The sequence below is a fragment of the Demequina sp. genome (genome assembly GCF_047975725.1).
In the GTDB taxonomy this organism is placed as follows: domain Bacteria; phylum Actinomycetota; class Actinomycetes; order Actinomycetales; family Demequinaceae; genus Demequina.
The window spans coordinates 1-113,569 of record NZ_JBKEED010000021.1 but is presented as its reverse complement, the minus strand read 5'-3'; the positions used below and the strand labels follow the sequence as shown (position 1 = coordinate 113,569).

Genomic DNA, 113,569 nt, shown 5'->3' with positions numbered 1-113,569 from the left:
CAGCTCAGTCATGAAGGACTGGCAAAAGCGCATGACCTCGGCGTCGGAGCGACCCTTGGGGTCAAAGTCCGAGCCACCCTTGCCGCCACCGATGGGCAGTCCGGTCAGGGAGTTCTTGAAGATCTGCTCAAAGCCAAGGAACTTGACAATGCCCAGGTAGACACTGGGGTGGAAGCGCAGGCCGCCCTTGAACGGACCCAGCGCCGAGTTGAACTCGACCCGGAAGCCACGGTTGACCTGGACCCGGCCGTTGTCGTCGGTCCACGGCACGCGGAAGATGATCTGCCGCTCGGGCTCGCACAGTCGGCCCAGGATCTGCGAGTCGATGTAATCGGGGTGCTTGGCGACGACGGGGCCGAGGCTCTCGAGCACCTCCCTCGCCGCCTGGTGGAACTCGATCTCGCCGGGGTTGCGGCGCACCACGTCGTCAAAGACGGGGATGAGCTTCTCGTGGAGAGCGGGCATAGGGGGCGTTCCTTTCGGTGTGAACCGGGAGGAAGCCCTGGGGAGCGGTGCTCCGGGGCCGCGCCCCGGACTAAAGGGGCTTAGGCGCGCAGGGCAGCCGTCAGCTGCGCCGCGGCGAGGCGCGGCTGCGGAGCAGAAGTGAAGGGGCGGGTGCGCGGGTCCGCGACCGCCTGGAGGGCCCACAAGGTCAGCGTGCGGGGGTTCATGCGCGCCTCCTGTGAGCGTAGAAGAAAGGCCGGCGGTGGCCGGTGCCGCGTTGAGGATACCGCGACACCGGCCACCAAAGAACGGACTGTCGTCCCTAGACGGTGGCGGTCACCTCGACGATGGCGCCAGCGGCCGCGTACGGAACCTCGTTGCCGTCGATGGCGACGCCGTCGACGGTGAGCGAGGCTCCCTTGCCACCGGAGTTGGTCACCTTGATGACGTACGTGGCTCCGCGCACCACGCGGCGCACCGTGTACTCGGCCACTTCAGCGCCGATGCACGGGTCGACAATGAGGCCGTCGTAACCCGGGCGCACGCCCAGCAGGTGCTGAGAGACCGCGACAAAGTTCCACGAGGCGGTGCCGGTCAGCCACGAGTTCTTGGCCTCGCCATGGCGGGCCGCGTCCTTGCCCGCGATCATCTGCGCGTACACGTAAGGCTCGGTGCGGTGGACCTCGGAGATCTCCTCGCGGTAGGCGGGGGCGATCTGCTTCCAGTATTCCCAGGCGTACTCGGCGCGGCCCACGACGGTCTCCGCGATGATCACCCAAGGGTTGTTGTGGCAGAAGATGCCCGCGTTCTCCTTGTAGCCCGGCGGGTAGGTCGTGACCTCGCCCAACTCGACGTGATACTCGGTGTAGGCGGGGTTGAGTAGCACAATGCCGTGCGGGGTGTTGAGGCGTTCGCGCACGGAGTCCAGCGCCTTGACGGCCTTGCCATCCTCGACGCCGATGCCGCCCATGACGCAGTAGCCCTGCGGCTCGATCCAGATTTGGCCGTCCTGCGTCTCGTGGGTGCCCACCTTGTTGCCAAAGTAGTCGTAGGCACGCAAGAACCACTCGCCGTCCCAGCCGTGCTCGGTGACCGCGGCCTTCATGTTCGCGATCGCAGCCTGTGCGCGGTCGACCTCCTCCGAGTCCCCCCGGCGGCGCGCGAGTGCCACATACTCCGGGCCGATCGCGCAAAACATGCCCGCGATAAAGATCGACTCGGCAACGCCGCCCGTGCGGTTGCCGGTGGTCTGGAAGGACTCACCGGGCTCGGTCGAGAAGCAGTTGAGGTTGAGGCAGTCGTTCCAGTCGGCACGGCCAATGAGCGGCAGGCCGTGCGGACCCGCGTTGTTCAGCGGGTGATCGAACGAGCGGCGCAGGTGCTCCATGAGCGTGGCGGCCTTGGACTCGTCGTTGTCGAACGGCACCATCTCGTCGAGGATGGCGAAGTCGCCGGTCTCCTTGACGTAGGCGGCCACACCAAGGATCAGCCACAGCGGGTCGTCGTTGAAGCCCGAGCCGAGCGTGTGATTGCCGCGCTTGGTGAGCGGCTGGTACTGGTGGTACGCCGAGCCGTCCTCGAACTGGGTCGACGCGATGTCGATGATGCGCTCGCGCGCACGCTCGGGCACCAAGTGCACAAAGCCCAGCAGGTCCTGCGAGGAGTCACGGAATCCCATGCCGCGACCCATGCCGGTCTCGAAGTAGGAAGCCGAACGCGACATGTTGTACGTCACCATGCACTGGTACTGGTTCCAGACGTTGACCGACCGGTCCAGGCGGGGGTCGCTCGAGGTCACGGTGTAGGAGCCCAGCAGCCCCTCCCAGTATTCGCCCAGCTCGGCAAAGGCAGCATCGGCCGCCTCGTTGCTCGAGAAGCGGTCGAGTAGTTCACGCGCGCCTGCCTTGTTGATGACGCCGGGCGACTCCCACTTGTCGTCGCGGTCGTTCTCGAGGTAGCCCAGGACAAAGGTGAAGGTCTTCGACTCGCCCGGCTCCAGGTCCGCCTTCACGTGATGCGAGGCGATCGGGTACCAGCCGGAGGCGATCGAGTTGCCCGACTTGCCGGCATGCGGCACCGCCGCCTCGTCGAAGCCATTGCCGAACCCCAGGAACGTGTCACGGTCGGTGTCGAAGCCCGCGAGCGGGGCGTTCACTCCGTAGACCGCGTAGTGGTCGCGACGCTCGCGGTATTCGGTCTTGTGGTAGATCGCTCCGTGAGCGACCTCGACCTCACCGATCGACAGATTGCGCTGGTAGTTGGTCTGGTCGTCCTCCGCATTCCACAGGCAGAACTCGAGGAAGGAGAACAGCGACACGGACTTGTCGACGTCGGTGTTGTTGGTCAGCGTGACCTGGTGAATCTCCGCGTTCGTGTCCACCGGCACAAAGAACAGCACCGACGCCTCAAGGCCGCCGCGCTCGCCCGTGATGCGCGTGTAGCCCATGCCGTGACGGGCCTCAAAACTGTCGAGCTCGGCCTTGTAGGGGCGGAACCCCGGGCTCCACACGTCGCCACCATCGTTGATGCTGAAGTAACGGCCGCCATCGTCAACAGGCACGTTGTTATAGCGGTAGCGCGTGAGGCGGCGCAGCTTCGCGTCGCGGTAGAACGAATAGCCGCCGCCCGTGTGCGAAATCAGCCCAAAAAACTCCTGTGCGCCCAGGTAATTGATCCACGGGTAAGGAGTGTGCGGGGTGGTGATGACGTACTCACGGGCTTCGTCGTCGAAGTGGCCGAACTGCATGGGCGGAGCCTTCCGATGGGCGGGTGTTCGCACCCATGATAGGGAGGAAATCGAAACGTTGCGACCCCGAGCTTCGAGCGTGTCTGTTTCGTGACCCATCACAGGTGAGGCTGAAGCGCCCGCTCGGCGGTGAGGGGTCCGGGGTAGGGATCGACGTCCCCCAGGATGGCGGTTCCCATGCCGAACCATCTGAAAGACCCAGACTTGCGGGGCGTCACCTTCGGCACGCCCGACCGGGCGACGCTTCAGTACCGCGTCGCCGTGATCGACGACGTGTGCGACGAGCACGGCGATCATGCTCGCTCACTGGGCATGCATTCCCGCTACCTGGGTCGCCTACCAGCGGCTGATCGACACCTACCGTCACCCCACCCGCGCCGCCTTCGCGGCACTCATCACGTCGCTGCACGGCTCAGCCCTGAGCTTCAGGAACATCACACACCACGTCGCCAGATCGATTCTCGAAGCCGGCAGATTCAGACCACAACTACAGCCTCATCTGTGAAGAGCCTGCTTCTTCGACCACGAGGTCCGAGAGCGCTGGATCCCACAACTCGGACAGACTCAGATATGGGAACGTTTGGCTCTCTTGTGCAGTTCCTGATGGCTCGCTAGTCTCGGCTCGACGCCACGCCGAGGTGGCGCGCACCGGCTTGTCGCGGACACTTCTGCGCGCAGTTTTCTGGCCCGCTTTTGTGACATTTGGGGGAAATAACGAAACCAAGGAGCCACTCTGGCAAGAGCGGTATGCGTTTGGGAGCTGTGGCGGGGCTGGCGCTCGCTGTGTCGCCTTACTCTGGGGTCGGTACCGCCCAGGCTGATGAGGCGTCACCCATGGAAGAGATCTCAGAGTCACTCGACTCTGACCTGCAGTGGGTTCTCATTACCGACAAGGAAATCTCAGCACACCTCGATGTGGGCGCGCCGGATTCGTCGCACCCTCTCGCTAGTCAAGGTCGAGCTGAGTCCGTTGACTTCGTGTTCGGCGATGAGGTGCTCTCAGTCGAACCGACGGCAGATCTCGAGGTCTACAAGGCAGTCAACGACGATGGCAGCATCATCTGGGACGTAGGTGTGGTGACAAGCCAGACACCCGAACTCGCGTCTAGTGGGTTCGCCGTGCCTCCGTCCAGCGCATGGAAGTACTACAACAGTGGCACTGGGAAGGTAGAAACGGGCACCTGGAAGCGCCAGTGGTGGACGACGATCAACAAAGCGAACAACTACACGGCTAACGGCGCGACGCGCGACTACTACCGCATCTGCGGAAAGGTTCAGGCGTCGGTGCTGACCGACAAAGTAAACGGAAACGTAAGCGGCTTCGACCAGGCTTGGATCGAGTTCGACCGAAACTCCGATTGGCCGTCATCGACCGCCTCCACCGAGTTCGAAGAGCAACTGCCAACAGACTCAATCGATGGCAAAGCCAATCAGACAATCAGTGTCGGCTTCAAGACCGGGCTATCGGTGACACTCGGAAAGGCTCCATTAACAGTCTCGGGCTCATATGAGTCCACCTATACGGGTACCCTTTCGTCTGCACTGGAGTCGTGGCACCCCGTTCAGCGTTCCGAAGCAGGGTCGGGCGGCGTGATGTGGTGCTACTACAAGGTCAACACGGACGGCAAAGCCGTGGAGTTCAACGGCTCGAAGACGATGACCGCTCGCAGCAGCATCCACACGGGTTCTTACGCCACACCCGGAACGTGGACAATCAAGACCGGCCAACGCGACAGAGCACACGGTACGAGTTGTCCGAACCAGTAAAGTTGGGCCTGCTTGCTATAGCGATCGCCTTCGCTATAGCAAGCGGGCTGGCAATTGCTACGTTGCCAAGAGACCCGATTGCGGAACAGACGACGGGCTTCAGCACCACAAGTTTCGCGTCGTTTGAAGTCGAATGCCCCGACACAATCGTCAGTGCGTTGACTGGATGGGAAGACTCGGAGACGCAGCCCGGCGTTCAGTGCCTCGAAGTGCCGCTAGCACCAGGTACACCCGCGGTACGAGTCACACTCACTGGCGCCTCTCCGGAGGTGGGCCAAGTCCCGGTGCTGTTCCTCGGCGGCGGCCCCGGCGTCAGCAACTCGGGAACACTCGTCTCCTTCGCAAGCCCTACACAACTCGCACCCCGCACTTGGATCGCAATCGACGACGCGTCAACGGGTTCTGGTCGCGGCGCTTGTGGCAAGCGAGGCGTCGACTTGGCGGTCGAGCACGCCGGAGAGACGAAAGCGGTGTTCTCATCCGCTTGGGCGGAGTGCGTTGGACACGGGTATGGCGGCCAAGATCGGTTCAGCGCTGCGGAAGAGATCGAGAACGTGTTGACCGAACTGGGCGTTGAGACTGTCGACCTTGCCAGCTACTCATATGGCGCGACGCTCGCGGACACGCTAATTTCACGGCGCCACATTGACGTCAGGAGGGCTGTGCTGGACGCGTACTTGGGCGCCGAAGTTCCCGTGCAAGAAAGGGCAGCCATGTGGACGCAAGCCATAGAGCACGAGGCAACGCGCTTGGAGTCTTGGTGCAGCGAAGACGAGGAATGCACACGATTGGGGATCTCGTCTCAGTTGCGCGACAGCGGCCTAAACGGGTTCCTCCAAAAAACGGGCCGGTCCCGGGCAACCTTGGGCAGCACCGATGAGGTGGTCTCGCAGGACCTTATACACGAGGCAACGCTTGCCACACTCGCACATCCCCACTTGCGTTCTACATGGGCAGCGGCGGCAGCCGCCGCAGTCAACGACGGCGACGGTTCTGGGATCTACTCGCTTGGAATGAGCTCAGCCCTCGGCCATGATGCTGGCGCGTACTTCGGGTTCCTCTGCGCGGACCTCGACCTCGAAGGGCTTGGCCGTGGAATCGAGTCCGCCGCGAGTTTGTCGGACACCTTCCTGTCTTGGTTCGCAATGTGCGATGTCATGTCCCCCGTGCGGCCATCCGCTGACGACGAGGGGCCCCCGGCATCAAGTGGCGGCCAAGGAGAACAACGCACGTTGATTCTGCTCATGGGCGCGACCGGAGACTTCCTCAGCCCTCCAGCGTTCTCCGAGGACTTGGAGATCGACGGGGCCGACGTGCATCGGTGCATCGTTGAGGCCGCCGGGCACACGAGCCTTCAAGAACCGCGGTCCCACGACGTCCAGCTCGAGTTCCTCGCTACTGGGGCACTGCCACAAGCACAGGAAGGCCTGTGCCTTTGATCAACGTCATGCATTGGCTCGGCAGTCTGGCGTGGTTCGCGCTGCTATGCGGTACTGCCGCCGGGGCCTTGACGTGGGCCGTTCTGAGGACTTCGGCGTCCCTGCGGGGACGACCGACCACGCGCTCCCTGGTGAGCACCCCGATTGCAGTCACCGCTACGACCGTCGTGAGCGTCAGCATCCTGGGGGTGCGACCAGGCGACTCGCGGCAGTTCCCCGCCCGCGGCACCCCCGTCGACTGGACCTGGCGCTGGCTCGGTGACGTTCCCGACGTGCTGGGAGCGAACCTCCTCCATGACTACACGGCCGCTATTGCGTTCCTTAACTTCACGTTCTTCTTTGTTTGGGCGATCGCCGTGAGATGGGCCCTGGGTCCGGCGCGGAGGGCTGCGGCGTTTAGCGCCATTGTGTTGCTCCCCCTCTGCCTCGAGATGGCGCAGCTCTATCCGTTCGGCGGAACACCCGCCATGACGGACGCGTGGACGAACATCCTCGGCGGCATGACGGGGCTTCTCGTGTGGGAAGCCGCGACGCGGTTCACCGCTGCACGCAGGCACCCACTCAACTAACCCACGCGGCGCCGCGCCGACCACCGAATCGGCCACCGGAGTCTCCGCCCGGAACGCTGTCTCTGTCGACAACAGCGCTCCACCTGCAAGGCATGACCAATGTGGCTCTTTGCAGTTGACGGTGTAGCGCCCGCTCGGCGGTGAGGGGTCCGGGGTAGGGATCGACGTCCCCCAGGATGGAGGTTCCCATGCCGAATCATCTGAAAGACCCAGACTTGCGGGGCGTCACCGTCGGCACGCCCGACCGGGCGACGCTTCAGTACCGCGTCGCCGTGATCGACGACGTGTGCGACGAGCACGGCGATCACGCTCGCTCACTGGGCATGCATTCCCGCTACCTGGGTCGCCTACCAGCGGCTGATCGATTCTCGAAGCCGGCAGATTCAGACCACAACTACAGCCCCATCTGTGAAGAGCCTGCGTCGTGACCCACTACGGCCCTACGGGCCCGGACGGCCGATGCGCTCGCAGCCCCCGCATCGGCCCTGCACTGGGCAGGGGGGCCAGCACGGCGTGGGTGCTGGCTAGGCGCGCACGCTCGTGCCCGGTAGCGTGGCGTCATGCTGCTCAGTGACAGAGACATTCGCGCCGAGATCGAGGCCGGCCGCGTGGCCCTGGACCCGTGGGACCCCTCGATGATCCAGCCATCCTCGGTGGACGTGCGGCTCGACAAGTACTTCAGGGTGTTCGACAACCACAAGTACGCGGCGATCGACCCGTCGATTGACCAGCCCGAACTCACCCGGCTGGTCGACATCACCGACGGGCCGTTCGTGCTCCATCCCGGCGAGTTTGTGCTCGGCTCAACCTACGAGTCCGTCACGTTGCCAGACGACATTGCCGCGCGCCTGGAAGGCAAGTCCTCGCTCGGCAGGCTGGGACTGCTCACCCACTCCACCGCAGGCTTCATCGACCCAGGCTTCGAGGGCAACGTCACCCTGGAACTGTCGAACACCGCGACGCTGCCCATCAACCTGTGGCCCGGCATGAAGATTGGCCAACTGTGCTTCTTCAGGCTGTCCTCGCCCGCCGAGCACCCCTACGGGTCGGACGCCTACGGCTCGCGCTACCGCGGCCAGCGTGGCCCCACGGCTTCCAAGAGCCACGTGAACTTCCACCGCATCGACGTGTAGGGCACTACCCCCACACCAGGACGCAAGCCAGCCCGTGCATCGGCGCTATGCTGGCCGGACACGACAGGGGAGCGCTTCCCGTCGGCCGTGCTCGCGCATCGGCCGTATTGCTGGGAGTCAGAGCGCTGAGAGTGCGGAACCGCCGCAGACCCTCGAACCTGATCCGGGTGATACCGGCGTAGGGAGTCGAGTCTCGTCCCCTCCTGCACTGGGAGGTTCACCCATGCGCATCGCGCGCACCACCACCATCGCGGCGCTCGCCGCTTCCACGCTCGCCCTCGCGGCATGCTCCGCCGACGCCGACCCCGCCGAGCCGACGGGCACCGTGAGCCCCACCGGCGAGGCAGCCGGGGCCACCACTGCGGCGCCCGACCTTGAGGGCACCGAGGTCACGATCGTCACGCACGATTCGTTCTACGTGCCCGACGAGGTAGTCGCGGACTTCGAGGAGTCCACCGGCATCACCGTCGAGATCGCCGCCCCTGGCGACGCCGGCTCGCTCGTCAACCAGCTGATCCTCACCAAGGACGCACCCCTGGGTGACGTGGTCTACGGCATCGACAACACCTTCGCGTCCCGCGCCCTCGACGAGGGCGTGTTCGCCGACTACACGTCGCAGGCGCCCGCCGCCGCTGACGCCGCCGCGTACGCCATCCCCGGGTCGAGCGCGCTGACGGCGATCGACTACTCAGACGTGTGCGTCAACTACGACCTCGCGTGGTTCGAGGACAACGGTGTGCAGGCGCCCACGAGCCTCGCGGACCTGTCCGACCCGCAGTACGCGGGCCTGCTGTCGACCACGAACCCCGCCACCTCCTCCCCCGGCCTGGCGTTCCTGTTGGCCACCGTCGCCGAGTTTGGCGAGGACGGCTGGCAGGACTTCTGGAGCGCGATGCGCGAGAACGAGGTGCGCGTGACGGCCTCGTGGTCGGATACGTACTACACCGACTTCTCTGCCCCCAACTACGGCGGCGACTACCCGTTGGTGCTGTCGTACGCCTCGTCTCCGCCGTCCGAGGTGATCGACGGCGAGCCCACCACCGCAGCCCTGCTCGACACCTGCTTCCGTCAGGTCGAGTACGCGGGCGTGCTCGAGGGCGCTCAGAATCCCGCTGCCGCCCAGGCGGTCGTCGACTGGATGCTGTCGGACGACTTCCAAGCTGCGCTGCCGGAGAACATGTACGTGTACCCCGTGTCCGAGCAGGTGGAGATCCCCGCGGACTGGGCCGAGTACGCGCCACTGTCCGAGGACCCGCACACGCTCGACCCGCAGGTGATCTCGGACAACCGCGACGAGTGGATCGAGACGTGGACCTCGCTGGTCCTGAACTAGTCACTCGCACGTCCTGATGCCGAGGAACGTCATGAGTGCTCGCGACCTGCGCCGCCACCTGTCGTGGTGGGGCGTGGCCGCGCTGCCGCTGGCGTTCCTCGGCATTCTCTTTCTGTGGCCGCTGGCGACCGTCCTGGCACGGGGCCTGTGGGACGGCGGCTTTGACTGGGCGGGCACCTGGGCCGTCGTGGTCGACCCGCGCACGGCCGATGCGGCCCTCACCACCCTGGGGCTCGCGGCACTGGGAACAGTGGGCTCCCTGGCGATGGGGGTGCCCGCCGCGTACGTCCTGTACCGCTTGCGCTGGCGTGGGCAGGCCACCGTCCGGGCCCTCGCGACCGTGCCGTTCGTGCTGCCCACCATCGTGGTCGCCACGGCCTTCACTGCGCTGTTGGGCCGCTCGGGCCCGCTGGGCTTTCTCGGCTGGGACCAAAGCGTGTGGGCCATCGCGCTCGCCATGGTGTTCTACAACACGTCCGTCGTGATGCGGATCGTCGGAGGCACGTGGGCCGGGCTCGATCCCCGTACGGCCGATGCGGCCCGCACCCTTGGCGCCAACCGTCGCCAAGCCTGGTGGCACGTGACGGTCCCGGCTTTGGTGCCAGCGCTCGCCTCTGCGGCGTCCGTGGTGTTCCTGTTCTGTGCCACCTCTTTTGGGGTGGTGCTCGTGTTGGGCGGCACCCGCATCAACACCCTCGAGACCGAGATCTGGTTGCAGGTCAACCAGTTCCTCGACATGCGCGCCGCGGCCGTGCTGTCGATCCTGCAGCTGGTGTTCGTCGTGGGCATCCTGGGGGTGTCCGCGTGGGCGCGCAGGCGTCGCGAGCGCGTGTTGGGCAACCGCACCATCGACGGGACGCGGGCCGCCACCGCGCGCGACGTGGGCGTGATGGTGCCGGTGCTGGTGGGCCTCGGCCTGCTGCTCGCCGCTCCGCTGTGGGCGTTGGTGTCGAGGTCGCTGCGCACCGCCGAGGGATTCGGCCTCGACAACTATGTGGCACTGTTCACCGACCCGCCTCGCGCCGTTCTGCCCGTGAGCGTGTGGCAGGCGACCCTCAACTCGCTCACGACGGCGGCGATCGCCGCGACCATCGCCACAGGGCTGGGGCTCATCGTGGCGTCCCTGCTCGCGCGGCGTGGCCGCAAAGCCGCCGTGCTCGATGCCGTCGTCATGCTTCCCCTGGGGGTGAGCGCCGTCGTGGTGGGCCTTGGCATGCTGCTGACGCTCAACCGCACCGTGCTGGGCGTGGACCTGCGCGGCTCGTGGTGGCTCGTGCCCATGGCCCAGGCGGTGGTCGCGCTGCCACTCGTGGTGCGCACCCTCGTGCCGCCCGCCCGCGCGATCGATCCGCGCATGAAGGCCGCTGCAGGCACCTTAGGCGCGGGCCCTGCCCGCGTGTGGGCGCAGGTGGAATGGCCGATCCTGCGGCGGCCCTTTGGTCTTGCGCTCGGCTTTGCCTTTGCCATCTCGATGGGCGAGTTTGGGGCGACGTCGTTTCTGGCGCGTCCCGACCGCCCCACGCTGCCCACCGCGATCTACCGGCTCCTCGGGAGGCCCGGCGCCGAGAACTTGGGGATGGCCTTCGCGGCCGCCGTCCTACTGGCTTTGCTGACCGCGTCCGTGATGATGGTGTCCGAACGGTTGCGGACGCCCCTGGGAGGAGACCTATGAGCGGCTTGCACGTGAAGGACCTGGTGGTCCACTACGGCGGCGCGCACCCCGTGACCGCCGTTGACTCCGTGACGCTCAGCGTCGCACCGGGCGAGACGGTCGCACTGTTGGGACCGTCGGGTTGCGGCAAGTCCTCGCTCCTGGGCGCGGTGGTGGGCACGGTGGCGACCACGTCGGGGTCCGTGACCTGGGATGGCGTCGACGTCACCCACACCCCCGTGCACCGGCGGGGCTTTGGCCTCGTGTTCCAAGATGGCCAACTGTTTCCCCACCGCTCCGTGGCGCGCAATGTGTCGTTTGGTCTCGAAATGGCGGGCCTGCCCGAGGCGCAGCGGCGCTCACGGGTCGACGAGTTGCTCGCCTTGGTGGGTCTCGAGGGTCTGGGGTCGCGCCCCGTGACCGACCTGTCCGGCGGGCAGCGCCAGCGCGTCGCGCTCGCGCGGTCGCTTGCGCCTCAGCCGCGCCTGCTCGCGCTCGACGAGCCGTTGTCGGCCCTCGATGCCGAGCTGCGCGGGCGGCTCGCCATCGAGGTGCGCGAGATCCTCGCCGCCGCGGGAACGGCCGCGCTGGTGGTCACCCACGACCCCGCCGAGGCATCGGTCATGGCCACTCGCGTGCTCCGCATGCGAGACGGCCGCCTGCTCTAACCCCCCCCCCCGCTTCCCGTCAAATGGATCCATTTTCATCGTGTGGGAGCCGCCCCTGTCCCGTCAAATGGATCCATTTGACTCGTGAGGGGGTGAGTCGAGAGAGAGCAGGTCAGCAGGCGCAGGCGATGGCGCCACCGGTGGGCGACACGGGCGCGGTGAGAGGATCGGGCAGGCGGGTGGCGTCAACCGTCACGCCGTCGACCACGGCTTCCACCGCGAGGCCTTCGCGCGCCCAGTACTCGAAGCCGCCGATCATCTCTTTCACGGCGTACCCGAGCTGCGAGATGATCAGACCGGCGCGGGTGGCACCATTGCATCCGGGCCCCCAGCAGTACACGACAAACTGCGTGCCCGCGGGGTAGTCGGGGATGCGTGCGGCCATGTCGGGCTTGGGCATGTGGATCGCACCGCGGGCATGGCCCTGCTGCCACGCAACCTCATCGCGGGTGTCGATCAAGACAAAGCCGGGTGCGCCACCCGCGAGCGCGGCAGCGACATCGGAGGGGTCCGTCTCGAATGCGAGCCGCGCACGGAAGTGGGCCGCGGCGGAGGCGGTATCGACAACAGAATCACCCATGGCGCCAACCTAAGCCCGTGCCTTGGTGCCTGTCACGAGAAGACCGGCACCCGCATCGGCCGTCCTTCCCCGCCCCTCACAAGGAAAATGGATCCATTTGACGGGACGGGAGCGGCGCCCACACGAGGAAAATGGATCCATTTGACGGGGAGGGGGAGGGTTGAGCGCCCTACACTCAACTTTGGTCGCGCCGACTTGACAGCACACCCATCGCGTGGATACTTGAGCGTAGGCGGCTCAACTTCGGAGTCGGCAACTGTCAGCGGCCCCGGCCGCATCACAAGGAGGAACGAATATGTCTCGTGCAGTAGGCATCGACCTGGGAACCACCAACTCGGTGGTGTCCGTCCTGGAGGGCGGCGAGCCCACCGTCATCGCGAACGCCGAGGGCGCCCGCACCACCCCCTCGGTGGTCGCGTTCTCGACTACCGGAGAGGTACTGGTGGGCGAGATCGCCAAGCGCCAGGCCGTCACCAACGTCGACCGCACCATCGGCTCGGTGAAGCGTCACATGGGCACCGACTGGTCGCAGGAGATCGACGACAAGAAGTACACCGCGCAGGAGATCAGCGCCCGCATCCTGGGCAAGCTCAAGCGCGACGCCGAGGACTACCTGGGCGAGAAGGTGACCGATGCGGTCATCACCGTCCCCGCCTACTTCAACGACGCCGAGCGCCAGGCCACCAAGGACGCCGGTGAGATCGCGGGCCTGAACGTCCTGCGCATCGTCAACGAGCCCACCGCCGCGGCCCTCGCCTACGGCCTGGACAAGGGCAAGGAAGACGAGCTCATCCTGGTGTTCGACCTGGGTGGAGGCACCTTCGACGTGTCGCTGCTCGAGGTGGGCAAGGACGAGGACAACTTCTCCACCATCCAGGTGCGCGCCACCGCCGGTGACAACCGCCTGGGCGGCGACGACTGGGACCAGCGCGTTGTTGACCACCTCATCAAGGAGGTCAAGAACGCCGAGGGCATCGACCTGGGCAAGGACAAGGCCGCCGTGCAGCGTCTGCGCGAGGCCTCGGAGCAGGCCAAGAAGGAGCTGTCGAGCGCGACCAGCACCAACATCTCGCTCCAGTACCTCTCCATTGGCGAGAACGGCCCCGTCCACCTGGATACCCGCCTGACCCGCGCCCAGTTCCAGCAGATGACGCAGGACCTCATCGAGCGCACCAAGGCCCCCTTCCACCAGGTCATCAAGGACGCTGGAATCAAGCTGTCCGACATCGACCACGTGGTGCTCGTGGGCGGCTCGACCCGCATGCCCGCCGTGACCGACGTGGTCAAGGAGCTCACCGGTGGCCAGGAGCCCAACAAGGGCGTCAACCCCGACGAGGTCGTGGCCGTGGGCGCTGCCCTGCAGGCCGGCGTCATCAAGGGTGAGCGCAAGGACGTGCTGCTCATCGACGTGACCCCGCTGAGCCTGGGCATCGAGACCAAGGGCGGCGTGATGACCACCCTGATCGAGCGCAACACCGCCATCCCGACCAAGTCGTCGGAGGTCTTCTCGACCGCCGAGGACAACCAGCCCTCCGTGCTGGTGCAGGTCTACCAGGGTGAGCGTCAGTTCGCCCGCGACAACAAGCTGCTGGGCACCTTCGAGCTGGGCGGCATCGCACCGGCCCCGCGCGGCGTGCCGCAGATCGAGGTCACTTTCGACATCGACGCCAACGGCATTGTGCACGTGGGCGCCAAGGACCGTGGCACCGGCAAGGAGCAGTCCATCACCGTGACCGGCGGCTCGGCCCTGAGCAAGGACGACATCGAGCGCATGGTCAAGGACGCGGAGGAGCACGCGGAGGAGGACAAGAAGCGTCGCGAGGACGCCGAGACCCGCAACAGCGCCGAGACCTTCGCCTACTCGACCGAGAAGATCCTCTCCGAGAACGAGGACAAGGTCCCCGCGGAGGTCGCCGACGACGTGAAGAGCGCGATCGCCGACGTGAAGACCGCCCTCGAGGGTGACGACGTCGCCGACATCAAGGCCAAGCACGACGTGCTCGTCGAGAAGGCCCAGAAGATCGGTGAGGCCGTGTACGCCTCCCAGCAGGCCGATGCGGCGGCTGGCTCCGAGGGTGACGCACCTTCGGGCGACAGCACCGACGCTGGTCAGGACGATGTGGTCGACGCCGAGATCGTCGACGACGAGGACGACAAGAAGTAAAGCGCCGAGGGCGGCGGAGCGGGCTTGCGCCCGCCCCGCCGCCTCCGTCGCACGTGGAGGAATGTGATGACTCAGAACACCCCCAACCCCGAGCCGTCCGAGGGCGAGGATCCGCTGGCTGACGCCGAGCGCATCGTCAACGAGGCTGCCGCCGAACTGGGCGACATCGACGCCGACGAGCAGCGCGCCGCCGAGGCCATCGAGCAGGCCGAGCTCAAGGCGGCCGAGCACCTTGCGGACCTGCAGCGCCTGCAGGCCGAATACGTCAACTACCGCAAGCGCGTTGACCGCGACCGCGAGGCCACCTCCGAACTCGCCACCACCAAGGTGATTGAGTCGCTCATGCCGGTGCTCGACGACATCGCCGGCGCCCGCGAGCACGGCGACCTGGACACGGACAGCCCGTTCAAGTCCATCGCGACCAAGCTCGAGGACGCCCTGGGCCGCCTGGGCTGGTCCAGCTTTGGCGCGAAGGGCGACGAGTTCGACCCGCAGATTCACGAGGCACTCATGTCTCAGCCCTCGACCGAGGTCGAGGTTCCCACCGTTCAGCAGGTGGCCCAGCCCGGCCACCGCGTGGGTGAGCGCGTGATCCGTCCCGCACGGGTCATCGTCGCCCAGCCCGAGTAACACGCACGACGGCCCGCAAGGCCCGAAAGGAGGCGCCCGGTGACCAGCCAGGATTGGTTTAGCAAGGACTTCTACGCGACGCTGGGCGTCTCCAAGGACGCCACGCCCGAGGAGATCAAGAAGGCGTACCGCAAGCTCGCTCGCGACCTGCACCCCGACCGCAACCCCGACGACAAGGCTGCGGAGTCGCGCTTCAAAGAGGTGGGCGAGGCGTACAACGTCTTGTCCGACAAGGAGCAGCGCCAGCAGTACGACGCGATCCGCACCATGGGCGGTGGCGGTCCGCGGTTCCAGGCGGGTGGCCCCGGCGGCGCCGGCTTCGAGGACGTGTTCTCGAACATGTTTGGCGGCGGAGGTGCCCGCCCCTCGGGCGGCCAGCAGTACCGCGCGCAGGGCTTCGAGGACATGCTGGGCAACCTCTTTGGAGGCGGCGGCTTCCAGCGCGGTCCCCAGAAGGGCTCCGACATCGCCGCCGCGACGGAGGTGAGCTTCCGGCAGGCCGCGGAGGGCGAAACCATCACCCTGCGCACCGCCACGGGCGACGTCACCACTCGCCTTCCCGCGGGAGTCAAGGACGGCCAGAAGATTCGCCTGCGCGGCAAGGGACGTCCCAGCGCCAACGGCGGCGAGCCCGGCGACCTGATCCTGACGGTGCACGTCGCGCGCCACCCCGTGTTCACCATGGCGGGCAAGAACCTCCAGTTGGCCCTGCCCGTCAGCTTCGATGAGGCCGCCTTGGGTGCCACCGTCGAGGTTCCGACCCTCGACGGCACACGGGTCAAGGTCAAGATTCCCGAAGGTACCGCCTCGGGCGCCGTGCTCCGGGTCAAGGGCCGTGGCCTGGCCACCAAGGACGGGCAGGGCGACCTGCTCGTCACCGTCACGGTGGACGTTCCCAAGTCGCTCACTCGCAAGGCGCGCGAGGCGCTCAAGGCCTTCGCCCTCGCGGAGGGCTCGTACGATCCACGCAAGGACTTCTACAAGGAAGCCGCCAAGTAGTAGGGCCGATGCGCCGGCTGGCACTACGGTGGCGCTCACCAGGGTAAGGAGGCAGGCACATGGAACAGCCCGACGTCGACGAGCCAGTTTTCCTCATCTCTGCCGCAGCCGAACTCGCGGGCATGCACGCCCAGACCCTTCGCCAGTACGACCGGCTGGGACTCGTGGTGCCGCGTCGGCGGGCCGGCGGCGGACGTCGCTATTCACTGCGCGACCTCGCCACGCTGCGCGAGATCCAGCGCATGAGTCAGGACGAGGGCATCAACCTTGCGGGGATCGCCCGCATCCTCACCCTGCAAAAGCAGGTGGACCGCCTTCAGGCGGAGGTCGCCAAGTTGCGCCCTCGCGCAGACGTGGGTTCTCGCGTCTTCACCACCGGACCCAGCGGGTCTGTTGTCATCGTTGAGCGGGGCCGCCGCGTGAGCCGCGATGAGGGCCGTTCGCTCGTCGTGTGGCGCGGCAACACCGTTTCGTGACCTCCCCCATACAATAGGTGCAATGACCATTGTGTGGGTCTCGAGAAAAGGAGTGCTGATGGGACGGGAAGATCGCCTGTCGCGGCTCGTCGAGTACATTGTCGACAAAGGCAACGTGACGATCGACCAAATCGTCGAGGATTTTGGCACGTCTGCTCCCACCGCCCGGCGAGACCTGGACGCACTGGCATCCCAACAACTTGTCACGCGCACGCGTGGCGGAGCGATGGCCAACGCCGCCACTGGCGACGTTCCCATGCGCTACCGGGTGACCAAGAATGCTCGCCAGAAGCACGCGATCGCACTGCGAGCACTCGACTTGGTTGAGCCCGGCACCGTGGTGGCGTTCAACGGCGGCACCACCACGACGGCGATCGCCTACGAGTTGGGAATCCTCGCGGCCTCTGACGTCCGCTTCGAACAGAGCCCGACCACCGTTGTCACCAACGCGATCAACATTGCCAACGACCTCACGGTGCGACCCCAACTGCGCATTGTCGTCCTGGGAGGCGTGGCACGCTCGCGGTCGTACGAGCTGATTGGCCCGCTGACCAACTTGTTCTTGCCAGAGATCACCATCGACACCCTGTTCCTGGGCGTCAATGCGTTGGATCCCAAGCGGGGAGTGTTCACCCACGACGAGGGTGAGGCCGCCGTCAACGCGGCCCTCGTCGGCATCGCCAAGCGCACCGTCGCGGTGGCAGACACCTCCAAGTTCAGCGCCACGGCGTTTGCCCGGATTTGCGCCATCGACGCTATCGACGCCGTCCTCACCACCCGTGACGCCCCTGCTGACGGCCTTCGTCAGCTCGAAGCACACGGCGTCGAGGTCATCGTCGCCGACGAGTCCTGAACACACTGAAGCGCCGGGGACTTGCGCTGCCAGCGGCAGCTCACGTCCCCGGCGCTTGAGCGTCGAGTATCAGCCCTTCACGGCACCAGCAGCGAGCCCTGCCTGCCAGTAGCGCTGGAGTCCGAAGAACAGGATGATCAGCGGCAGCACACCCAGCAGGGCGCCCAGCATGACTGCGCCCTTCTCAGGGGCGAAGTAGCTCATCATGCCGTAGAGGCCGAGCGTGACCGGTTTGAGCTCAGGCGACGACACCATCATCAGTGGCAGCAGGAAGTTGTTCCACGTCGCCACAAAGATGAACAGGAAGATCGTCACCATCGCCGGTGCGAGCAGGCGCAACACCATCGTGAAGAAGATGCGAGCCTCTCCCGCCCCGTCAACGCGTGCCGCCTCGATGAGTTCTCGAGGAACAGACGCCTGTGCGTACACGACGCCCAGGAACAACCCGAACGGCGAGACACACGAGGGGATGATGATCGCCCAGGCAGTGTTCGTGAGGCCCATGGAGTGGAACACGATGTACAACGGCACGGTCAGGATGGCGATGGGGAGTAGCAGGCCTCCCATGGCCGCACCCGACAACACTCGCCGGCCCGGGAAGCGGAAGTGGGTGATCGCGTAGCCGGCCATCACCGAGATGAGCGTGCCCACCACCGCCGCCGTCGTCGAGTAGAACAACGAGTTGCCTACCCAGCGCCAGAAGTACCCTTGGGTCCAGGACATGAGGCTGTGATAGTTGGTGCCCAGGTTGTTGTCGGCAAACCACATGCCAAAGCTGGTCGACAGGTCGGCATTGCTCTTGGTCGAGGCGAACACGACCCAGAGCACCGGAACGAGGAAGTACACCAGGCACACGCCGAGGACGACATAGGTGATGACCCTCGTTGACTTGGTGGGGCCCGTGGCGGACGGCTGGCGTCCCTTGAGTCGCGTCATCGTCGGCTCCCTACACGCTGAACCAGAACATAGATGGCGGCCAGGACCGCGGCAATGAGCGCCATCATGAGCGAGATCGCCGATGCAGGCCCAGATCCGGACGGTGTGACGGTGCCCATCATCGAGTTGTAGGCCATCATCATCGGCGTGAAGTCCTTACCCATCCAGGGGTTTGCAGTCTCCATCACCGACGGCTCGTTGAACAATTGAATGGTGCCGATGATCGACAGCAAGACGGTCAATGTGGCAGCTCCGCGCAGCATGGGAATCTTGATGCGCGTGGCCACCTGCCAGCCCGACGCTCCATCGACCCTCGCGGCCTCGTAGAGCTCTTGCGGAATGGCTTGAAGTGCGGCCAGGAATACCAGCATGTTGTAGCCGGTGTACGTCCACGTCGTCATATTCGCCATCGACGCCAAAATCGTTCCGGGAGCCATGAAGTCGGTGCCCGCAGGCAGATAGTCCATGAACGGTGACAGCTCTGGCGTGTAGAGGTAGAGCCACATCATTGCGGCAATAATCCCGGGGATGGCGTAGGGCAGGAAGTACGACAGCCGGAAGAACCCCACCCGGCGAATCACGACCGAGTCGAGCAGCAGTGCGAGTGCCAGCGCCACTCCGATCATGATCGGAATCTGGAACAGTGCATAGAGCACCACGCGGCCCATGCCGGTCCAGAAGGCCGAGGAGGTGGCAACGGCGGCGATGTTGTCGAACCCCACGAAGGTGTCGACGAGCTCTCCACCGCCATAGAGATCTGTGCCGGCCGGCACCTGGGCGAAGAATGCCTCCTTGATCGACACAAGGATGGGCACCAGGAACACCAGGGCGAACAGCACGGCGAACGGTGCCGCAAACATCCATCCGTAGCGCGCTTCCCGGCGCCGGTTCGAGCCCGAGCGCTGACGCGCGCCCACCCGCCGCCGGTTCCCGCCGCCGGGGGCGGAGCTCAGCTCCACCCCCGGCCGGTTCGATGCTCGCATGGGATTATTCCGCGACCGGGAGGCCCAGGTTCGTCAGTGCGGTGACGGAGTCGGCCTGTGCGGTTTCGAAGATGTCGATGACGTCCGCAGTACCTGCGGCGACTTCATCGGCCTTCTGGTTCATGGTCGACAGCGTGAGGAATCCGGGCGAGTACACGAAGTCAGGGTTGAGGTTCGCGTTCGCGGCCTGGAACTCAGCCATCACGTCCTGGCCGCCGAACTGCCGTGCCATCTTCTCGGGCGTCTCGACGGAAGCGTCGGCGGCAACCAGCAGTCCCTGGGTGGCGAGGTCGTCCACCTGGGTGTTGAACCAGTTGTTGAACTCCATGGCCTGCTCGGGGTACTCGCAGCCCGACATCACAGCAACGCCAGATCCACCGTCGGGACCGGACATCACGCCCGCCCCGAAGTCGGGCAGCTGGGCGACGCGCCACTGGCCCTCAGCGTCAGTGCCATCGAGCGGGTCAAGCATGAAGCCGGCCTCCCAGGCGGGGCCGATGTGGCCGACCAGCTGGCCGTCAACGAGAGCCTGCGTGAAGCCATCGCCCCAGCGCTGGCCCACGTACACGGACTCGTCGTCGAGCATGGTCTGCCAGAAGTCAGCCACCTGCTGGGTGCCTTCGCCCACAGTGTCGACCGCCCATCCGGCGTCGGTAGCCGTGTACCACGCGTCACCCGCAGCGGCCGCCTGGCCGGACAGCCAGTTCTGTGCCTCGTCGGGAGTGAAGGCTGCGATGTACTTGCCGTCCTCAGCTGCGGTCGCGGCGGCTTCCGTGAAGTCGTCCGCGGTGGTCGGAACCTCCAGGCCGAGCTCTTCAAAGGCCGCCTCGTTGTAGAAATACACCAGTGGGCCGGTGTCCTGGGGAAGGCCAACCTGGCTGCCTCCCACTGCCATCGCGTTAAAGGCGCCCTCGGCGAAGTTGCTCGCGTACTGGCCGCTGAAGTCAGTGACGTCCTGCAGCAGACCCTTGACCCACATGTCGGGGACCTCGGAGTAGCCGACCTGGGCGAGGCAAGGTCCCACACCCGCATTGATGTCGGTCTCGAGCTTGAGGGTCATCTCCGCGGACGCACCGTCAAACTTGACCGGGTTGACCTGGATGTCAGGGTTGTCGGCGTTCCATCGGTCGACGATCTCCTGAACCGTCACCATGCCCTCACCGTCGGGCAGACGGTGCAGGTAGGTGAGCTCGATGGGCTCGCTGGTTACCTGGTCGGTGGCTTCAGGGGTGTCGGTCGGCTCTTCTGCGGGGGCAGAGCAGGCGGTGAGGGCCAGCGCCGTGGCACTGACGGCGGTCACCGTCGCGATCGCGCGTCCTTTGTTTGACTTCGTCATGGTGTTTCTACTCGCCTTCGAGGAGATGGCCCGCGAGGGTGGTGCGGGGGCGATCAGTCGTCGCCTACTTGCAACTATACGATAGATTCAGAGCGGTTTTGATCACTATTGCGCATCGATCCAGACGGACTGGTAGCCAGGCACCTCGATCTCCCGCTCAGGGAACGGCCCCGACAGCACCGTCCGCACCGCATCGGCCGTGCTGTTGTAAGCAAAGACCTGCCTGGTATTCGGGTACCAGGCGCACTCGACACGCGGGTCCGAGGACCATCCGAGATGGTCCGCCTGAGTCTCGCGCCCCGCAGCCCAGTAGATAGCCCGGTGCAGCACGCGTGCGTTGTCGGCACTGTAGGGAAGACCCGCCGCGTACACGGCACGGCCCTGGCCGTAGAAGTTCACCGCGAGGTCGACGCTGGAGTCACGGAACTGCAAGACGGTCGCGCCGTCCGCAGGAGCGCTCACGGCACCCACCCCCTGTCCCCTGTCGAACGTGCCCCCGGTGCCTGCGAGGATCCAGTGGTCGCGATCTTCAACGGTATAGCGGGTCGTCGACAGGGACCAGCCGACCTCACGGTCGACACCAAACACATCGGACAACTGCAGGGTCGCACCGCCCCACGTGGCGGCCGTGGGTTCGCCCACACCGATCAGGCCACCTCCGGTCGCGACAAACCGGCGCACAGCGGCCTGCACGTCGACGTCCAGCCACTCCGGTCCGCCGGAGAACGCGGTGCCTGCCCCGCCCGCATTGATCAGGACGCCAACATCCTCGGGGACGCCCTCGCGAATGTCGTCAAACGACAAGAACTTCACCGTGAACGGCAGGCCCGCGAGCGCTTCGAGCAGGCCCACATAGGAGTAGGTGTGCTGGTACCACAGGGCATGGGCGACCATGTGGGTCTGCCATGAACGCAACTGCCCCCAAGCGTTGACGATCCCGACGCTGAAGTCGGCAACTGCGGGCCTGCTTCCATTCGACGCCTTGTGAATGTCACGGAACTCCTGGCAGATGCCCTCGATGACGTCCATGAAGTCGGGGTGCTCAAGCGCGAGCGAAAGGTAGCCACCAAAGCCGATGCGGTCGAGGGGGCTGCGCACGATCGCTCGCCGCGCAGCGGCCCACGATTCCCTAGCCTCCACGGCGGGAGCGCCACCTTCGTGGAACACGTCCGGGAAGAAGTAGGGCAGCAGGCGTCCCTCGGTGTAGCGAACCCCGGGAATGTCAGAGATCATGCGGCACGTGGCTGCCGATCCCACCGATCCCACCACGGCATCGATGCCGGTGGCAGCAAAGTGGGGGCCGTACGGCTCGGTGCCAATCCAGTTGTCCCCGAGGAACATCATGGCTTCCTTGCCATCGGCATGCGTCAGGTCGACGAGGTCCTTGACACGGGCCGTCACAAAGCGGTGCTGGAACGCGATCCACTCCTTGAACGTCGTGCTCGGCACACGGAAGGGCGAGTTGTAGTAGCCCTCGTCGACAAAGTCCTCGGCCGTGAGCGCAATGCCCGTCTCACGCTCGAACTCCTCCATCGCAGGCACCGACACCGACGCCGAGTAGCCAAACCAGTCGACAAAGCGCTCCCTGGCCTGATCGTCGAACACCAAGGTGAAGTGATAGAAGAAGGTCGTAAAGCGCACCACATCGACCTGCGGATGCACGTCCAGCCACTCCTGAAGACCCTCACGCATGTGCTCCCAGGTCGCCGGGTACCGGGCATCGTAGGGCTGTTCCTTGACGCGGGTCGGGTCGTCCTGCCAACCGTTGGTCAAGTAGTTGTACATCTGCGTGGAGTCCCACGTCTGGCGTGCCAGGAAGTTCACCGTGTAGACGTGGTGCGCCGTGGGTCGCGCGATGGTGACGGTCACGTCCGCGCCTTCGCCGCTGACCTCCCACTGGTCCGAGCTCAGGACATCTCCCGTGGTGCGGTCAATGACCTGCCACCACCGCGCGGTGTCACACGCGATGTCCGGCTCTACCTGGTCGGAAAAGTAGCCGTCCATGACCCGCAGGTCGAGGGCATCTGCGCTGAGCGCACTCGTCCGGTTGGACTGCAGGTAGACGCTGGTGCGTTCATCGCGGTGAGCCAGCGCCCATGCTTGATCGCCACGCGCCACAAAGTAGGTCTCGTACACCTTCGCCGCGAGATCGGAAACACTCTCAGGCAGCCAGGTGCCATCCGAGTTGCGCACCGCATCCGCTCCGAGTCGCTCGAGGACGCCAGGGATGACATCGTCCAGGCCCTCCTGGATGGGAAGGGTGATTCGGCCATGGGTTGTCATGATCGCCTCCTTTGGGGATCAGTTGTGTGAGAGGGGTCTGTGCGGCAAATCGACCGCCCACGACAGCTCACGGCGCTGTCGCGTTGAGGGATGCAGATCAGTCGCTCAGATCTCTCTCCTTTTGCGACGTTAGCTTTCCGTCTCGCCACACCTTGAGGACGTTGATCCCGCTGTCCCACAGCACCAGATCGGCCACCGCGCCGATGCGGATGGCACCCAGATCAGGGCGGCCCACCATCTGCGCGGGTCGAGTAGTCGCCATCGCGAACGCCTCGGGTACCGGTAGCCCGAGCTCGCGCACCGCGTGGCGCACGGCCCTGTCCAGGGTCAACGTGGACCCGGCAAGCGAGTCCCCCTCCACGAGGTTGGCAACACCGTCGGCGACGCGCACCTGCATGTCTCCCAGGGAGTACAGGCCGTCACCAAGGCCCGTCGCGGCCATCGCATCGGTCACGAGGACGAGTCGGTCTCCCGCGAGCCGTGCGAGCAGCCCAGCCATGGCGGGGTGGACATGGATGAGGTCGAGGATCACCTCGATACTGACGTCCTCGCGCGCCAGGGCCGCGCCGAGCGGCCCGGGTGCACGATGCCCCAGTCCGTTCATGCCGTTGAAGGCGTGTGTGACATTTCTCGCGCCCGCGTCGAAGGCCTCCATCGTGGTGGTGTAGTCGGCGGCGGTATGACCCACCGACACCACCACATCCTCGTGAGCGAAACGCGCGATCGCCGCGAGCGCACCCGGCAGCTCTGGAGCCATGGTGATCTGCACCAACGTGCCCTGTGCTGCCGTCAAGAGCTGTTCGACAAGGTCAGGCTGCGGGGCCGACAGCGCAGCGGGGTCGTGCGCTCCGCGTCGCTCGTGTGAGAGGAACGGGCCCTCCGCATGGCTGCCGAGGACCCGCGGATCCGTCGCCGTCAAACACGCGATCGCGTCGAGTTCGGCGCACATCCTCGGAACCGGACCCGACACGATCGACAAGACCTGACGGGTGACGCCGTGACTCTCGTGGAAGTCAAGCGCCGGCGACGCAGGGTCGACCCCGTACGCCGCGGCCGCACCTCCGTGGCAATGAATGTCGATCAGGCCGGGGGTCACCAGCTGACCCTGGGCATCCACCACGGTGACCCCGGAGCGATCGTCGCCCCGATCCCACCACGCGCCGCGACCGGTATCGACAATGACGCCATCGCGCCAGGCCACATACGCGTCCGTGACCAGCTCGCCGGCCACCAACGCCGTCGCGGAGTGGAGGACGCTCAGAGTCATCGTGACTGAACCGCCGCTCCTGCGGCAAACACCGTGAGCATGCGAGCCACCTCGTCGGCCATCGCCTCGCGTCCACGCCCCAAGTACTTTCTGGTGTCCACCACTGACGGGTTGTCATCGAGGTAGGCCCGCATGGATTGCGTAAAGACCTTGTTGAGGTGCGTCGAGACGTTGATCTTGACGATGCCCGCTCGGATGGCGGCGACGATCATGTCGTCGGCGACACCCGACGAGCCGTGGAGCACCAGTGGCACGGGCACGACTGCGGCGAGGTCGGCGATCAGGGCGAGATCGAGTTGGGCCGAGCGTTCCGCCATCGCGTGCGACGATCCCACGGCGACAGCGAGGGAGTCGACTCCCGTGTCGCCCACGAACTGCACCGCCTCTGCCGGATCAGTCCTCACGCCGGGCGCGTGCGCACCGTCCTTGCCGCCGATCTCGCCGAGTTCAGCCTCGACCACGGCTCCCCGTGCGTGGGCGTACGCCACCACGCGGGCGGTGGCCGCAACGTTGTCCTCATACGGCAGGCGCGAGCCGTCGAACATGACCGAAGAGAAGCCCAAGTCGATGGCCGCGCACGCGAGTTCCTCGTCCTCGGCGTGATCAAGGTGGAGCGACAGGTCAGCGGGTGAGCGGTGCGCGAGTTCGCGGGTGGCGACCCCAATGGGCTCGAGGCCGCCGTGGAAGGCCACACAGTTCTGCGAAATCTGCAGGATCAGCGGAAGTCCGGCACGCTCGGCGCCCGCAGAAAGGGCCTCCGCAGTCTCGAGGTGGAGGACGTTGAACGCTCCGATCGCTCGGCCATGGCGGGCCGCCTCATGGAGCAATGAACCGGTGTGAAGCAAAGGCATGGTGACTATCTCTCGATCTGTTCGATGATGACGCGGTCGACCCATGTGTCACACGACGGGTCGACGGCTCCGGCAACGGGCGTGGTGACCGCCGAGGCGGACCACGCGACACAGCGCCGGGCAATGACAGTGGGGTCTTCCACTCCTTGATCCAGGCTCACGGCGAGTGCCGCAACGGCCGCGTCTCCTGCACCCGTGGGGTTGCCCGAGATGGCGTGGGGGAAGCGGCCGTGCACGGGCGACCCGCCGCCCGCAGGGGGCACGACCACGAGCCCTTCACTTCCTAGCGACACGATGACGCCGCCAGCGCCTGATGCCTGAAGCAATCGGGCGCCAGCGACGGGGTCCGCCTCGCCCAGCGCGGCGCGCAACTCTGCGATGTTGGGCTTGAGCCACGACGCGCCCGCCTGCGCCGCCTCGAGCAGCGCGGCTCCAGAGGTGTCGACGATGACCGGCACCCCCGTCCTTCCAGCCGCGAGGAGCGACGCCAGAGTTCCCGGAGCACTGTCACCAGGCATGGAGCCCGCAACGACACTCACCGTCGCCTGTGCGGTCAGGCCGCCCCAGGTGCCGCGCAAGAGCGCCCACTGCGGTGTAGCGAGGGCGGCGCCGCGCTCGTTGATGATCGTCGTCACATCCGTAGCCGTCTCGACGCACGCATACGACGACCGCGTGGGTCCGGACGCCGGAACGAGGGTGTGGGGCAGGTCGCCCAAGTCGCTCGCGAACCACGCCGAGCTGGCGTCGTCGACCTGCGTGAGTGCGTGCACGTCGAAGCCCATCTGGTGCGCGACGCGCGCAACGTTGATCCCCTTGCCACCCGCGCGCCTGACGGCAGCCGGGGCGGAGTTGGTGCCGCCGTGCTCGAGCTGCGGGACGGTGATGGTGACATCGATGGCCGGGTTGGGCGTACAGGTCACGATCATGGTGTCGTGTCCTCGGACACAAGATCCCGCGCACGCAATGCCGCGCCCATCATTCCTGCGGTTGCCCCCAGGCGCGCCGGGACGATCGGCGGCACGCTGCCGAGCGCCCAACGCTCGGCGACAGCGGTGCGCAGGGGGACAAAGAGCTCGTCGCCAGCTTCGGCAAGTCCTCCTCCGATGACGATGACCTCGGGAGCGAGCACCGCGATCACCTGCGTGATCGAGTCCGCGAGGGCGTTGACGGCGCTGACCCACACCTCGCGGGCCCACGCGTCACCCGCGAGCGCGAAGGAGAGCACCTCGTCTGCGCCTTCGACCCGAGCGGTCTGTGTCGCGGCATTGAAGCGGCGCACGATTGCCGCCGCCGATGCCACGGCCTCAAGGCAACCCTGCGCACCACACACGCACGCCTCGCGGTGGCCGGGAACGGGAGCATGCCCCATTTCGCCCGCGTGCCCTCCAGCGAGGTAGGGCCGACCTTCGATGATCAGGGCGGCCGAGACACCGGTGCCCACAGTGATCACCACTGCCGTCGCGTGGCCGGCGGCCGCACCTATGCGCCACTCGGCCTCACCCGCGGCGCGCACGTCGTGCGCAAATGCCGTGGGGACGTCGAGGACATCTGCGAAGCGCGCGCGGAAGTCGACGTCGCGCCAGCCAAGGTTCTCGGAGTGGATGCCCCAGCCACGGCTCTCGTCAAAGATGCCGGGCAGGGTGATGCCCGCCGAGGCGGGCGCGCCCGCCTCGGCGGTGAGGTCCGCGATCACCTCGGCAACCAGGGCGACCACCGCATCTGCCGCCTGGGCACCACGAGGCGGGCTCGCGACGCGGCGAGTCGCGATCGGCTCTCCGCGCGAGTCGAGCATCGCCCCCTTGATCGAGGTTCCGCCCACATCGACCGCGCACACCTGCGCCCCCGGGCCGATGCCCGCGGCTCCTGACGCTGGTCGCATGCCCGAGTCCGTCACGGCTGCAGAATGACCGAACGGGTCAGTGCCCGCGGGCGGTCGGGGTCGAGTCCGAACCGAACGGCTAGCGCCACAGCGAAGCGCTGGGCAACGATCAGAGCGGCCATCGGGTCAAGGTCGTGGTGCACAAACAGAGCCCCCCGCGCGGCGACTTCCGCGTCGAGCCCAGCGGGTGCCTGTCCAAACATCCACACGAGCCGTCCCTCCTCGGCGATAGCGATCGGTCCGTGGCGGTAGTCCATCGCAGGATACGCCTCGGTCCAGAACTGCGCCGCTTCGCGCGCCTTGAGCGCGGCCTCGTTCGCAAGACCGATGGTCCAGCCCCGTCCCAGGAAGCTCACCTGCTCCGCCGTCGCGAGGTCGGCGACATCGATGGTGAGCGCCTGCTCCGCGTCAGCGGCCAGTGGCTCGATATCGGTACCCAGGTGCGCACGCAGTAGCGCCAGCGCGGTCGTCGCGAACCGGGTCTGCACCACTGACTGCTCGTCGGCGAAGGAGAGATCGATCACGTGGTCAGCCACGCGGGCTGCCTCCGCCGTGGGCACCGCCGTGAGGACCACCGTGGTGGTGTCGGTCGCGGCACGCACGAGGTCGATGATTTCGGTGGTCGTGCCGGACCGGGTGATCGCCACGATGAAGTCGTAGTCCCGACCGGCCGGAAACTCCGAACCCGCGAAAGCGTCGGTCACCCCGTGCCCTGCACTCTCACGCAGAACGGCGTACGCCTGCGCGATGAACCAGCTCGTCCCGCATCCCACCACCGCGACGCGCTGACCGTCCTGCGGGAGCGCTCCTCCCACGCTCGGTGCGAGCTGTGCCGCCTGGCGCCAGGTCTGGGGCTGCGAGGCGATCTCTGCCTCAACAAAGGTCTGGTGGTTCATGAGATGTACCTGTTTCATTTGCGTCGCACGCCGCCATGGCGTGCGCTTTTATGAGTATAACAGTCTAAAACAATCAGAAGTCGTCATTTTGGGGAGACGTGAGCCGAGCGTACTCGGCGACGCACACAGGCCCCGGAGAAGGCGAAGGGCGCCGGGGCAGATGAGCCCCGGCGCCCTCGCCTCATGCCGCTACTCGGTGTCGCGGCGGCGTGCCAACGCGGTACCCACTGCGAGCGAGATCATCGCCGCAGCGGCCAGTCCGCCGACGGCCGCCCCGGTTTGCGGAAGCCAACCATTGGCGTCACTCCCGTCACCGTCGGCATCCCCGGTGTCCCCGGTGTCCGTCGGGTCCGTCGGGTCCGTGGGATCGGTCGGGTCGGTCGGATCGGTCGGATCGGTCGGATCGGTCGGGTCCGTGGGATCCGTGGGATCGGTCGGGTCCGTGGGATCCACAGGATCCACGGCCGCCTCCGTCACCGTGAGGGGCGCCTCGATGATGAGCTGGCCATCGGTGGTGCGCACCTGAATGTGATAGAGACCCGGGTCGAGGTCGGCGGGAATGGTGACGACAGACGTCGCGACACCATCGACCACGTCGACGGTCCCCAACGCGACGTACGGGAGGGCAATCCCGATCTCGACCGCGTCCTCGGTGAGATTGCCCGCCGTGACGGTGACCTCTCCGCCCTGCTCGACCGTACCGACGCTCAGCTCGAGAGTCGGGTCGGCCACGCACGCGTCGGGGTCGAACGGCTCGCGCTCCCCTGGCTCGAAGCCAGTGGAGATCTGACCCCCGGTGCCGTACACCTGGAACTCGGCGGCAGACGAGAACAACAGGCCGTTGTGCGAGCTGTCCGACCAGAGCTTGACGTAACGGGCCGTCACCGGCTCGAACTCGACCACCTGGTAGTCCGTGGCGTCGTTGGTGAACTCACCAGCACCCACCTCGGTCCAGTTCTCGCCGTCAACAGACACCTCGACTCGGTAGTCCTTGATCCGCCCATTGGGTCCGCCAGCCTGGCGGACCAGGTAGCCCAGGCCGTCGACCTCGGCTTCCACACCCAGGTCCATCTGCACCCAGTGGGGGAACGCAGTGGGAGTCCACGACGTGTGCCAGATGGTGCTCGTGTCACCATCAAAGGCGTAGTCGACGTCGCCCTCGCCCGCGTAGTCCGGCTGCTCGGAGGATGCCGTGGCCTCGGCCACAGTCAACGAGGCGATGTCAGCCACGGTCCCCGTCGCCCAACCCTGAACCTCGAGCTCCACGCAATCGGCCTCATAGGTTGCCGCCGCCTCGATTTCGACGTCGAGTCCCTTGGCTCCCTCAGGAGGCGTGACCAACCAGGTCGTCGTGAACGACTCACCCGGAGCAACCTCTGCCGCGAGGTTTCCGTCCTGCTCCAGCACCTCGACCGTCCAGCCCTCAGGGATGCCGGTCAACGAGACGCCCACGTTGGAGACGGCCACGTCTTCGGCGTTGGTGAACGTCGTCGTGATTTCGTTGGACACGCCTGGCGAGAACGATGCACCTGGGATGGTCACTGCGACGTTTGCGCAGGCAGCCTGATCCGAAACCTCGCCGAGGTCACGGACCATGAACTGGTCGATCACGAAGTCGCTACCGGTGGTCGCACCGGCCTTCTGCAGTCCAACCCACGTCGAGCCGCACCCAGCGACCACCTCTTGAGTGAAGCGGGCAGTGGTGCGCTGTGCCGAGATAGGCGTCGACCGGAGCACCGTAGAGGTGCCGGCTTCGACGTCGTCGGTACCCACCACCCAGCTGTAGACGCCATTCGCGCTTGACTGGTAGTCAAAGCTCACTTCGTAGGCGTGCCCAGGTTCGAAGTCCACACGTGCGGGGATGGTCCGGTAGATCAGCCCATTGTTCTCGTCGTGCGACTTCAGGGAGTACGTCCCTTCGAGGACGTCATCAATGGCGTTGCCGTCGAGCGTGCCGCTGTTGAACGGCTTGTGGGAGTTCTTCCAGTCCTTCTGGGTGTAGGGCTCGTTGAGGCGGCTGTAGGACGTCCGGGCGTCGCCGGTGCCTCCCGCGTTGCCGCGAACGAACGGACCCCAACCCACTTGGTTGTCCTCGAAGTTCCAGAACAGTGCGTCTTCAGTGACCTCCACATCGGACGCGATAGCCCCGTCCTCGGTGAGTATCTCGACCTCGTGGATACGGAGGTCGTCGAGCGTGACCCGTGCCTCACCCGCCACCGACGAGATCGCCACATCGACCTCTCCATCGGCCGGAGCCGTGAAGGTCACAAAGGCACGCTGCAGGTAGGTCCCGTGCTTGGGATCTGAACCCACCCAGTTCTCCGCCGGAGTCGACTCGAAGGTGCGACTGACGTCCTCAGCCCCGCCGGTCACCGTCAGCGTCGTGTCACGGAGAGCCTGCGGGCCCACCTCCACCATGGCGCTAAAGGTGTACTCGGCTCCGGGCGTCAGGCCCGTCACGCGCTGAGAGATGCTCGAGGCGGCAGACCCGAACTCGGCGACACGGTCACCGGTGTCGAGAACAGCCGGCTGTGCGTCGCCCGTGGGGTTCCAGACCTCGAGGTCGCCCTCGTTGAAGCCCGGGTCCGTCAGCGGGGTGTCGGCTCCATACGTGACCGCAGGCACCACGTCGTCCGAACCGGCCGGCACGAGCACATACGGCGTACCGGGCTCGGCCGTCACGGTGACCTTGCCACCATTGGCCACCACCTTGGCGACCTCGGTGCGCCCGGTGTCGTCCAGTTGGTACTGCACAAAGTTGGTCACGCCCGCGAAGGCGTCGGTCAACTCGAACGTACGCGTCACACCGCTCTCGGAGAACAGGTACATGCGGTCAGCGCTGAGCGGGCTACTCACACCATCGTCGTTGGGGCTACCCCACGGCAGCAGGTACGTGTCGCCACGCAGCACCTCGTGACCGTCTTGAGTGATGACGCGCTCGCCACCTTCCATGACAGCCTTGACGCCGTTCTCGAACGTGGCACTCGTGTCCGGGTCCCAGGTCTCGAGGTCAAAGTGCTGCAGGTACTTGGTAGGCAGGTTGTCGGTCCAGATTCCCTGGTAGTAGGCGTTGTAGTCGTTCTTGCCCGTCCAACCCTCAAAGTCGAGCAGGTCCACGCCACCCAGCAACGGGTCTACGTTCCAGATGTCGCGTTGGCCGTTGGAGATGAACCGCAAGATGTCCGAGTTGAGGCCCTTGTTCGTCTCTCCGCCGTAGGCCTTGTCGTTTGCCCAGTGCGACCACAAGGAGTTGCCCTCAAACGCGTAGGCCCACTCGGATCCCACCTCGAGGCCCATCTCGTTGAGCTCGTTCGCAAGCTCTTCTGCGAGCCATCCGTTGGAGTAGTAGACGTCGATGTACACCGAGTCAAGACCGGGGACCTCGTCAGCCAGCTGCTGGAAGCGGTCGAGAACACCGCCTTCGCCGAGGTCATAGCGCTGGTCGATGCCGTACGACTGGTTGAGCCAGCCCCAGCCCAGTCCCTGACCCTGGATGATGCGGTCGCTGAAGGAATAGGCGGCCGGGTAAATCTCCGTCGTGTTGACGTGAACCGCAAAGTCCGCGTTGTACTCGTCACCAGCGTCGATCAGCGTGTTGAGGTCCTCAAGGCCTCCGGCACGCTCGTTGTAGTTGCCGCCGTAGTCAGAGTTGGCTGAGTCGTGCCCCTCCGAGGTGTAGCCCTTGAGCAGCACCCACTGCCCCAGGTCGTCGGTGGCAAGTGCCAGGCGCTTGGTGTTGTCGAGTGTCAACGAGAACGGGTTGGTGGTCTCGCTCGCGATGTTGAACGGGATGCGCTGCACGACGCGCTCGGGAACCCGCTCCGCACCCAGCGGCGTGGGCATCACGTCGCGCAGCAGCACGGCCGCGTCTTGCCAGTCGGCCCCATCGTCGGTGCGGTCGCCCGTGACGACCACCTGGACGAGCGGGAGCTCGAAGCGCTCGACGCGGGCGTCGGTCGCGTCCTTGGGCGCCCATACCCACGAGCCGGAGCTGAGCTCCGCGCGGGTACCACCGTCGTCCGTCGCGCGCACACGGGTCGACAGACGGTTGTCGGTCGAACTACCGGTGCTCTGCTTGAGGTCCTCGGTGGCGTTGGAGTACAGGCCTGCCGCGAGCGCGTCACCGGAAATGAAAGCGTAGGGCGATCCCACCGCCGACTTATCCACGGTGGTGTCGGCATCGATCTCCACGAACTCGTCAGCGTTCGACGTCGAGTCGGAACTGATCGAGGTGCGCGCCAACTGGGCGGACTCCTCCGTCGACTCCACGGCCACCAGGGAGTGGTCGGGGATACCGATGGTGTTGATCTCAGGCTCCATGGAGCCAGCGATGTCCTCAATCTCGAACTCGAAGCCATCGTCGGTGAGCGCAATGCTCGAGGTGATGGTCAGCCCGTCGAGTGCACTGATGGTCGAGACCCACTGCGCGCTCGAGGTGGTCTGCGGCTCAAAGGTCGAGACCGACGTGTAGAGCTTGCCGTTGATCCGCCACGTGTCGAGAGCGGCAGGCTGGCCCGGAAGGGTGTCGTCGCCAACAGTGGTCGAGATGACCTGGGGGAACTCCGTCGCCACAGTGACAGTCTCATCGCCCAGCGTGAGGTCATAGGGTGTCGCCGCATCGGGGTCAACAGGCTCAGTGTCATCCTCGGTGGCGACCACGCGGATCTTGGAGGCCGCGATGACGTTGCCCGAGTGATAGGACGACACGAAGTCCACGCGCATGTACTGGCCCTGCGCGGGAGCGTCGAACACGATGTCCTGGGTGGTGCCGGGCGCGTTGGCGAGCTCGCCGGTGGCAACCGGCTCACCCCACAAGTCCAGGTCGTCGGGCGCGGAGGTCACGGCGGGGTCATCCGTCACGCGGACCTCGTATCCCTTGGCCTGGCCAATACCGGCCTTCATGGCGTACTGGGCACCGGTGATTTCACGGCTCGCACCTGCATCGAGGGCAATCCAGTGAGGGAAGTCATCGTTGGCCACACCTGCACCGTCGACCAAGGAGTACGCCACGGTCCATGCCTCGGACATATTGTCGGTCAGCACCGCCTGCGCAGTGCCATCGACGTCAGCTGCCGTCGGGTAGCCGGGCGACTCGGAGCTAAACCCGATCACGGTGTAGTCGTCGGGTGCGACCACTTCGGAGCCCGCGGGGATCGCGGTAGCGACCACCGGAGCCTGCTGAAGGAAATGCGGGGTTGGCGTGGGCTCGGTTGCCGGCTCGGCGCTGGGCTCCACAGTCGGCTCAGCGCTGGGTTCGGCCGAGGTCGATGGCTCGGGCGCCGTGGAGGCGGTTTCTTGCGGCACAGGCGTGGCGGTCGGGCCACCCTCGCCTTCTTGCGTGACACCGGCTGTCGCGAACACGGGCATGAACGCAAGCGCGCACACCATGCTCGCCGCCGGCACACCCACGCGCCGTCGCGCGGGCAGTCCATTGGGACGTCTCATCGGGTGGTCTCTCCCTAACTTCGTTGTGATGGGGAATGCCACGCGGACCTCGGCCCGCGCACCGACGTTGGGGTGCGAGCCCCGTCCGTCGCGAGACCCAGAAATCGACGGTTTCTGAGTTTCGTCGATCAATAGTAACCACAACCGATCAACATCTTGCAACGACTGACCACGGTTGCCCTCGAGTGCCAGCACAAGACAGCGGAGCCATCACCGCGAAAGGCCGATGCGCATCGGCCCTGGCGAGCGTGCCCGGACATACGAAAGGGCCGGCACCGCCCTCAGCTCGGTGCCGGCCCTGACGCAGGGCAATTGCCCTATCGCTGCAGCGACTCCACGAGTTCGCTGGCGAAGTCATGCGTGGCGGGAAGGGACTCAATCCATACGCGCGGGGGCTGGCGCATCAAGTTCGAGCCCTTCATCGCGCGGGCGCGCTGGTCAATGTGTTCACGGAGCGCGGCGATCCCCGCACCCAGCTCCGTCCCACGCCCCACGAGGACCGCGAACAGCCCGTCGCCCAGACGTGCCATGGGGTGACCGACGCCGTAAGCACCGCGCAGCGCCTCTCCCGCGGCCGCGTTGCGAGCAATCCGCTGCCATAGGTCAGTGGACTCGACGGAGACGTCGACGATGACGAGCGCGTGCGTGGCGGTGACGTCTTCTCCCGCTCGCGAGGCGCGGCCGTACACCTCGGCCAGACGAGTGACGAGATATTCGGGGGTGCCCAGGCCGGATTCCGCGTCCGTCATTTGCGGTGCGTCGAGGACCGGGGGGTTACCCGCCGTCCAACCCTCACACAGTGCGCGGATCGAGCGGATGGGTGCGGTCTCATAGCCGGCTGCCTTGAACAGCACAGCCATGTCGTCGATCGCCTCGGTGATCCCGACGCCTGCAGCGGATCGGGCCTGACCGAGTCGGTAGGCCGCGGGCGAGGTGTCCAGGCGGGCGTCGAGCGCCTCCACCAAAGCCTCGGCTGCAGGGGTGTACCAGTCGCCAGGGCGCAGCCACACGGTAGTGACGCTCGCCTGCTCCCAGCGCTGCAGGAGCGCGGCTGACCCTCCGGGCGGGGTCTGCGTCTGACTGGTCATGCGACATGAGAGGCCGGCGGATGCCTGCTATGACGCAGTTCTTCACGGCTTTTTTCCGTGCCCCGGCAAAGGGCACGAGTGTGACAAAGTCCCCACCGCAGCCCTTGCTCTTTGGCCTGCTATCCGGGGACCATAGAGCCAAACTAGGACTCTTAGCGGGGAGGAGGCGTGCGAGCGTGAGCTCCGAGGCGATTCAGCTGTGGACGGAGACGTCCAGCGATCCCGAGCTCATCGCAGGCGTGAGGGCCGGCGATGCGGCCGCCTTCGGCGTGCTCTACGAACGCCACGTTGACGCCGCACGCAAGGTCGCCTACCAGTACACGAACTCCCCGTCGGACGTCGACGACGTGGTCTCGGAGTCGTTCTCGCGGGTGCTGCGCGCACTGCAACGCGGCGACGGCCCCGACATGGCGTTCCGCGCCTACCTGTTCACCATCGTGCGCCGCACCGGCATGGATGTCATTGACAAGGGCATCCGCACCAAGCCACGCGATGACCTGACTCCCTACGAGTCCGCGATGGGCTACGGAGCATCGTCGGACGAGCCCGCGATGGACGGTTTCGAGCACGCCATGGTGGCCGACGCCTTCAAGTCGCTGCCCGAACGCTGGCAGGCCGTGCTGTGGTACACCGAGGTCGAGAAGAAGTCCGCCAAGGACATCGCACCCCTCCTGGGCCTGACGGCAAACGGCGTTGCGGCGCTGTCCTACCGCGCTCGTGAGGCGTTACGCCAGGCGTATCTCCAGCAGCACTTGGGCACGTCAGAGTCGATCGACTGCCTCGAAGCCAATGCTCACCTGGGGTCCTACGTGCGCGGCGGCTTGTCCAAGCGCGAGCACGGCAAGGTCGACGGGCACGTGCGCTCATGCGAGCGATGCGCCGCCCTGGTCGCCGAACTGGAGGACGTCAACCGCGGCATGCGTGGCATCATCGCCCCGCTGTTCATGGGCGTGATCGGCGTCGGTGCGCTCGAGGGCGGCCTGCCCATTGGCGGCGTATTCGGCTCTCAGGGCGCGGCCTCTGCCAGCGCGGGGGCGAGCGGCGGCGCAGGCGCGTCAAGCACGAGCGCCGGGACCGCGACGGCAGGTGCCGCGAGCGCTGGAGCGGGCGCGGTCGCGACCACTGCGGCGACTGCGGGCATTGCGGGCGCGCTGACGGCATTCGGGCACGTTGCTCTCCCCGCCGCCGCGGCCGTGAGCATGGTCGCGCTCGCCATCAACGGCGCCTCAATCCTGGGCGCCTTCGACCCCTTTGCTAGCAGCGACGGCAACTCCGGCGCGGGCATCGTGGAACCAGGCGTGGGCGACGCCGACGGAGGCCACGGGCAGACTTCGGGCGACGCGGTCGATGCTCCGGCACCCTCCGCGACCCCCTCCGCGACCCCCACCGCCGACCCGACGCCGAGCCAGACTCCCAGCGTGGAGGCCGATGCTCCCACCGCCACGACCGGCCCCTCGCGTCAAGACCGGCCCCAGACCATCATCTGGGGTCTGAACGATCAAGACGACGATGCTCCCGTGGCCGGCGGCGGCACCAGCGACCCAGGTGACACCACCGACCCAGGCGACACCACCAACCCGGGCGACGGCGGAGACACCACCAACCCCGGCGACGGCGGAGACACCACCAACCCCGGCGACAGCGGAGACACCACCAACCCAGGCGACGGGGGCGACACCACCAACCCAGGCGACACCACGGATGGCACCGCCATCTTGTCGATCGCCAAGGCCCCCTTGGGCGTCATCGATGTCTCCCGCACGTCGCCGCGCATCAGCATGGCCGTATCCAACGCCGGTGACGGCACGGCCCGCGATCTCACCGCCGCGATCACCCTGCCCGAGGGGCTGACCTTTGCTCCTGCCGCTCGCTCCGCGCGGGCTGCCGGCGTGTTCTCTGCCGCACCCGCATCGGCCCTGAGCTTTGCCCTTGCTGCGCCCACCACGGACACGTTCACTGTGGGCGCCTGGGAGTGCACCCTGACCGAAGACGCGCGCACGGCGACCTGCGACCTCGACGCGCTTGACAGCGGCTCTGATGCGTCCGTGGCGCTGTCCGTCGCGGTGGGCGACACGGCCCTCGCAAGCGACGCGGTGACGACCTTTGCGGTCGCCGCGGGAGACGCCGCGGCGCAGTACTCCGCGCGCACGTCAGTCTCGGACCACGAGGATGACATCGACGTGCTGGTCGCAGAAGAGGGCGCGTACGCCGTCGCGCAGTTCGGTGCCCCGTTGCTGGGGTGCTCGTACGTGGACCCCAGTTGCGTGAAGGCACAGCAGTCCGGCTTCACCGCGGGTACGGGCCAGTTTGCGTCGGACAACGACGACTTCGAGATGGTGGCCTACCAACTCGCCCACGGCGAGCGGGCCGCCGGCCACACCAACGTCACCCTTCCCGAGGGCGCCGTGGTCACGCACGCCTACCTCGAATGGTCGGCCAACCGTTCGCTCGGTACCGCCGCCAGCGAGGCCGATGCGTGGGAGGGCTCGCTCAGCAGCGCTCGCCTGCGCGTGCCGGGTACCCACTACGTGGACATCGAGGCCGACACGGTCGACACCCTGACCCGCGATCATCGCGAGTACTACCTGGCGCGAGCGGATATTACGGACCAGGTCGCTCAGGCAGGCAACGGCTTCTACGCGCTCGCCGACATCGCGCTGAGCGCGACCCGCAACGACGCAGACCCCACCTACTACGGCGGCTTCACCCTCACGGTGGTGTACGAGGCCCCTTCGGTCACCGCCGACTCTGAGGTGGTGCTGTTCGCCGGCCCGCACTGGGTGGATGAGGACTCCCCCGTGGTCGCGAAGGCCTACCTGGCCTCGCGCTCGAAGGTGGGCCTGTCGTGGACGGCCTTCGAGACCGACCGTGCCGTGGCCACGGAGTCGGTTGACCTCGACGGCGACCGCTTCACTCCGCAGCGCCAGTCGGGCAACGGCGCCTCGGAGAACGCCGCTGATTCTCACGCCTACGGCTCGTTCTACGCCAACACCATGGGCATCGACGCCAAGCCCTTTGCGCCAAAGTCCGGGGTCCAGGAAGGTGTGCGGACGCTGACGGTGTCGACCCGAGCCGGGTCCATGTGGACGCCGCAGGGCGTGACGAGCGTGGCCGACGAGTTCCTGATCGGCACTCTCGCCGTAACGATCACGCCCGGCCAGTAGCGGCCGACGCCCACAGCCGTCATCGCGCCGGGTCGGGGCTCCAGTCCATGTCGAGCTGGCGAGCGGTGCGCGCCGCCAAGTCCTCACCTTCCACCCGGGCCACCACATGCAACGCCATGTGCATCCCGGAGGTCAGGCCGCCGCTCGTGATGACGTCGCCCGCATCGGCCCACCGCACCCCGTCGACGGCGCCACTGACGCCTGCGGCGCGCAAGGCATCGACGTCTTCCCAGTGGGTGGTCGCCGCCACGCCGTCGAGCACCCCCGCCCGTGCCAGGAAGAACGCCCCCGTGCACACGGACGTCGTCAGCCCCGCGCCGCCGATCAGGCGGGTGATGGCGGCGTCGAGCACGGTATCCGCGAGCGCGGCCGCCACGTCGATGGTGCCGGGCACCACGACCACGTCGTACGACGCGGCCGTTCGCGCATCGGCCAGGCCGGTGAGTGTCATCCCCCCGTAGGCCACCGCATCGGCCCCGTCTGGGCTGAGCAGGTCGACCGTGAACGGCCCGGCATGGCCGTCGCGCTCGCGCAGGCGCGAGGCGGTCAGGAAGACCTCGTAGGGACCGCCCGCGTCGATCAGGTCGAACCCGTCGAAGACCACAATGCCGATGCGCGTCATGGCGCCACTGTAGGACACCCCTCGCGTGTCGGGCCCCGGTGCTAGCGTCGCCCGTATGAGCACTGTGGCAGTGAATGAGGAGGCCCTCGAGGACGCTCTCGCGCGCGCCAAGTTCAGCGGCGTGGTGGCCGTCCATGTGAGGGGCGAGCGCACCTTCGTTCAGGCACGCGGATGGGCGCACCGGGCGCACCGCGTGCCCATGACGCCCGCGACTCGTATGGGTCTGGCCTCGGGATCCAAGGCGTTCACCGCGCTCGCGGCCATGCGGCTTGTCGAGCAGAGCGTGCTGTCCCTCGACGCGCCGGTGCGGCAGTGGCTCGGCACGGACCTGCCGCTGATCGACGACGCGGTCACGCTCGAGCACCTGCTCACCCACACGTCCGGCATCGGCGACTATCTCGACGAGGATGCGGGCGGAGAGGTGAGCGACTACATCCTGACCCAGCCCGTGCATCGGCTGGTCACGGCGAGCGACTACCTGTCCGAACTCGCGGGACATCCCCAGCGAGAGGCACCGGGCGAGACGTTCCGGTACAACAATGGCGGCTTTGTGGTGGCGTCGCTGGTGATCGAGCGCGCTGCGGGTGGTGACTTCCAGGACGTCGTGGCGCGGGAGGTCTTCACCCGGGCGGGCCTGAGCGGCACGGCCTTCGAGCGGTCGGATCGCCTGCCTGCCGACGTCGCGCTCGGCTACCTCGAGGACGACGGCGACTGGACCAACGTGCTGCACCTTCCTGTGCGGGGCGGCGGGGACGGCGGCGCCGTCTCGAACGTCGACGACCTCGATCGCTTCTGGCGTGCGTTCGGTGCGGGGGTCATCGTGAGCGCCGATGCGGTGGCTGAGATGGTGCGTCCGCGTCATGAGGTGCCCGACGAGGGCATGCGCTACGGCTTAGGGGTGTGGCTGCACGCCAGCGGGCCGCAGTGGATCATCGAGGGCTACGACGCGGGGGTGTCCATGCGCTCGACCCACGATCCCGACACGGGCACGACGGTCACGGTGCTGAGCAATACCTCGGAAGGGGCGTGGCCCGTGATCGGAGTCACCGAGGCGATGTTCAGCGCCTGATCAGCGCACCACTTCGCTCGTGGCGCGCGGGTACACGATCAACCAGAACGCCAACTGCGCAAGAGTCAGCGCGCCGATCATCACGTACGCCATGGACGGCACCGAGACTCCCCCGAGCCCGATGAGGGGCGTCGCGAGACCTGCGAGGCCCATGTTGAGGGCGCCCAGGAGGGACGATGCGGTGCCGGCCTCCGCGGCGTGGTCCTGCAGCGCCGTCACCTGCACGGTGGGGCCGATGAGTCCCAACGGGGCGACCACGAAGAACAGCGCGATGAGGACGGGGCCCACCGCTGTGCCCATGAGTCCGCAGGCGAGCAAGGCGAGCGCGCCGAGCGACTGGACCGCGAGACCCACCATGGTGACCGACCGAGGCGGGAACACACGCATGAGCCGTGCGGAGGTCTGGTTGCACAGCACCAGGCCCACCGAGTTGGCGGCAAACACCAGGCCGTACTGCTGCGCCGTGAGCCCAAACTGGTTCTGAAGGACCAGCGACGAGGCGGACAGGTACGCGAACAGCGCGGTGAACGACATGGCGCCCACGATCGCGATGCCGATGAAGGCGTGGTCCTTGAACAGGTGGCCGTAACGGTGGGCGACGACGGACACCTCGAAGCGACCGCGACGCGTGGCGGGCATGGTCTCCACCATGAGGAACGCTGCCACCAGGATCATCACCAGGCCGTAGGCGGCGAGCACGTAGAAGATGCCGCGCCACGGCATGATCGTGAGCAGTTGCGAGCCGATGACCGGCGCCAGCACGGGAGCGAGGCCGCTCACCAGCGCCATGTTGGCGAGCATGCGGATCAACCGCTGGCCTGCGAACAGGTCGCGGACCATCGCCATCGCGACCACGCCTGCGCCCGAGGCACCGATGCCCTGCAGCACGCGGCCGGCCATCACGAGGTCGATCGTGGGGGCGAACGCCACCATGAACGAGGCGCCAATGTGGATGGCGGTCGCGATCAGCAGCGGACGGCGGCGCCCCAGGGCGTCCGACAGCGGGCCCACGACCAACTGGCCCAGCGCAAAGCCGATCATTGTCGCGGTCAACGTGAGCTGGATCGCGGCGTCGCTCACCTCGAGGTCGGCGGCGACGTTGGGGAACGCGGGCAGGTACAGGTCCACCGTGAACGGGCCGAGCGCGACCAGCGCACCAAGGACGAGGACGTACTTGAGCTTTTCGCGCCGGGTCAGCGCCTGTCCATAGGACTGGGCCACGGTGTCGTCGGCGGCTTCGGGGAGGGACGTGGAACGGGCGTGGATGTCGGAAGACACAGCAGTGGGCACTCTCTGAACGTGGGTGGCGGCGGCGGGGTGGCGGGGCGACCGCGCGCCCTCAGAGTGCGTCGGCGGAGCCCGTCAGCGCCGACCAGCCAATGCTATTCCCGACCGCCTGGTAAGTAAAGCCAGGAATGGGAATGATGGAGCGTTTCGACGGCGTGGCGGCTCACAGCCGCCACGCTCCGCCTGACAAGCGGCCCTAGATGTCGACGATCCCGTACAGACGGTCGCCCGCGTCGCCCAGGCCAGGAACGATGTAGCCCATCTCGTTGAGCTTCTCGTCGACCTGCGCCACCACCACCTTGACGTCGGCGCGCTCGCCCACCTGCTCGCGCACGTGCGCGATGCCCTCGGGCGCGGCAAGCAGGCACACGCACGTGACATCGGTGGCGCCGCGCTCAAGGGCGTACTCGATCGCCGCGACGAGCGAGCCGCCCGTGGCGAGCATGGGGTCGATGAGGAACACCTGACGGCCGGTCAGGTCCTCGGGCAGGCGGTTCGCGTAGGTGACGGCTTCGAACGTCTCCTCGTCGCGCTTGAGGCCCAGGAAGCCCACCTCGGCGCTCGGGATCAGGCGCGTCATGCCGTCGAGCATGCCCAGACCTGCGCGCAGAATCGGAACGATGATCGGGGCGGGATCCGCGATCTTGGTGCCCACGGCGGTGGTCAGCGGGGTCTCGACCTCGCAGTCCACCACGCGCACGTCGCGGGTCGCCTCGTAGGCGAGCAGCGTGACGAGCTCGTCCACCAGCAGGCGGAACGTAGGAGACGGGGTGCGCTTGTCCCGCAGGACGGTCACCTTGTGACGAATGAGAGGGTGGTCGGCGACGTGAAGCTGCATGGCTCAACGTTACTCGCCACGACCGCCTGCGTGCCCCGGCAAGAGTCCGGGGTCAGTGTGCGCGGGTAGCCTGGCGACGTGACGAACTGGGATGCGGCGATGGACGAGGCACTGGCCCTCGCCGTGCGCGCATCGGCCGTCCACGACGTGCCCGTGGGAGCCGTCGTCGTGGACACGACCGGCGAGGTGATCGGCCGCGGCTTCAACCAGCGCGAGGCCTCGCACGACCCCACCGCCCACGCCGAGGTGCTCGCCCTACGCGAAGCCGCCGAGCGCATCGGCTCATGGCGCCTGGACGGCTGCACGCTCGTGGTGACACTCGAGCCGTGCCTGATGTGTGCCGGGGCCGCGCTGCAGGCGCGCATTCCGCGCATCGTGCTCGGGGCGTGGGACGCCAAGGCGGGAGCGACCGGAAGTCAGTGGGATGTCGTCAGGGATGCGCGCATCGGCTCGAAAGTGGAGGTCATCGCGGGAGTGAGGGCCGATGCGTGCGCGGCTCTGCTGCGCTCGTTTTTCGAGGCGAGACGCTAGATGAGTCAAGCACCTCGCAAGCGCGATGCACTGAGGGGAGGCATGCGTCGCGCGATTGTCAGCCTGGGCACGGTGCTGCCGCCTGGCCAACCGCGCTGGCCGATCGCGCTGCAAGCAGCGATCGTGCTCGTGGTGCCCGTACTCATCGGCATCAGCGTTGGCCGCATGGACCTGGGCCTCATTGCGGCGACAGGCGCCTTCACGGTGCCGTACTTCGCGGCGCTGCCGCGGCTGGAGCGGCTCAGGCTACGTCCGCTGGCCGGCTTGGGCCTGGTGCTCACGAGCGTCTTCGGTGCGGTGCTTGCGCCCTATCCCATCGCCTCCGCGGTCGGATTGGCGATCGTGGCCGTGGGTATCGGCTACACGGTGCACGGGTACCGGCTCGGGCCGCCGGGGCCGCTGTTCCCCATCCTCGTCTACGGGCTGTCGGGGCACGCCGTGGCCGGCGGAATGTCACCCGTGGTGTTGGTGAGCACCGTGGCGGCGGGATGTACCTGGGCGGTGGTGGCATCGCTCGCGCCGCTGATTCGCCGCGAGCACTGGCAGATCACCCCACGCCCCCTGCGCGTACTGCTCGCGCAACCAGTGTGGGACCGCGGTGCGAAGGAACTGATGGCGCGCACGGCGATTGTCGCCGTCGGCGCGACCGTCATCAGCGTGGCGTTCCTCGATGCCGAGCGCGCCTATTGGGCCGTCGCCGCCGGCGTCGTCGTCGTGGGCGTGGTGCCCGGGCGTGGGCTCGCCGTCACCCGTGGCCTGCATCGCACCGTCGGCACCATCGCAGGCATCGGCGTCTACTACGGGATCGTCAACCTCAGCATGGCGCCGGTGCTGCTGGCCCTGACACTCGGGGTCTTGCAGTTCATCACCGAACTTGCCATCACCAGGCACTACGCGATCGCCGTGACTGCCGTGACCCCCATGGCGCTGGTGATCGTGACGGCCGGATCGGGCACCTTCGGGTCGGCCGCTGTCATGGGTGAGCGGATGCTCGACACAGTCGTAGGCGCGGGACTCGCGGTGGCGACGGCGCTGCTGCACCCGGCCGCGCCCGCCGATCCGACGGGCCGCCACGGCCCCGTTCACCACCTGCCCGGACCCAGCCGCTGAGGCCCGATTAGGTTCGTGGGCCCACGAACCGGTATTGTTCTTCGCGGTGACGTGTCCGAGCGGCCGAAGGTGCAGCACTCGAAATGCTGTGTACGGTAACCCCGTACCGTGGGTTCAAATCCCACCGTCACCGCCATAGAAGCCCCTGCTGAGCAGGGGCTTCTTTTTTGTCGCGGCCAGCGCAGCGAGCCGCCGCCACTCCCGCCCCTCCCCTTCCTGCCACCTTCCCCCCGCCTCCCGCCTCCCCCGGTTCGCGTAGGCGTCGCCCACATGGCGCAGTCGCGTGCGCGCTGCGCGTAGGTCTGGGTCGCCGCGGCGGGCAAGGGACGGCGCGCGTGGCCACGCCCAGCTGGCCACCCCGGGCGGGTGCGACTCCCGGCTGGCCACCCCGCGCTGACCGTGGTCTACGCGCAGCGCGCACGCAAGCGCGGAAAGTGGTCCAGGTCTACGCGAACCCCGGAGGAGGCGGCACCGGCACACGCACCACACCCACTTGGTCCACGCGCCCGCACGCCGTATGATTTACAACGTTAGAAATCACGCCCGAGAGCTCAACGACGAGGACCCATGACACCCGCAGCCAGGACCACCTGCGCCCCCGCCGCACGTACCGCGTCCTCCGCCGATCTCACCCCCCTCGCGCTGACCGCGACCGCCCTGGCCCCCGAGGGCGAACTGGGCGCGTGGCAGGTCCTCAACCGCGAGCGCACCATTCCCCACGTGGTGCAACGGCTCGAGACCAGCGGCGTCATGGACAACCTGCGCCGCCTGACCGGCGAGTCCGATGCGGACTACCGCGGCTTCAACTTTGCCGACTCCGACCTGCACAAGACCCTCGAGGCCATCGCCTGGGAGTCCGCGCGCATGCCAGGTGAACAGCCGTGGGAGGACTTCTCCCAGCAGGCCACCGCGCTGCTCGCCCGCGTGCAGCAGGAAGACGGCTACCTCTACTCCCACGTCCAGGGCCACGCGGACCAGAAGCCGTGGCGCGACATGCGCTGGGGCCACGAGCTGTACGTACTGGGCCACCTGGTGCAGGCGGCCATCGCCCGCGAGCGCGCGACCGGCGCGAATGACCTCATGGCCGTCGCGCGCCGCTTCGCCGACCACGCGGTGCGGGAGTTCGGCCCCGCCGCCACCCGTGCGGACGGCTACTGCGGCCACCCCGAGATCGAGACCGCACTGGTCGAGCTCTACCGTCACACCGGCGAGGTCGCCTACCTCGACACGGTGACGGCGATGGTCGAGCGGCGCGGCACCGGCGCGCTCGGCACCGGACCCTTCGAGTCCGCCTACCACCAGGACCACACCCCGGTCCGTGACGCCCACGAGGCATCCGGCCACGCCGTGCGGCAGCTCTACTTGAACGCCGGCCTTGCCGACCTGGTCGCAGAGACGGCCGATGCGCCCCTGACCGCCGCTCTCGACGCCCAGTGGCGCTCGGCTCACGGCACCAAGGAGTACGTGACCGGCGGCATGGGCTCGCGCCACAAGGACGAGTCCTTTGGCGACTCCTTCGAGCTTCCGCCTGACCGCGCCTACGCAGAAAGCTGCGCCGCCATCGCCAGTTTCCAGTGGAACTGGCGCATGCTGCTCGCCACGGGCAAGGCGCGTCACGCCGACGCGATGGAGCGCGCGCTGTACAACGGCATCGCTTCCTCGACCGGCGTCGATGGGGTGCGCTTCTTCTACTCGAACCCGCTGCAGTTGCGCAGCGGCCACGACGGCTCGAGCGAGTACTCACCCTCCGAGCGTCTGGACTGGTTCGCGTGCGCGTGCTGCCCGCCCAACCTGGCGCGCCTGGTCGCCTCGCTCGGCGCGTACGTCGCCACCGGCACCGAGGCCACCGCACGTCTGCACCTCTATGGCCAGGGCGAGATCCGCATCGGCTCGACGACCCTGACCGTCTCGACCGAGTACCCGTGGGACGGCCGCGTGGAGATCGCCGTCGCAGGGCCGCTCACCGAACTCGCGCTGCGCATTCCCGCCTGGAGCAGGGACGCGTCGCTGACCGTCAGCGGCACAGTGCAGCACCTCGACGTCGATGAGGACGGCTACGCGCGCGTCTCCGTCAAGAACGGCGCCACCGTCGTCCTGGACCTGCCCATGCCCGTGGACGTGCTCGACCCCGATCCGCGGGTCGACGCGGTCCGCGGCTGCGTAGCCCTGCGTCGCGGCCCCGTGGTGCACTGCATCGAGCAGGCCGATCTCCCGGCCGGCGTCACCCTCGAAAGCGTCAGCATCGACCTCACCCACGAGCCTCGCCTGGGGCCCGCGTTCGCGTCGCTCAGGGCGGGCGCGACCGTGCTCGGCGAGGCCGTGGTCCGCCCGGCTGAGGGACTTCCGCTCGGAACCGCCCACGTGCGGTCCTCGCATCGAGGTGAACGATCTGGCATGCTTCCTGGCAGGATCCCCCTGCGCGCGATCCCTTACGCCCGCTGGGCGAACCGCGCGCCGGGCGCCATGAGGGTGTGGATCCCGGTCGCAGAGCAGGAGTGACACGGATGGCGAACGGCGGTACCAAAGCCGCGGTAACGATGCACGACGTGGCCGCCGCAGCAGGCGTGTCCGTCAAGACCGTCTCCAACGTGGTCAACGACTACCCGCACATTCGCCCTGCGACCCGCGAGAAAGTTCAGCGCGCGATCGACGAGCTGGGCTACAAGATGAACCTGTCGGCACGCAATCTGCGGCAGGGGCGCACGGGGATCATCGGCCTGGCGCTGCCCGAATTGTCGCTGCCGTACTTTGCCGAGCTCGCCGACTCGGTGATCCGCGCCGCGGAGGCCCGCGGGCTCGTGGTCCTCATCGAGCAGACCGGCGCCGACCGTCAGCACGAGTTCGACGTGCTGACCTCGGAGCGTCGCCAGCTCACCGATGGCCTGATCTTCTCCCCCCTTGCTCTGGGCCCCGACGACGCGGCGGCACTGGCCGTGAACTATCCGCTCGTGGTGCTCGGCGAGCGCATCTTTGGCGGCGACTGGGACCACGTCACGATGAACAACGTGGACGGCTCGCGCGCGGCGACCCAGCACCTCATCGACAAGGGCAGGCGTCGCATTGCTGTCATTGGCGCGCACGCTGGCGAGACCATGGGTTCGGCGGCTCTGCGCGTCCTCGGCTATCAGACGGCTTTGGCCGCCAATGGCATCCCCTTTGACCCCGAGCTCGTGGTCGAGGGTGGCCTGTGGCACCGCGCCACGGGCGCCGAATGCGTGGCCCACCTGCTGGACTCGGGCATCGAGGTGGACGCGATCTTTGGCCTCAACGACGCCCTGGCGCTGGGCGCCTTGCACGCCCTGCACGCCCGCCGTATCGATGTCCCCGGCCAGATCGCCGTCGTCGGCTTCGACGACATCGAAGACGCGTCCTACTCAGCACCCACGTTGACGTCGATCTCCCCGGGTCGCGAACAGATCGCCGCGACCGCGATCGACGTGTTGATTGACCGCATTGCCGGCAACGCCGAGCCGTACCGCCGCGTGATCGCTGACTTCACGCTCGTCGAGCGCGAGTCGACCCGCTCCTAATCGCCACACCACCCGGCGCCACACGGCCGGGAGGGCCGATGCGCTGGCTGGCTGCCGCTCAGCGCGTCAGTGTGCCTCGGAGGACTCGGGCGGCTCGTCGTCCCCCTCGTCGTTGCGAGAGTCGACCTTGTCGAGGAAACGGTCCACGAGGATTCCGGTGAGGAGCACGGGGACCGACATTCCCGCGAGCAGCAGCACGGGCACAAAGCGCAGCCCGATCACCGTGAACGCTACCGCCGTGACCATGCAGCCCAGGGCCGTGAGAGGTGACACCAGCGGCGCGACCAACAGGAACCGGGCGGTGCGCAGCGGTGGGTCGCCGTACCGGCGCAGCACCGCCGGCGCGTAGGCGAGGTAGGCGGTCGCGTAGAGCCCCACCGCGGCGGTGGTGCCGGTCAGGACGGCGGTGAGCCCGCTGGTGCCGTACGCCTGCAGCACGAGCATCTCGTACCAGGCCAGGCCCACCACGAGCAGCGCGGGGGCGACCACGAGGGCCGCGCGGGGGAGCTGGGCACGGTAGCCCGCCCAGAAGTCGCGCCACAGGTGATCGGTGGGATCCCCGTCCACGACTCGAGCGAGCAGGGCACCCCCGGAGGCGAGCGCCGGCCCCACTCCAGCGACCACGAGACCCAGCACGATGCCAGCGAGCATCAGCAACTGGATACCGACCAGTTGGGTGGCCACCCGTAGCCACACCATGATGCGACCAGACCAGCCGGGAACGTCCTGCGCGTCCGTGGGCGACCCCTCGAGCGGCGACACCTTGCGACGTTTCTGCTCGCGGCGCGCGTCGCGCTCCCGGTTGGCCATGATCGTCATCATCCCACCTTGGTGCCGACCACCACCGAGCCGTGTGGCGCACGGGCGGCGAAGGACAGCGCAGGCACGCCGCGCACGGCGTCCCAGGCGGGGAACACGACCGCGTCGACCGGGGCGTCGCCGTCTCGAGTAAAGCGGCCGTTGCCGTGGGCGACCAGGCCAGCGAGCGCATCGGCCGTCACGGAGAGCAGGCGCGAGCCGACGACCTCCTGGGTGGGCCCTGCATAGTCGACGATCTCCCACTCACCCACGAGCTCATCGACGCCACTGGGCCACGTCGACTCGTCGTCGTTCTCGCGCTCGCCAGCCCAGGGCTGCACCGCGATGAGGGGCCAGCCCTGCGCCGTCCACACCAGACGTCGCACCTGGACCTCGTGCTGGCGGGGCTCGTCGGGCAGGCGGGTGTGGTGGACGAGCAGCTGACGCGTGTCCTCGGTCAGGACCGCGGCGTGTCCGGGGGCAAGCAAGCCAGCGGCGCCCTCGAGGCGGTGGCTTGCGAGCACCGTGAGGCCAATGCGCTCGGGGTCGCCGTCAAGGTCGGTCATCACGTGACCCTCGGGATCCACGTAGGGCCCCTCGACGTTCTCCGAGACCGCGACGCGCACGTGGTACGTGTTGACGAGCGAGTCGTAGGACAGCACGAGCGCCCATCCACCGCCGGGCCGGGGGATCACGTAAGGGCCTTCGAGCGCGGTGTCGACGCTCGTGGGACGGCGAGCGATGAGCGTGCCAAAGGACGATGCGGGCTCACCTGGAGCCGGAGCGTCCAGCGCGAAGCCGCTCACCGGGTCGATGCCCAACACGTGCAGGCCGCCAAAGAACGATCCGTAGACCAGGTGGTGTCTCCCGCCCTCGACGAGCAACTGAGCGTCGATCGCGTTGTGAGCGTCACGGTCGTGTTGGGTCGCGACCACGATGCCCTTGTCCGTCCAGGGTCCGGACGGGTGCGGCGCGGTGGCCAGGCCGATGGCCGACGTTCGCGAGCCAAAACTCGAGGCCGAGTAGTACATGCGCCACTCGACACCGTCAGCGGCCTCGATGCGCACCACGTCGGGAGCCCACAGGCCCTCGGCGCCCGACCACTCGCGCGCCGGCCCGGGAACGCCGTCGAGCGCGCACCCCACGTACTCCCACGTCACCAGGTCAGCGGAACGGCGGATCTGTGCTCCGCTGCCAGGCAGCGGGCCGTCGGCGTTGGCGTCGGTCGAGAACAGCCAGTAGATGCCGTCATCGTCGCGCACCGCTGTGGGGTCGTGAGCGTTGCGCGCACCCCAGGCGGAGGGGTCGAGGGACACGGGGGCCCCGGCCCCGCGCGATGCGCGCGGGGCCTCGTCGAGCTCAGTCATGTCAGACCTTGGATCCTGTCAGCGCCACGGACTCGATGATCTGACGCTGGAAGATGAGGAACACCACCAGGATCGGGATCACGGAGATGACCGATGCGGTCATGATGAGCGGGTAGTCGCGCTGGGTGGCGTACTGCACGTTCATGTTGGCGATGACCACCTGAAGGGTCTGCTTCTCCGGGGAGTTTAGGTAGATGATCGGGCCCAGGTAGTCGTTCCAGACCGCCATGAACCACAGGATGAACTGCGCCGCGATGGCGGGACGGATCAGCGGAACAATGATGGTCCAGAAGATCCTCAGGTACGAGGCGCCGTCGATCTTGGCCGCCTCGACCAGCGAGTCCGGCACGTTGTGCAGGTACTGGCGCAAGAAGAAGATCATGATGACGTTGCCCAGAATGACAGGCACGATCAGCGGCAGCAGCGTGTTGACCCAGCCCAGGTTCGCGAACATTACGAACTGCGGAATCATGATGACGGGGAACGGGACCATCATGCCGCTGAGCAGTGCGAGGAAAATCGCGTTCTTGCCCGGGAGGCGCAGCTTCGCCAAGGCGAACGCCGCGAGGGCCGAGAAGACGGTGCCGACCACGGTGACCGAGACCGCGACAATGAGCGAGTTCTTGATGCCCGACAGCACGTAAGTGTCGTCGAACACGCGCACGTAATTTTCCCACACGAAGGGGTCGGGGATCCACTGCGGCGGCAGCGAGTACACGGCTTCCTTGGTCTTGAGCGACGTGGTCCACATCCACAGCAGCGGGGCTGCCATAAATACGGCGCCGAGCGACAGGACCACGAACAGGACCCAGTTGACGGCCTTGTTCTCCTTGGTTCCCGACTTTGCCTGGAACGGGTTGCGAGAGAGCTTGGGCGCCGACGGCGCCTTCTCGTTGAGGGTTGCCGCGGCGGAGGCCATGCGGACGGTGTTGGCGTTGAGGCTCATGGAAGTGTCTGCCCTACTCGATCGAGAACTCGTTGCGCTTGTTCATGCGGAACTGGATCACCGTGACGATGAGGACCAGGATTCCCAGCACGAGCGCCATCGACGTCGCGTAACCCATCTGAAGGTTCTTGAAGGCCTTGTTCCAGATGTACCAAACGATGGAGGCGGTGCTCCACGAGGGGCCGCCCGTCGGAGTCATGATGTTGATCTCGGTGAAGATCATCGCTCCACCGATGACGTTGGTGACCACGAGGAAGAAGGTCACGGGGCGCACCATGGGCAAGGTGATGGTGCGGAAGCGCTGGAAGCCGTTGGCGCCATCGAGCGCGGCGGCCTCATACAGCGAACGCGGCACGGCCTGAACGGCAGCCAGGTACAGGATGGTCGAGTAGCCCAGGCCCTTCCACACCGCCATGATGATCAGGGCGGGCTTGGCCCAGTTCTTGTCCATGAGCCAGTTGGGGCCGTCAATGCCAAAGAAGCCCAGGAACTGGTTCACGAGTCCAAAGTCACCGTTGTAGGCCCACTGCCACAGGATGGCGATCGCGGCCAGGGATGAGATGACGGGGATGTAGTACACCGTGCGGAAGAACGTGCGACCGGGCACCTTGCGCGCGAGCGCGAGCGCCAGCAGCAGCGACAGGACCAGGCCAATGGGGATACCGATCATGTAGAAGACCGTGTTGCCCATGGCCTTCCAGAAGTACTGGTCCTGGAACAGGTTGATGTAGTTGTCGAACCCGATGAACACCATGTTCCCCAGGCCGTTCCAGTTGGTCAGCGACGCGTAAATCGAGAAGGTCATCGGTGCCAGCAGGAACACCACCCAACCGATCACGGGAGGGGCCAGGAAGATTCCGGCCCAGATGTACTCCTTGCGGTGGAGCTTGCGGTTGGCCTTGGCGGAGGCCTTGCGACGCGCCTTAGTCCACTCGGTGCCGCCCTCAGAGGGGGCCTGCACTTCCTGCGCTGTTGTTGACATCATCGTCCTCTCAGAGGCGGTGGGGGGCCGGCGCGTGCGCGCCGGCCCCCGTCCGGTCCTTCTATCAGCCTGCGGCCTTGGCCTGCTCGGCCGAGACCCACGACTGGTCGAGCAGCGCCTGCATCTCGGGCTGCTTGGCGGCGAGGAAGTCCGCTGCCGTCTGCGAGCCGTTGTCCACAACGTTCTCGATGCCGATCCAGAAGTTCTCGTACCACTCCGGGGTGTAGGTCCACGTACCGGGCAGCGGGCGGCCGTACTCGTCCGCGATCTGGAGGAACTCCTCGACGTTGGCGGGCCAGCCAGCGGCGGCCGCATCGGTCTCGAGCCACTCGCCGTAGGCGTAGTCCTTCAGGTTCGGGATCTGAACCTTGTTCTCCGCGAGGATCTTCTGCGCGTCGAGGTCGGTCGACAGGTAGGTCGCGAGCTGAGCCGCGAGCTCCTTGTTCTTGGAGTTCTCGGACACGGCGATGCCGAGCGAGCCCAGCCAGGTGGCGGTCTCGTCACCCTCGTTGGCCACGGGGTAAGGGATCACGTCGTAGCCGAACACGTCGGGGTTGTCGGTAGCAACCTGGGTGTAGGTGCCGATGTCCCACGGAGCAACGGGGAAGAAGCCGATCTCGCCGGCCATCCAGCGCTGGTAGGTGTCGAGCGTCTGCGCCTGCTCGGCGGACGGGGTGACACCCTCGACGAGGTTGAGGTCAGCGAACCACTGCAGCGCCTCGGCGAAGGCCGGGTCGTCCACGGTGACGGTCTTCTGGTCCTCGGAGACCCAGTCGGCGCCGGCGCCCCAGATGAAGGCCTGCGAGTTCCAGGTCACGTTGAGGCCGGTGCCCCACTGGTCAAGTTCGCCGTCGCCGTCGAGGTCGACGGTCAGCTGCTTGCAGATCGCGAGGAACTCGTCGAAGGTCAGGGGCTCGTCCGTGTCGGGGAACTCGATGCCCATGTTCTCGAACATCACGGTGTTGTAGCCAAAGCCGAACGGGCCGACGTCCTTGGGCAGGCCGTACAGCGCGCCCTCGCCCATGACACCGGTCTCCTTGTCGAAGCGGTAGGCCTCGGTGCCGAAGTCCCAGATGTTGTCGATGGTGGCCTGGTCGACGTACTCGGTGAGGTCCGCGAGCACGTTCGCGTAGACGTAGCCCTGCATGCGGCCGGACTCGATGTAGAACACGTCGGGGACCTGGTTGCCGGCGATGGCCGCCTGCAGCTTGGTCGCGTACTGGTCGGCGTCGGTGACGATCATGGTCACGTCCGCGCCGGTGTCGGCCTCAAACTTCTCGATCGCGGCCTCGTAGGCGATCTTGTCGTATTCGCCACCGCGGAACATGAAGGTGAGCTCGTTGGGAGCGTCACCGCCCGAGGTGTCGACCTCGTCTTCACCCGCGTTGGAACTACACGCGGAGAGCAACAGTGCTCCCGCCAGAGTCGCGGTGATAGCCGCGAGACCCTTCTTACGCATTTGCTTGCCTCTCTGATCATCGTTGATGAGTGAGGTCCATCCCTGACAACAGTCTGCCAAGCCTTGCGACTCAGCATCCGGGTGTCCAGTCACCGTTGACCCCTGGCTCGTGAGTCGGGCACTGCGCCCGCCTCTTTACAACGATGAAAGAGTGACACGGAGCGGCGACGACGGTCAAGCCGGGCCAGGTAACGATTTGGACAAGAGCACCTAGATAGCGCTTTTACCAGGGCATATGGACGATGTGACCGGTCCCAGTCTACCGCATGGGTGCGGCCGATGCGCAGGCGCCCCTACGGCAGCGTGTACCGCTCGAGCGGGGTACGGTTGACTTAGATGGGGCCCGAAAGGCACCATTTTGCTTACATCGATGTAGAAGGAGACGCCCGACGATGCGCGCGATCACCCCGCCCATGGGCTGGAACAGCTGGGACAGTTACGGCACCACCATCACCGAGGACGAGGTGCTCGCCAACGCGCGCTTCCTGTCCGAGCATCTGCTGCCCCACGGGTGGGACACCGTCGTGGTCGACATCGCGTGGTACGACCCCACGGCGAAGTCCCACGGGTACAACGAGGGCGCACCGCTCGAGCTCGACGAGTACGGTCGCCAACTGCCCGCGCCCCACCGCTTCCCGTCCGCAGCTGGCGGCGCGGGCTTTGGTCCTCTGGCTGCGCAGGTGCACGCTCTGGGCCTCAAGTTCGGCCTGCACATCATGCGCGGCATCCCACGCCGGGCCGTCGATCTTGACCTGCCCATCTTTGGCACCGACTTCACGGCCACGCAGGTGGCCGACCTCGAGCACGTGTGCGCCTGGAACCCCGACAACTACGGGCTCAACCACGATCACCCCGGCGCGCAGGCCTACTACGACGCACAGGTCGCCCAGTTCGCCGCCTGGGGGATCGACTTCATCAAGGCCGACGACATGCAGGCGCCGTATTACGACCGCGAGATCGCGGCTTACGCCCTCGCCATCGAACGCTCCGGCCGTGACATCTCGCTCTCACTGTCCCCGGGCACCCACCTGTCCACCGAGCACGCCGAGCACCTGCGCGAACACGCACAAATGTGGCGCATCTCGGATGACCTGTGGGACCGGTGGGAAGACGTGCACGCCCAGTTCGCGCGCCTGGCACGCTGGGCACCCTTCCAGCGCGCCGGCGGATGGGCCGACGCGGACATGCTGCCGCTCGGTCGCATCGGCATTCGCGCCGAGCGGGGCGAGCCTCGGGACTGCCGGCTCACCTGGGACGAGCAGCGCACGCTGCTGTCGCTGTGGACCATGGCACGCTCGCCCCTGATGATGGGTGGCGACCTGCCTATGTCGACTCCTCAGACCATCGCACTGCTCGCGAACCCCGCGATCACCGAGGTACTGCAGGGCTCGATCGACGGCCGCGAGATCCTGCGCGAACCCCTCGACGGCGGCGAACTCATCGCTTGGTCCGCACGCGCGCAAGAGGGCGAACGCGCCTACGCCGCCCTGTTCTGGACGGGCGAAGGAGAGCACCTCGCCCAGGTGCCAATGGCAAGCCTGCTGGGCCACTGCATCGGCCCTGTGTCAGCCACCGAACTGTGGGGCGGCGCCACCGACGCACGCGTCGAGGGCGGGCACCTGGTCGCGACCGTGCCCGCGCACGGCGTGGCCTGGGTCGCGCTCGACCCCGCCACCGACCCCGCTACGGACGGCGACTCCTGATGGCCCGGCCATCGAAGTCCACCGTCGTGACGGCCACAGTCGTGGCTCTCGGGGTAGCAATCGCGGGAACAACGATTGCCTTGTGGGCGCCGTGGGACTCCACCGACGCCGCGACGCGACTCGAGATCTCAGGTGACATCGCCACGCACGACCCCGCGCTCGTCGTGGGCGAGGAGGGTGAGGACTGGTACGTGTACTCGACCGGCGACGTGCGCGTGGGCCTTGGTGCGCCGCAGATTCGCCGCTCCACTGACGAGGGCGCGACCTGGGAAATGGTCGGGACCGCGTGGGACGCGCAGACCCGCCCCGAGTGGGTCTACGAGGAGGTCACGGGCGTCGAGAACTTCTGGGCACCGGAACTGTATGAGCACGATGGCACCTGGTATTTGTACTACTCGGCGTCGACCTTTGGCTCCAACAAGTCCGTCATTGGGCTGATGACCTCCCCCACCCTCGACATCGATGACCCCGACTACGGCTGGACCGACCAGGGCCGCGTGTGGGGATCCGATCCGAGCGAGACCAACTACAACGCAATCGATCCCGGAATCGTCGAGGACGAGAACGGCACGCCGTGGATGGCGTTCGGCTCGTTCTGGGGCGGCATCCAGATGATCGAACTCGAGTGGCCCTCTGGACTGGCCGCCGACGGCGCCGAGCCGGTCACGATCGCGACCCGCAACAACGCGACCAACGCGATCGAGGCTCCCTACGTGGTGGCGCGAGACGGGTACTACTACCTGTTCGTCTCACGCGACAAGTGTTGCTCCGGCCTCGATTCCACCTACTCGGTGGCCGTGGGCCGTGCCGAAAACGTCACGGGCCCCTATCTCGACAGCTGGGGAAACAACATGATGTACAACGGTGGAGACGAGATCCTCAGCACCCGTGGAGACATGGTGGGCCCCGGGGGTCAGTCCTACTCGAACGGCTACCTCGCCACCCACTTTTACGACGGCACCAACGGCGGTGCCCACCGCCTCGACATCCGCGAACTCGCGTGGACCGAGGACGGTTGGCCCATCGCTTGGACGGAAGCAGAACTGACCCACTAACCCTCCCCCTTCCCGAGTCAAATGGATCCATTTTCCTCGTGAAACCCAAGAAAACCCCCGTCAAATGGATCCATTTGACTCAACAGAGGGGGCCACCGCATCGTCTACCGCAAAGGAGCACCCATGACGACCATCACCCTGCACCCTGACTTCCGGGTGGGCCCCGTTGACCGACGCGTGTTCGGTTCCTTCGTCGAACACCTGGGCCGGTGCGTCTACACCGGCATCTACGAGCCCGACCACGCCACGGCCGACGAGTTCGGCTTCCGCCGCGACGTCGCGGACCTGACCCGCGAACTCGGAGTGACGATGCTGCGCTACCCAGGCGGCAACTTCGTGTCTAACTACACGTGGGAAGACGCCGTGGGCCCCGTCGAGCAGCGCAAGCCGTTCCTCGACCTCGCGTGGCGCACCGTCGAGCCCAACCTCGTGGGCACCGACGAGTTCCTACAGTACTGCGAGCGCGAGGGAATCGAGCCGATGATGGCCGTGAACCTCGGCACTCGCGGTATCGACGCGGCGATCGGCCTGCTCGAGTACTGCAACGGCGAGGCTGGCACCAAGTGGGCCGACATGCGCATCGCGAACGGCCGCGAGAAGCCGTACGGCGTCAAGCTGTGGTGCCTGGGCAACGAGATGGATGGCCCCTGGCAGATTGGCCACAAGAACGCCGACGAGTACGGCCGCCTGGCCGCCGCCACCGGCCGCGCCATGAAGCAGGTGGACCCGTCCATCGAGCTGGTCGCGTGCGGGTCGTCCTCGATGATGATGGACACGTTCGGCTCGTGGGAGCGCACCGTGCTGTCGCACTGCTACGACGTGGTGGACCACATCTCGATGCACGCCTACTACGAGGAGCTCGACGGGGACAGGGCGTCGTTCCTCGGCTCGGGCACGGCGATGGAGAAGTTCGTCGAGCGCGTGGTGGCCTCCGCCGACTCGATTGGCGCTGAGAAGCGCTCGGACAAGCGCATCACCATCTCGTTCGACGAGTGGAACGTCTGGTACCTGGTCTCCCGCTTCCCCGGCGAGGCCAACCTGCCCGTGCAGCGCGACGCGCCGCGCATCATCGAGGACCGCTACAGCGCTCTCGATGCCGTGGTCGTGGGCGACCTGCTCGTGACCTTGCTGCGCCACACCGACCGCGTGGCCGTCGCGTGCTTGGCTCAGCTGGTCAACGTGATCGCACCCATCATGACCGAGCCGGGCGGCGAAGCGTGGCGGCAGACCACGTTCCACCCCTTCGCCACCGCCGCACGCCTTGCCCAGGGAGACGCCCTGCAGGTACAGGTCACTGACGGTCCCGTGATGGCGACCGACAAGCACGGCGACGTGCCCGTGGTGACGGCCGCCGCGACCGTGGACCCCGAGACGGGCGCGCTCGCGCTGTTCGTCACCAACCGGTCCGCTGCGGAGCAGACCGTGACCCTGCGCCACCCCGGAGCGACCGCGCGCATCGAGGGCGGCACGGCCGTGCTCGCCGACCAGGCGGGCGCGCGCGAGAACCAGGCCGACGCTGAAGCCTACGGTCCCGTGGACGCCCTTCCTGTCGCCCACGGCGACGGGCTGATCACCCTCACGCTCGCCCCCGAGTCGTGGACGGCGTTCCACGGGACGCTGTCGGCTTAGGCGCCGCACGGAGCGGAACGCGCCGGCGGGGCTACGGCCCCGCCGGCGCGTTGTCGCTTCTCTGGGCCGATGCCCTCGCTCAACCACCGCATCGCCCGGGCAGACGGGCCGATGCGCACTCAGCCGGAGATTAAGACTCGGGCTCGGGCGAGGGTGTGGGGCTCGCCTCGGCGAGCGGGTTCTCCGGCAGGATGCGCGGCGCGGGCTCGGCGTCGACAAGGCTCGCGGACCGGCATTCACCGTCGGCGGTGAGCACCACATCGGGGTCGAGCTCCGGCGCCAGCGGCTCGCGCAGCTGGGGCGCCTCGGCGAACTCGTCGCCGAGGATCAGGTCCACCGTGATGCCCTCGCGGCTGTCGAGCACCAACTCGGCTTCGTTGAACTGGCGCGCAAGCGTGTAGGCCTGCTGCACACCGTCTGCGCCAAAACGAATCTGGACATAGTCCTCGTAGTCGCGGTTCCAGTTGGCGGTTCCCACCGTCACGAACCCGCGCCCGTCGAGGGTCGAGGAGACGGAACCTGCCAGTCCGGAGGTGTCGGTGGCGTTGTTCACGCGCACCACGACCTGACCAGGATCCAGCGGCAGGCTACCGCTCGCGGGGCACACGAGGTCGATCTCCTCGAGCTCAGCGGCGGGGGTGTTGAAGGCCGCGGAGAAGGGGCCCTCGGCCCTGCCCTGATACACCGCGAACGCGGCAAAGAACAGGGCCGCGAGGGCGATGAGCATCACGCCAAAAACCGCGATCTGGCGCTCCCGGCGGTGACGGCGCACGTTTTTGCGGCGCTTGGCATCGGCACCGGTCTGCGCTTGGTTCACGGGCACCCACCTTGGAAGCGGCAAGGACTGATCTGGCGGAGGATAGGGGATTCGAACCCCTGAGGGCTTGCACCCAACACGCTTTCCAAGCGTGCGCCATAGGCCACTAGGCGAATCCTCCCGGCGCATAGATGCTACCCGAGCATTGGCGTATCGCCTAAATCCGCATCGGCGGTAGACTTGCCGGCGACCCCCCACGTGGCGATACCTCGCCCAACTCCCCCAGGGCAGGAATGCAGCAAGGGCAAGCGGGCTCTGTCGGGTGCGTGGGGGGTCCTTTCATGCCCGGGCGCCCTGTGGGCCCCTTGCAGGGCCGATGCGCGTGTCACCGCCCGCTACTAGGCTCAGTGCCGTGAGCACCGCCCTGTACCGCCGTTATCGCCCCGACGCCTTCGCCGATGTCGTGGGCCAGGAGCACGTCACCGTGCCACTCATGCAGGCGCTGCGTGCGGACAAGGTCAACCACGCGTACCTGTTCTCCGGCCCGCGCGGCTGCGGCAAGACCACCTCCGCGCGCATTCTCGCGCGCTGCCTCAACTGCGAACAGGGCCCCACTGACACTCCGTGCGGGACGTGCGACTCGTGCGTGGAGCTCGCGCGCGGCGGCGCTGGGTCCATGGACGTGGTCGAGATCGACGCGGCCTCGCACAACGGTGTCGATGACGCCCGCGAACTTCGAGAGCGTGCCGCGTTTGCGCCCGCCCGTGATCGGTACAAGATCTTCATCCTGGACGAGGCCCACATGGTCACCACCCAGGGCTTCAACGCGCTGCTCAAGTTGGTCGAGGAGCCTCCGCCGCACGTGCGGTTCATCTTCGCGACCACGGAGCCCGACAAGGTGATCGGCACCATCCGTTCGCGCACCCACCACTACCCCTTCCGCCTGGTCCCGCCGACGGTGTTGCAGGACTACCTTGCGCAGCTGTGCGAGGCGGAATCGGTCAAGGTCGATGGCGGGGTGCTGCCGCTCGTGGTGCGCGCCGGTGGCGGCTCGGTGCGCGACACCCTGTCCGTGCTCGACCAGTTGATGGCGGGGTCCGACGCCGCGGGCGTCACGTACGAGCGCGCGATCGCGCTGCTGGGCTTCACTGATGCCACTCTCCTCGACGATGCTGTCGAGGCCATCGCGGCCGGTGACGGCGCCTCACTGTTTGACGTCGTCAACCGAGTCATCGGCACCGGGCACGAGCCCCGCCGGTTTGTCGAGGACCTGCTCGAGCGGCTGCGCGACCTGATCCTGCTGTGCGCCGCGGGCGCCGACGGAGTCAAGGCCCTGGGCGAAGTCCCCGACGACCAGCTCGACCGCATCAAGGATCAGGCCCGCCACCTTGGCCTTGCGCGCGCCTCCCAGGCTGGCGACTTGGTCAACGACGCCCTGACGCACATGGTGGGCGCCACCTCGCCCCGCCTGCACCTTGAACTGCTGTGCGCGCGGCTCATTGCCGCCGCGACCGGAGCGACGGCGCAGCCGGTGGCGGCTGCTCCGGCTGCTCCTGCGGCGGCTGCTCCTGCGGCCGCTGCTCCTGCGGCGGCTGCTCCGGCCGCGAGCGCTGCCGGTTCCGGGGCTTCCGATAGCGCGATGGACGGCGCGGCACGCGCCAAGGCCGCCCTCGCGGCCGCGCGCGAGCAGGCTGCCCCCGCTCCCGCACCTACTCCTGCGGCCTCCGGTCCCGAGCCGGCTGCGCAGGCCCCGGCGTCGGCTCCGCCTGCCCCCACTCCCGAGCCCTCCGCGCCCTCCCCGGTGCGCGCTCCGTCAGGAGACGTGGCCGGAGGGGCAGAGGACGCCGAGCTCGTGCGCCGTCGTTGGCCCGAGGTTCTCGGCACCCTCGAGCGGCGCCGCGTGACGTGGTCGATGATCAGCCAGAGCGCCCAGGTCGCGAGCCTCACCGGCGGCGTCCTCACGCTCGGCTTCGACAACGCCGCCCTCGCTGGCCGCTTCAATGGCAGCTCCCACGCGGAGAACGTCGCCCTCGCGGTGCGCGAGACCTTGGGGCTACATGTGCGTGTCGAGGCCATCGAGGCACCGCGCGGCCCGGGTGCGGCTCAAGCGGCCGCGCCCGCTGCACGGCCAGCCCCCTCCGCCCCTTCCACGCCCTCGCCAGCGCAGCGTCCGAACTACGCCGCGGCCGGTGCCACTGCGGGTGGCGCTGTAGCAGGGTCGGCTGTGGCCACGGGCCCCATGGACGACGTACCGCCAGCCGACGAGCCGCCGCCGTGGGACGAGCCGGGCATGGAAGAGGACATCTCCCCCGACGACGTCGCCGCACCCGATGCACAGTTGTCGGGCGCGGACGTCGTGGCCCAGATGCTCGGCGGAACCATCATCAACGACTAGCGGCGACGGCCCCGCTGCGCGTGAGTGTGGGTCGCGCGGCCTACTCTTGAGCCCATGTATGACGGCGCAGTTCAGGATCTGATCGACGAGTTAGGGCATCTGCCCGGGGTGGGCCCCAAGAGCGCCCAGCGCATCGCGTTCCACCTGCTCGCCGCAGACGCCGCCGATGTCAAGCGTCTCGCAGACGCGATCACCACCGTCAAGGAGAAGGTGCGATTCTGCGAGACGTGCGGCAACGTCGCGGAGTCCGAGCAGTGCCGCATCTGCGCCGACCCCCGCCGCGCCGAGGACCTGCTGTGCGTGGTCGAGGAGCCCAAGGACGTCGTCGTGATCGAGCGCACCCGCGAGTACCGCGGCCGCTATCACGTGCTCGGCGGAGCGATCGATCCCATGAACGGCGTGGGCCCCGATGACCTGCGCATCCGCGAGTTGCTCGCCCGCCTGGGCGACGGCAAGGTTCAGGAGGTCATCATCGCGACCGACCCCAACATTGAGGGTGAAGCGACCGCGACGTACCTGACGCGCATGCTGGTGCCGATGGGCGTGACCGTGTCTCGCCTCGCCTCGGGCCTACCCGTGGGCGGTGACCTCGAGTACGCCGACGAGGTCACCCTGGGCCGCGCCTTCGAGGGCCGCCGCACGGTTTCCTAACCCCCCTCTTGCACCAAATGGATCCATTTGGCTCGTGAGCCGGGCGAGGCCTGGCGGGTCGGGTCGAGGAGGGGTGAGGTCTGGCGGGGCGAGGCCCAACCCAGTGCGCGCCCTGTGCACCCCCACCCCCTGTTGATACCCGTCTCGACAGCGACTGTGCGGTGCGCGCTCGCCTGATACCCGTCTCGACGGCTACGCGAGGCGACACGTCCGTGCGGGCCGCATGCGCATCGGCCCTCCCCCTTCGCAAGCCAAATGGATCCATTTGACGGGAAAGGGGAGGGCCGATGTGCGATGCGGGTTGGCAGCCGACTACGCCACGCGCGTGCCCGTGCGCAGCTTCTTGTACGGCACCCGCAGACGGCGGATGACCACCACCATCGAGCCGATCAGCAGCGCCACCGTGACGCCGAGTCCGAGCCACGGGGCCCGCTCGAGGTTAGCTTCGGCCTTCTGGCGGGCTTCGTACCTTTCCGACCACTCGGCATCCATTGCCTCGTACTCCTCGGCGGTGAGCTCCTCTTGCTCGCCGGTGCCGAACAACTCGGCGCACTCGTCGTACGGCACGTAGTCGTCGAGGGTCTCCATCGGCCCCAGGCGGGCCTCGCTGATCCACCGGTGCAGGTTTGCGAACAGCCCAGGCGCCGCGCGGCCATCCTGGCGATACGTCTCGGGATCCACGATGGGTGCGGTCTCGATCAGCATCACGACCGGGTTGGTCAACATGATCCACGCGACCTGGTCGGTGCGCGTGACCGTGTAGGCCCATTCGGAGTCGACACACTGGTAATCGTCCGGGTTCAGTGCCGAGTAGTCTCCGGTTTCCCAGGCCGTCCAGAGTGCCTCTTGGGCTTCGGTGCTCAAGTTTTCGGTGTCGATGAACTTCTCCCTCAGCGGCGACTCCTCGGTGACAAGCGTGGTCGAGACACCGAACGCGATCAGCGTGCCGATGACGAACAGGCCCGTCGTCAGGTGCGCGAGCGCCACCGAAGCCACGGCACGCGCCGCGATCGACGACCACGCCAGGCCCACGGCGGTGAACGCCAGCACCACGAGCAGGATCGCCCCGAGCGTGATGAGCAACTCCGTGATCATCCAGCCCGAACTGACGAACGTGTAGATCAGGAACGGCGACACGGCCACGAGCGCGATCAGGGTCACGACCCAGGACGCGATGAGCTTGCCGAAAGCGATGTCCCCGGCGGTGAGGTGCGACATCTGGAGCGGCGCAAGGACGCCTTCACCTGAGTCGCCGTTGATGGAGGTGGCGGACAACGAGGGCGCGATCAGCATGCCCACGCCGAACACCATGAGCAGCACGACCTCGAAGTTGGTCGACGACAACTCTGGCGGGGTGAAGAGCACCGCGAGCACACAAATCAGTGCCACAAGCCCAAAGAGAATGCCGTAGAACACGTACCCCTTGGTGCTGGGGCGGCGGCGACGCAACTCGATGCGCGTCACCAGGCCCACGCCATGGAACGAGGGCAGCCACGGGTTACCGCGACGCTGTGGGGGCTTCACGACGACGTCGGAGCCGGGCACGTGCGGGTCGTGCGCGGCGGTGTCGGTGGTCTGGGCTGTCATCGCCGCTCCTCGTTCATCGCCAGGTAGGTCTGCTCGAGCGCCGAGCCCACGGGACCGAATCGGTACACCTCCACGCCTCGACCCACGACCCAGGCGAGGGCCTTGGCCGCGTTGGCCTCGTCGGCGATACGCGTCACTACGCCCGTGTCGGTGGGCTCGAACTCGACGCGGCCCTCACGGAGCGCGTCTTGCAGAGCCGCAGGGTTGAGGGCGTCAATGCGGTACTTGAGGCGCGCATCGGCCACCATGGCGGCGGCGTCGTCGCCGGCAGTACGGCCTTTGGACATAAAGACTGCGTCGTCGACCATCTCGTCGAGTTCGGCGAGCACGTGGCTCGACACCAGGACGGCACGGCCTTCGGCGGCGAACTCGCGGACCAGGTTGCGCAGGTCAACGCGCGAGCGGGGGTCCAGGCCGTTGGCGGGCTCGTCGAGCAGCAGCACGGCGGGGTCGTGCACGAGCGCGCGGGCCAGCGACAGTCGCTGCTTCTGGCCGCGCGACAGCACGCGCGCGGGACGGTTGGCGAACTCCTCGAGGTGCACGCGGCTCAGCAGCGACAGGCCACGCTCGCGGGCAGTGGCTCGCGGAATCCGGTAGGCCTCACCCATGAGCGTCAGCGTCTGGAGGCACGTGAGGTTGTCCCACGAGCCCAACTGGTCCGGCATCCAGCCGATCGCGGCGCGCACGGCGGCAGCATCGGTCTGCGGGTTGTGGCCCGCAACAGAGATGGTGCCGGCGTCCGGCTTGAGCAGGCCCGCGAGCATGAGCATCAGCGTGGTCTTGCCGCAGCCGTTGGGGCCGATCAGTGCGGTGACATGGCCGCGCGGGACCCGCAGGGTCGCATTTTCGACCGCCTTCACCGAGCCGAAGGACCGCACCACCCCCTCGACCGCGATCGCGTCGGTCAGCGCCGGCGCCTCTTGGGTGACTGTCATTCAGATTCCCCTCAGTGGTGGCGGTCGCCCGCCTGTTGACAGCGCACGTGCTGCGCCATCGCCATCGCCGTTCAGTTTGGCAGTGGCTCGCGAGTTCGGGCATGAGGGACACCCCTGATCTTGGGCGCTCGACGCCCTGAGTTCGCTCGGGGAAAGGGCCGATGCGCGTGTGGTCTGGGTACCGCCCCGCACCTGCCGCACGGGTCACCCGCTCCTGCCGCACGGTTCAGATGGGTATCGGGCGCGCTCTCACCTTGCTGGGGACGTCGAGACGGGTATCAACCGCGGGGGCGGTGGGACGGGGGCCGGGGGCGGGAGGGAGGGGTTTTCGGTCCCGCAAGGCCTCCCACTAGACTGTGTGACTGCGCCCGCGCGGGCGCGCCCATCCCGGTCGACATTCCTGGAGCACACGCATGCCTCTCGTGGTGCAGAAGTACGGAGGATCCTCCGTCTCGGACGCTGACGCTATCTCTCGCGTCGCCCGACGCATCGTCGAGACTAAGCGCGCCGGCAACGACGTGGTCGTGGCCGTGTCCGCCATGGGCGACACCACCGATGAACTCATCGACCTCGCCAATGCGGTCACCACTGACCCCGCACCCCGCGAGATGGACATCCTGCTGACCGCTGGCGAGCGCATCTCGATGGCGCTGCTGGCCATGGCGATCCGCGAGCAGGGCGTGGGCGCGCAGGCGTTCACCGGCCCGCAGGCCGGCGTGATCACCACCGAGCACCACGGCCGTGCCCGCATCATCGACGTGGCACCTGGCCGCCTGCAGAAGGCCATCGAGGACGGCGACGTGGCGATCGTCGCGGGATTCCAGGGTCTTCACCCCGACACCCAGGACGTCACCACTCTGGGTCGTGGCGGCTCGGATACCACCGCCGTTGCGCTCGCCGCCGCCCTTGCCGCTGACGTGTGCGAGATCTATACGGACGTCGACGGCGTGTTCACTGCCGACCCGCGCATCGTCCCTTCTGCCCGCAAGCTCGCCCGCGTCTCCTACGAGGAGATGCTCGACCTCGCGGCCTCGGGCGCGAAGGTCCTCATGCCCCGTTGCGTCGAGTACGCACGGCGCTTTGACGTTCCGATCCACGTGCGTTCGTCTTTCTCAGGCCTTGAAGGGACCTGGGTGACGAGCGAAACTGATGAGGGAGATCAGATGGAAGACCCGATCATCGCCGGCGTCGCGCACGACCGCTCCGAGGCCAAGATCACGGTCATCGGTGTGCCGGACGTGCCCGGCTCGGCCGCACGCCTGTTCGAGGCCGTCGCCAAGGCCGACGTCAACATCGACATGATTGTCCAGAACGTCTCCGCGACGGTCACGGGCGTCACCGACATCTCCTTCACGCTGCCCGTGGACTCGATCCCCCGCGCCACCGCGGCCATCGAGGCGGACCGCGACGGGATTGGCTACGCGGACCTGCGCACCGACGAGACCATCGGCAAGATCTCGCTGATCGGCGCCGGCATGCGCTCCAACTCGGGTGTGTCCGCCAAGTTCTTCGCGGCGCTGCGCGACGCTGGCGTGAACATCGAGATGATCACCACCTCTGACATCCGCATCTCCGTGGTCACCCGCTCGGAGCTGCTGGATGACGCGGTGCGCGCCGTGCACACGGCGTTCGACTTGGACATCGAGGGCGGCGAGGCCGTCGTGTATGGAGGGACCGGCCGATGAGCATCACCATCGCAGTCGTAGGCGCCACCGGACAGGTGGGCACCGTCATGCGCGAGCTGGTCGCTCAGCGCTTCCCCGAGGCAAACGTGCGGTTCTTCGCGTCGTCGCGCTCGGCGGGCACCGTGCTTGACCACCTGGGCGCCGGCATCACGGTCGAGGACATCGCCTCGGGAGACTACGCGGGCATCGACATCGCGATCTTCTCCGCTGGCGGCGGCCCCTCGAAGGAGTACGCCCCGCAGTTCGCGGCAGCTGGCGCCATCGTGGTGGACAACTCGAGCGCGTGGCGCATGGACCCCGAGGTGCCGCTCGTGGTCTCGGAGGTCAACCCCGAGGCTCTGAACGACATCCCCAAGGGCATTGTCGCCAACCCCAACTGCACCACCATGGCCGCGATGCCCGCGCTCAAGGCGCTGCACGAGGAAGCGGGCCTGACCCGCATCATCGTCTCGACCTACCAGGCCGTGTCCGGCTCTGGCCTGGCCGGCGTGAGCGAGCTCGGCACCCAGGTGCGCGCGGTCGCTGAGGGGGCCGATGCGCTGGCCATGGATGGCCGCGCCGTGGACTTCCCGCAGCCCCAGACCTATGTCGACACCATCGCCTTCAACGTCATCCCGTTCGCGGGCGACCTGGTGGGCGACGACTCGAACGAGACCGTCGAGGAGCGCAAGCTGCTCGACGAGTCGCGCAAGATCCTGGGCCTTCCCGAGCTGCGCGTGTCCGGCACGTGCGTGCGCGTGCCGGTGTACTCGGGCCACTCGCTGTCGGTCAACGCCGAGTTCGAGCGTCCGTTGAGCCCCGCCCGTGCCTACGAGATCCTCGAGGCCGCCGAGGGTGTCGTGGTCGACGAGATCCCCACGCCGCTCAAGGGCGCAGGCCAGGACCCCACCTACGTGGGCCGCATTCGCCAGGACACCGGCGTGGACGGCGGGCGCGGCCTGGCCCTGTTCATCGTGGGCGACAACCTGCGCAAGGGTGCGGCGCTCAACGCGATCCAGGTGGCGGAGTTGGTGGCCGAGCGCATCGAGACTCGCGCTGCGGCCTCCGCTCCTCAACTGGGCTTCTAGGCGAGCGACGCGAGGGGCCGCTCGTCGCGTCCCCTACTCCTCGTCGTCGTCCTCGTCTTCTGCGAGGGGGTCGGCGATGAGGGCCGCGAAGGCCAGTTCTCCTGCGCCCACCACCAGCAGCTCGTCGCCGAGTTCCGCCCTGACCACGGCGAGCGAGTCGCCTAGCGGCGAGAACGCGAGCGACGCGAGCGCCTGGTCGAGCCGCTCTTCACGCACGGCGTGCAAAGCCGCGAGGAACCCACCCAGGACCACGAGTTCGGGGTTGAACACCGAGGCAAACGAGGCGATGGCGTGCGCAAGCGTGTCCACCTGCCGGTCGATTTCCGCAGCGAGTTCGGGCGATGGGTGCGCGGTGAGCGATCCTGCGATGTCCTCGTGGTCAATCACCCCGGGGCCGGCGATCTGCTCAAGCAGCTGGATGTTGACTTCGCTTTCGAGGCAGCCCGTGCGCCCGCAAGGGCAGGCCCGCCCGCCCACGCGCACGAGCGTGTGACCTAGCTCGCCAGCGAAGCCCTCTGCGCCCCGCAGCACCACGCCGTCGGCGAGGACGCCGCCGCCAATTCCGGAGGCGGAGCCGTTGAGATACACGAGCGTCGAACGGCCACGTCCGGCGCCAAAGAGCGTCTCGGCGACGAGTCCTGCCTTGGCATCGTTGTCCACATAGACGTCGATCCCGAGGGCCGATGCGAGTGGCCCAGCGACGTCCTCGTCTCGCCACCCGAGGTGGGGGGCACGTGCGACGGCTCCCGCTCGCACCCGCACGAGGCCTGGCACCGCGACCCCGGCACCCGTCACCAGATACGGCCCCTTGGCCATCAGCCGGGTCGCGTTGGCGCGCACCACGTCGACAAACTCCTCAACCGTGGGCACCCGGTCCAGTTCGATGCGTTCGCGCGCGTGCACGACCCCGCCCAGGCCCACGACTCCCAAGATCACCGCGTCGACGTCAGGGTTGATCGCGAGTGCCACCACCTGCGGGTTCGGCACGACCATGGGGCTGGGCCGTCCTACGACGCCCGTGACCGCGGCCTCTTCGGTGACGAGCCCTGCGGCGACCAGGTCCGCCACGAGCAGTCCGATGGTCGAGCGGTTGAGCCCGGTGGCGCGGGTGAGCTCGGCGCGCGTCATCCCGCGCCGATGGTGCACGAGCGCCAGCAGCGTCGACAAGTTGTGTCGTCGCGTCGCTTCGTTGCGGCTGCCGCGCCCGGCAGTGAGCGCTCGTGCGGTGGTGTGGTCGATCACAAGACGACATCCTTCCCGACTCGGCGGCGAAGTTTTGACATGCCACCGCATCGGCTTTATGTTGGAGCCAACAACCTAACAGATCGACGATGATCGGAGCGACATCTCATGTCACCCACCCCCACCCGCGAGGACCGCTTCACTTTTGGCCTGTGGACCATTGGCTGGCCCGCCAACGACCCCTTCGGTTCTGCCACCCGCGCCCCCCTCGACGCCGTCGAGGCCATCCATAAGCTCAGCGAGCTTGGCGCGTACGGCATGACCTTCCACGACGACGACCTGTTCCCGTTCGGTTGCTCTGAGGCGGAGCGTCGCGAGGCAATCGACGCCCTCAAGAAGGCATGCGAAGAGACCGGGATGACCATCCCGATGATCACCACCAACACCTTCTCCCACCCGGTGTTCAAGGACGGCGGCGTCACCTCCAACGACCGCGCCGTGCGCCGCTTCACCCTGCGCAAGATCCTGCGCAACATCGACCTGGCCGCAGAACTGGGAGCCACCACCTTCGTAATGTGGGGCGGCCGCGAGGGTGCCGAATACGACTTCTCCAAGGACGTCCGCGTGGCCCTCGAGCGCTACCGCGAGGCCGCCAACATCTTTGGCCAGTACGTGATCGACCAGGGCTACGACATTAAGTTCGCCATCGAACCCAAGCCCAACGAGCCCCGCGGCGACATCCTGCTGCCCACCGTGGGTCACGCCCTTGGCTTCATCGAGACCCTCGACCACCCCGAACTGGTTGGCCTCAATCCCGAGGTGGGGCACGAGCAGATGGCCGGCCTGAACTTCACCGCCGGCATCGCCCAGGCCCTCGACGCGGGCAAGCTGTTCCACATCGACCTCAACGGTCAGCGCGGCATCAAGTACGACCAGGACCTGGTGTTCGGCCACGGCGACCTGATCAACGCCTTCTCCCTGGTGGACCTGCTCGAGAACGGCGGGCCCGACGGCGGCGAGTGCTACTCCGGCCCCCGCCACTTCGACTACAAGCCCTCGCGCACCGAGGACATCGACGGCGTGTGGGAGTCCGCGCGCGCCAACATGCGCATGTACCTGCTGCTCAAGGAGCGCGCCGCGGCCTTCCGTGCGGACCCCGAGGTCCAGGAGGCCATCGCCGCCACCAAGCAGGCCGAACTTGCGCAGTCCACGCTCGCCGAGGGCGAGAGCGTCGCCGACCTCAAGGCGGACTCCTCGACGTTCGAGGACTTCGACGCCGAGGCCTACTTCGACGGCAACGGCTTTGGCTACGTGCGCCTCCAGCAGCTCGCCGTCGAGCACCTCATGGGCGCCCGCGGCTAGCCGCCCACCCCTGTGCAGGGCGGCCAGCGGCGCTCCACGTGGTTCAACGCGCCCACCGTCTTGCCGGGCCGATGCGGTGGTCACCTCCCATAGGTGACCACCGCATCGGCCCACTCCTGTCTGTCACCCGCTTCACCCCCGTCACCCTCCCAACCCGAAAGGACGCGCGATGACGCTCGTCGCCGGCGTGGACTCCTCCACCCAGAGCTGCAAGGTGGTCGTACGCGACCTCGACACCGGCGAGGTGATTCGCACGGGGCGCGCCTCGCACCCCGACGGAACCTCGGTCGACCCCGCCGCGTGGTGGTCAGCGCTGCGCGAGGCGCTTGACGGCGCTGGCGGGCTCGACGACGTCGCCGCGGTGTCCATCGGCGGCCAGCAGCACGGCATGGTCGCGCTCGACGCCGACGGCCGCGTGATTCGCGATGCGCTGCTGTGGAACGACACTCGTTCCGCGGGGGCCGCTGCCGACCTCATTGAGGAGTTCGGCGCGCAGGTGCTGGCGGAGCGCACCGGCCTGGTGCCCGTCGCCTCGTTCACCTCGACCAAGTTGCGCTGGCTGCGCGACGCCGAGCCCGACAACGCCGCACGCGTGGCGGCCGTCGCGCTGCCCCACGACTGGCTCACCTGGCGTCTGCGCGGCTACGGGCCGGCCAACGAATCTCCTTTGGGCCCCGTCCTTGAGGAGCTCACGACCGACCGCTCGGACGCATCCGGGACGGGCTACTGGAGCCCCGCCACTGGCCAATACGACCGCGACCTGCTGATCGCGGCACTCGGTCACGACGCGGTGCTGCCGCGCGTGCTCGGCCCCGGCGAGCCCGCAGGGACAGGCGCGAGCGGCTACTCCGCCAGCGCATCGGCCGTGGCCATTGGGCCCGGAGCGGGAGACAACGCGGGCGCGGCGCTGGGCCTTGGTGCACAGCCGGGTGACGCGATCGTGTCGATCGGCACGTCGGGCACCGTGTTCGCCGTCACGGACACCCCTGCCTGTGATGTGACGGGAGCGGTCGCTGGCTTCGCCGACGCCTCCGGGGCGTTCCTGCCACTCGTCGCGACCCTGAACGCTGCGCGCGTGCTCGACGCCTTCACGCGCGTGCTAGGAGTGACCCACGATGAGCTCGGCTCCCTTGCCCTGGCAGCCGAGCCTGGCGCCAGTGGGGCCGTGCTCGTGCCCTACTTCGAGGGCGAGCGCACGCCCAACTTGCCTGACGCGACCGCGTCGCTGATCGGTCTCACGCTGACCTCCACCACTCGCGAGAACCTGGCCCGCGCTGCCATCGAGGGCATGCTGTGCGCCCTCGCCGACGGCCTTGATGCCGTGCGCGCCCAAGGGCTCGACCCGCATCGGCTGCTCTTCGTGGGCGGCGCCGCCCAGAACCCGGCCGTGCAGGCCATTGCCGCGCAGGTATTCGACGCGGCGGTCGTCATCCCCGAGCCCGCCGAGTACGTCGCGCTCGGGGCGGCCGTCCAGGCCGCGTGGGTGCTGACCGGCGAGCGTCCCGCATGGCCCGTCCAGACCGTCGCGTCACTCGCTGCCGACCACCGGCCCGTGATTCGCGAGCAGTATCGCGCCGCCGCTGGGGCGTATCAGGCGTAGGCCGGGGCCTGCCTGGGTCCCGCACCGCCCCCGCACCGCCCCGCACCTCACCTTGCCGCGGTTCGCGTAGGCCTGGCCCAGTTCTCGCGTCGTGCTGCGCGCTACGCGTAGAACAGGGCGCCGGGCACGGCCTGGCATGCCCTGGCGCCCGCACCCCCCACCTACGCGTGGCGCGCACGCGACGCCCAGATGTGGGCCACGTCTACGCGAACCAGAGGAGGGTGCCGCGGCCGGGTGCAGTGGCGGAGAGCGCGGAAAGGCGAAAGGCCCGGACCATCAGGTCCGGGCCTTTCGCACAGAGTCGGGGTGACAGGATTTGAACCTGCGACCTCGTCCTTTGGAGGAGGTGCATCACGCTAGTTGCAAGCAGTTCGCAACGAGTCGCCTGACTGCTAGTTCACCAGGGCATTCAGCATGCTCGCTCTATGCCCCATATGACGCTAGATCACACTGGGTTCTGGTGGCATGCCCCCGGAGTGCCTCCAACTGATGCCCCGTAAAGCCCGAGGCTAATTGGCGAGCAACTACGGCCCCGGGGTTCGGGCAGAGGGCCTCGACCTCATCTTGCCAGCAGGATCGACAGTCACGACTTCTGCTTCGACCTGACGTCCTCGCGCCTCACCCATACAGTCGAGATACGTGTTTGGGACGTGTCGTGTCCGCTCGAGCGTTACTCGCATTCGCCGCAAATCCCGCTGACGGGCAGAGCGTAGGAACACACCGGGCAGACGTCGGGCACCACGTCCAGCTGGGCTCCCCGCCGTCCGCTTCCCCTGCGGCCGCCAAGCGAGTTTTCTGGCAGCACATGACGGGTCCACGCCTTGTTGTCGCCCCGCATGTCGATGTGGCCCTTGTTGATGTACGCAAGGTTGGGCGGGCCGCGATGCCCTTCCACACCGATGTAGGCGGCCGAGTCCTCAATGACGTAGTAGGTCGCCACGTCGAGTCCTGCCATGACCTCTCGCACGGCCGGCACGTTACCCACCGGCATCTCGAACGCGCGCAGCGCATCGTCGAGGTTGTCGAACGTTAGGTAGTGATCCGGCCACGTCCCCATTGCGCGCGCTCCTTCGGCATCTAGCGGTGCGCCCGTCGTCTCTGGCGCGTTCTGTTCCGTCGCGCTGATGCTATCGAGTGGCGGCGGGCGGGCCAAGCGCAGTTGGTGAGCCTAGAAACAAATCCGCACGGTGGGCTACCAGACTCTTGAACTGGTAGCCCTAGCTAGGCAGTGCACCGTCGGATCCGGCGACAGCCGCTCTGCAAGGGAATGGGCGGGTCACTCATGCATTGCCGGCACGAACCGCTACGGGCACTTCAAGGGCATGCCCTGGCACGCGCTGGCGCCCGCACCCCCACCCACGCGTGGCGCGCACGCGACGCCCAGATGTGGGCCACGTCTACGCGAACCAGAAGAGGGTGCCGCGGCCGGGTGCGGTGGCGGAGAGCGCGGAAAGGCGAAAGGCCCGGACCATCAGGTCCGGGCCTTTCGCACAGAGTCGGGGTGACAGGATTTGAACCTGCGACCTCGTCGTCCCGAACGACGCGCGCTACCAAACTGCGCCACACCCCGTGAAAACAGCCGTGTCAGGATACCGGACGGAACGCCTGGAAACCTAACTGGCTCCTACGCCTGCCGCGGCATGAGCGTCAGGAGCGTCGCCTCCGGTCGGCACGCAAGCCGCACCGGGGTGTACGGAGACGTGCCCACGCCAGCCGAAACGTGCAGCCAGGCGCTGTCCTCGCCGCCCGGCATGTCGGGCCGAGCACCCGGCCAGCCGTGCAGACCCTTGGCCCGCTCGGTGTCCAGGTCGCAGTTGGTCACGAGCGCGCCGTAGCCCGGAACGCACACCTGGCCGCCGTGCGTGTGCCCCGCGAGGATGATCTCGGCGCCGTCTGCGTGGAGCGCGTCCAGTGCACGCACGTACGGCGCATGCACCACGCCGATGCGCAGGTCGCCCTGATCCTCGGAGGCTTCAGGGAGCACGTCGCGGTTAAGGTGCGGGTCGTCGAGACCAGCAAAGCTCAGGCGGTGGCCCTGAATCTCGAGCTCGCCCCGAGCGTTATTGAGGTCGAGCCAACCGCCGCCGGTCAGGCCGCGCGTCAGCGCCTCGTGGTCGAGGGGCCGCGAGCCTTCCCGCACCTTGGTGGGGGCGCGAAGGTACTTCAAGGGGTTCTTGGCGCGAGGGCCGTAATAGTCGTTCGACCCGTGAACAAACACACCAGGGAACTCAAGCAGCGGCTCGAGCGCGTCGAGCACGGCAGGCACGGCGTCTTCGTGGGCGAGGTTGTCACCGGTGTCGACCACGAGGTCGGGTCGGAACGCCGCAAGCGAACTGATCCACTCGAGCTTTCCTTGTTGCGTGGGCGTGACGTGGAGGTCCGAGAAATGCAGAATTCGCACTGGCTTGGTGCCAGGAGGAAGGACGGGCGCCGTGAGTTGGCGCACCGTGTACGAGCGGGCCTCGACCAAACTCCACGCGAGCACGCCTGCGCCCGCGAGCACCACGGCTCCGGCCGTCTTCGACACTGTGCTCATGCGTGGCTCAGTCGTCGTCGCGGTCGTTGCCGCCGCCTTGGTTGCCGTCCCCAGGGTCCTCGAAGCCCGGGCACGCCTGGTCGGTGTCCTCGTTCCAGGTGTCGCCGTCTTCACACTGCTGGACCCATCCGCTCGGCGGGTTGGCCTCGAACGACGCAGGTGGCCAGGTTGAGCCCCAGTAGTCGCTCGGCGCGGTGTTGCGGTCCCATCCGGAGGGCCAGTTGTACCACCAGTCAGGCATGGTGTCAGTGGCCTTGTAAACCGTCACTGTTCCGCCTGGCGTCATCATCGATCCAGCCGACGGGCTTTGCGACACGATGGTGCCGGGCTCGACCGAGTCGGAGTAGACGAGCTGCTCAGAAATCTGGAAGTAGAAGCCGGACTCGTTGACGAGGTAGCGCGCGTTGCTCTCGGAGCGTCCAGTGACGTCCGGCACTCGAACGGGAACACCGTTGAGCATCTCATCGGAGACTTCAGGGAAGCCCAATGCCTCCTCGCCCTCCAAGGCTCGCTCCATGAACTCTTCCCAGGTGGGCCCCATGAGGGTCGAGCCGTAGAAGAAGTTCCTCCACACTCCGCCGATCTCCATGTACTGCTGCGGCACATCCTTGTCGGGGTTGCCCAACCAGAACACCGAGACCAACTGGGGGGTGTAGCCCGCAAACCACGTGTGTGTGTTCTTGTTCGCAGTACCCGTCTTGCCCGCTGACACGCGCCCATCAAGCTGATGCCCCTTTGCAGAGCCATCGGTCATGACGCCTTGCAGTGCGTAGGTCACACCCGCGGCCAACTCGGAGGAGATGGCTTGGCGGCAGTCCTCTTGGGGAACCGCAACCTCGGAGCCGTCTGGCTTGGTGATCGACAGGATCGCAATCGGCTCACAGTGGACGCCCTCGTTGGCAAAGGTCTGGTAGACCTCGGCCATGCCCAGCGGCGAGGCGTTCTGCGGTCCCAGCACCGACGACGGCACCAGTTCAAACGCCGCTCCGTCCGCACGCTCAAACCCGAGCGCTTCGGCCATATCCGCAATGCCACACAGGTCCAGCTGGCTCGCCATCGCCACATACGACGTGTTGACCGAGTTGGCGGTGGCTTGCAACACCGACTGCGAGCGGGCACCGGTATTGCCGACGTTGCCGGGCTTATAGGGCGTACTGAAAGTGATGGGCCCATTGCAGGAATCGGCCCAGTCGCCGTCCTTGTACTCCTGGATGTTGCCAGGCACGATCTGCTTGAGCGATCGTCCCGAGTTCAGCCACTCAGCGAGCACGACGGGCTTGAAGGTCGAGCCCGGGCTGAACCCGCGCGAGCCGCCCCACTCGCGGTCGACCGCGTAGTTGATGGAGGTCGAGTTCTCCGCCTCAGCCGCGGGGTCAAAGTCGCGGTTCTGCGACATCGCCAGGATCTGGCCGGTGTCAGGATCGAGCGCCACCATCGCCGTGGCCATGCCGGAGGGGTCATCAGCGGGGAGGGTTTCGAGCAGCTCTTCGTTGGCGATCTTCTGCTTCGTCACATCAAGGGTCGTGACGATGTCGAGACCGCCTGCGTACAGCAGGTCGCGCCCACTCTCGCCGTCGGAGTTGAACACTTCGTGCTTGGTGATGATCTTCGTCACGTAGTCGCAGAAGAACGGCGCGACGTCCGATGCCGAGCAGGAGAACTTAGGAGCCGAAATGTTGAGCGTCTCCTCGACAGGAATCGCCTCGTACTCATCGAACTCGGCCTGAGTGATGAAGCCCTGCTCCATCATGACGCCCAGCACCGCGTCACGGCGGATTTCGGCCTGCTCGTAGTTGGTGGTCACGCCATCGTCCGTCTCGAACGTACGGGTGGGGTCCCATTTCGAGGGGTTCTGCGTAATGCCCGCGATGGTGGCGGCCTCGATCGCGGTGATCTCCGAGGCCGGCTTGGAGAAGTAGTACTGAGCGGCAGCCTCGACGCCGTAGATGTTCATTCCGAACTGCGCGATGTTGAGGTACTGGGCGAGGATCTCGTCCTTGCCACAGTCCACGGCCGGGTCCGCAGGGTCGCAGTCTTCCCCGAGCTTGGCGTTGAGGTCCTCTTCGAAAGCCAGCGCCAGGCGCCACTCGCGGATCTTGCGGGGGATGCTGACCTCGGTCGCCGCGTCCTGGGCCTCTTCGTCGTCCTCGTTGATGGCATCCTGTAGCAGTCGGTTCTTGATCAATTGCTGCGTCAGGGTCGAGGCGCCAGGCGTGTTGTCCGACTGGAGGTTCACCGCCAGGGCACGCATCAAGCCCTCGCCGTCGACGCCGTTGTGCTGCCAGAACCTCTTGTCCTCGACGGCGACCACAGCCTTCTGCAGCCACGGAGAGATCTCCTCGAGCTGGACGATCACGCGGTTCTGGTCGTAGAACGTCGCGAGCAGGGTCTTGCCGTCGCGCGCGTAGATGTTCGACTGCTGGGGCAGCGAGACATCCTGCAGCTCGTCCGGGAGCTCTTCAAAGAGCTCGACCGATCCGTTGACTGCTGACCCCGCAACGGTCACCGCTGGAAGCGCGATGCCTGCGAGGAGGAATCCGCCGATGACCGCGAACGCCACGAACATGAACAGCGCGCTCACGAGCTGCACCACCGTCACGTGGCCATCACGGCGCGCGCGGCGAGAAGTGAATAAACCCATACACCAACCTTACGTCCCCTGCTCAACGCGCCACTCTCGTGGAGGGTTCCGGCACCCGCGCGCTACTCTCAGAGCATGACTCAGTGGGAATACGCGACTGTACCTCTCATCGACCACGTGACCAAGCAGATTCTCGACCAATGGGGCGAGGATGGCTGGGAGCTTGTCCAGGTCGTCACCGGACCGACGGGCGGCCTGGTCGCCTATATGAAGCGCCCCAAGTCGTGAGCGCATCGTCCCGCTTGGCCGACCTCGGCCTGACCCTTCCCGAGGTCGCGACGCCGGTGGGGACGTACACCCCGGCCCGCCGCCACGGTGACCTGGTCTACACCTCGGGACAGCTTCCGTTGGTGGCTGGCGAGTTGGTTGCCACCGGCCTGGTCGGCTCGCGCGCGGGCGACGTGGGCCCCGAGCGGGCCGCCGAGTGCGCCCGTGCCGCAGTGCTCAACGCGCTCGCTGCTGTTGCCAACGTCGCGGGGGGCATCGACTCGGTGCTCGGCATCATCAAGATGACGGGTTTCATCGCATCGGCGCCCGGTTTCACCAATCAGCCCGCGGTGCTCAACGGCGCGAGCGGCATCCTCGCCGATGTGTTCGGTGAGCCCGGCCGCCACGCTCGCTCCGCGGTGGGCGTCGCATCGTTGCCGCTGGGGGCACCGGTCGAGATCGAGCTCATCGCGCAGCTGCGCCCGCTCTGACCTCGCCGCTCCACTCCCCCACCGTCAAATGGATCCATTTTCATCACGTCGGCACGCGCCAACACGATGAAAATGGATCCATTTGATGGGAAGGGGGCGAGTCAGCGCGAACGCGCGCGCAGGCGCTCGGGCTCGTAGACCTCGACGGCGCCAATGTGCACGTCGATCCAGCCGCGCGAGGCAAAGTCCGCGAGCGCCTTGTTGACGGTCTCGCGCGAGGCGCCTACGAGCTGGGCAAGCTCCTCTTGCGTCAGACCGTGACGCACGGTCACGTGGCCACGCTCCATACGCCCAAAACGGTGACCCAAGTCGAGGATCGCCTTCGCCACACGCCCGGGAACATCGGAAAACACGAGGTCCGCCATGGAGTTCGACAGGCGGCGAATCCGCTGCGCAAGCGCGCGCATCAGGTGCCGCGACATTTCCAGATGATCGTCGAGCCACGCGTCGAGCACGGACTTGGGAAGCTCGTAGACCACCGAGTCCTCGACCGCGTGCGCGCGCGACAACCGCGGCCCCGGGTCAAAGACCGACAGCTCGCCAAGCATGTCCCCCACGCCCAGCAGTCCCAGCAGGTTCTCGCGACCATCGCGAGCGGTGCGGGCCATCTTGACCTTGCCCTTGACGATGACAAAGAGCGCCTGGCCCTCGTCGCCTTCGTTGAACAGCACCTCGCCCTTGGCAAGTTCAATGCGCGTCATCATGGCGATCAGGGACCGCGCGCTGGCGCCGTCCATTCCGCCAAACAGCGGGGACGATCGCAGCAACTGCTCCTCGCGGGGGGACTCACCCATGGGTGCCGCCCTGCATGTGAGGGCTGATGCGACGCTGCTGTCCCAAAGCTCTCACCATCTGTGCGGTCACCATCTCCAAGTTGTCACTGACACGATCTTCATAAGACTTTAGCCGGGCATCGAGGCTGACGAGCGCTTCCACGCTGGAAGGGGTGGCAGTCTCTGGCGCTGGCCACACCGCGCCCGACAGTTCCGACACGGTCGGCGCGTCGGCAGCGAGAGCCTCCCACGCATCGGCCATACCGAGCGAACCGAGCTCGGCGACGTCGGTCAGCCGAGCGATCGCCAAGTCCTTGCGTGCCTGAACCAGGCGCCGCCACCAACGGACGCGGGCAATCTCGCGACGTATCTCTCGCCTGCGGTGCCTCAGTTCCGTGATGTGAGCAGACAGGTCTGGGGTCATGTCTGTCACCTCCGGGCGGTCTCGTGAGTCGGCATGGGTGGCACCGACTTTCTGTCTATCGGCCCGGTGCGGGCACCCCTTGAGAGTCGCTTAAGGTGGCGCTCATGGCCTCTCGTACGCCGCTGACCGTTGCCGTGGCAGGCGCCGATGCGCCCCCGGTCGCCCTGACCCGTCGTGCCAGGGCAATTAACCGCGCGCTCGCTGAGGTGTACCCGGACGCGCACTGCGAACTCGACTACGACAACCCGTTCCAACTGTTGGTCGCGACGGTCCTGAGCGCGCAGTGCACCGACGTGCGCGTCAACCAGGTGACCCCTGGGCTGTTCGCCGCGTACCCCGACGCACAGGCCATGGCGGGCGCCGACCGCGACCACCTCGAGGAACTCATCCGGCCCACGGGGTTCTTCCGCTCGAAGGCCGAGTCGCTCTTGGGGCTCAGCCGCGACATCGTCGAGCGCTATGACGGCGAGGTTCCTGGCCGCCTCAAGGACTTGACGACGCTGCGGGGCGTGGGCCGCAAGACGGCCAACGTCGTGCTCGGTAACGCTTTCGGGATCCCGGGGATCACGGTGGATACCCACATGGGGCGCCTGGCGCGGCGCCTAGGCCTCACGGTCGAGGAGGATCCGGTCGTGGTCGAGCGCGAGCTCATGGCCCTCATCGAGCGGCCCGAATGGACCCTGTGGTCGCACCGGGTGATCTTCCACGGCCGGCGCCGGTGCATGGCTCGCAAGCCCGAATGCGGCGCCTGCGAGATTGCGGCCTTGTGCCCGTCCGCCCCTGGGGCACGGGTGCGTGCGGCCTCCTGAGAGGCTCGCTTTCACCGCGCGCCCGGCCGATGCGGGTATCAGGCTCGCTGCGACCGCGCCAATCGTGTCGAGACGGGTATCAACCGGGATGGTGAGGCGCGTTCGGGGCGTGTGACGCTGGGTGGGGCTAGCGAGGCCGCTAGTGCTTGTCCGCCTGGGGCTCGGCTTCACCCGGGGCGGGTAGTTCGTTGACGTCGACGTCGTCGCGAGCGCCGATCGCGCCGTAGCGCTGGGCCACGAGTCGCGACTCCTCGATGGGCGTCGAGCGCTGTTCGTAGATGGCGCGATAGTGCCGGTCACGCCACGCGAGCAGGGTCGAGCCGATGATGGCGGCCGTCACCGAGGCGAACAGCACCGACATCTTCACCTCTTCCACCACTGTCTCGTTGCCCACGAAGGCGAGATCGCCAATGAGCAGGGACACGGTGAAACCGATGCCGGCGACAAAGCTCACCGCGCCCACGTCCCACCACGACAGACCGCGGTCGAGCCCCGCGCCCAGCACCTTCGCGGCGAGGAAGGTGAACAGCAGAATTCCCAGCGGCTTGCCGATCACGAGGCCAAGGAAGATGCCCTGGGCGATCGGGTCGCCCGCGGCCACCGCAATGCTCTCGGGGTTGAGGGCCACGCCTGCGGCAAAGAGCGCGAAGATCGGCACGGCGACGCCGGCGGAGATCGGGCGCCACAGGTGCTCCCAGTGCTCGGCGAGGGCGTGCTTCTCTCCCTTGCGGGCCACCGCGGGCACCACCATGCCGAGCGCGACGCCCGCGATGGTGGCGTGCACCCCGGAGGCGTGCATGGTCGCCCACGCGGCCACACCAATGGGGATGAGGATCCACCAGTGGGTGATGCGCTTGCGTGCGAGGAACCCGAAGGTCGCGACCAGCACCACGGAGGCCGCGAGCCATTCGAGGTGCAGGTCAGACGAGAAGAACACCGCGATGATGATGATCGCGAGCAGGTCGTCGACCACCGCGAGCGTGAGCAGGAAGGCCCGCAGCGCATTTGGGAGCCACTTGCCCACCACGGCGAGCACGGCGATAGCGAATGCAATGTCCGTGGCGGTCGGCACGGCCCAGCCTGCAGTCGAACCACCTTCTCGCAGCAGGTTGGTCGTCACGTAGATCACGGCAGGCACGAGCATGCCGCCCACGGCGGCCACGATCGGCACGATCGCCGTCGCGGGCTTGCGCAGCTCCCCGACAACGATCTCGCGCTTGAGTTCAAGACCCACGACAAAGAAGAAGATCGCGAGCAAACCGTCCTTGGCCCAGCCCTCAACGGACAGGTGCATGTGGAGGGACTCGGGCCCGAACTCGAAGGCCTTGATGGTCTCGTATGACTCCGACCAAGCCGAGTTGGCCCACACCAGTGCGACGAGGGTCGCGACTGCCAGCAGGATGCCGCCCGTGCGTTCGGCCCTCAGCACATCGGCGAGGGTCCTCTCCGTGGATGGGGTGACGCGTGAGAACAGGCGGGTACGGCTGGAGCGGGCCATCAAGCCTCCAGATAGGGGTTCGGGGTGACCCCTCCAGGTTACCGAGCGCTGGGGCTCGTGACTCCGTCGGGTGCCGAGTGCTTGGACTGGGGCGGGTCAAATCGGTAGCCGACGTTGCGCACGGTGCCAATCAACTGCTCGTGTTCGGGGCCAAGCTTGGCACGCAGGCGCCTCACGTGAACATCCACGGTGCGCGTGCCGCCGTAGTAGTCGAATCCCCACACCTCTTGCAGCAACTGGTCGCGGGTGTAGACGCGGCCGGGGTGCTGCATGAGGTACTTCAGGAGCTCGAACTCCTTGTAGGTGAGGTCGAGGGGTGCGCCGCGCAGGCGGGCCGTATAGCCGCCCACGTCCATGGTGAGTTCTCCGGAGGAGTACTCGGCCGCCTTCTCCAGCGGATCCTGCATCTGAGCGCGGCTCACCATCAGGCGAATGCGGGCTTCGACCTCAGGCGGCGACGCGTCTGAGAGCACCACGTCGTCTGCACCCCAGTCGGCGTTGACGATCGACATGCCACCCTCGCGCAACACCAGGAGCAACGGCACGGAGACGCCGGTGACGTGCACGAGCTTGCAGTTGTTCCTGGCCTCGGCCAGATCGTGACGACCGTCGACCACCACGATGTCAGCGTCGAGCGCCTCGAGCATCGCAGACGGCTCTGGCGGCAGCACTCGGGTGCGGTGCGACAGCAGGCCGAGCGCGGGCAACACTTCAGACGCTCCGTCTCGCGACGGGGTAAGCACCAGCAGGTCGGCCATCGCCACCTCCGTTCGGCCTTTACTGTAGCGGCGCACCAGGTGAGACACTAACCCCCATGAATCCCACGACCCGAGCGACCATCACGGCTGTCGCGGCTTCAGTGATCGCTGTCTCCGGGTTCCTGGGAACGCGCTACCTCGTCGTGGGCGCGCTTGCGCTGATGGCCGGTTTCGCCATCGGATGGCCGCGTCTGACTCGTGTGCCGCGCTACTGGGTATCGAGCGCGATCATCGGGGCCGGGTCCATCGCCGCCCTGGTGGCGGTGGTGCTCGGCAAGAACGAGCCCTACCTGCGATACGTCGTGGTGGCGGTGGCCGCGATCGTCGTGGCATCGCTCCTGGCCGAGGTGTTCCTGCCCAACCCCCGCGGTCATGCCGTGACGGCTGTGGCCTCGACGTCCTCAGGCGGCACCATCGCCGCGGCGGGTGCGGCCTGGGTCGCTGGCAACCTCACGGTGGGCGCGGAGGACCTTGTCGTGTGCGGTGCGGCCGCCGTGGCGATGGCAGCAGCAGTCTCCGTGCTGACGCGTAGGCCCGGGGTCAACACCTTCGCGGCGCTGACGATGGGCTGCGTCTCGGGAGCCGTCACCGGCTTCTTGTTCACCTCCATCACCTGGTACGCCGGAATCCTTGTGGGCCTGGGCGCTGGTGTCGCCGTCGTCCTCATGGTCGAGATGACCCGTCGTGAGCCCCGTCCCCGCTCGGTGTGGGCGGGAATAGCCTCGGCGATTACTCCTGTTCTGGTGGCCGGGGTACTGGTGTACCTCGGTGGCCGACTGCTCGTCGGCTAGATCTACGACAAGGACGGCCGATGCTCGAAAGGCTCATCGCGCTCGCCGCGCTTCTCGCTGTGGCCAGCCTGGGGTACTGGTGGTGGCAGTCGCGACAAGGGCGGGTGCGCGACGTTGACGGCGCTGCCGAACTCACCGCCCGGGACCTGGGAACTGACCGCGGCGCCCACGCGACGTTCGTCCAGTTCTCCACGCCCATGTGCGCCAAGTGCCCCGGCACCGCGCGTCTACTCCAATCGGTCGCCGCTGACCACCGCTACGTGACGCACGTGGAGGTCGACGCCTCGCAGCGGCTCGACCTTGCGCGGCGCTTGAACATTCTGCGCACACCGACCACGCTGGTGCTGGATGGCGAGGGGCGCATCGTTGCCCGGATGGACGGTGCCCCGACGTTCGCTCAGGCCCAAGAGGCGCTCGCCGCAGCCACGCGCGGCGCCGCAGGTTACTCGATCTAGAATCACTGTCCAGGAGGAGGACCATGGCGCAGGACATTCAGATCGACCCTCGCGGGTACCGGTTCGGGGCGGCAGTGACGCTCGCGTTCGCGGTGGCGGTGATGCTGCTCGGCCCCTCGACTGCGGGGCTCGTGACGCTCGCAGTCTTGGTCGCCCTCTTCATCCCTGCGGCACTCATCGGACCACAGGCGTCGCTCCAATCGATGCTGTTCAAGGCCCTGCTGCGCCCGCGCATCGGCCCTCCCACGGAAACCGAGTCGTACCGGCCGCCGCGCTTCGCGCAGCAAATGGGCCTTGCGATGTCGGCCGCCGCCCTCGTGCTGGGCGTGCTCGATGTCACCTGGGGCTTCTGGCTCTTTGGTGCGATGGTGACCGCCGCATCGTTCCTCAATGCCGCCTTTGGCTTCTGCCTGGGTTGCGAGATCTATCTGCTGCTCAAGCGTGCCGGGGCACGCGCCGCCTAAGTCACGGGCAACGACGCCCGAGTAAGGACTCACACACCATGACTGGACTGGAGATCGCCTTCACCGCCCTCGCCGTCACTGCCTTTGGCGCGACGATGTGGGTGTCAGGGATCATCGCCTGGAGAATTCTGAGGAGCCCGCGCCGGTGACTTTCAACCTTCCTGACGACCTCGCCCCCGAGGTCTACCCTCTCGCCTGGCTCGTGGGCCGCTGGTCTGGCCACGGAGAGGTCGCCTACCCCGGCATACCGCGGGCACAGATCCTCCAAGAGGTCGAGTTCGACCACGACGGCGGGCCGTACCTGACGTACCGTGCCAGCACCTCGCTCATGGGCGCCGACGGCGAACCCGGCCAGGTGTGGGCCGTCGAGTCTGGCTTCTGGCGCATCTCGCCCCAGGTCCCCGACGGGGTCGAGCTCCAGGACTTCCAGCACCCCGTCGAGGTCGTGCTGTCGGACGCCTCGGGCTTGCTGAGCTGCTACATGGGCGCCGTGGGTAACGGCCGCATTGACCTCGCGACCAAGTTTGTCGCCGCGACCGAGTCGGGACCGGGCGTGCGCGGCGCGACCCGCATGTATGGCAACGTCGCCGGCACACTCATGTGGGCGTGGGACCTCGCCGCGTTTGGCCAGGAGCTGCAGTCATACATGAGCGCCGAGCTCACCCGCACCGAGGCCTCCTAAGGAGGAATCCGCCATGACCGCCGTGCGTTCCACCGCCATGACCTCCCCCCTGCTGGCCCTGCCCGGGGCCGTCCCCGACACGGGCGCGGACGCGGGCGTCGCGTGGCACTACGGCGACCCCACGGCAGAACAGCGCGCGCTCGAGGCGGGCCGCGCCGTCGCCGACCAGTCGCACCTGGGCATCGTCACCGTCACGGGACCCGATCGCCTGTCCTGGCTCGACTCGCTGTCGACCCAGCAGGTGGGCACGCTCGAGCCGGGCGAGTCGACCGAAGTGATGATCCTGTCGCCGCAGGGGCGTATCGAGCACGTGGCCTCGCTCGTCGACGATGGCGAGCGCGCATGGCTCATCACGGAGACTGCCCCTGCCTTGGCGATGTTCCTTGACCGCATGCGCTTCATGCTGCGCGTCGAGGTGGCGGACGTCACTGACTCGTGGGCGACCATCGGTGAGGCGATCGGCGCGAACGCCGCCACCGGCGAGCCCGTCACCTGGGTGGACCCGTGGCCGGGCATCACGGCTGGCGGCACCACCTACGCCGCCGATCCCCACGCCGAGCACCCTGGTGCCGACCGTGCGTGGCGACTCGTGATCGTGCCCCGCGGCGAACTCGACAGCGCGGTGCGCTCCCGCGTGGACGCGGGCTGGACGCTCGTGGGAACGTGGGCGACGGAAGCGGCCCGGATCGCCGCGCATCGGCCCCGCGCCGCGCGCGAGGTGGATGACCACTCGTTGCCGCACGAACTCGATTGGCTGCGCACTGCCGTGCACCTGCACAAGGGCTGCTACCGCGGCCAGGAGACGGTCGCGAAGGTGCACAACGTGGGGCGGCCGCCGCGCCGGCTGGTGCTGCTGCACCTGGACGGCTCCGGTCACGCGCTGCCCGAGCGCGGTGCGCCCGTCATGCTTGAGCCCGCAGACGGCGGCGAGGCCACGCAGGTGGGCAAGGTGACCTCGGTGGCCCGCCATCACGACCTTGGCCCCATCGCGCTGGCGGTCGTCAAGCGTTCCGTGGACCCCTCGTCGGTGCTCATGGTGCCCTCCGACGGCGGCCCGCTCGCGGCCTCTCAGGAGCTCATCGTGAACGCCGACGGCTTCTCTGCGGACCGCCCTCCCAAGCCCGGCCCCACCATGAAGGGCCTGCTCATGGGCAAGGGATGCGCGGCCGACGGCGGCGACCTCCCCGGTTGATACCCGTCTGAACGCGATTCTCACGGCGCTCGCACACGAGATACCCGTCCATGCGTGCCGCCGGGAGTACCGTGGCAAGCGTGGAGATTTCAGTGACGGAGCTGCGCGCCGGACTGCGCAAGGCCATCGACGCGGCAAAAGACGGCGAGGACGTGGTCATCACCGAGCGCGGCCTGCCCGTCGCCCGTCTCACAGGCATCGAGTCGACGACCCTGCTCACCAAGCTCGAGGCCGAGGGCCTCATCACCCCTCCCGCCGAGGCCCGCGCCGTGCCGCGACTGCCGCAAGCGGAGGCCGCCAAGGACGCGCTGTCGAGCCTGCTCGGCCGCATGCGGAGGTAACGGTGTCGCTCGTCTACCTGGACACCTCCGCCCTGGTGAAGTTGTGCGTGCTCGAGACGGGCACGCCGCTCGTGGTGGGACTGTGGCAGCACGCCGATGCGCTGGTCACCTCCCGTATCGCCGACGCCGAGGTGCGTTCGGTGTTTGCTGCCGCCGAGCGCATCGGCCGAATCGATGCCGCCCCCGCCGCCCAGGCCCGCGACCGCTGGAAAGAACTGTGGCCATGCCTCGCGACCGTCGAGGTGACGGCGGACCTCGCGCGCCACGCCGGCCAGCTCGCTGATCGCCGTCCCCTGCGGGCCTGTGACGCCCTGCACCTCGCGAGCGCACTGCTCCTGGCCGACGCCAAGCCGATCTTCGCCGCCTGGGACCGCCGCCTGGCCGCCGCCGGCCGCGCGGAGGGGCTCACCGTGCTGCCGCCTACACTTGCGTGAGTCGAGTATCTGAGACCTCACGGGAGAAACCTTGTTCAGCACCCTCCAGCACCTGATCGTCCTGCTCTTGTCGGTCGCGGCACTCGTGGGAGCAATTTGGGCGCTCGTCGACGCCTCCAAGTACTCGGACGGTCAGTACAAGAACGCTGGCAAGAACTCCAAGGGGATGTGGCTCGCCATCCTCGGCGTCGCCGCGCTCATCGCCTTCATCTCCCTGCCGTGGCCCCTAGGAGGCGGAGGCGGAATCGGCGGCCTGCTCGGCATCGCGGCCATCATCGCCGTCATCTATTACTTCGTCGACGTCAAGCCCAAGGTCTCGGGGACCTCCGGCGGTGGCGGGCGCCCCGGCGGCTGGTAGCGAGCCGATGCGCGCCGTCCTTCAGCGTGCCTCGCGCGCCTCGGTCACGGTGAACGGCACCGTCACCGCATCGTTCGACCGTCAGGGGATCGTCGCGCTCGTGGGCGCGACCCACGACGACGGCCCCGAGCAGGTCGAGACCATCGCACGAAAGATCGCGGAACTACGCATCCTCGACGACGAACGCTCGGTCACCGACGCCGATGCGCCGGTCATCGTGGTCTCCCAGTTCACCCTGTACGCGGACGTCCGCAAGGGCCGCAGGCCGTCGTGGAACGGCGCTGCCCCAGGGCCCGTCGCCGAGCCACTCGTCGACGCGGTAGTGGAAGCGCTGCGCGCGCGGGGGCTCACCGTCGGCACCGGCGTGTTCGGCGCGATGATGGACGTCGCACTCGTCAACGACGGTCCCATGACAATTCTCGTGGAGGCCTGAGCGGCCGCCGCACCGCCGTCCCACCGCTGGCGCACGGCAACGGGGTGGCACCCTCAGCGTGCCACCCCGCCACCGCATCGGCCCTGCTAGAGGCCTCCCCCCTGGGCGCCCCTACTGCGCGGGGAGCGCGAAGAACACGTCATCCGCAAAGAACCCAGGGGTGACGCGGATGAGTCCATCGACGGTGTCGGGGACCATCATCGCGAGGCGGCCGTCCTCGGTGGCTCCGTTGTACAACTCCGCCAGGGAGTCGAAGTCAGGCTCGATCCCCATCACGAACTGGTCGTGGGGACTGACGACGGTGCCGTCGGCTCCGACGTAGTCGAAGCCCACCTCCAAGACGTTGCCCGCGTCGTCTCCCGTGTAGGTTGCGGCGACGTCCACGGTGATCCACACCATGCCGTCCTCGGCAGGGTCGTTGACGTCGCTGGCTGCCGCGACCTCAGCGTTGGCGTCGGCGTCGAAGGCGGTCAGCGCGATGGTCCAGTTGTTGTTCTCGATCACCTCGTCGAAGGCGTAGGGGTTGTCGCGGGTGCCGGCGGCGGGCTCATCGGCGGCAGGCTCCTCGGCCTCGTCATCGGCGGCTTCATCATCGGCGGCCGGCTCCTCGGCAGCATTGTCGTCCTCGACGACGGCCGTGTCGCCACCGGCGGCCTCGTCAAAGGCATCCGAGACAGCGTCAGCCGCGACCGCCAGGAACACGACGAAGCCCACGATGGTGCCGACGACTGACAGGATCAGACCGGCGATCGAGGAGCCCTTCTTCTGCCCCTTGCGGGTCAGGCCCACGATCGACAGGACGAAGGCGGCCGGCAGCAGCAGCCACCCGACGATGAGTGCCCCGGGGATGCAGGCAAACACGAAGCCGACAATGCCAAGAATCATCGCGATCAGGCCCACGGTGTTCTTCGGCAGTGCCTCGGGCGCGGGGGCCGCGATGGGCTGGACGGCCCCGGCGGGGGGCTCCGGGGGAAGGTCGTGCTGAGTCATGGTGTCCTCGGTTCTCACTACGGGTTCTCACGACGCGGCGCCAGGTGGCCTCCGCGGCCCTCACATGAAGGCGTGACCAGCCTCGCGAGCGAAGCCCAGCCCCCGCATCGGCCGTTCGGACACGACCACATGGCCGTTCGGCCACTGTGCTGTGACCATGGGCCGATGCCCGCTGTCGGGCGGCGGGCCTACTGTGTCCCGCATGAGCTCCTCTTCGCCTGTGCACACAGGTACCGCGCGAGTGCTGACGCACGTGTGGGATGTGGTGCTGTTTGCCCTGGGCGCTTTGACCACCGTGATCGGGATCATGAACGTGCCCGCGGCCCACGTCGATGGCGTCCTCAATGGCCTGGGAGTCCTGCTGGTGCTCGTGAGCACGGCGCTGTGGGTCGGCGTGTTCTGGCGACGCCGTGCCCCCTGGGTGGTGGTCGCGTGCGGTGGACTGATCGCACTGATCGGCAACGAGTACCTCCTGGGGCTCATCGGGGTGTTCCACGTGCTGCTCACCGCGACCTGGCGGACCCGCATCTGGACCGCTGCGGCCGCGAGTACTGCCGTCTTTCTGTTCTGGCTGCGCGAGGTCACGACCCCGTGGGGGTCGGGGCTGTGGCAGTCCTCGACGGGTGGGCCAAGGGAAGAAGCGGCGATCAACGCGATCATCGCCATCGTGTCCCTGTCGGTGACCTTTGGCGCCGCCATCGTCACCGTGAGCCGCCGAGCGGCCACGAGCGAACGGCGCAGGGCCGATGCGCAACACGCCTTGGTCGAGCAGCTCGGCGACGATCTGGCCAAGGAGACCGAACGGCACCAGATCGCTCGGGAGATCCACGACGGGCTCACCAACAAGCTTGCGCTGTTGTCGATGATGGGGGGCAACGTGGAGCGCGCCGTGGCCCAGGGCTCGCCCGACGCGCCCGCGATGGCTCATCAGCTCAAGTCGCAGTCGCGCGAGGCGCTCGAGGAACTGCGCGGGCTGGTGCAGGAGCTGCGCAGTGCGCCCGACGCGCCCGTCCTGCCCCGGGGGTCGATGAGGGGCGTGGGCAAACTCATCGCTGAGGCGCGGGCAGCGGGCACTCGGGTCGACGCCATGGTGATGTTGAGCGACATCGACGGTGCCACGGCGGCACTCGACGGCGCCGTGCATCGGCTCGCGCAGGAGTGCCTGACCAATGCCGTCAAGCACGCCCCGGGTGCGGTGGTCACGTTGTACCTCGAGGCCTCCCCGACGAGCGGCGTGCGCCTGCGCGTCTCGAACCCCCTGGTCGTCGGAGTCGATCGGGCGACCAGCGTGGGGGCATCGTCCGGGACCACGGGGATGCGCGAACGGGTCAAGGCACTGGGCGGCACCGTGTGGATCGGTGATCACCAGGGCGCGTTCATTGTCGATGCGACATTGCCGTGGACGCGACCAGCCCCCCGCGCGGCGACTGGGGCTCCGATGTCACCCTCCGGCCCTACCCTGGGCGCATGACCGCTCCCTCGCCCGAGCAGGGCACGCCCGAGCCAGTCTCCGTGCTGATCGTGGACGACGACCCCATGGTGCGCCAGCAGGTGAGGTTCGTGTTGGGCATGGACGCTCGCGTGACGGTGGTGGGCGACTGCGGGGACGGTGCGAGCGTGCTGAGCGAAGTGGAGCGCGTGCGGCCCCGTGTGGTCCTCATGGACGTGAGCATGCCCATCATGACTGGGGTCGAGGCGACCGCGGCGCTGGCTCAGCGCCACGACGGTGGACCCGCGGTGATCGCGCTCACCGCTATGGACCACGATGACTCGCTGCTCGCAATGTTGCGCGCAGGTGCGCGGGGGTTCGTTCCCAAGGAGTACGCCGACGAGGACCTGGTGACGGCCATCGTGCGGGTTGCCGCTGGCGGCGGCTACGTCTCCCCTCATTGTCAGCCGATGCTGTTTGCTCACCTCGACGCCGGCAAGCCGGACTCGGGGCAGGCAGCGGCGGCCCAGCAACTGTCGCATTTGACCGGCCGTGAGATCGCCGTGGCCCGTCACGTCGCGACCGGCGCACGGACTGCGGACATCGCGCGGGCGCTCTACGTCTCCGAGTCGACGGTCAAGAGCCACCTCGACTCCATCCGCACCAAACTGGGCGTCGCGAGCCGCGAAGAGATCGCGGTGCTCGTCGAGCGGGCAGGCGCCGCGGCGGAGGGCTGATCGCCCGGAGCGGCGCGTGTGCCGCGAACGCTCAGGTGCCCACCATCGAGGTGTCGGCGTCGATGAGCCAGTGGTTGCGCAGCGTGATAGCGCGCTCGATCGCCGCCACCAGGCCCGCGAAGAACAGCGTGGTGGTCGCCCATCCGGGCAGGTCGACCGGCGAAACAAACGGATCCACGTGGGGCGCGACCAGCTCCCATCGGGTCACCATCTCGACCAGCGCGAGGCTCGCGACGGCCAGGGAGACCAGCAGAATGACCACCGCCGCGACCGAGATGATCCTGCTGGCCAGCGGGTGGCGCTCGCCGAAGCCCGCGCGCAACCCCTCCGCTGAACGGGGGTGAGGCGTGAGCATGCGTGCCTCACCAGGCGTCTCGGCCCAGTGGAATCCCGGCTCATCCTGCACTACGTGCATGCGCTTGAGGCCGTACATGGTGGCCTCGACCTCAATGCGACCTCCCGGCACGGGGAAGGCTGCGGGCACGCGCGAGACCGCACTCTGGCGCCCGTCGCGGTACAGCTGGGCGACGATGTCACCGGAGTCGTCTGTGCCAAGGAGGTGGACATCGACGGCGTAGGTCGAGCTGACGCCATCGTGGTCGCGCAGGTCGACGGTGAACAGCGACCGCACGAGCGGCTGCCACCACCGATAGGGCTTGAGGGCGGACCCGTCGCCAGGCTTCACCCTCGCTGCGCGCCGACGATCGCGGGTGCGTTGCCACCAACTCATGTGCTCTGCCCCTGATTCACGCGGCCATGGTCGCACAGGCGTGACCCGCATGCCCGGGTTCACATGCCCGGGTTACGAGCGCACCCGGACCAGCAGTTCCCCGACCTCGCAGCCGAGCGCCTCGCAGATCGCGGTGAGCGTCGAGTAGCGGATGGCCTTCGCGCGGTCGTTCTTCAGCACGCTGAGGTTCACCACCGACACACCCACCGCCTCGCTGAGCGCGGTCAGGGTCATCTCCCTGGCCGCCAGGAGTTCGTCGAGGCGGCAGTGGATCCCCGAGTCGTCGACCGGCTCCGCGGGGGTCACACGAGCCCCTCGCTCTCGCGCTGCAGCTTCTCGCCGATCTGCAGTGCCACGGCGACCGCGCCCACCATGAGCGTCGCCACCACGGGGAAGATGTCCGTCTCGAAGGTCAGCGCCTCGTAAGAGCCGTCGCTGATGGCCGACAGCGCGCCGTTGGTGGTCATGTCGGTGAGGATGCCGCCGACGAACCACCCGGCGGTGAGGACCGTCGCACCGCCCCAGGCGAGTGCCGCCGTTCCCTTGTCGAACGCGCGCCCCCGCGCGAGGCGTCGGAAGAACGCCAGCGCGATCGCGAGGCCGGCGCACACCGCGACGGCCATCCAGATCGGCTGGGCGTAGAGCGCGAACAGGGTGGCGCTCGCGGGGTCCTCCACGCCCACGATGGCGGTGGTCGCGGCGGCCTCCTCCATGGCACCGCCCGGTCCCACGGGAAGGGAGACCGCCTCCTCGTCGACGGGCACCTCTACCGGGATCGCGCCGCCCGCCGCGACCTCGCGCACTCGCTGAATCGCGAGCCACACAAACGTCGCCGCGACGGCTGCCACCATGGCGGCCGAGAAATACGTGGCAATGCGGTCGGACTTGTCTGGCATGCGGCTGTCGTTCATGGCGCCCCCCATATCGACTTTCGTTGTTATTGAAAAACGATACGCAACGACTATCGATAGGTCAACCCCTGCGTCGTCCCAGCCCGGCGGCTGGGTCAGGGCCGATGCGCGAGCCGGCCCGCGCATCGGCCCTCCCGAATCCAGTTCACGCCTGTGGCGAACACGGGCATGAGCACCACCCCCGCCTGGTTAGCCTGGATCCAGGAGCCCCAGGACACTGCGGCGACCCCCCGGCCCCGGCCGGATGGAACGAGGAGGAAATCATGTTCGAACGGTTCACCGATCGAGCCCGTCGTGTAGTCGTGCTCGCGCAAGAAGAGGCGCGCATGCTCAACCACAACTACATCGGGACGGAGCACATCCTCCTTGGCCTTGTCCGCGAGGGCGAGGGCGTCGCAGCGAAGGCCCTGGAGGCCATGGACATCTCCCTCAACGGCGTGCGCGAGCAGGTCCAGGAGATCATCGGCGAGGGCTCGCACGCCCCGTCCGGCCACATCCCCTTCACCCCGCGCGCCAAGAAGGTGCTCGAGCTGTCGCTGCGCGAGGCGCTTCAGCTGGGCCAGAACTACATCGGCACCGAGCACATCCTTCTGGGCCTCATCCGCGAGGGTGAAGGCGTGGCTGCGCAGGTGCTCGGCAAGCTCGGCGCCGACCTGGGCGGCGTGCGCCAGCAGGTCATCCAGCTTCTCAGCGGCTACGAGGGCAAGGAGCCCGCGACCGCTGGCGGCGGTGGGCCCCAGGAGGGCACCCCGGCCGGTTCGACCGTGCTTGACCAGTTTGGCCGCAACTACACGCAGGCCGCGCGCGAAGGCAAGCTCGACCCCGTCGTGGGCCGCGAAATGATCATGGAGCGCGTGATGCAGGTCCTGTCGCGCCGCACCAAGAACAACCCCGTGCTGATCGGCGAGCCCGGCGTGGGCAAGACCGCCGTGGTCGAGGGCCTGGCCCAGGCAATCGTGCGCGGCGACGTGCCCGAGACCCTCAAGGACAAGCACCTGTACACGCTCGACCTTGGTTCGCTCGTGGCCGGCTCGCGCTACCGCGGTGACTTCGAGGAGCGCCTCAAGAAGGTCCTCAAGGAGATCCGCACCCGCGGCGACATCATCCTGTTCATCGACGAGATCCACACCCTCGTGGGTGCGGGTGCCGCCGAAGGCGCGATCGACGCCGCGTCGATCCTCAAGCCCATGCTGGCCCGCGGCGAGCTGCAGACCATCGGCGCAACCACGCTCGATGAGTACCGCAAGCACGTCGAGAAGGACCCCGCGCTCGAGCGCCGCTTCCAGCCCATCCAGGTGCCGGAGCCGGAGCTGAGCCACGCGATCGAGATCCTCAAGGGTCTGCGCGATCGCTACGAGGCCTTCCACCGCGTCACCATCACGGACGATGCGATTGTCGCCGCCGCGCAGATGGCCGACCGTTACATCTCTGACCGATTCCTGCCGGACAAGGCGATCGACCTGATCGACGAGGCGGGCGCGCGCCTGCGCATTCGCCGCATGACGTCGCCTCCCGAGCTGCGCGACCTCGACGACAAGATCGCGGACGTGCGCCGCGACAAGGAGTCGGCGATCGACGAGCAGGACTTCGAGAAGGCCGCGTCGCTGCGCGATGTCGAGCGTCGCCTGTCCGAGGAGCGCGCCGCCAAGGAGGAGGCCTGGAAGTCGGGCGACCTCGACGTGGCCGCCGTGGTGGACGAGGACCTGATCGCCGAGGTGCTCGCAATGTCGACCGGCGTGCCGGTCACCCGCGTGTCCTCCGACGAGTCCAGCCGTCTGCTGTCGATGGAGTCCGAGCTGCGCAAGCGCGTGATCGGTCAGGAGCAGGCCGTCAAGGTCCTCGCCCAGTCCATCCGTCGTACCCGCGCCGGCCTGAAGGACCCCAAGCGTCCTGGTGGCTCGTTCATCTTCGCCGGCCCCACCGGTGTGGGAAAGACTGAGCTCGCCAAGGCCCTCGCCGAGTTCCTGTTCGGCGACGAGGGCGCGCTGATCTCGCTCGACATGTCCGAGTACGGCGAGAAGCACACGGTGGCCCGCCTGTTCGGTGCGCCTCCCGGCTACGTCGGCTTCGAAGAGGGCGGCCAGCTCACTGAGAAGGTGCGTCGCAAGCCGTTCTCCGTGGTGCTGTTCGATGAGGTCGAGAAGGCCCACCCCGACATCTTCAACTCGCTGCTCCAGATCCTTGAAGACGGCAAGCTGACCGATGCTCAGGGTCGCGAGGTCAACTTCAAGAACACCATCATCATCATGACCACCAACCTGGGCGCCGACGCGATCTCGCGTCGCCAGGCGACGGGCTTCTCCGTGGTGTCCGAGGCCGGACACTCCTACGAGGACATGGTGAAGCTGGTGAACTCGAAGCTCAAGGAGCACTTCAAGCCCGAGTTCCTCAACCGCGTGGACAACGTGGTGGTCTTCCCGCAGCTCACGCAGGACGAGATTGTCCAGATCGTGGACCTCATGGTCGCCCGTCTCGACGAGCGCATGAAGGACAAGGACATGGGCATCGAGCTCACCGAGGCGGCCAAGCAGCTGCTCGCGGAGAAGGGCTACGACCCCGTGTTGGGTGCGCGACCGCTGCGCCGCGCGCTGCAGCGCGAGATCGAGGACCCGCTGTCGGAGAAGATCCTGTTCGGCGAGGTCACCTCCGGCCAGCTGGTCAAGGTGGACGCTGAGGGTGAGGGCATCCTGGGCGAGTTCACCTTCACGGGCGTCGACCGTGACTCGATCGTGGGCGAGCCCCTCGCCGAGGACCGCGAGGTCCGCGTGGGCGGCCGTCCGGATGAGGTCGAGGGCGCCGACGTCCCCCGCGCTGAAGGCTCCGGAACCCCCAGCCCCGAAGCGTCAGCCTCGAACGAGTAAGCCAGCCACGGCATCGGCCGTGAAGCCCGAGTGGCCCGGTCACCCAGCAGGGTGACCGGGCCACTCGGCGTTAAGAGCAGGGACGATGCACTGGCGGGCAGTGCGTTTTTCTGGCGGTAGGCTGAAAAACGGTCCCCCGACCGCAAGGAGTCCCCGTGCTCGACAACGCTGATGCTGTTCACGAAGCCGACGAGTCCGCGCCACTGGACGCGGACGAGCGCTCACGCCTCGACGCCCTGCGCTCGCGCTGCCCTGTGGCGCACGAGGACGGCTCGTACGTGGCACTGTCGCATGCGGCGGTCGTGGCCATCGCGCTCGATGCGCACACCTTCTCCAGCGCCCATCCCACGCGCCGCGCCATCCCCAACAGCCTCGATGGGGCGGAACACACCGCCTACCGCGAGGTCATCGATCAGTTCTTGACGCCCGAGCGGGTGGCGGCCCAGGAGCCGCAGTGCCGCGAGGTGGCCCGCACGCTCGTGGCGAGCCTGCCCCGGGACGTCACGGTGACGGCGATCGCCTCCCTCGGCGTGCCGTTTGCGGTGCGCACGCAGTCGGCGTGGCTCGGCTGGCCCACCTCCCTTGAGGCGAGCCTGGTGACGTGGATGGCCGACAACCACGCGGCGACCCGTTCGGGCGACCGCGCGCGCACGTCCGACGTGGCCCAACGCTTCGACGCAATGATCCACGACCTGATGGACGCCCGCCGTGGCCGGCCCGCGACCGACGTCACCGGCGAAGTGATGGAGGCCACCGTCGATGGCGTTCCGCTCACCGACGAGGAGATCGTCTCGGTGCTGCGCAACTGGACTGCTGGCGACCTGGGCTCGATTGCCGCGTCGATCGGCGTGATCGTGCACATGCTCGCCGAGCGGCCCGCGGTGCAACGCGATGTCCGCGCCCTGGTTGAGGCCGGGGACCAGGCGGCCGTCGCTGCCTCCGTTGAGGAGATGCTGCGTATCGACGATCCGTTCATCACGAATCGCCGCACTGCGACCGCCGATCACGCGGTCGAGGGCGTCACCGTCCCCGCCGGGTCAACGGTGATGCTCAACTGGACCGCAGCCAACCGGGACCCCGAGGTGTTCGGCAACCCCGACGCGTACGACCCCGCGGGCAATGCCCACGCCAACCTCGTGTTCGGCGCCGGGGCGCACGTGTGCCCCGGCCGTGACCTCACGCTCATGGAACTCAGGGTCGTGGTCGAGGAACTGCTGGCTGGTACCGCCTGGATCGAGCACGCCGAGGACGACCAGGCACACCGCGAGACGCCGCCGGTGGGCGGCTGGGCGCGGGTGCCGGTGATGCTGCGCTAAGCAGTGGTGGGCGGTCAGCCCCCGAGCTTGAATTCGCCGATGCGCCCGACGAACACGATGAGGGCGATCACCATGAGCAAAGCGGGCACGGTGATGTTGGCGAGCGGGTCGCCGCGGCGAATGTGAACGAAGGCGGCACCGCCTCCGATCACCATGAGCCCGGCAGCGGCGAAGGGCACCACCCAGGACTGGAAGTCGACGATGGGGAAGACCACGACGGCGAGCGAGCCGATGATCTCCGCCACACCGATCAGCCTGATGTGCTTGTCCTCGAAGTCGTTGGCCCACTCCTGACCCACCGCGAGGGCGCCCTTCTTGCCCTTGAAGGCATGCACGATGCCCGAGGGGATAAAGACCGCGGCCAACGCGATCACGGCGATCCACAGTGCAGCGTCCATGACTTTCCTTCTGCCGTCGTACGAGGACAGCACCACCTTATGCCCGACGTCCCTGGGACCCCTGCGTCACAGACCCGGCGTAGCCTGGGAAACATGATTCACGATCCTTTTGTGGCCAACGCTGCCCGCTACGACACCATGCAGTACCGCCGCTCGGGCCGCTCGGGCCTGCGCCTACCGGGCGTGAGCCTAGGGCTGTGGCACAACTTTGGTGGCGCCAACCAGGACACGGTCATGCGCGACATGATCCGCACGGCGTTCGACCTTGGTGTCACGCACTACGACCTCGCCAACAACTACGGCCCGCCGCCCGGTTCCGCCGAATCCAACTTTGGGCGCATCTTTGCGCAGGACCTCAAGCCCTACCGTGACGAGATCATCGTGTCGACCAAGGCCGGCTACGACATGTGGCCCGGTCCCTACGGCGAGTGGGGCTCGCGCAAGTACCTGCTGGCATCGCTCGACCAGTCCCTGAACCGCATGGGTCTCGACTACGTCGACATCTTCTATCACCACCGCCCGGACCCGGACACGCCCATCGAGGAGTCGATGATGGCGCTGGACCAGGCCGTGCGGTCCGGCAAGGCGCTGTACGCGGGCATCTCTAACTACGGGCCCGAGGCCACGGTCGAGGCCGCGACGATCCTGCGGGAACTCGGCACCCCGCTGCTCATTCACCAGTTCCCCTATTCGATGTACCTGCGCGGACCGGAGAACGGCCTCATCGACACCCTCGAGGAGCAGGGCGTGGGCTCGATCGTGTTCTCCCCGCTCGCGCAGGGCATGCTGACCGATCGATACCTCAACGGCATCCCCGAGGGTTCGCGTGCGACCCACTCGGTGTTCCTGTCGGGCAAGCAAATCACGCAGACCTACCTCGAGCGCACGCGCGCCCTCAACGACATCGCCCAGCAGCGCGGCCAGAGCCTCGCCCAGTTGGCCGTGCAGTGGGTGCTGCGAGGCGACAGGATCACGTCCGCCCTGGTCGGAGCGTCGAGCGCCGAGCAACTGCGCACCACCGTGGCGTCGCTCGACTTCCCGCCATTGGCCTTCGACGAGGTCGAGGCCATCGAGAAGTACGCGATCGACGGCACCCACCACACCGCCTAACTCCCGGCGGCGAGCCGCCACTACAGGCGGTACAGCCCGCGCGCCTCGTCGGCGACGGTCACCAGGCCGTCGCCGACGAGCGACTCGAGGCAAGCGTCGAGCTGACCGGGCTCGATGTCGTCGAGCGATGCCTGGCCGGTGATGTTGAGCGGCGCGTGTGCGGCGCGCAGGAGCGCCATGATGCGACCGCGCACCTGTCGATCCGTCCCGTGCCACGCCTGGGTGCGCCTGGGAGCCGCGTCGAGACCCGGCGATCCGGCAGCGAGCCACGCGCAATCAGCAGCGAGCACGCACTGCGCGCACCGGGGCGCACGTGCCGTGCACACGAGCGCACCCAATTCCATCGCCGCGGCATTCCACGCCACTGCGGCCGATGCGCTGGCGGGCACGAGCGCGGCCGCGTGCTCGCGCTCGGCACGGGTGAGGTGGGCAGGCGGCAAGGGCTGTGCGCGCCACGCCCGGCCGATCACGCGACGCACATTGGTGTCCAGCACCACGTCGTGCTCACCGAAGGCGAAGGCCCGCACGGCGGCGGCGGTGTAGGCCCCGATGCCCGGCAGGGCCAGCAGGGCCTGTTCCTCGCTGGGGACCTCGCCAGCATGACGGGTCACGAGCGCTTGCGCGCACTCCCACAAGCGCTTCGCGCGACGCGGGTAGCCCAGCCGTCCCCATGCTCGCACCGCATCTGCCTGGCTGGACGCCGCGAGATCGGCCGGAGTCGGCCAGCGTTCCATCCACTCGCGCCACACCGGCTCGACCCTCGCCACCGGCGTTTGCTGGAGCATGATCTCCGAGACCAGGACGCCCCAGGGCGTGCAGTCAGGCGCTCGCCACGGCAGGTCGCGGGCCGCGTGAGCGAACCACTCGATGACCGCATCGACCATGGCGGACTCGGGCTGGCGCGGCATGGCTTCATTGTCCCAGCCGCACGCGGGGTTACGGTGGCTCACAGGAAGGAGCGTGCCGTGAGAGGACTGCGCAATCCTGTGGGCGACGAAGAGCCTCGGGTGTACTGGGTTCGTCGTGCCGTGGTCCTCGTGGCCGCTGCAGTCGTGATCGTCGTGATCTGGCTCGTCATCCGCGGGCTCACCGGCGGCGAAGGCGAGTCCAAGACGCCCTCGACCACGACCTCACCTCAGCCGGGAGTGACCAACTCGGCAGGCGCCAATTCAGCGGCCCCGAATGATCCTTCTCGCCCCTGCACCGCGGAGGACGTTCTCGTGACGGCGGTGGCTTCTCCCACCCAGGTCAACGCCGGGTCGGAGGCCGCGTTCGAGGTGGGCGTCGAGCATGTGGGAACCGCCGCGTGCAAGCTGTCGACCACCGCCGACGGCTCCGCCCTGCGGGTCCGGTCGGGCGATGACGTCTACTACGACTCCGCGTGGTGCGAGGGGCCCGTGTTTGCTGAGGGCGAGTGGATCTTGCAGCCAGGAGACCGCGAGGCCCTGCAGGCAACCTGGTCGAGCTACCGCTACAACGACTCGTGTGAGCCTGTGGACAGCCCCGCACCGGCGGGCCACTACCGAGCGGCGGTGTCCGTGGCAGGCATCGCCGCGGCCGAGTCCGCTTTCGAACTCGTCAGCTAGTCGCCCCACCCCGCACTCCCCGCCTTCCCGCCCTTCCCGCCTTCCCGCCTTCCCGCCTTCCCGCCTTCCCGCCTTCCCGCCTTCCCGCCTTCCCGCCTTCCCGCCTTCCCGCCCTCGCGATGAAAATGGATCCATTTGACGGTTAGGAACGGGGGACGGCCCGCTCGACGGCTTCACGAATGGTCGCCACCGCGTGGACCGTGACCCCTGCCGGGGCCTCCACGGCCTGCGCCGTTGCGGGGACCAGGACCTCGGTGAATCCCAACCTCGCCGCCTCGGCAACCCGCTGACCCAGGCCGGTCACCGGGCGCACCGCCCCTGACAGGGCGACCTCGCCGATGGCGACGAGCCCCTCGCGCACCGGCCGGTCAGCACGGGCGGACGCGAGAGCGAGCGCCAGCGCGACATCGGCCGCGGGCTCCGTGACCCTGGCACCGCCGATAGTCGACACGTAGACATCGTCGGCGGCCACCGCGACTCCCACACGCCGTTGGAGCACCGCGAGGATCATCGCGACGCGGGACGAATCGATGCCCGACGTCGCGCGGCGTGGATTCGACAGCGCGCTCGGCGCGACCAACGCCTGAATCTCTGCTGGCAGGGGGCGCTTGCCGTCGATGGTGATGGTCGCGCACGTGCCCGCGACGTGCGCGCCTTCGCGCGACAGGAACAGCCCCGAGGGGTCGGCGACGCCCTCAATGCCCGTGTCGAGCAGTTGGAAGCAGCCCACCTCGTCCACAGAACCGAACCTGTTCTTGATGGCGCGCAGCAGCCGCAACTGCGAGTGCTGCTCCCCTTCGAACTGGCACACCACGTCGACGAGGTGCTCGACGAGGCGCGGCCCCGCGACCGTGCCCTCGCGAGTGACGTGACCCACCAACACCATGGGGCAGCCCCGCGACTTGGCGGCCTGGATGAGAGCGGAAGCGACCTCACGCACCTGGCTGACGCCCCCCGCAGCGCCGTCGATCGATGCTGACGCGATGGTCTGGATCGAGTCGACCAGCAGCAGCCCAGGGTCCTGCGCCTCGATGTGGGCGAGCACGGCACCCAGGTCGGTCTCCGCGGCCAGCAACAGGCCCGAGTCGAGGGCGCCAATGCGCTCGGCACGCAAGCGCACCTGCCCCGCGGACTCCTCTCCGGTCACGTACAGCACGGTGCGGCCCGTGCGCGCCGCGCGCGCCGCGACATCGAGCAGCAAGGTCGACTTGCCCACCCCTGGTTCACCGGCGAGGAGGACAACTGCGCCGGGCACGAGCCCGCCCCCAAGCACCCTGTCGAACTCGGCCACCCCGGTGGGCCGTCGCTCGGACGCCGTCGCGTCAATCTCGCCGATGGGACGCGCCGGTGTGGTCGCGGCCGTGGCCTTGGTGGTGGGTCCGGCGGTCGCCGCGCCGGCCTCCACGACGCTCCCCCAGGCTTGGCACTCGCCACAGCGGCCCACCCACTTGACGGCCGTCCAGCCGCATTCGGTGCAGTGATACGCGGGCTTCGAGGTGCGGGTGGAGGCGGCCATGGGCCCACGCTAACGCCCTGCTCTGACACGCGAGCGCCACCCCACATGCGTGCGCGAGAACACCCGCGGTCGTACGCTGGGCCCCATGGCCGACTCGACGCACCCTCAAGGCTCTAGCCCCTGGCATTCCGTGCATGGTGCCCCCGCGGTCACGCCGGCCACTCGCGAACCGGTCGCGCCATCGAAGCCCTCGGTGCCGTCCACCGGCACTATCCCCGTCGTACCGCAGCCCATCGAAGCCGAGGACGCCGAGGTCATCTCTCCCGTCTCAGCGCCCGGACATGAGGAAATCATGCCCTCGGCACGCGGCCCCGTGTGGAGTGCGATGGGCGACACGGCCCCGCAGCCGCGCCTCACGTCACCCTCGGCTCCCGATCCCTTCCGCGAACTCGGTGACGCCGCAGTGCTGTCTGCCTCGCTCAGCGCCGGGGGTGGGCCGGGCACCGTGGCCACCAGCGCATCGGTCTCCGCGACCGAGCGGCCGAGCGCGCCGTGGAACACGCACCAGGACGGCCACCAACCGTCGAACGCTGCGACGCCGCCCACGGACCTGCCCGAGATCGCCAACGACGCCCCTGCGTACGCCCCGAGCTTCCGCACGGCCGTCCCCGTCGCGGGGGAACCTGCCGGGCTCGGCTTCGCCGGTCACCCGGCCGTGGAAGGCGGCGGCGGCGAAGGCACCAGCGACCCCGCACCCGTGAAGGACCCCTGGTGGCGCTCGACCGTCTTCCTCATCATCGTGGGCCTGCTCGTCATGGGCGGCTTGGGGTTTGCCGCGTGGATGCTGTTCGGCCCTGAAGACGACACGGTCGCTTTGACCCCCGAGGTGCTCGTCGAGCCCGCCGCCGAGGCGACCATCGAGCCCATCACGATCGACAACCCCACCGACTTCCAGGCCGCGATGCCCAGCACGGTCGGCGCGTTCTCCATGACCGGCATCGCCGCTCCCAACGTCGCCGACGCTGGCCTGAGTGCGCGGGCGGCAGAAATCGCTGACCTCACCTACTCCGACGGCTCCACGGACCTCACCGTGCGCGCCATCCAGCACTACAACGAGGCCGATGCAACGGCTCAATTCGAGGCCCTGGCTGCGGACGGCACCGACCGTCAGCCCGTCGAGGTGGGCGACGCTCAGGTGGGCGAGCGCGCGACCGTCGCGGTCGACGGCGGCGAGCAGATTGTGTGGCGCAACGGCACCACCGTGCTGACTCTCACAGGCCCGGCGGACGAGGCCGAACAGTTCTACGCCCTGTTCCCCTTCTGACACGTGCGCCCGGGGTGGCGTTAGCCTGACTCTCATGAGCGAGCACGTATCCGAACCCACGCCGTCCAAGCCTCGCGTCGCCATCATCGGCGGCGGCGTCATGGGCGGAACCATCATCACCGCGTTGCGCGTGGCGGGGTGGCCCGCGGAGGACATCGTGGTGGCCGAGCGCGATCAGGCGCGCCGAGAGGCCCTCGCGCTGGGCCACGGCATTGAGGGCACCGACTCGATCGCCGACGCCGCCGCAGACGCCGAGGTGCTCGTCATCGCCGTCAAGCCGCAAGATGCCGATGCGGCACTGGAGGAGATTGCGCCGGTCTATCGCGACGGCGCGCTGGTGCTGACAGTGGCTGCGGGCCTGCCCGCCTCGTTCTACGAGTCGCGCCTGCCTTCACGCGCGCCCGTGGTGCGCTGTATGCCCAATACCCCTGCGATCGTGGCGCACGGCGCATCGGCCATCACGGCAGGCGAACACGCCACACCCGCCCACCTCGAGCTCGCGGCGAGCATGCTCGCCGCGACGGGGCTTGTCGTGGGGCTCGACGATGAGGTCCACCTTGACGCCGTCACGGCGGTGTCGGGATCGGGCCCGGCGTACTTCTACGCCGTGGTCGAGGCACTTGCGGAGGCTGGCGTGCGCGAGGGGCTCGACCGCGACCTCGCGAACGCGCTCGCCACTCAGACGTTCGTGGGTGCCGCCCGCCTGCTGCTCGACTCGGGGGACTCGCCATCGGTGCTGCGCCAGCGCGTCAGCTCACCGGGCGGTACGACCATCGCAGCACTGACCGCGATGCAAGAGGCGGGCCTCGGGGAGGTCATCGCCGCTGGCGCGGCGGCGGCAGCCGCCCGTTCCCGCGAACTGGCGCAGGAACTGGGCGCCTGACCGCCCGACGCTTTAGCGAGCGTCGACGACGTCCACGGCGAACACGAGGGTCGATCCACCAGGGATCGGGCCCATCGAGCGCTGGCCGTAGCCCTTCTCCGGCGGCACCACGAGCAGCAGCTTGGAGCCCACGGGCTGGCCCACGATGCCGTCGACCCAACCCTCGATGAGCGAGCCGCGCGCGATCACGAACGAGATGGTGTCGCCGCGGTCCCACGACGAGTCGAACTTGGCGCCGTCCCACAGCCAGCCGCTGTAGTGCACCGTGATGGACTGACCCTCGATGACGGCCGGGCCGTCGCCTGCCTCGAGCACGTCGACCGCGAGGCCCTCGGGCTTGACGGCGTCGGTGAAGTCGACGGACGGGGCGCCGGAGGCGTCGCGGGTGATCAGGGGAAGGCTCATGCTCACTCCTTTGGTGTTGGCAACCCGGTCAGCCTAAACCCCTCCCCGTTGATACCCGCCTCGACTGCGGTGAGCCTCCCGGCGCGCGCTGGATACCCGTCAGGACGTGAGAGAGCGCTGAAGCTGCGCCCACCGCAGCAGGAACGCGCGCTCGTCCAGGCGCTTGCGGCGCATCCACGACGTGACCTCCGCGTTGCACTTGCTCGCATTGCACGAGCGGCATGCGGGCACCACGTTGTCCACCGTGTACCGACCGCCGGGCGACAGCGGCAGCACGCAGTCCTTCTGCAGCGCACCCTCGGTGGTCCCGCAGTACGCGCACCCTCCCCACGCCTCGCACAACGTTGACCATTCGGCGGCGGTGAGGTCGTTGTCGGCGCGCCTCATACGTGCCGCCCTGCGCTTGGCATACCTGGCTTTGGCCGCCTTGCTGGTCACCACCCTCATGAGGTCAGCGTAGGCAACGCCACTAGGCCACCTGTGCCTCGCGCGCCAGCAAGGACTCCTTGATGTCCGTTCCCCACGCGAAGCCCGTCAAAGAGCCGCCCGCGCCCTGCACCCGGTGGCAAGGGATGAACAGCGCGACAGGGTTGGCGCCACACGCTCCCCCCACGGCCCGGCTCGCGGCCGGACTGCCCACCGCCGCCGCTACCTGCCCGTACGTGCGCACCTCGCCCGCGGGAATCGCCCGCAGCGCCGCCCACACCCGCTGCCTGAACTCCGTGCCAGCGACGTCGAGCGCCACCCCAGCGAGCGCCGTGGCGTCACCGTCGTAGTAGGCACGCACGGCGAGGGCCGATGCGCACTCACCCGGCCGCGCGCCCTCCAGTCCCGCTCGGGCCGCCACCTGGGCAGGCTCGGCGCTCCACGCGGCGGCCACAACGGCGCCGTCGCGTTCGATGACCGTGAACGGGCCGTCCGGGGTGTCGATGGTCGTGTACGTCACCATGGTCATTCCTTTCGTGTCGCGGGCGCACCGGCCCGCCACAAGTGCATCATCAGGTAGCTGCGCCATGGCCGGTGGCGGCGAGCGTAGGCCTCGAGGCTTGGGGGATCGTGGGGCAGGCCGAGGGCCTTCGCGCCTGCCCTGACGGCACTGTCGCCCGTCAGCAGCACGTCGGGGCTGCCGAGGACCCGCATCGCCACGTAGTACGAGGTCCAGGGGCCAATGCCCCTGAGAGCCTCCAGGTCGCCCGTCAGTTCTGCGAGGGTGCGGCCGGCATCGAGGCGGACGTGGCCGGAAGCGACGGCCTGCGCGGCGGCCACAAGCGCGCGGGTGCGGCTCGCTGGCCCCCGCACCACGTCGTGTGCGTGGGCGGCGACGGCGGCCGGCGTGGGGAATGCACGCGTGACGGTGTCGCTCGCGACCGATTCCGGCAGCGCGGTGCCGAGAGCGTCCACGAGCCGCTGGACGGCGCCGCGCGCAGCACCGACCGTCACCTGCTGTCCCAGGATCGCGCGCACGAGCATCTCGAAAGGGTCCACGGTTCCGGGCACCCGCAGCCCTGGACGAGCGGCAACGCTGGCCGCGAGCGCGGGGTCTGCTGCGAGCGCGGTATCGATCGCGACCGGGTCGGCCTCGAGGTCGTACAGACGACGCACCCGGGCCAGCAGGTCCGGAAGGTCGTCGAGCCTTGCCAAGCGGGCCGTGAGCTGCACGTGGTCGTCGGCCACTCGCGACGTGAAGGTCGCGGGCCCGCCGGTGAGCGCTACCGAGCGCGTCAGGGTCAGATCCTGGACGTCCTCCACGCCCGCCACGGCGCGCGCCGCGAACCAATCATGGAGCTCGGTACCCGCGAAGGGTGCCCGGGCCCGTAGCCGTAGCGACAGCGCGCCGCCACCGGTGGCCGGTGGCGCATCGGCCCGGCGCGCATGCGCCCGCACCTGTGTGGGGGTCAGGCCGAACACGTCGGCCACGGTGTCGTTGAACTGCCGGATGCTGCGAAATCCGGACGCGAAGGCGATGTCGGCAACCGGCAGCGCGGTGGACACCAGCAACTGACGAGCCGTGTGTGCGCGCTGCGCCCGCGCGAGCGCGAGCGGCCCGGCACCGAGTTGCGCGGTCAGGATCCGGGTGAGTTGGCGTGACGAGTACCCGAGCCGCGCGCTGAGTGCGCTCACCCCTTCGCGGTCGATGGCGCCTGCACCGATGAGTCGCATCGCCCGCGCGGCCACGTCTTCCTGAACGTTCCACCGAGGAGACCCGGGAACGGCCTCGGGCAGGCATCGCTTGCAGGCCCGGTAGCCCGCGACGTGCGCCGCGGCCGAGGTGGCATAGAACGTGCAATTCGCGGGGATGGGGGTGCGCGCCGGGCAGGAGGGACGGCAATAGATGCCGGTGGAACGCACGGCGAGAACAAACTGACCGTCGAAGCGAGCGTCGCGCCCCGACACGGCGGCGTAGCACCTGTCGAAGTCGAGGGCGGGGGCGGTCATGACACCAGGGTGCCCCGCGAGGGCGGGGTTGCGCTAGCGGTTTTCGGACATCGCGGTAGCGGCCACGCGACGAGCCATCAGTCGAGGGACGCGAGAAAGTCCGTCACATGCTCGTAGAGCCGATGCGCGTTCTGGGCCTCGTACTCATGCCACCCCTCGAACGCGAACAGATGGCCGTCGCCGTCGTAGACGTACTCCTCGCACGCGTCGCCCGCGAGCGCGAGGAAGGCCGCGTTCTCCTCGGGCTCGACCCACGGGTCACGGGAGGCGTAGTGCAACTGTGCCGTGAGGCCGTCCGGCCACGCGTCAACCCCGAACCATGCGGGGGAAAGGGCCCCATGGAGCACCACGAGCCCGCTCGCATCCCCCCGCGTGAGGGCGAGGATCTCCGCGACCGCGCCACCAAGGGAGAAGCCCACGTACACGCGCGGACCGCCCAGGTCGACGGTCTGGGCAGTGGCGGCGGCGATGAATGCAGGAGGACCACCTTCGCTGTCGACATAGGCGACCGCCGTCTCCAGGTCGGCGAAGGTGCGGCCGCCGAACAGGTCGGGGGTGACCACGTGATGGCCGTCCTCGCGCAGCGCGTCAGCCCAGGCATGGAGGTGGCTCGTGAGGCCCAGTGCGGAGTGAAGCAGGACAACGGTGGCCATGGTGTCTCCCTAGTGGGCAACGCAGGTGAGGTCACCCGCCGCAGGAGGACTGCCGTTGCCCGTAAATCCGAACGTACCCGTGGCGCTGGCGGCGAGCGAGCCGTTCCAGCCCACATCACCCACGGTGAACGTCCCCGAGGTGCCCGTGGCCTCGCCGTTCCACAGCGAGCCAGTCGAGGATCCCGAGGGCAACACGACCGTCACCGTCCACCCCGCGATCTGTTCGCGTGCGACCACCGTCACATCCGCCTGGAAGCCTCCATCCCACTGGTTGGTGACCACCAGCTCGGCGTCACAGCCGCGCGAGGACGCACCCGCATCGGCCGTGCTGGGCGCGGTGTCGTCGCTCGCATCCTTGTCGTCGGCGCCGCCCTGGCGAGCGCCGTCCTCGGGATCACCCGAGCCGGTGTCCGCGGCGGACGAGCCCACCGGCTTGCTCGCATCAGGGTCCTCGCGCGGCGCAGGCACGGGAGCACCCACGGTCGGGTACGCGTTCGCGACCAGTTCCGCAAACTGGGCGGAGAACCACTTGCCCGACACGGGGGCGTCAGCGAGGGCGTTGGTGGACTGGCCCCCGAGACGGTCGGTCGTGAAGGTCGGGTCGCACATGCGGTCAAAACCCTTGCCCTCGTCGTTGGCGATCTCTGTCGACGAGCCGTCGGACTCCCCCGGCGGCTTGATCCACACCAACGCATCCAGGTGCGAGTCATCGAAGCCCGCCGGCAGTGCCTGGGGAAGCCTCCCCAGTCCAGCGCCGGCCTGGTTGCACCAGCCGCCGCGGTGCGTGCGCGCGTCGACCTTGGACTCGGCCACGAACGTGTCGAGCGTGCCGCTCGTGCTCACCGCCGTGGGCCGGGCATCGCCGCCCCAGCCGTTGCGGGAGGTGTCGATCAGCATGCCGATGTGCTCGGGAAAGCCCGCCGCGACCAGGCGGCCATACAGATCCGCAGTCCAGTCTGCCTCGTCGAACTGCGCGTTGAACTCGTAGAACGAGCCTGACTTCACCGGCTGACCGCCCACCTGGAGTTCGGGATCCTTGAGGAAAGGCTCCTCGAGCGGCGTGTAGTTGGCGGTGTTGGTGATGAACCCGTCGACAGCCTCGAAGCCCGCCTCCGTCGAACGCACCACCTCAGCGAATAACTGCGCCGTGGGTCCGGCGTTGTTGTCCCAGCCCAGCCAGCCCGAGTGCGCGGCGTCGATGTACGCGTACACGTGGTCCTGAGCCGCGAAGGCGTCCAGCGCGTAGGCCACGCCGGCGCGGTAGTACGGGTCGGCCTCCTGGCACGCAGGTTCCGACGCATTGGTCACCAGGTTGGGCAGCGAGTCGGGCTCGATGACGGTCACGATCCGCAAGTCGCGGTACGCCTCCTGAGCGAACATCGCCGCGATCACGTCGATGTACTCGCTTTGGTAGCGCGCCAAGGCCTCGTCCGTCGCGGGCAGTTCACCGTTGGACGCGAGCGCAAAGCAGTCCCTGCCAGGCAGGTTATAGATCACGACGGTGACGACGACGGGGCCGTCTGCGTCTTGCGCCTGAGAGACGGCGGCGTCGAGATGGTGCCGCAGTCCAGGCCCGTCGGCGTTGCCCTCGATCGCGCTGATGCGATCCATCCACACTGCGGTGGGCGTGTAGGCGATGGCCCGCATGTCGTTGGCAAGGGCGGCGTCGTCCGTGGAGTCGGCCTGCTCCAGCACCCGCTCAGACCAACTGTGGTTGACATACATGGTCGCGCCGGCGAAGGCGTTGTCGACATGGGTGCCGTCGACGGTCACGACCTCGGTCGCGGACCCGCCGTCACCCGGCGCGGTGGGGTTGATCCCCTCCGGCTCGCCCCCAAAGTCGCACGCCGCAATGCTCAGCGTCGCCGCGAGCGCGAGCGCGGCCACCCCCGTGGTGGCGCGTCGTGCCGTCTTCGCCATGGGTGCCCTGCCTATCGCCGCATCGGTGCTGGTACTGCGGCCAGGCTAGCGGCGCATCGGCGCTATGCCTACGGCTCCCCCAGCAAAACCTCAGGGAGCCGGCGACAGTCAGCGCGAGTAGCGCTGCGCGATCGTGTGTTCCGCAAGCTTGCCGTAGACGGCGTACTCGGCGTTGGTGGCGGCCTCCTCGAGCGTGTGCAACTGGGCCTTCCAGTCCCACAGCATCCAGCCGTCCACCCAGTCGCGCCGGTCGCACACGGCGAACATGACCTCATACCAGTCGCGCTGCGCCTCTTGGCTGATCCCGCCTTCAAGCGTCCACGAGTTGGGCAGGTGCTCGCTGCCGGCGGTGGACATGACGCCCGCCTCCATAAAGAAGAACGGCTTGCCGTGAGTGCGCACCACCGGCTCAATCCGGTCGAGCTGGTTGTCCCAGTCGTCGATGGGGTAGTAGCCGGACGACGAGATGACGTCGACCGCGTCCCACCAGGTGACATTGGTCTCCTGGTACTTGTCGCAGTTGTAGGTCACCAGCCCGGTGTAGACCTCACGCACCGCGGCAATCACGGCCCGCCACTGGTCCGCGCGGCGATCAGTTTGAACCATCTCGCAGCCCACACAGAACATCTCGACGCCCTCGGCCTGAGCGATGCGCGCGTAGTGAACGATGAACTCGGTGTAGCTCGCGAACCAGTCCGACCACTTGGGCTCACACGGCACATCGACGTCGAAGAAGTTGATGTGCGCCCGCCAGGTACCGTCCGTGACGTTGAGGATGGGCTTGAGCACCACCTTCTGACCGAGCGACTTGGCTTCGCGAATGGCCCACACCACCTCGTCGTCCGTCACGGTCGGAGCCTCACGGAACTTGACCTCGGTCGAGAAGGCCGTGTCCTGCCAGCCGCACAGGGCGATCCCTGTCCACGTGGTGTGCAAGCGCTCCACCATGAGGCGCATCGACTCCGCGGCCGCGGGGTTGGCCCACTCGCCCCGGGTTCCCACGAAACCCCAGGTCATGCCTCGTACGTCTAACTCCGTCACGTCACACCTCTCGACTTGTCCACCGCATCGGCCCTTAATCGTATAAGCGCCGATGCGGTGGTGGCCAGCCCAACGTCCCGGCGCCTTACGACGCCTCGACAGTGCCGGCGGTCTCACCGCCGCTGACGGTGCCGTCGGTCACCAGGCCACCCGTCGACTCACCCGTCACCGTGCCACCAAAGGTCACGGTGTAGGTGTCCCCCGCGACCAAGTCAGGCGACGAGAGCACGACCGTCTGCGAGTCCTTGGTGGAGGTGTATGACGCGACAAGGTTGCCGTCCGCGTCGAGCACGGAGATGGCCTCACCCGCGGCGACGGTCTGACCGAACGACACTCCCACCACGGCCTGCGTACCGTCGCTGGGCGCCATGGCCATGCCCGCGGCACCCGTCGCGATAAACACTCCGCCGTCCATCGTGAAGGACTGGTCGTAGTCAAGGGCCCCGTTCCCGCTGTTCGTGGGGCCAGCGACCACCACGGTGCCGCCCGTCATCTCGATGGTGCCGTTGGAGTCCACGCCATCGCCCGAGGCGTCCAAGATCCACGTGCCTCCCGACACCTCGATGCGCACGCCATCCGCACCGGTCTCGCCACCGATCTCGGCGGCGGTCGTGGTCGCGGCGACCGTGGCGACGGTGGCGGCGGTTTCGTCGGCCGTCTCGTCGGCCGTCGCCGCGTCCTCCGCGCTCGCGCCGTTGCGCTGCCCGCCGCCTCCACCGGGGCCGCCGCCGTCGCCAGGAATGCCGCCCATGCCGGTCGAACCCGAGCCGTCGGTCGCGTTGAACGCGTCATCGGAGGAGACCATCGTGGCCTCGCCACCCGACAACAGAATCACCCCGGCCTCGAAGCCCTCGTAGGAGCTGGTCACGTCGATGGTGCCGCCGTCGATCCGCAGGATTCCGTCGGCGTGGATCGCGTCGTCCTCGGCAGCGATGGTCAAAGAGCCGCCCACGATCGTGGCCTGTACCGCGGCGTCGATGGCGTCGGACACCGCCGTCAGGTCGATCTGACCGTCTTCGATCCAGATCACGCCCACGGCCTTGTCGGGCTCGTCGGCGTCGGCGATGTTGTCGGAGCGAAGGGCATCCCCGCCCGCGTCGACGCTCAAGGAGCCGCCGCGGATCACCAGGTGGTCCTTGCCGCGCACGCCATCGTCGACAGACGACACCGAGATGTCGCCCGAGTCGATGACGAGGGAGTCCTTCGAGGTGATGCCGTCCGCCAAGGTGCTTGTCACGTCGAGCGAACCCTCACCCGTGATGTACAGGTCGGAACTCGCGTAGATCGCGGCGTTGGCGCCCTCGGCCGACTCGGCAGCACCGGCGGCCTCAGCCACCGTGTTGGACGTCCCGTCCGCCAGGTGCAGGGCGACCTGATCCGCCGCGACCACTTCGATCGCGCCCGACTCCGAGGAGGTGATGTCGACGCCATCCAGAATCAGGTGGACGTCCTCGCCGTCGGCATTCACGACGATCTTGCCGTCGGTGAGGGTGCCGCTCAGGCGATAGACGCCCGCCGCAGTAATGGTGACCACGTCACCGTCGACGGACACGCCGTCGCCGCCCGAGGAGGCACCGTCGGCAAGCGTGACGTCGACCACGCTCGCGCTCGACACGTCGAGGTCCATGTCCTCCACGTCGAGATCGACGTAGGTCGCCTCCGACAGGGTCGTGAGGTCGACCGTCTCCTCGGTGTCCGACGAAGTCTGAGCAGTCGACGAGTCGGTGGTCTGGTCCGTCGTGGAGGTCGAGTCAGTGTCGTCGGCCGCGGGCGAGCAGGCGCTCAGCAGCATGGCGGTGCCAGCAACGAGCGAGGCGAAGTACAACGTGGGCTTGTTCATGGTGATGCCTTTCTATGCGCCGGCCAGGGCCGGCTGGGGGACAGCAACGTGGCGCCGCAAGGTGCGAGACCAGCGATTGGCAGGAAGATCGGGGCGCAACGCCGCCAGCGAGGTGCAGTACTTCGACACGCGCACCGGCCGCACACCGTGAGCCCAAAGGGCACGATCGACGGCGCCGGCACGCGCCACCGACTTGGTCTCCACAATCAGCGCCGGGGAGAACGAGGCGACACCACCGTGAATGTCGCGGCCCTCAACGTCCGCATCCACGGTGACTCGCGCATCGGCCGTCAACAGGGTGGTGCGGCGGTAGAACGTCGTGAGCGTTTCGCGAAGGTCTCCCACCACCGGCTCCGTCTCGGCAAACTGAGCGACGAACATCCGCGCTGCGGCCGGAAGGAAGGCGCCCGAGCTGCCCTGAACATCGGCCGGGCTCAGCCAGTCGCGATGCTTGACCGTCTCCCCCACGCGCGACCGCAACTTGACCTCGATGGCGCGGGTGCCGCTCTCGACATAGGTACGCGTGCGCACCTTGTAGCGGCGCGGACGGCGCCGGGCGGCTGCATAGAAGCTCTCGAGCTCGGGGGTGTCGTAGTAGGTGGACTCGTAGCGGAAGCACCGCTTGCCGTCCATGTCCAGGACCCGCGGCGCCCGCTCAAGGCCCGCGAGCGCGACCGCCCACGTCGCGGGGTTGACCAGGTACTTGCGGTCCGTACGAGTCTGGAGCGCGGCGGCGAGATCCAACTCTGCCAGGGAGATCGGCTCGAGATGCTCGATGGCCTCCGGCCAGCCGATGCGTGGGATGGCACTCATCGCGACGTCCCGGCGGGCACGGGGTCGGGAGCCGACACCGGGGCGAGCGTCTGGACCGAGCCAGCGGACGCATCGGCCATGCTGGGCCGTGCGATGCCACGGGGAACGGTGAAGCGGACGTCGGCCCACGTGGTGTCTTGCACCAGGTCCACGCGGCGCACCGTGACGCGGTTGACCGTGGCGCCGAGCAGTTCCTCGAGGTGCGCTGCGAGCGCGGCCTCGTCGGTGAAGGCGCGGTCGAGGATGAGGTGCTGCTGGCGTGAGCGGGAGAACAGCAGGGGGCTGTCGCCGACCGCGATCACACCGAGCAGGACCGCCATGAGCGTGAAGCTCACGGTCGGCGAGATCGAAGGGAAGCCGCCCAACAGGCCCAACGCGATCGCGGTGAAGTAGTAGGCGATCTCCGCGTGATCCATCTCGGTCGAGCGCAAGCGGATGATCGACAACACCGCGAAGATGCCCAGGCCGAACCCGAGCGAGATCTCCGCGTTCGTCATCGCGTACGTCACGCCCATGACGCCCACGTTGATGGACATGAAGGCGACGATCATGTCGCGCCGGCGGTGGCGGGGGAAGTAGAGGCAGAAGACCATGACCACGATCGCGGCAAGGTCAGCGAGGATAAAGGCGTAGATGGGCACGGGGCCGCTCCATGTTCGTCAGGGTTCTCGGGTCCGGGTTGGACGGCGAACCGTTCACCTCGATGTAACCGGTCCGTGCTGGGAGAACGCTGTGAGTGGCGGCACAAGCGTCTGGGACTGAGGATCTCTGCGGGCGCTCACCGCCCGTTGCCAGGTATCTCCCAGGTGCGAATGTGAGACTAGGAACATGGCAGACCGACGCATCCTCGTGGTAGACGACGAGGATAACCTCCGCACCATGCTCGCCGCGGCCCTCAAATACGAGGGGTACACGGTCGAGCAGGCAAGCGACGGCGCCGAAGGCTTGCGCGCGGTGCGCGAGCATCGGCCGGACCTCATCGTCCTCGACGTGATGATGCCGAACCTCGACGGCTTCGCTATGTGCCGCCGCCTGCGCGAATCCGGCGACCGCACCCCCATCATCTTCCTGACCGCCCGAGACAGCGCGAGCGACAAGGTCGAAGGCCTCACCATTGGCGGCGACGACTACCTCGACAAGCCCTTCAACCTCGACGAACTCGTCGCACGTGTCGAAGCCGTGTCGCGCCGAGTCGAGCGCGAGCCCAGTGCCGCCGACGTTTACACGGTCGCGGATCTGGTGCTTGACGACGTGGCGCACCGAGTCACCCGCGGCAGCGAAGAGATCCACCTGTCGCCCACCGAGTACCGCCTGCTCATGCACCTCATGCTCAACGTGGGGCGAGTGCTGTCGCGCGGGCAGTTGCTCGAGGCCGTCTGGGGCTACGCGCCTGACGACGACCCCGGCGTGGTCGAGACCTACATCGGGTACCTGCGGCGCAAGGTCGACATCGCGGAGCCCAAACTCATCCACACCATCCGCGGGGCCGGCTACACGCTGAGGACCTCGTGACCGAGGCACAGGTGCGCGAGGCGCGACGGCTGGGTGGCATGTCGCTGCGTAGCCGCGTGCTCGTGGGCTTCGCGGCCATCGCGGCGGTGGCCATCGTGGTCGCCATCGCGGTCACGCTGTCGACGGCCGCCTACCAGGTCAGTCAGCTCGACGACCGCCTCAAGAGCTTTGCCGGACCGGAACTCATGGACCAGCCCGTTCAGGAACTGCCAGTGTCCCCCCGCGACGAGTTCGCTCGACCGTCTGATGCCTTCCGCGGGTACATCGGCTCCGACGGCTCGGCGTACGTGTTCTTCGCCCCCAACATCGAAGACGGCGCGCAGTCGCTGCCATCGATCGACGTCTCGCAACTCGACCCCGCCGAGTCCACCTACTTCACCGTCGCTGCCGAGGAGGGAGACGGCGAGTATCGCGTCCTGGCTCGCCCCGCCGGGGACGGCTGGGATATCACCGCGCTGTCGATGGACGCCGTCAACGCCTCTCAGCAGCGGCTCATCCTCATCGAGGGCGTGGGCATCGCCTTGATTCTGGCGGGCCTCGCGATCGTGGCCGGATGGGTGATTCGCTTGGGAGTCAACCCCATGCGACGCATGGTGGACGCCTCGGCCCGGATTGCGGAAGGAGACCTCTCCGTGCGCCTCGAGGGCGTGGGTACTGGGTCCGAATCTGCCGAACTCGCCGCGTCGCTCAACGCGATGATCGGCACCCTGACCGACTCTCTTGCCGAACGCGAGAGGTCCGAAGCCCGCCTGCGCGAGTTCGTCGCCGACGCCTCGCACGAGCTGCGAACCCCCCTGACCACAGTGCTCGGATACTCCGAACTGCATCGGCGCGGTGCCCTCGCCGACGCCGAAGCCCAGGACGACGCCTGGGGCCGTACCGAGGCGGAGGCCGCGCGCATGCGCCGACTGGTCGAGGACATGCTCACTCTCGCGAAGTACGACGCGGAACCGGACCTGACCTTGCGCCCGGTGTCGCTTGCGGACCTGGCGGGTGAGATCGTCGCCAACGCCAAGGTGGCATACCCGTCAACGTCGTTTGAGTTCACCGGCGGCACTGCGACCGTGCAGGCCGATGCCGACCGCCTACGTCAAGCGCTACTCAACGTGGTCTCCAACGCCGCAATTCACGGCGGCCCGCACGTGAGCGTCAGCGTGCTGCCAGGTCCCGACGCGGTGCGCGTCACCGTCAGCGACGACGGCGACGGCATGACGCCCGAGGTTGCCGCGCGGGCCACCGAACGGTTCGTGCGCGGCGACGGCTCGCGCCAGCGGGCCACCGGAGGCGCTGGCCTGGGGCTCGCGATCACCGCCGCGATTGTGGAGGCGCACCGCGGCACGCTCACGGTGTCGTCAACCCCCGGACAGGGCACCACCGTGACCCTGCTGCTCGACCCCACTCACGGAGTCGCAGGCGAGGGCTCGACCGCGTCCCAGTCGTAGAACGGACGAATCTCGATGGCGCCGAGCCGGGCCATGGGATGCTCGAGTGCGACCTGCACCGCGTGGTCCATCGACGTGCATTCGAGCACGTCGAGCCCCGCGATCTGCTCGTGGCGCTGCGCAAAAGGCCCCGGAGTGACGATCCTGCCGGTCGACCTCATCCGCACCGTGGTCGCCTGCCGGGCCGGCGCCAGCCTGTCCCCGAAAACCCTCACGCCCGACTCATCGTGGCGCCGCACCCACGGCTCGACATCGTCCTCCCCCGGCACAGGCTCGTCGAGCGGCTCCATCATGACCAGCATCAGGTACTTCATCGCTTCACCATCCCCTTTGAGGTGTCGTGACTCCCATCATGCTCCGGGTCAGCGCGTTGCGCTCAGTGGGGTGGGCATGCGTGTGTCACGGGGGGCTACCGCGACGGGCATCCGCCCATCCGCGTGCAGCCTCGTCGACTATCGCTCGCCCGCTGGCGCTCGCCCGCTGGCGCTCGCCCACTGTCGCTCGCCGGGTTACCTACCATCCGTATGGTAGGTTTCTTCAGTGGCGACCAAACCAGAAATCCTCGATGCCGCGCTCAATGTCCTTCGCGCAGGCGAAGCGCTGACGCTCGACGCCGTGGCCCGCGCATCCGGGCTGACCAAGCCGGGAGTGGTTCACCACTTCCCCACCAAAGAACGCTTGAGCGTTGCGGTGCTGGACCATCTGCTCGAAAAATGGGAAGCCGACCTCACCGAGCGCGCGGGGGCCAATGCCGACCCGATC

General features: G+C 67.7%; 103 protein-coding genes, 3 tRNA genes, 1 other RNA gene and 1 riboswitch (1 of these 108 cut by a window edge). Of the genes, 53 read left to right on the top strand and 54 right to left on the bottom strand.

From position 1 onward, the window contains the following. From gdhA to ACK5NO_RS07855, 3 genes are all read right to left on the bottom strand, one after another. Positions 1-465, bottom strand: partial view of an NADP-specific glutamate dehydrogenase gene (gene gdhA / locus ACK5NO_RS07865; RefSeq protein ID WP_416812114.1) — the start only. The gene continues 885 nt to the left of window position 1, outside the view; only the first 465 of its 1,350 coding nucleotides appear in the window; it begins with the start codon at positions 463-465; the stop codon falls past the left edge of the window. 80 nt (positions 466-545) lie between these two features. Further along, positions 546-671, bottom strand: a complete 126-nt coding sequence (locus ACK5NO_RS07860; protein ID WP_416812113.1) for a hypothetical protein — start codon at positions 669-671, stop codon at positions 546-548. 95 nt (positions 672-766) lie between these two features. Next, complete coding sequence (locus tag ACK5NO_RS07855) at positions 767-3,190, bottom strand: GH36-type glycosyl hydrolase domain-containing protein (protein ID WP_416812112.1); 2,424 nt, start codon at positions 3,188-3,190, stop codon at positions 767-769. Between the two features lie 834 nt (positions 3,191-4,024). Here ACK5NO_RS07855 and ACK5NO_RS07850 point away from each other — a divergent pair. From ACK5NO_RS07850 to ACK5NO_RS07815, 8 genes are all read left to right on the top strand, one after another. After that, positions 4,025-4,957 (top strand): hypothetical protein, encoded by a 933-nt coding sequence (locus tag ACK5NO_RS07850; RefSeq protein ID WP_416812111.1) that lies wholly within the window; start codon positions 4,025-4,027, stop codon positions 4,955-4,957. Between the two features lie 437 nt (positions 4,958-5,394). Beyond that, on the top strand, positions 5,395-6,396 hold the full coding sequence (locus ACK5NO_RS07845) for a hypothetical protein (RefSeq protein ID WP_416812110.1): 1,002 nt from the start codon (positions 5,395-5,397) through the stop codon (positions 6,394-6,396). 131 nt (positions 6,397-6,527) lie between these two features. Next, complete coding sequence (locus tag ACK5NO_RS07840; protein WP_416812109.1) at positions 6,528-6,965, top strand: VanZ family protein; 438 nt, start codon at positions 6,528-6,530, stop codon at positions 6,963-6,965. A gap of 188 nt (positions 6,966-7,153) precedes the next feature. Next, positions 7,154-7,393: a hypothetical protein gene (locus ACK5NO_RS07835; RefSeq protein WP_416812108.1), complete on the top strand. Its 240-nt coding sequence runs from the start codon at positions 7,154-7,156 to the stop codon at positions 7,391-7,393. A gap of 132 nt (positions 7,394-7,525) precedes the next feature. Beyond that, positions 7,526-8,098: a dCTP deaminase gene (gene dcd / locus ACK5NO_RS07830; RefSeq protein ID WP_416812107.1), complete on the top strand. Its 573-nt coding sequence runs from the start codon at positions 7,526-7,528 to the stop codon at positions 8,096-8,098. A 55-nt stretch (positions 8,099-8,153) separates the two neighbouring features. Continuing rightward, positions 8,154-8,300: riboswitch (TPP riboswitch) on the top strand. 21 nt (positions 8,301-8,321) lie between these two features. Beyond that, entirely contained in the window at positions 8,322-9,431 is a 1,110-nt protein-coding gene (locus ACK5NO_RS07825) for a thiamine ABC transporter substrate-binding protein (protein WP_416812106.1), read from the top strand. A 31-nt stretch (positions 9,432-9,462) separates the two neighbouring features. Further along, on the top strand, positions 9,463-11,103 hold the full coding sequence (locus ACK5NO_RS07820) for an ABC transporter permease (protein WP_416812105.1): 1,641 nt from the start codon (positions 9,463-9,465) through the stop codon (positions 11,101-11,103). Beyond that, a complete protein-coding gene (locus tag ACK5NO_RS07815; protein WP_416812104.1) occupies positions 11,100-11,750 on the top strand; it encodes an ABC transporter ATP-binding protein in 651 nt (216 codons plus the stop codon). Before ACK5NO_RS07820 ends, ACK5NO_RS07815 begins: the two co-directional genes overlap by 4 nt. 112 nt (positions 11,751-11,862) lie before the next feature. Here the strand turns inward: ACK5NO_RS07815 and ACK5NO_RS07810 are convergent, their stop codons facing one another. Then, on the bottom strand, positions 11,863-12,330 hold the full coding sequence (locus ACK5NO_RS07810) for a rhodanese-like domain-containing protein (protein WP_416812103.1): 468 nt from the start codon (positions 12,328-12,330) through the stop codon (positions 11,863-11,865). Between the two features lie 295 nt (positions 12,331-12,625). Between ACK5NO_RS07810 and dnaK the strand changes: the two genes are divergently transcribed. From dnaK to ACK5NO_RS07785, 5 genes are all read left to right on the top strand, one after another. Next, positions 12,626-14,494, top strand: a complete 1,869-nt coding sequence (dnaK, locus tag ACK5NO_RS07805; protein ID WP_416812102.1) for a molecular chaperone DnaK — start codon at positions 12,626-12,628, stop codon at positions 14,492-14,494. Positions 14,495-14,560: 66 nt separating this feature from the next. Then, positions 14,561-15,124: a nucleotide exchange factor GrpE gene (gene grpE, locus ACK5NO_RS07800; RefSeq protein ID WP_416812101.1), complete on the top strand. Its 564-nt coding sequence runs from the start codon at positions 14,561-14,563 to the stop codon at positions 15,122-15,124. 39 nt (positions 15,125-15,163) lie between these two features. Further along, a complete protein-coding gene (locus tag ACK5NO_RS07795) occupies positions 15,164-16,123 on the top strand; it encodes a DnaJ C-terminal domain-containing protein (protein WP_416812100.1) in 960 nt (319 codons plus the stop codon). A gap of 59 nt (positions 16,124-16,182) precedes the next feature. Next, on the top strand, positions 16,183-16,599 hold the full coding sequence (locus ACK5NO_RS07790) for a heat shock protein transcriptional repressor HspR (protein ID WP_416812099.1): 417 nt from the start codon (positions 16,183-16,185) through the stop codon (positions 16,597-16,599). Positions 16,600-16,657: 58 nt separating this feature from the next. Then, positions 16,658-17,452, top strand: coding sequence for a DeoR/GlpR family DNA-binding transcription regulator (locus ACK5NO_RS07785; RefSeq protein WP_416812098.1), 795 nt, complete (start codon positions 16,658-16,660; stop codon positions 17,450-17,452). Positions 17,453-17,521: 69 nt separating this feature from the next. Here ACK5NO_RS07785 and ACK5NO_RS07780 read toward each other — a convergent pair whose 3' ends face one another. The 11 genes from ACK5NO_RS07780 to ACK5NO_RS07730 all read right to left on the bottom strand — a co-directional run bounded on the left by ACK5NO_RS07780 (position 17,522) and on the right by ACK5NO_RS07730 (position 34,416). Beyond that, positions 17,522-18,388, bottom strand: a complete 867-nt coding sequence (locus tag ACK5NO_RS07780; RefSeq protein ID WP_416812097.1) for a carbohydrate ABC transporter permease — start codon at positions 18,386-18,388, stop codon at positions 17,522-17,524. After that, positions 18,385-19,371 carry a carbohydrate ABC transporter permease gene (locus ACK5NO_RS07775; RefSeq protein WP_416812096.1) on the bottom strand — a complete coding sequence of 329 codons (987 nt, stop codon included), beginning with the start codon at positions 19,369-19,371 and terminating at the stop codon, positions 18,385-18,387. Before ACK5NO_RS07775 ends, ACK5NO_RS07780 begins: the two co-directional genes overlap by 4 nt. Before the next feature lie 4 nt (positions 19,372-19,375). Continuing rightward, the gene (locus ACK5NO_RS07770; RefSeq protein ID WP_416812095.1) at positions 19,376-20,707 is read right to left on the bottom strand and encodes an ABC transporter substrate-binding protein; all 1,332 of its coding nucleotides are present in this window, start codon (positions 20,705-20,707) and stop codon (positions 19,376-19,378) included. 105 nt (positions 20,708-20,812) lie between these two features. Continuing rightward, complete coding sequence (gene gnpA, locus ACK5NO_RS07765; RefSeq protein ID WP_416812094.1) at positions 20,813-22,990, bottom strand: 1,3-beta-galactosyl-N-acetylhexosamine phosphorylase; 2,178 nt, start codon at positions 22,988-22,990, stop codon at positions 20,813-20,815. 97 nt (positions 22,991-23,087) lie between these two features. Then, the gene (locus ACK5NO_RS07760; RefSeq protein WP_416812093.1) at positions 23,088-24,257 is read right to left on the bottom strand and encodes an N-acetylglucosamine-6-phosphate deacetylase; all 1,170 of its coding nucleotides are present in this window, start codon (positions 24,255-24,257) and stop codon (positions 23,088-23,090) included. Continuing rightward, positions 24,254-25,108, bottom strand: coding sequence for a class II fructose-bisphosphate aldolase (locus ACK5NO_RS07755; protein WP_416812092.1), 855 nt, complete (start codon positions 25,106-25,108; stop codon positions 24,254-24,256). The genes ACK5NO_RS07760 and ACK5NO_RS07755 overlap by 4 nt, the downstream gene beginning before the upstream one ends. A 5-nt stretch (positions 25,109-25,113) precedes the next feature. Next, positions 25,114-26,034 (bottom strand): 1-phosphofructokinase family hexose kinase, encoded by a 921-nt coding sequence (locus ACK5NO_RS07750; protein ID WP_416812091.1) that lies wholly within the window; start codon positions 26,032-26,034, stop codon positions 25,114-25,116. Next, a complete protein-coding gene (locus ACK5NO_RS07745; protein ID WP_416812090.1) occupies positions 26,031-27,002 on the bottom strand; it encodes an ROK family protein in 972 nt (323 codons plus the stop codon). The genes ACK5NO_RS07750 and ACK5NO_RS07745 overlap by 4 nt, the downstream gene beginning before the upstream one ends. Further along, positions 26,999-27,883 carry an SIS domain-containing protein gene (locus ACK5NO_RS07740; RefSeq protein ID WP_416812089.1) on the bottom strand — a complete coding sequence of 295 codons (885 nt, stop codon included), beginning with the start codon at positions 27,881-27,883 and terminating at the stop codon, positions 26,999-27,001. Before ACK5NO_RS07740 ends, ACK5NO_RS07745 begins: the two co-directional genes overlap by 4 nt. 189 nt (positions 27,884-28,072) lie before the next feature. Beyond that, positions 28,073-33,328 carry an endo-alpha-N-acetylgalactosaminidase family protein gene (locus ACK5NO_RS07735; RefSeq protein ID WP_416812088.1) on the bottom strand — a complete coding sequence of 1,752 codons (5,256 nt, stop codon included), beginning with the start codon at positions 33,326-33,328 and terminating at the stop codon, positions 28,073-28,075. 317 nt (positions 33,329-33,645) lie between these two features. Then, positions 33,646-34,416 carry a hypothetical protein gene (locus tag ACK5NO_RS07730; protein ID WP_416812087.1) on the bottom strand — a complete coding sequence of 257 codons (771 nt, stop codon included), beginning with the start codon at positions 34,414-34,416 and terminating at the stop codon, positions 33,646-33,648. A 176-nt stretch (positions 34,417-34,592) separates the two neighbouring features. Here ACK5NO_RS07730 and ACK5NO_RS07725 point away from each other — a divergent pair, with 176 nt between their 5' ends. Further along, positions 34,593-37,580 carry a sigma-70 family RNA polymerase sigma factor gene (locus ACK5NO_RS07725; protein ID WP_416812086.1) on the top strand — a complete coding sequence of 996 codons (2,988 nt, stop codon included), beginning with the start codon at positions 34,593-34,595 and terminating at the stop codon, positions 37,578-37,580. A 19-nt stretch (positions 37,581-37,599) separates the two neighbouring features. Here ACK5NO_RS07725 and ACK5NO_RS07720 read toward each other — a convergent pair whose 3' ends face one another. Next, complete coding sequence (locus ACK5NO_RS07720) at positions 37,600-38,202, bottom strand: DJ-1/PfpI family protein (protein ID WP_416812085.1); 603 nt, start codon at positions 38,200-38,202, stop codon at positions 37,600-37,602. Positions 38,203-38,257: 55 nt separating this feature from the next. Between ACK5NO_RS07720 and ACK5NO_RS07715 the strand changes: the two genes are divergently transcribed. Then, complete coding sequence (locus ACK5NO_RS07715; RefSeq protein WP_416812084.1) at positions 38,258-39,271, top strand: serine hydrolase domain-containing protein; 1,014 nt, start codon at positions 38,258-38,260, stop codon at positions 39,269-39,271. Here the strand turns inward: ACK5NO_RS07715 and ACK5NO_RS07710 are convergent, their stop codons facing one another. Both ACK5NO_RS07710 and upp read right to left on the bottom strand, forming a co-directional pair. Continuing rightward, positions 39,272-40,561, bottom strand: coding sequence for a multidrug effflux MFS transporter (locus ACK5NO_RS07710; RefSeq protein WP_416812083.1), 1,290 nt, complete (start codon positions 40,559-40,561; stop codon positions 39,272-39,274). Between the two features lie 193 nt (positions 40,562-40,754). Continuing rightward, complete coding sequence (gene upp / locus ACK5NO_RS07705) at positions 40,755-41,396, bottom strand: uracil phosphoribosyltransferase (RefSeq protein ID WP_416812082.1); 642 nt, start codon at positions 41,394-41,396, stop codon at positions 40,755-40,757. Positions 41,397-41,474: 78 nt separating this feature from the next. Between upp and tadA the strand changes: the two genes are divergently transcribed. The 5 genes from tadA to ACK5NO_RS07680 all read left to right on the top strand — a co-directional run bounded on the left by tadA (position 41,475) and on the right by ACK5NO_RS07680 (position 46,567). Further along, a complete protein-coding gene (tadA, locus tag ACK5NO_RS07700) occupies positions 41,475-41,927 on the top strand; it encodes a tRNA adenosine(34) deaminase TadA (protein ID WP_416812081.1) in 453 nt (150 codons plus the stop codon). Then, complete coding sequence (locus ACK5NO_RS07695; RefSeq protein WP_416812080.1) at positions 41,928-43,037, top strand: FUSC family protein; 1,110 nt, start codon at positions 41,928-41,930, stop codon at positions 43,035-43,037. Between the two features lie 45 nt (positions 43,038-43,082). After that, a tRNA-Ser gene (locus ACK5NO_RS07690) sits at positions 43,083-43,173 on the top strand. A gap of 431 nt (positions 43,174-43,604) precedes the next feature. Then, on the top strand, positions 43,605-45,536 hold the full coding sequence (locus ACK5NO_RS07685) for a glycoside hydrolase family 127 protein (protein ID WP_416812079.1): 1,932 nt from the start codon (positions 43,605-43,607) through the stop codon (positions 45,534-45,536). 5 nt (positions 45,537-45,541) lie between these two features. After that, complete coding sequence (locus ACK5NO_RS07680; RefSeq protein ID WP_416812078.1) at positions 45,542-46,567, top strand: LacI family DNA-binding transcriptional regulator; 1,026 nt, start codon at positions 45,542-45,544, stop codon at positions 46,565-46,567. Positions 46,568-46,633: 66 nt separating this feature from the next. Here the strand turns inward: ACK5NO_RS07680 and ACK5NO_RS07675 are convergent, their stop codons facing one another. The 5 genes from ACK5NO_RS07675 to ACK5NO_RS07655 all read right to left on the bottom strand — a co-directional run bounded on the left by ACK5NO_RS07675 (position 46,634) and on the right by ACK5NO_RS07655 (position 52,119). Further along, positions 46,634-47,386, bottom strand: coding sequence for a YesL family protein (locus tag ACK5NO_RS07675; RefSeq protein ID WP_416812077.1), 753 nt, complete (start codon positions 47,384-47,386; stop codon positions 46,634-46,636). After that, positions 47,386-48,732 carry an arabinan endo-1,5-alpha-L-arabinosidase gene (locus tag ACK5NO_RS07670; protein WP_416812076.1) on the bottom strand — a complete coding sequence of 449 codons (1,347 nt, stop codon included), beginning with the start codon at positions 48,730-48,732 and terminating at the stop codon, positions 47,386-47,388. Before ACK5NO_RS07670 ends, ACK5NO_RS07675 begins: the two co-directional genes overlap by 1 nt. 1 nt (position 48,733) lies before the next feature. Beyond that, entirely contained in the window at positions 48,734-49,678 is a 945-nt protein-coding gene (locus ACK5NO_RS07665; protein WP_416812075.1) for a carbohydrate ABC transporter permease, read from the bottom strand. A 13-nt stretch (positions 49,679-49,691) separates the two neighbouring features. After that, positions 49,692-50,660, bottom strand: coding sequence for a carbohydrate ABC transporter permease (locus tag ACK5NO_RS07660; RefSeq protein ID WP_416812074.1), 969 nt, complete (start codon positions 50,658-50,660; stop codon positions 49,692-49,694). Positions 50,661-50,724: 64 nt separating this feature from the next. Then, positions 50,725-52,119, bottom strand: a complete 1,395-nt coding sequence (locus ACK5NO_RS07655) for an ABC transporter substrate-binding protein (RefSeq protein ID WP_416812073.1) — start codon at positions 52,117-52,119, stop codon at positions 50,725-50,727. A gap of 392 nt (positions 52,120-52,511) precedes the next feature. On the opposite strand from ACK5NO_RS07655, the gene ACK5NO_RS07650 reads away from it, so the two are divergent. The 3 genes from ACK5NO_RS07650 to ACK5NO_RS07640 all read left to right on the top strand — a co-directional run bounded on the left by ACK5NO_RS07650 (position 52,512) and on the right by ACK5NO_RS07640 (position 56,506). After that, a complete protein-coding gene (locus ACK5NO_RS07650; RefSeq protein WP_416812072.1) occupies positions 52,512-53,822 on the top strand; it encodes an alpha-galactosidase in 1,311 nt (436 codons plus the stop codon). Positions 53,823-53,848: 26 nt separating this feature from the next. After that, positions 53,849-54,877, top strand: coding sequence for an arabinan endo-1,5-alpha-L-arabinosidase (locus tag ACK5NO_RS07645; RefSeq protein WP_416812071.1), 1,029 nt, complete (start codon positions 53,849-53,851; stop codon positions 54,875-54,877). 123 nt (positions 54,878-55,000) lie between these two features. Beyond that, the gene (locus ACK5NO_RS07640; protein ID WP_416812070.1) at positions 55,001-56,506 is read left to right on the top strand and encodes an alpha-N-arabinofuranosidase; all 1,506 of its coding nucleotides are present in this window, start codon (positions 55,001-55,003) and stop codon (positions 56,504-56,506) included. A 130-nt stretch (positions 56,507-56,636) separates the two neighbouring features. Here the strand turns inward: ACK5NO_RS07640 and ACK5NO_RS07635 are convergent, their stop codons facing one another. Next, the gene (locus ACK5NO_RS07635) at positions 56,637-57,323 is read right to left on the bottom strand and encodes a LytR C-terminal domain-containing protein (RefSeq protein WP_416812069.1); all 687 of its coding nucleotides are present in this window, start codon (positions 57,321-57,323) and stop codon (positions 56,637-56,639) included. A 33-nt stretch (positions 57,324-57,356) separates the two neighbouring features. Continuing rightward, positions 57,357-57,444 (bottom strand) — tRNA-Ser (locus tag ACK5NO_RS07630). Between the two features lie 64 nt (positions 57,445-57,508). Here ACK5NO_RS07630 and ffs point away from each other — a divergent pair. The 3 genes from ffs to recR all read left to right on the top strand — a co-directional run bounded on the left by ffs (position 57,509) and on the right by recR (position 60,309). After that, positions 57,509-57,605: signal recognition particle sRNA small type (gene ffs / locus ACK5NO_RS07625), an RNA gene on the top strand. Between the two features lie 70 nt (positions 57,606-57,675). Then, on the top strand, positions 57,676-59,658 hold the full coding sequence (locus ACK5NO_RS07620) for a DNA polymerase III subunit gamma and tau (protein ID WP_416812068.1): 1,983 nt from the start codon (positions 57,676-57,678) through the stop codon (positions 59,656-59,658). Positions 59,659-59,712: 54 nt separating this feature from the next. Next, entirely contained in the window at positions 59,713-60,309 is a 597-nt protein-coding gene (gene recR / locus ACK5NO_RS07615; RefSeq protein ID WP_416812067.1) for a recombination mediator RecR, read from the top strand. Between the two features lie 312 nt (positions 60,310-60,621). Here recR and ACK5NO_RS07610 read toward each other — a convergent pair whose 3' ends face one another. Both ACK5NO_RS07610 and ACK5NO_RS07605 read right to left on the bottom strand, forming a co-directional pair. Continuing rightward, positions 60,622-61,896 carry an ABC transporter permease gene (locus tag ACK5NO_RS07610; protein ID WP_416812066.1) on the bottom strand — a complete coding sequence of 425 codons (1,275 nt, stop codon included), beginning with the start codon at positions 61,894-61,896 and terminating at the stop codon, positions 60,622-60,624. Further along, positions 61,893-62,831, bottom strand: coding sequence for an ABC transporter ATP-binding protein (locus ACK5NO_RS07605; protein WP_416812065.1), 939 nt, complete (start codon positions 62,829-62,831; stop codon positions 61,893-61,895). Before ACK5NO_RS07605 ends, ACK5NO_RS07610 begins: the two co-directional genes overlap by 4 nt. Positions 62,832-63,244: 413 nt before the next feature. On the opposite strand from ACK5NO_RS07605, the gene ACK5NO_RS07600 reads away from it, so the two are divergent. Both ACK5NO_RS07600 and ACK5NO_RS07595 read left to right on the top strand, forming a co-directional pair. Beyond that, positions 63,245-64,516, top strand: a complete 1,272-nt coding sequence (locus ACK5NO_RS07600) for an aspartate kinase (RefSeq protein ID WP_416812064.1) — start codon at positions 63,245-63,247, stop codon at positions 64,514-64,516. Continuing rightward, positions 64,513-65,583 (top strand): aspartate-semialdehyde dehydrogenase, encoded by a 1,071-nt coding sequence (locus tag ACK5NO_RS07595; RefSeq protein ID WP_416812063.1) that lies wholly within the window; start codon positions 64,513-64,515, stop codon positions 65,581-65,583. The genes ACK5NO_RS07600 and ACK5NO_RS07595 overlap by 4 nt, the downstream gene beginning before the upstream one ends. 33 nt (positions 65,584-65,616) lie before the next feature. Here the strand turns inward: ACK5NO_RS07595 and ACK5NO_RS07590 are convergent, their stop codons facing one another. Next, entirely contained in the window at positions 65,617-66,825 is a 1,209-nt protein-coding gene (locus tag ACK5NO_RS07590) for an ROK family protein (RefSeq protein WP_416812062.1), read from the bottom strand. Between the two features lie 108 nt (positions 66,826-66,933). Here ACK5NO_RS07590 and xylA point away from each other — a divergent pair, with 108 nt between their 5' ends. Continuing rightward, positions 66,934-68,127, top strand: coding sequence for a xylose isomerase (gene xylA / locus ACK5NO_RS07585; protein WP_416812061.1), 1,194 nt, complete (start codon positions 66,934-66,936; stop codon positions 68,125-68,127). A gap of 169 nt (positions 68,128-68,296) precedes the next feature. Beyond that, the gene (gene xylB, locus ACK5NO_RS07580; RefSeq protein WP_416812060.1) at positions 68,297-69,727 is read left to right on the top strand and encodes a xylulokinase; all 1,431 of its coding nucleotides are present in this window, start codon (positions 68,297-68,299) and stop codon (positions 69,725-69,727) included. 670 nt (positions 69,728-70,397) lie between these two features. On the opposite strand, the gene ACK5NO_RS07575 is transcribed toward xylB, so the two are convergent. The 4 genes from ACK5NO_RS07575 to ACK5NO_RS07560 form a co-directional block, all read right to left on the bottom strand. Then, positions 70,398-70,784 carry a hypothetical protein gene (locus ACK5NO_RS07575; protein ID WP_416812059.1) on the bottom strand — a complete coding sequence of 129 codons (387 nt, stop codon included), beginning with the start codon at positions 70,782-70,784 and terminating at the stop codon, positions 70,398-70,400. A gap of 439 nt (positions 70,785-71,223) precedes the next feature. Continuing rightward, positions 71,224-71,297: transfer RNA gene (locus tag ACK5NO_RS07570), tRNA-Pro, on the bottom strand. A 54-nt stretch (positions 71,298-71,351) separates the two neighbouring features. Then, entirely contained in the window at positions 71,352-72,263 is a 912-nt protein-coding gene (locus tag ACK5NO_RS07565; protein WP_416812058.1) for a metallophosphoesterase, read from the bottom strand. Positions 72,264-72,270: 7 nt separating this feature from the next. Next, the gene (locus ACK5NO_RS07560; RefSeq protein ID WP_416812057.1) at positions 72,271-74,904 is read right to left on the bottom strand and encodes a penicillin-binding protein; all 2,634 of its coding nucleotides are present in this window, start codon (positions 74,902-74,904) and stop codon (positions 72,271-72,273) included. A gap of 75 nt (positions 74,905-74,979) precedes the next feature. Between ACK5NO_RS07560 and ACK5NO_RS07555 the strand changes: the two genes are divergently transcribed. Together ACK5NO_RS07555 and ACK5NO_RS07550 are read left to right on the top strand one after the other, a co-directional pair. After that, positions 74,980-75,132, top strand: a complete 153-nt coding sequence (locus ACK5NO_RS07555; RefSeq protein ID WP_416812056.1) for a DUF4177 domain-containing protein — start codon at positions 74,980-74,982, stop codon at positions 75,130-75,132. Then, the gene (locus tag ACK5NO_RS07550) at positions 75,129-75,602 is read left to right on the top strand and encodes a RidA family protein (RefSeq protein WP_416812055.1); all 474 of its coding nucleotides are present in this window, start codon (positions 75,129-75,131) and stop codon (positions 75,600-75,602) included. Before ACK5NO_RS07555 ends, ACK5NO_RS07550 begins: the two co-directional genes overlap by 4 nt. A 101-nt stretch (positions 75,603-75,703) precedes the next feature. Here the strand turns inward: ACK5NO_RS07550 and ACK5NO_RS07545 are convergent, their stop codons facing one another. Next, entirely contained in the window at positions 75,704-76,396 is a 693-nt protein-coding gene (locus ACK5NO_RS07545; RefSeq protein ID WP_416812054.1) for a Crp/Fnr family transcriptional regulator, read from the bottom strand. After that, the gene (locus tag ACK5NO_RS07540; protein ID WP_416812053.1) at positions 76,389-76,799 is read right to left on the bottom strand and encodes a hypothetical protein; all 411 of its coding nucleotides are present in this window, start codon (positions 76,797-76,799) and stop codon (positions 76,389-76,391) included. Before ACK5NO_RS07540 ends, ACK5NO_RS07545 begins: the two co-directional genes overlap by 8 nt. Positions 76,800-76,903: 104 nt before the next feature. Here ACK5NO_RS07540 and nth point away from each other — a divergent pair, with 104 nt between their 5' ends. Then, a complete protein-coding gene (nth, locus tag ACK5NO_RS07535; protein WP_416812052.1) occupies positions 76,904-77,608 on the top strand; it encodes an endonuclease III in 705 nt (234 codons plus the stop codon). A gap of 139 nt (positions 77,609-77,747) precedes the next feature. On the opposite strand, the gene nhaA is transcribed toward nth, so the two are convergent. Further along, positions 77,748-79,106, bottom strand: a complete 1,359-nt coding sequence (nhaA, locus tag ACK5NO_RS07530; protein WP_416812051.1) for a Na+/H+ antiporter NhaA — start codon at positions 79,104-79,106, stop codon at positions 77,748-77,750. Between the two features lie 38 nt (positions 79,107-79,144). Then, on the bottom strand, positions 79,145-79,864 hold the full coding sequence (locus ACK5NO_RS07525; protein WP_416812050.1) for a winged helix-turn-helix domain-containing protein: 720 nt from the start codon (positions 79,862-79,864) through the stop codon (positions 79,145-79,147). 56 nt (positions 79,865-79,920) lie between these two features. Here ACK5NO_RS07525 and ACK5NO_RS07520 point away from each other — a divergent pair, with 56 nt between their 5' ends. The 9 genes from ACK5NO_RS07520 to dtd all read left to right on the top strand — a co-directional run bounded on the left by ACK5NO_RS07520 (position 79,921) and on the right by dtd (position 85,014). Next, positions 79,921-80,655, top strand: a complete 735-nt coding sequence (locus tag ACK5NO_RS07520) for a hypothetical protein (protein ID WP_416812049.1) — start codon at positions 79,921-79,923, stop codon at positions 80,653-80,655. 20 nt (positions 80,656-80,675) lie between these two features. Further along, entirely contained in the window at positions 80,676-81,110 is a 435-nt protein-coding gene (locus tag ACK5NO_RS07515) for a thioredoxin family protein (protein WP_416812048.1), read from the top strand. Positions 81,111-81,133: 23 nt separating this feature from the next. Then, the gene (locus ACK5NO_RS07510; RefSeq protein ID WP_416812047.1) at positions 81,134-81,574 is read left to right on the top strand and encodes a DUF4395 domain-containing protein; all 441 of its coding nucleotides are present in this window, start codon (positions 81,134-81,136) and stop codon (positions 81,572-81,574) included. 145 nt (positions 81,575-81,719) lie between these two features. Further along, positions 81,720-82,256 (top strand): FABP family protein, encoded by a 537-nt coding sequence (locus tag ACK5NO_RS07505; RefSeq protein ID WP_416812046.1) that lies wholly within the window; start codon positions 81,720-81,722, stop codon positions 82,254-82,256. A gap of 13 nt (positions 82,257-82,269) precedes the next feature. After that, the gene (locus tag ACK5NO_RS07500) at positions 82,270-83,448 is read left to right on the top strand and encodes a YgfZ/GcvT domain-containing protein (RefSeq protein WP_416812045.1); all 1,179 of its coding nucleotides are present in this window, start codon (positions 82,270-82,272) and stop codon (positions 83,446-83,448) included. An 80-nt stretch (positions 83,449-83,528) separates the two neighbouring features. Continuing rightward, positions 83,529-83,789, top strand: a complete 261-nt coding sequence (locus ACK5NO_RS07495) for a type II toxin-antitoxin system Phd/YefM family antitoxin (RefSeq protein ID WP_416812044.1) — start codon at positions 83,529-83,531, stop codon at positions 83,787-83,789. A gap of 2 nt (positions 83,790-83,791) precedes the next feature. Beyond that, complete coding sequence (locus tag ACK5NO_RS07490; protein WP_416812043.1) at positions 83,792-84,223, top strand: type II toxin-antitoxin system VapC family toxin; 432 nt, start codon at positions 83,792-83,794, stop codon at positions 84,221-84,223. A 31-nt stretch (positions 84,224-84,254) separates the two neighbouring features. Then, on the top strand, positions 84,255-84,581 hold the full coding sequence (locus ACK5NO_RS07485; RefSeq protein WP_416812042.1) for a DUF2516 family protein: 327 nt from the start codon (positions 84,255-84,257) through the stop codon (positions 84,579-84,581). 7 nt (positions 84,582-84,588) lie between these two features. Next, positions 84,589-85,014 (top strand): D-aminoacyl-tRNA deacylase, encoded by a 426-nt coding sequence (dtd, locus tag ACK5NO_RS07480; RefSeq protein ID WP_416812041.1) that lies wholly within the window; start codon positions 84,589-84,591, stop codon positions 85,012-85,014. Between the two features lie 111 nt (positions 85,015-85,125). Here dtd and ACK5NO_RS07475 read toward each other — a convergent pair whose 3' ends face one another. After that, positions 85,126-86,004, bottom strand: coding sequence for a DUF4190 domain-containing protein (locus tag ACK5NO_RS07475; RefSeq protein ID WP_416812040.1), 879 nt, complete (start codon positions 86,002-86,004; stop codon positions 85,126-85,128). Between the two features lie 202 nt (positions 86,005-86,206). Between ACK5NO_RS07475 and ACK5NO_RS07470 the strand changes: the two genes are divergently transcribed. Next, on the top strand, positions 86,207-87,475 hold the full coding sequence (locus tag ACK5NO_RS07470; protein ID WP_416812039.1) for a sensor histidine kinase: 1,269 nt from the start codon (positions 86,207-86,209) through the stop codon (positions 87,473-87,475). Beyond that, positions 87,472-88,170 carry a response regulator gene (locus ACK5NO_RS07465; protein WP_416812038.1) on the top strand — a complete coding sequence of 233 codons (699 nt, stop codon included), beginning with the start codon at positions 87,472-87,474 and terminating at the stop codon, positions 88,168-88,170. Before ACK5NO_RS07470 ends, ACK5NO_RS07465 begins: the two co-directional genes overlap by 4 nt. 31 nt (positions 88,171-88,201) lie before the next feature. Here the strand turns inward: ACK5NO_RS07465 and ACK5NO_RS07460 are convergent, their stop codons facing one another. From ACK5NO_RS07460 to ACK5NO_RS07450, 3 genes are all read right to left on the bottom strand, one after another. Further along, complete coding sequence (locus tag ACK5NO_RS07460) at positions 88,202-88,900, bottom strand: hypothetical protein (protein WP_416812037.1); 699 nt, start codon at positions 88,898-88,900, stop codon at positions 88,202-88,204. A 72-nt stretch (positions 88,901-88,972) separates the two neighbouring features. Then, positions 88,973-89,206, bottom strand: a complete 234-nt coding sequence (locus ACK5NO_RS07455) for a helix-turn-helix domain-containing protein (RefSeq protein ID WP_416812036.1) — start codon at positions 89,204-89,206, stop codon at positions 88,973-88,975. Beyond that, a complete protein-coding gene (locus ACK5NO_RS07450; protein WP_416812035.1) occupies positions 89,203-89,811 on the bottom strand; it encodes a hypothetical protein in 609 nt (202 codons plus the stop codon). The genes ACK5NO_RS07455 and ACK5NO_RS07450 overlap by 4 nt, the downstream gene beginning before the upstream one ends. Positions 89,812-90,074: 263 nt before the next feature. Between ACK5NO_RS07450 and ACK5NO_RS07445 the strand changes: the two genes are divergently transcribed. Next, positions 90,075-92,672, top strand: a complete 2,598-nt coding sequence (locus ACK5NO_RS07445; RefSeq protein WP_416812034.1) for an ATP-dependent Clp protease ATP-binding subunit — start codon at positions 90,075-90,077, stop codon at positions 92,670-92,672. A 155-nt stretch (positions 92,673-92,827) separates the two neighbouring features. Then, positions 92,828-93,988: a cytochrome P450 gene (locus ACK5NO_RS07440; protein ID WP_416812033.1), complete on the top strand. Its 1,161-nt coding sequence runs from the start codon at positions 92,828-92,830 to the stop codon at positions 93,986-93,988. Between the two features lie 14 nt (positions 93,989-94,002). On the opposite strand, the gene ACK5NO_RS07435 is transcribed toward ACK5NO_RS07440, so the two are convergent. After that, entirely contained in the window at positions 94,003-94,386 is a 384-nt protein-coding gene (locus ACK5NO_RS07435; RefSeq protein ID WP_416812032.1) for a DoxX family protein, read from the bottom strand. Positions 94,387-94,479: 93 nt separating this feature from the next. Between ACK5NO_RS07435 and ACK5NO_RS07430 the strand changes: the two genes are divergently transcribed. Further along, entirely contained in the window at positions 94,480-95,496 is a 1,017-nt protein-coding gene (locus ACK5NO_RS07430) for an aldo/keto reductase (protein ID WP_416812031.1), read from the top strand. Positions 95,497-95,516: 20 nt separating this feature from the next. Here the strand turns inward: ACK5NO_RS07430 and ACK5NO_RS07425 are convergent, their stop codons facing one another. Then, complete coding sequence (locus ACK5NO_RS07425) at positions 95,517-96,404, bottom strand: A/G-specific adenine glycosylase (protein WP_416812221.1); 888 nt, start codon at positions 96,402-96,404, stop codon at positions 95,517-95,519. A 57-nt stretch (positions 96,405-96,461) separates the two neighbouring features. Between ACK5NO_RS07425 and ACK5NO_RS07420 the strand changes: the two genes are divergently transcribed. Further along, positions 96,462-97,082: a hypothetical protein gene (locus ACK5NO_RS07420; protein ID WP_416812030.1), complete on the top strand. Its 621-nt coding sequence runs from the start codon at positions 96,462-96,464 to the stop codon at positions 97,080-97,082. A gap of 142 nt (positions 97,083-97,224) precedes the next feature. On the opposite strand, the gene radA is transcribed toward ACK5NO_RS07420, so the two are convergent. Beyond that, positions 97,225-98,598 (bottom strand): DNA repair protein RadA, encoded by a 1,374-nt coding sequence (gene radA / locus ACK5NO_RS07415; RefSeq protein WP_416812029.1) that lies wholly within the window; start codon positions 98,596-98,598, stop codon positions 97,225-97,227. A gap of 85 nt (positions 98,599-98,683) precedes the next feature. Here radA and ACK5NO_RS07410 point away from each other — a divergent pair, with 85 nt between their 5' ends. Next, a complete protein-coding gene (locus ACK5NO_RS07410; protein WP_416812028.1) occupies positions 98,684-99,862 on the top strand; it encodes a hypothetical protein in 1,179 nt (392 codons plus the stop codon). Between the two features lie 34 nt (positions 99,863-99,896). Then, positions 99,897-100,745: a pyrroline-5-carboxylate reductase gene (gene proC / locus ACK5NO_RS07405; RefSeq protein WP_416812027.1), complete on the top strand. Its 849-nt coding sequence runs from the start codon at positions 99,897-99,899 to the stop codon at positions 100,743-100,745. A 12-nt stretch (positions 100,746-100,757) separates the two neighbouring features. Here the strand turns inward: proC and ACK5NO_RS07400 are convergent, their stop codons facing one another. From ACK5NO_RS07400 to ACK5NO_RS07355, 10 genes are all read right to left on the bottom strand, one after another. Beyond that, on the bottom strand, positions 100,758-101,150 hold the full coding sequence (locus tag ACK5NO_RS07400) for an FKBP-type peptidyl-prolyl cis-trans isomerase (protein WP_416812026.1): 393 nt from the start codon (positions 101,148-101,150) through the stop codon (positions 100,758-100,760). 99 nt (positions 101,151-101,249) lie between these two features. Beyond that, positions 101,250-101,597 carry an HNH endonuclease gene (locus tag ACK5NO_RS07395; protein ID WP_416812025.1) on the bottom strand — a complete coding sequence of 116 codons (348 nt, stop codon included), beginning with the start codon at positions 101,595-101,597 and terminating at the stop codon, positions 101,250-101,252. 22 nt (positions 101,598-101,619) lie between these two features. Beyond that, positions 101,620-102,099 (bottom strand): methylated-DNA--[protein]-cysteine S-methyltransferase, encoded by a 480-nt coding sequence (locus tag ACK5NO_RS07390; RefSeq protein ID WP_416812024.1) that lies wholly within the window; start codon positions 102,097-102,099, stop codon positions 101,620-101,622. A gap of 2 nt (positions 102,100-102,101) precedes the next feature. Beyond that, entirely contained in the window at positions 102,102-103,586 is a 1,485-nt protein-coding gene (locus tag ACK5NO_RS07385; protein WP_416812023.1) for a DNA-3-methyladenine glycosylase 2 family protein, read from the bottom strand. 77 nt (positions 103,587-103,663) lie between these two features. Continuing rightward, positions 103,664-104,239: a dienelactone hydrolase family protein gene (locus tag ACK5NO_RS07380; RefSeq protein WP_416812022.1), complete on the bottom strand. Its 576-nt coding sequence runs from the start codon at positions 104,237-104,239 to the stop codon at positions 103,664-103,666. Between the two features lie 9 nt (positions 104,240-104,248). Further along, positions 104,249-106,159 carry a glycoside hydrolase family 6 protein gene (locus ACK5NO_RS07375; RefSeq protein ID WP_416812021.1) on the bottom strand — a complete coding sequence of 637 codons (1,911 nt, stop codon included), beginning with the start codon at positions 106,157-106,159 and terminating at the stop codon, positions 104,249-104,251. A 108-nt stretch (positions 106,160-106,267) separates the two neighbouring features. Continuing rightward, positions 106,268-107,176: a glycoside hydrolase family 113 gene (locus ACK5NO_RS07370; RefSeq protein ID WP_416812020.1), complete on the bottom strand. Its 909-nt coding sequence runs from the start codon at positions 107,174-107,176 to the stop codon at positions 106,268-106,270. 109 nt (positions 107,177-107,285) lie between these two features. Further along, entirely contained in the window at positions 107,286-109,040 is a 1,755-nt protein-coding gene (locus ACK5NO_RS07365; RefSeq protein ID WP_416812019.1) for a carbohydrate-binding domain-containing protein, read from the bottom strand. A 12-nt stretch (positions 109,041-109,052) separates the two neighbouring features. After that, positions 109,053-109,853 carry a polyphosphate polymerase domain-containing protein gene (locus ACK5NO_RS07360; RefSeq protein WP_416812018.1) on the bottom strand — a complete coding sequence of 267 codons (801 nt, stop codon included), beginning with the start codon at positions 109,851-109,853 and terminating at the stop codon, positions 109,053-109,055. Beyond that, the gene (locus ACK5NO_RS07355) at positions 109,850-110,494 is read right to left on the bottom strand and encodes a DUF4956 domain-containing protein (RefSeq protein ID WP_416812017.1); all 645 of its coding nucleotides are present in this window, start codon (positions 110,492-110,494) and stop codon (positions 109,850-109,852) included. Before ACK5NO_RS07355 ends, ACK5NO_RS07360 begins: the two co-directional genes overlap by 4 nt. Before the next feature lie 187 nt (positions 110,495-110,681). On the opposite strand from ACK5NO_RS07355, the gene ACK5NO_RS07350 reads away from it, so the two are divergent. Then, positions 110,682-111,365: a response regulator transcription factor gene (locus tag ACK5NO_RS07350; protein WP_416812016.1), complete on the top strand. Its 684-nt coding sequence runs from the start codon at positions 110,682-110,684 to the stop codon at positions 111,363-111,365. Continuing rightward, entirely contained in the window at positions 111,362-112,807 is a 1,446-nt protein-coding gene (locus ACK5NO_RS07345; protein ID WP_416812015.1) for a sensor histidine kinase, read from the top strand. Before ACK5NO_RS07350 ends, ACK5NO_RS07345 begins: the two co-directional genes overlap by 4 nt. On the opposite strand, the gene ACK5NO_RS07340 is transcribed toward ACK5NO_RS07345, so the two are convergent. Continuing rightward, entirely contained in the window at positions 112,765-113,121 is a 357-nt protein-coding gene (locus tag ACK5NO_RS07340) for a YciI family protein (RefSeq protein WP_416812014.1), read from the bottom strand. The two genes, ACK5NO_RS07345 and ACK5NO_RS07340, sit on opposite strands and share 43 nt — an antisense overlap. A 226-nt stretch (positions 113,122-113,347) precedes the next feature. Here ACK5NO_RS07340 and ACK5NO_RS07335 point away from each other — a divergent pair. Then, on the top strand, positions 113,348-113,569 hold a 222-nt coding region (locus ACK5NO_RS07335; RefSeq protein ID WP_416812013.1), incomplete at its 3' end, for a TetR/AcrR family transcriptional regulator.

Coding starts and splice junctions, on each gene's coding strand:
- ACK5NO_RS07860 (WP_416812113.1), bottom strand. CDS start 671: ATGAACCCCCGCACGCTGACCTTGTGGGCCCTCCAGGCGGTCGCGGAC.
- ACK5NO_RS07855 (WP_416812112.1), bottom strand. CDS start 3,190: ATGCAGTTCGGCCACTTCGACGACGAAGCCCGTGAGTACGTCATCACC.
- ACK5NO_RS07850 (WP_416812111.1), top strand. CDS start 4,025: ATGGAAGAGATCTCAGAGTCACTCGACTCTGACCTGCAGTGGGTTCTC.
- ACK5NO_RS07835 (WP_416812108.1), top strand. CDS start 7,154: ATGCCGAATCATCTGAAAGACCCAGACTTGCGGGGCGTCACCGTCGGC.
- dcd (WP_416812107.1), top strand. CDS start 7,526: ATGCTGCTCAGTGACAGAGACATTCGCGCCGAGATCGAGGCCGGCCGC.
- ACK5NO_RS07825 (WP_416812106.1), top strand. CDS start 8,322: ATGCGCATCGCGCGCACCACCACCATCGCGGCGCTCGCCGCTTCCACG.
- ACK5NO_RS07820 (WP_416812105.1), top strand. CDS start 9,463: ATGAGTGCTCGCGACCTGCGCCGCCACCTGTCGTGGTGGGGCGTGGCC.
- ACK5NO_RS07815 (WP_416812104.1), top strand. CDS start 11,100: ATGAGCGGCTTGCACGTGAAGGACCTGGTGGTCCACTACGGCGGCGCG.
- ACK5NO_RS07810 (WP_416812103.1), bottom strand. CDS start 12,330: ATGGGTGATTCTGTTGTCGATACCGCCTCCGCCGCGGCCCACTTCCGT.
- dnaK (WP_416812102.1), top strand. CDS start 12,626: ATGTCTCGTGCAGTAGGCATCGACCTGGGAACCACCAACTCGGTGGTG.
- grpE (WP_416812101.1), top strand. CDS start 14,561: ATGACTCAGAACACCCCCAACCCCGAGCCGTCCGAGGGCGAGGATCCG.
- ACK5NO_RS07790 (WP_416812099.1), top strand. CDS start 16,183: ATGGAACAGCCCGACGTCGACGAGCCAGTTTTCCTCATCTCTGCCGCA.
- ACK5NO_RS07785 (WP_416812098.1), top strand. CDS start 16,658: ATGGGACGGGAAGATCGCCTGTCGCGGCTCGTCGAGTACATTGTCGAC.
- ACK5NO_RS07780 (WP_416812097.1), bottom strand. CDS start 18,388: ATGACGCGACTCAAGGGACGCCAGCCGTCCGCCACGGGCCCCACCAAG.
- ACK5NO_RS07775 (WP_416812096.1), bottom strand. CDS start 19,371: ATGCGAGCATCGAACCGGCCGGGGGTGGAGCTGAGCTCCGCCCCCGGC.
- ACK5NO_RS07770 (WP_416812095.1), bottom strand. CDS start 20,707: ATGACGAAGTCAAACAAAGGACGCGCGATCGCGACGGTGACCGCCGTC.
- gnpA (WP_416812094.1), bottom strand. CDS start 22,990: ATGACAACCCATGGCCGAATCACCCTTCCCATCCAGGAGGGCCTGGAC.
- ACK5NO_RS07760 (WP_416812093.1), bottom strand. CDS start 24,257: ATGACTCTGAGCGTCCTCCACTCCGCGACGGCGTTGGTGGCCGGCGAG.
- ACK5NO_RS07755 (WP_416812092.1), bottom strand. CDS start 25,108: ATGCCTTTGCTTCACACCGGTTCATTGCTCCATGAGGCGGCCCGCCAT.
- ACK5NO_RS07750 (WP_416812091.1), bottom strand. CDS start 26,034: ATGATCGTGACCTGTACGCCCAACCCGGCCATCGATGTCACCATCACC.
- ACK5NO_RS07740 (WP_416812089.1), bottom strand. CDS start 27,883: ATGAACCACCAGACCTTTGTTGAGGCAGAGATCGCCTCGCAGCCCCAG.
- ACK5NO_RS07735 (WP_416812088.1), bottom strand. CDS start 33,328: ATGAGACGTCCCAATGGACTGCCCGCGCGACGGCGCGTGGGTGTGCCG.
- ACK5NO_RS07730 (WP_416812087.1), bottom strand. CDS start 34,416: ATGACCAGTCAGACGCAGACCCCGCCCGGAGGGTCAGCCGCGCTCCTG.
- ACK5NO_RS07720 (WP_416812085.1), bottom strand. CDS start 38,202: ATGACGCGCATCGGCATTGTGGTCTTCGACGGGTTCGACCTGATCGAC.
- ACK5NO_RS07715 (WP_416812084.1), top strand. CDS start 38,258: ATGAGCACTGTGGCAGTGAATGAGGAGGCCCTCGAGGACGCTCTCGCG.
- upp (WP_416812082.1), bottom strand. CDS start 41,396: ATGCAGCTTCACGTCGCCGACCACCCTCTCATTCGTCACAAGGTGACC.
- ACK5NO_RS07695 (WP_416812080.1), top strand. CDS start 41,928: ATGAGTCAAGCACCTCGCAAGCGCGATGCACTGAGGGGAGGCATGCGT.
- ACK5NO_RS07685 (WP_416812079.1), top strand. CDS start 43,605: ATGACACCCGCAGCCAGGACCACCTGCGCCCCCGCCGCACGTACCGCG.
- ACK5NO_RS07680 (WP_416812078.1), top strand. CDS start 45,542: ATGGCGAACGGCGGTACCAAAGCCGCGGTAACGATGCACGACGTGGCC.
- ACK5NO_RS07675 (WP_416812077.1), bottom strand. CDS start 47,386: ATGACGATCATGGCCAACCGGGAGCGCGACGCGCGCCGCGAGCAGAAA.
- ACK5NO_RS07670 (WP_416812076.1), bottom strand. CDS start 48,732: ATGACTGAGCTCGACGAGGCCCCGCGCGCATCGCGCGGGGCCGGGGCC.
- ACK5NO_RS07665 (WP_416812075.1), bottom strand. CDS start 49,678: ATGAGCCTCAACGCCAACACCGTCCGCATGGCCTCCGCCGCGGCAACC.
- ACK5NO_RS07660 (WP_416812074.1), bottom strand. CDS start 50,660: ATGTCAACAACAGCGCAGGAAGTGCAGGCCCCCTCTGAGGGCGGCACC.
- ACK5NO_RS07655 (WP_416812073.1), bottom strand. CDS start 52,119: ATGCGTAAGAAGGGTCTCGCGGCTATCACCGCGACTCTGGCGGGAGCA.
- ACK5NO_RS07650 (WP_416812072.1), top strand. CDS start 52,512: ATGCGCGCGATCACCCCGCCCATGGGCTGGAACAGCTGGGACAGTTAC.
- ACK5NO_RS07640 (WP_416812070.1), top strand. CDS start 55,001: ATGACGACCATCACCCTGCACCCTGACTTCCGGGTGGGCCCCGTTGAC.
- recR (WP_416812067.1), top strand. CDS start 59,713: ATGTATGACGGCGCAGTTCAGGATCTGATCGACGAGTTAGGGCATCTG.
- ACK5NO_RS07610 (WP_416812066.1), bottom strand. CDS start 61,896: ATGACAGCCCAGACCACCGACACCGCCGCGCACGACCCGCACGTGCCC.
- ACK5NO_RS07605 (WP_416812065.1), bottom strand. CDS start 62,831: ATGACAGTCACCCAAGAGGCGCCGGCGCTGACCGACGCGATCGCGGTC.
- ACK5NO_RS07600 (WP_416812064.1), top strand. CDS start 63,245: ATGCCTCTCGTGGTGCAGAAGTACGGAGGATCCTCCGTCTCGGACGCT.
- ACK5NO_RS07595 (WP_416812063.1), top strand. CDS start 64,513: ATGAGCATCACCATCGCAGTCGTAGGCGCCACCGGACAGGTGGGCACC.
- xylA (WP_416812061.1), top strand. CDS start 66,934: ATGTCACCCACCCCCACCCGCGAGGACCGCTTCACTTTTGGCCTGTGG.
- xylB (WP_416812060.1), top strand. CDS start 68,297: ATGACGCTCGTCGCCGGCGTGGACTCCTCCACCCAGAGCTGCAAGGTG.
- ACK5NO_RS07575 (WP_416812059.1), bottom strand. CDS start 70,784: ATGGGGACGTGGCCGGATCACTACCTAACGTTCGACAACCTCGACGAT.
- ACK5NO_RS07565 (WP_416812058.1), bottom strand. CDS start 72,263: ATGAGCACAGTGTCGAAGACGGCCGGAGCCGTGGTGCTCGCGGGCGCA.
- ACK5NO_RS07560 (WP_416812057.1), bottom strand. CDS start 74,904: ATGGGTTTATTCACTTCTCGCCGCGCGCGCCGTGATGGCCACGTGACG.
- ACK5NO_RS07555 (WP_416812056.1), top strand. CDS start 74,980: ATGACTCAGTGGGAATACGCGACTGTACCTCTCATCGACCACGTGACC.
- ACK5NO_RS07545 (WP_416812054.1), bottom strand. CDS start 76,396: ATGGGTGAGTCCCCCCGCGAGGAGCAGTTGCTGCGATCGTCCCCGCTG.
- ACK5NO_RS07540 (WP_416812053.1), bottom strand. CDS start 76,799: ATGACCCCAGACCTGTCTGCTCACATCACGGAACTGAGGCACCGCAGG.
- nth (WP_416812052.1), top strand. CDS start 76,904: ATGGCCTCTCGTACGCCGCTGACCGTTGCCGTGGCAGGCGCCGATGCG.
- nhaA (WP_416812051.1), bottom strand. CDS start 79,106: ATGGCCCGCTCCAGCCGTACCCGCCTGTTCTCACGCGTCACCCCATCC.
- ACK5NO_RS07525 (WP_416812050.1), bottom strand. CDS start 79,864: ATGGCCGACCTGCTGGTGCTTACCCCGTCGCGAGACGGAGCGTCTGAA.
- ACK5NO_RS07520 (WP_416812049.1), top strand. CDS start 79,921: ATGAATCCCACGACCCGAGCGACCATCACGGCTGTCGCGGCTTCAGTG.
- ACK5NO_RS07515 (WP_416812048.1), top strand. CDS start 80,676: ATGCTCGAAAGGCTCATCGCGCTCGCCGCGCTTCTCGCTGTGGCCAGC.
- ACK5NO_RS07510 (WP_416812047.1), top strand. CDS start 81,134: ATGGCGCAGGACATTCAGATCGACCCTCGCGGGTACCGGTTCGGGGCG.
- ACK5NO_RS07500 (WP_416812045.1), top strand. CDS start 82,270: ATGACCGCCGTGCGTTCCACCGCCATGACCTCCCCCCTGCTGGCCCTG.
- dtd (WP_416812041.1), top strand. CDS start 84,589: ATGCGCGCCGTCCTTCAGCGTGCCTCGCGCGCCTCGGTCACGGTGAAC.
- ACK5NO_RS07475 (WP_416812040.1), bottom strand. CDS start 86,004: ATGACTCAGCACGACCTTCCCCCGGAGCCCCCCGCCGGGGCCGTCCAG.
- ACK5NO_RS07470 (WP_416812039.1), top strand. CDS start 86,207: ATGAGCTCCTCTTCGCCTGTGCACACAGGTACCGCGCGAGTGCTGACG.
- ACK5NO_RS07465 (WP_416812038.1), top strand. CDS start 87,472: ATGACCGCTCCCTCGCCCGAGCAGGGCACGCCCGAGCCAGTCTCCGTG.
- ACK5NO_RS07460 (WP_416812037.1), bottom strand. CDS start 88,900: ATGAGTTGGTGGCAACGCACCCGCGATCGTCGGCGCGCAGCGAGGGTG.
- ACK5NO_RS07450 (WP_416812035.1), bottom strand. CDS start 89,811: ATGAACGACAGCCGCATGCCAGACAAGTCCGACCGCATTGCCACGTAT.
- ACK5NO_RS07445 (WP_416812034.1), top strand. CDS start 90,075: ATGTTCGAACGGTTCACCGATCGAGCCCGTCGTGTAGTCGTGCTCGCG.
- ACK5NO_RS07435 (WP_416812032.1), bottom strand. CDS start 94,386: ATGGACGCTGCACTGTGGATCGCCGTGATCGCGTTGGCCGCGGTCTTT.
- ACK5NO_RS07430 (WP_416812031.1), top strand. CDS start 94,480: ATGATTCACGATCCTTTTGTGGCCAACGCTGCCCGCTACGACACCATG.
- ACK5NO_RS07425 (WP_416812221.1), bottom strand. CDS start 96,404: ATGCCGCGCCAGCCCGAGTCCGCCATGGTCGATGCGGTCATCGAGTGG.
- radA (WP_416812029.1), bottom strand. CDS start 98,598: ATGGCCGCCTCCACCCGCACCTCGAAGCCCGCGTATCACTGCACCGAA.
- ACK5NO_RS07410 (WP_416812028.1), top strand. CDS start 98,684: ATGGCCGACTCGACGCACCCTCAAGGCTCTAGCCCCTGGCATTCCGTG.
- proC (WP_416812027.1), top strand. CDS start 99,897: ATGAGCGAGCACGTATCCGAACCCACGCCGTCCAAGCCTCGCGTCGCC.
- ACK5NO_RS07400 (WP_416812026.1), bottom strand. CDS start 101,150: ATGAGCCTTCCCCTGATCACCCGCGACGCCTCCGGCGCCCCGTCCGTC.
- ACK5NO_RS07395 (WP_416812025.1), bottom strand. CDS start 101,597: ATGAGGGTGGTGACCAGCAAGGCGGCCAAAGCCAGGTATGCCAAGCGC.
- ACK5NO_RS07390 (WP_416812024.1), bottom strand. CDS start 102,099: ATGGTGACGTACACGACCATCGACACCCCGGACGGCCCGTTCACGGTC.
- ACK5NO_RS07385 (WP_416812023.1), bottom strand. CDS start 103,586: ATGACCGCCCCCGCCCTCGACTTCGACAGGTGCTACGCCGCCGTGTCG.
- ACK5NO_RS07380 (WP_416812022.1), bottom strand. CDS start 104,239: ATGGCCACCGTTGTCCTGCTTCACTCCGCACTGGGCCTCACGAGCCAC.
- ACK5NO_RS07375 (WP_416812021.1), bottom strand. CDS start 106,159: ATGGCGAAGACGGCACGACGCGCCACCACGGGGGTGGCCGCGCTCGCG.
- ACK5NO_RS07370 (WP_416812020.1), bottom strand. CDS start 107,176: ATGACCTGGGGTTTCGTGGGAACCCGGGGCGAGTGGGCCAACCCCGCG.
- ACK5NO_RS07365 (WP_416812019.1), bottom strand. CDS start 109,040: ATGAACAAGCCCACGTTGTACTTCGCCTCGCTCGTTGCTGGCACCGCC.
- ACK5NO_RS07360 (WP_416812018.1), bottom strand. CDS start 109,853: ATGAGTGCCATCCCACGCATCGGCTGGCCGGAGGCCATCGAGCATCTC.
- ACK5NO_RS07350 (WP_416812016.1), top strand. CDS start 110,682: ATGGCAGACCGACGCATCCTCGTGGTAGACGACGAGGATAACCTCCGC.
- ACK5NO_RS07340 (WP_416812014.1), bottom strand. CDS start 113,121: ATGAAGTACCTGATGCTGGTCATGATGGAGCCGCTCGACGAGCCTGTG.